Origin of the sequence: uncultured Chitinophaga sp. (assembly GCF_937898475.1) — a bacterium.
Taxonomy (GTDB): domain Bacteria; phylum Bacteroidota; class Bacteroidia; order Chitinophagales; family Chitinophagaceae; genus Chitinophaga.
The window spans coordinates 57,672-173,014 of sequence record NZ_CALEJS010000025.1 but is presented as its reverse complement, the minus strand read 5'-3'; the positions used below and the strand labels follow the sequence as shown (position 1 = coordinate 173,014).

Here is a 115,343-nt window from a genome sequence, read left to right as displayed (position 1 = left end):
CGCTGGTGCTGATAGGAGAAGGAGAGGTGCTGTATGAAGATAAGATACAGCCTGCGGCAGCGGTATTTGCCAGGCTGGGGCTGCAGCCTATGAAAGTGCATATCCGCGAAGGCCTGGCCGTGATCAACGGTACTTCGGCCATGACGGGCGCCGGGCTGGTAAACCTCATCGAGGCCAAAAAACTGCTGGGCTGGAGCTGCACCCTCTCTGCCATGATTAATGAAATAGTGGAAGCTTTCGACGATCACCTGTCCTACGAGCTGAATGTGGTGAAGCAACACCGGGGACAGAACCGGATCGCCGAAGTGATGCGCGATATGCTGAAAGACAGCAAAATGATACGGCACCGCCCGGACCACCTGTATAAAGAGCTGGAAGAAGAGATCTTTAAAGACAAGGTGCAGGAGTACTACTCCCTGCGCTGTGTGCCGCAGATACTGGGCCCTGTGTACGACACCCTGCAGCAGGCAGAGAAAGTGGTGACACAGGAGCTGAACTCCGTCAGCGATAACCCGGTGGTAGACCATCATCACAAGAACGTATATCACGGCGGTAATTTCCATGGCGACTATATCTCCCTGGAAATGGACAAGCTGAAGATCGCCATCACCCGTTTAAGCATGCTTTCTGAAAGGCAGCTGAACTACCTGATGAACGACAAGCTGAACCACAAGTTCCCGCCCTTTATGAACCTGGGCAAGCTGGGCTTCAATTTCGGCATGCAGGGCGTGCAGTTCACCGCTACCTCTACCGTGGCGGAGAACCAGACACTGTCTTTCCCCATGTATGTGCACAGTATTCCCAATAACAATGATAACCAGGATATTGTGAGCATGGGCTGTAACGCCGCCCTGATGGCTAACCGGGTAATAGAGAATACTTTTGAAGTGCTGTCCATCCAGGTAATGACCATGCTGCAGGCTGTAGATTACCTGAACTGCCAGGACAGGCTCTCCAGCTTCTCACAGCGCATCTACCGGGAAGTAAGGGCTATTTTCCCTAAATTTATCGAGGACAGCCCTAAGTATAAGGATCTGCAAAAGATCAAGGAATACCTGGTAGAACAGGTACCGGTGATGGTGTAGCTGTTAGCTATTGGCAGCTGGCTAAATGCTAACAGCTGATAGCTGCTATTAATAATTAAGCAACCTGAATTATATGAACTGTGCTTTAGTTACCGGCGGGTCAAGAGGAATAGGACGGGCAATATGTTTGAAGATGGCCGCCATGGGCTATTATGTGATCATCAACTATAAAGGCAATGCGGCCGCTGCGCAGGAAACCCTGGATGGGGTACGTGCGGCGGGCGGCAATGGAGCGTTGCTGCAGTTTGATGTGGGCAGTGAAACGGACGTGCAGCAGGTGCTGGGCGCCTGGCTGGAGAGCAATAAAGATAAACAGGTGGAGGTGCTGGTGAATAATGCGGGTATACGGGAAGACAACCTGCTTTTCTGGATGAATAGCACCCAGTGGCACAATGTATTGAATACCAGTTTGAACGGATTCTTCTACGTAACCAAGCAGGTGCTGAACGGCATGTTGCTGAAGCGTTACGGCCGGATCATCAATATTGTTTCATTATCAGGTATCAAGGGGTTGCCCGGGCAGACCAATTATTCGGCCGCCAAAGCCGGTATTATAGGCGCTACCAAGGCCCTGGCCCAGGAAGTTGCCAAAAGAGGGGTAACGGTAAATGCAGTGGCCCCGGGCTATATCAAAACAGACATGACCGCCGAGCTGAATGAAAAGGAGCTGGCTACCCTGGTGCCGATGAACCGTTTTGGCACGGCAGAAGAAGTGGCGGATGCGGTGGGCTTCTTTGCCTCCAAAGCATCCTCCTATGTAACGGGTGAGGTACTGTCTGTAAACGGGGGATTATATACTTAAGATAACAGCGGTTAGCTGTCGGCCACCGGCCATTAGCCCTTTGTGGCTGCCGCAGACAGCTAAAAGCAAAAAGCCAATAGCTTGCATATGACTCGTGTAGTGATAACAGGTATGGGGATCTATTCCTGTATTGGTAAGAACCTGGAGGAAGTAAAGGATTCGCTGTACCATGGAAAGTCAGGAATTATCATGGATCCGGAAAGGAAGGCGTTCGGTTATCGTTCCGCCCTTACGGGGTATGTACAACGGCCTGATCTGAAGGGATTGCTGGACCGCAGGGCGCGGCTAACCATGCCCGAGCAGGCGGAGTTTGCCTATATGAGCACCCGGGAAGCGCTGGCGCAATCGGGAATAGATGCGGATTATATAGACCGTACGGAAGTGGGTATCCTGTTTGGTAATGACAGTACCGCCAAACCGGTGATAGAATCTATGGACATCATACGGGAGAAAAAGGATACAATGCTGGTGGGTTCAGGTTCGGTGTTCCAGACCATGAACTCTACCGTTAATATGAACCTGGCTACCATCTTCAAGCTGAAGGGCATTAATTTCAGTGTGAGCGCAGCCTGCGCCAGTGGCTCGCATGCCATCGGCCTGGGCTATATGTTCATCAGGAGCGGCATGCAGGATTGTGTGATCTGCGGAGGGGCCCAGGAGATCAATATGTACGCCATGGGCAACTTTGACGGTATCGCTACCTTCTCTGTACGGGAAGATGATCCGGCAAAGGCGTCCCGACCTTTTGACCGCGACCGCGACGGCCTGGTACCCAGCGGGGGCGCTGCTACCGTGATCCTGGAAAGCCTGGAATCAGCGCAGCGCCGGGGCGCCACTATCCTGGGCGAAGTGCTGGGCTATGGCTTCTCTTCCAACGGCGCGCATATTTCCAATCCCACGGTGGAAGGCCCGGTAAGATCGCTGCAGATTGCCCTGAAAGATGCAGGCCTGGAACCGAAAGACATTCCTTACATCAACGCCCACGCTACTTCTACCCCGGCAGGCGATACCAGCGAGGCAAAAGCCCTGTATGAGGTGTTTGGCGCCTCCAGGCCCTATATCAGCTCTACCAAGTCGATGACAGGCCATGAGTGCTGGATGGCGGGCGCCAGCGAGATCGTTTACTCCATGCTGATGATGCAGCACAGCTTCATTGCCCCGAATATTAACCTGGAGCACCCCGATGAGGACGCGGCTAGATTAAATATAGCCGCCAGTACCATTAATAAAGATTTTAATATATTTTTGTCTAATTCTTTTGGATTTGGCGGTACAAACTCGTCCCTGATTGTCCGCAGGTGGGAGGGAAAATAGAATATTAACCCCGTTACTTAAGCGCTGTGCGATAACTTATAATATATTATTAACTTTGGAGCCGATTTACCATTGAAACAATTGGGAAAGGCCATTACTGTTCACATTATTTAAATATTTTTTAATCAACCTTAACCTATACTGGAAGGAGTTACACGAACTATGGACATTAAAGAGATCATACACACAACAAATGCGTTTTTGGTGGAGGAGTTTGAAGCTGACCCCGCTAAAATCTCGCCTGAAGCCAATTTGAAGTCAACCCTTGAACTGGACAGCCTGGATTATATAGACCTGGTGGTGGTGATTGAGAATAATTTCGGGTTTAAGGTGAACCCGGAGGATTTTCAGAGCATCGTTACCTTCCAGGACTTTTACGATTATGTAGCGCATCGTATTAAACAAAAAGAGTTGGTATAATGCCATCGTGGCAGGGGAAGTCCAAGGGTAACAAGCTGGGATACCGCATTTTCATCGCATTGTTGCGTTACGGAGGAGTAAGGCCTGCTTATTTATTGTTAAGGTTTGTGGCAGGGTATTACTTTCTTTTCTCCTACAGCTCTTCCCGTCCCATCTTCCATTATTTTCATACAAAAATAGGATATAACCGCCGCCGCTCGCTGTTGGGCGTATACCGGAACTACTACCTGTTCGGGCAAACACTGATAGACAAGATAGTAGTGATGGCGGGCATCCCCAATAAATTCACTTTTCAGTTCGAGGGGGAGCATTATTTACGGGAGCTGGTGGCCGCCGGAAAGGGTGGCATTATGCTAAGCGCCCACCTGGGTAACTGGGAGGTAGCCGGGCACCTTTTTAAACGCCTGCAGACCCGTATCAATATCGTGATGTTTGACGGTGAGCACCAGCGTATTAAAAGCTACCTGGAAGGCATTACCGGCGAACGGAATGTAAATGTTATTGTAATTAAGGACGATTTATCGCACATTTACGCTATTAATGACGCGCTGAGCAATAATGAGCTGGTATGTATGCATGCAGACCGGTTCATGGAGGGCAATAAGACGGTGAAGATGCGTTTTATGGGCGGGGAAGCGTTGTTTCCCGCCGGGCCTTTTTTACTGGCGGCTACCTTCAGGGTACCGGTATCGCTGGTGTTCGCCTTTAAGGAAACCGGCACGCATTACCACCTGTATGCCACCCCGCCCCGCGAATACCATGGGCGCAGGCAACAGGGCGTAGAGGAAGCCGTGGCAGAATTTGTAAGCGCACTGGAGGAAAAAGTGAGGAAGTACCCGGAGCAGTGGTTTAACTACTATGACTTCTGGGAGATAACGGAAACAGCACAATTGTAAGGTACAAAGAGTTAGAGATGTTCATACACACAGACGATATTACGGCATTCATCCCGCAGCGGTCACCCTTCGTTATGATCGGCGGGATCCTGGCTGCGGAAGGCAGGACTGTGCGTTCGGGACTGCATATCAGCCCGGACAATATTTTTGTACAGGATGGTGTGCTGACCCCACCGGGACTGATGGAGAACATTGCGCAGACCGCTGCCGCCAGGGCAGGCTGGCTGGCCTCGCAGGAGAGCAAACCGATCTCACTGGGATATATCGGGGCCGTAAAAGACCTGGAGATCTTTGAACTGCCGCCTGTGGGCGCTTTCATAGAAACCGTGGCTGAAATAGGGCAGCAGGTACTGAATGCCACGATGGTAACCGGGCAGGTAATGCTGGATGGTAAACTGATCGCGCAATGCGAAATGAAAATATTTATCAGCGCCTGATGGCTGAACGAAACGGGGGAGGATTGGATGAAGGGCTGGTATAACGAAAAGAAAAAAAGCCGCCTCCGAAGCACCTGGGGTGCGCAAAGCAAAGATCATGGAATTAACTGAGCGGGCAAACATACTGGTGAAGTTCAATGAGGCAGATCCCCTGGGGATTGTGTGGCACGGGCACTATGTACGGTATTTTGAAGACGGCAGGGAAGCTTTCGGAGAAAAATACGGCTTGCGCTACCTCGACATTTTTAAGGAAGGTTATACGGTACCCATCGTAAAAGTAGAATGCAATTATAAACGCTCCCTCCGTTATGGCGACCGCGTGATAGTGGAAACAAAATATACAGACACGCCCGCCGCCAAGATCAGGTTTGAATATACCCTGTATAACGCCGCCACCGGTGAGCTGGTAGCGGACGGTTATTCATTGCAGGTTTTCCTGGATACGGAAACCTCTACCCTGCAACTGACGATCCCGCCTTTTTTCAGGTCGTGGAAGGAGCAGATGGGATTGTTGCAGATAAGTGGCGGGTGATTAGCTGGTAACTGATAACTGACTATGAGTAATGTGTATGTTATAGCGGATAACATTGTATCGCCACTGGGCGTTTCGGCAGCAGCCAATTTTGCGGCTGTTACCGGCGGTCATAGCGGTATACGGCTGCATGACAATACACGGCTGTCGCCCGCGCCGTTTTACGCCGCCCTGCTGTCTTCCGAACAGCTACAGGCGTATAGTGCAGCTGCGGGCTTACAGGGATATACAAAGTTTGAGCAGCTGCTGATATTATCAGTAAGCGACGCCTTATTTCAAAGCGGCATCGATATCAGCTCACCCCGTACTGCTTTTCTTGTTTCCACCACCAAGGGCAATATTGAGCTGCTGGAACAGCAGCCGGACGAGCCGCGGGTGACGGAGCAGATGGAACTGATGGTGACCGCCCGTAAAGTGGCGGATCATTTTCATTATACTGGTACGCCGCTGGTGATCAGCAATGCCTGTATATCGGGCCTGCTGGCTATTTTAACGGCGCAGCGGCTGATCGCTTCCGGGCGTTATGATCATGCCGTGGTAACAGGCGCTGATGTGGTTACGCAGTTTGTGCTGTCGGGTTTCCAGTCTTTCCAGGCGGTAAGTCCGGAGCCCTGCCGCCCCTTTGATGCAGACCGCAAGGGGGTTACCCTGGGCGAAGGAGCCGGTACGGTGATCCTCAGCAACCGGAAAGACCTTGCCCCGGAGGGCGCTGCAATGGTAAGGGCGGGATCTGTAAGCAACGATGCCAATCATATTTCAGGCCCTTCAAGAACCGGCGCTGAGCTGGGAATGGCCATGCGCCTGGCCATGCTGAACAGCGGTCTTACACCCGAAGACATCGGTTTTGTATCCGCACATGGCACCGCCACCCTGTATAACGACGAAATGGAGGCCAAAGCGCTGCACCTGGCAGGTTTGCAGGATACGCCGGTAACCAGCCTGAAAGGTTATTACGGGCATACCCTGGGGGCGGCCGGCCTGATAGAGGCGATCATCGGCATACGTGCACTGCAGCAGCAGGTACTGATACCCACCAGCGGTTTTGCACAGCTGGGAGTAAGTATGCCGGTGAAGGTAATAAAGGAATTGGAACAACGGCCCATGCAGCATTACCTGAAAACCGTATCTGGTTTCGGGGGATGCAATGCGGCGGTGGTCTTTTCGCTGAACGCTTAAAGCGGAAAGCGGCACGCAATGATTATACAGCGTGCTGCAGGCAGCATGGCAGTAAGGCGGTAAGCATTTAGCATAAAGCGTTAAGCAAAGAGCATATGGAATTTTTCAGTAAAGAAACGAAAACAGCATTGCAGGCTAAGGAAGCGGCTTTACAACTGGCATTTGCGCCGGTGGCTTTCCAGGCCGCCAGGGCATTGCGCGACTTTGGCATCCTGAAACTGATCAGCAAAAGCGGCGGCAAGGGTATGACCATTGATGAGATCATGCAGGAAGTAAAGCTGTCCCGCTATGCTATCAGGGTACTGGTAGAAGCAGGGCTGGGTATGGAACTGCTGATCGTAAATGAGAAGCGCTATTCGCTTACCAAAACCGGTTACTTTATTGAGCATGATACACTGACCCGGATCAATATGGATTTTGTACAGGGCATATGCTATAAAGGTATGTATCACCTGCAGGACAGCCTCCGCGAAGGACGTCCGGCAGGCCTGCAGGAGCTGGGGCCCTGGGATACCATCTATCCCGGTCTTCCGCTGCTGCCGCCCGAAGTAGGCAAAACCTGGTTTGATTTTGATCATTACTATTCAGACCTCGCTTTTCCGCAGGCGCTGGCGGCTGTTTTCAGCAGCAAGCCCCGTACCCTGCTGGACATTGGCGGTAATACCGGTAAATGGACCCTGGCCTGTACCGCACATGACCCGGAAGTAAAGGTCACCATGTTTGACCTGCCCGGTGAGATTGCCATTGCGCAGCGCCGGGTGGCAGCAGCAGGGGTGGCAGACAGGGTGTCTTTTCACGAGGCAAATATCCTTGATGAAAGCCTGCCTTTCCCGAAAGGATTTGACGTGATCTGGATGAGCCAGTTCCTGGATTGTTTCTCAGAGGCGGAGATAGAATCCATCCTGAAACGTTGCCGCGAGGCGCTGACAGAGAACGGGGCTATTTACATACTGGAACCGTTCTGGAACCGGCAGCAATTTAAATCAGCGGCTTTCTGCCTGCAGCAAACATCGCTGTACTTTACAGCGATGGCCAATGGCAACAGCCAGATGTACCATACAGATGAGTTCTTCCAGTGCATACACAACGCAGGGCTGAAGATAGTGGAAGAGAACGACCAGATGGGATTGAATTATACGTTACTGAAATGCGTCAGGAACGCGTAACGCATCATGCAGGCGCGTTCAGTGTTCAGCATTCAGCATAAAAAAAAGCAAATGAAAACAGAACAAGTGGATGTACTCGTTATCGGCGCAGGCCCTGCAGGCACTGTAGCCGCATCCATCATTCACCAGGCCGGGTATAAAGTGAAGATCGTGGAGAAGCAGCAGTTTCCCCGTTTCGTGATCGGCGAAAGTCTGTTGCCCCGTAGCATGGAGGCCCTGCAGGAAGCAGGATTCATTGACGCCATCAAGGCCAAAGGCTTCCAGGAGAAGTATGGCGCCAAGTTCGTAAAGAACAATGCCGTGTGTGATTTTACCTTCAAAGAGCAATATACCGCCGGCTGGACCTGGACCTGGCAGGTGACCCGTGCAGACTTTGATAAAGCGCTGGCTGATACCTGTGAGCAAATGGGTATTCCCATTGCGTATGAAACAACTGTAACGGGCATACGCTTTAACGGCCAGGAAAGTGTGACCACCGTAGCAGACAGCCACGGTAACCAGCACGAGATACAGGCCCGCTTCATCGTGGATGGCAGCGGTTACGGCAGGGTAATACCCCGCCTGTTCAACCTGGAAAAATCTTCCAGCCTGCAGCCGCGCAGGGCGCTGTTTGCGCATACCAACGACGTACGCCGTTCCATGGCCGACGAGCCAAACCGTATTACGGCGGTGGTACATCAGAAAGGCGTGTGGATCTGGATCATCCCCTTCTCTACCGGTGTTACCTCGCTGGGCTTTGTAGGCGATCCGGAATTTTTTGCGCAGTATCCCGGTACGCCGGAGCAGCAGTACCGCGCATTGCTGGAAGCTGAGCCTTTTACCAGGGAACGCTTCAGGGATGTGGAACTGGTGTTTGAGCCCCGTGTACTGGAATCCTGGTCTGCCACGACCGATAAATTTTACGGGGAAGGATTTGTGCTCACCGGTAATGTGACCGAATTCCTGGACCCGATCTTTTCATCTGGCGTAACTTTGGCCTGTGTATCCAGCCAGACGGCCGCCAAACTGGTGATCCGCAAGCTGAAAGGAGAACAGGTAGACTGGGAGAAGGAGTATATGGAGCCTACCATGCAGGGCGTAAATACTTTCCGCTCTTATGTGATGGCCTGGTATGAAGGTACACTGGATACCATCTTCTTCAAGCCTGATCCGGATCCGAAAGTGAAGCAGCAGATCTGCTCCGTACTGGCGGGTTACGTATGGGATATGAGTAATCCTTTTGTAGCCAACCATGATACGGCGCTGAAACGCCTGGCCCGCACCATTGAGCTGACAGAGAAAATAAAGGAAGGGAATCTTGAATAATCAAACCGCATATATCACCGGTCATTGCGTGATCCGCCAGCAGCGGGTATACTGCAATGGCCAGCTGTTGTGGCAGGACGAATCTGCGGCTTCGCTGCAGGAATTCCTCCGCAACGGGTATGATCGTTTTGCGGGGCAGTATCCCAAGTTCCATAAAATGGACAACCTCTGTAAGCTGGGATGGCTGGCGGCAGAGGTATTGCTGCAGGCGGCGCCTGCTGTAGACCATCTGCCTGAGCAGGTGGCCCTGGTGCTGAGCAACCGCAGCGCATCGCTGGATACGGATGTGCGGTACTATCAATCAGTAAAGGATATTCCAAGCCCGGCGCTGTTTGTGTACACACTGCCTAATATTGTGATCGGGGAGATCTGTATCCGTCACGGGTTTAAAGGGGAGCATGCATTTTTTGTGAACAACCGTTTCGATGCAGCACAGGTATTTGCCTGCGCTGCACTGCTGCTGGGCAGCGGTGCAGCTACCGCCTGCATCTGTGGCTGGCTGGAAGTAATGGATCAGCAATACGAAGCGGTATTGTATATGGTGGAGCGAAAGGACGTGGAGGGGGCATTGCCCTTCACCGCAGACAACCTTCAGAAAATATTTGAAAGTTGAAAGTTTAAAAGTTTGAGCGTTTGAAGGTTTTACCGTTCGCGAACGTATCAAACTTTCAAACGTCCAAACTAACAATAAAGTCTTAATGTTTTTATGGAAAAATTGATGGCCGATCTGAAAGCGCAGATCGTAGCGCAGTTGAACCTGCAGGAAGTAAAACCGGAAGATATAGGGGATGACCAGCCGCTGTTCAAGGAAGGGCTGGGCCTGGACTCTATAGACGCGCTGGAGCTGATCGTGTTGTTACAGCAGCATTATCACATCCGCATTGCCAACCCGGAGCAGGGACCTGAGATATTCTACTCTGTGCGTTCTATGGCGGAATTTATTACTGCGCATCAAAAACAGTAGTCATGAGCGGGAATGTATGGATTGCCGGCGGTGGTGTTATCTGTGGTATCGGGACTGACCTGCAGGCCTGCCTGGAGGCTTTTGCCCAAATGCAGCCGGGCATGCAGGATATGCAATACCTGCGTTCCATACATCGTGGCGTACTGCCGGTGGCGGAAGTAAAAGCGGATAATGCCGCTTTGGCTGCCAGGGCGGGGATGCCGGAGCACATCAGCAGAACGGCCCTGCTCAGCAAAATAGCCGCGGAGGAGGCCTGGGCGTCCAGTGGTCTGGGCGCACGCGCACAATACCGGGTAGGTTTCGTTTCTGCCAACACGGTTGGCGGGATGGACAAGACAGAGGAATTTTTTGCGTCTTACCTGCAGCATCCGCCATCAGGCGGGCGTTTACAGCAGGTAGTGCACCATGAATGCGGCAGTGTTACAGAGCTGGTGGCCGATGCCATGGGTATCCGCCATCATGTAACTACCATCAGCACCGCCTGTTCTTCGGGCGCCAACGCACTGATGTACGGGGCAAGGCTGATCCGCAATAATATTGCAGATGTAGTGATTGCCGGTGGTACGGATGCATTGACGCGTTTTACCCTCAATGGTTTCAACACCCTGATGATACTGGACCAGGCGGCCTGCCGTCCCTTTGACGATACCCGTACGGGGTTGAACCTCGGGGAAGGCGCCGGCTATGTGGTGCTGGTGAGCGATGCGATTGCTGCCACGCTGCCTCAGGCGCCGTGGTGCCGGTTAAGCGGCTATGCCAATGCCAACGATGCCTATCATCAGACCGCATCATCGCCCGAAGGCACAGGAAATTACCTGGCCATGAAAGGCGCGCTGGAAATGAGCGGGCTGCAACCCGAAGACATTGCCTATATTAATTTGCATGGTACCGGTACGCAGAACAATGATGATTCGGAAGCCAGGGCTATACAGCGGTTGTTTGCGCCGCATTATCCTCCCATGAGCTCTACCAAGTCATTTACCGGCCATACACTGGGCGCCAGCGGCGGTATAGAAGCCGTATTTGCCGCACTGGCCGTGCAGCAGGGGATCATCTATCCCAATGCACATTTTACTACTCCCATGAAGGAATGTCCGCTGGTACCCGCTACCACTTTTTCAAGCGGCAACCGGATACCACATGTGATGTCCAATTCTTTCGGGTTCAGCGGCAGTTGTTCGTGTCTCGTTTTTTCAGAGACTGTTTAATTAATAATTAAGAATCAATAATCGAAAATATGAGCGTACAAGTGTCCGGATTTATTAATAGTGACCGGTTAGTGATAAGGAGGATATAGTTGTTAATTATTCATCATTAATTAATAAAGATGAACATTTTCATCCAGGGTATGGGATGTGTATCGCCGCAACACACCACCGGCGGCCCCTTCCTGGCAGAGATCAGGGAGTATGAGGGCAATCGCCTGAAGGCGGTGGAGCCGGATTACAAACAGTGGATAGATCTGAAGCTGATACGCCGTATGGGACGTGTGGTCAAAATGGGGGTAGCGGCTGCGAAGCTAAGCCTGCAGGAAGCTGCGGTGGTCATGCCGGATGCGATCATAACCGGTACTGCCTACGGCTGCCTTGATGATACGGGGGTGTTTCTCAGCAAAATGATCAACCAGCAGGAAGAGATGCTGACGCCAACGGCGTTTATCCAGTCTACCCACAATACGGTGGGCGGACAGATTGCATTACTGCTGGGTTGTAATGCCTGCAACAATACATTTGTACATAAAGCTTTTTCTTTTGAAAGCGCCTTGCTGGACAGTATCATGATGCTGCGGGAAGGCGCTGTTCAGCATATACTTACCGGCGGGGTGGATGAGATCACGGATCACAGTCATGCTATCCTGTCCCGTTTTGGTTTGTACAAACAGGCGCCCATTCGTAATACTGCCCTGCTGCAAAGCGCTACAAAAGGCACGATTGCAGGAGAGGGAGCTGCGTTCTTTACATTGGGCACGGAAATGACTGCGCATACGGTAGCGCGGCTTACAGGAGTGAGCACCCTGTACAGGCCTGCTGACATACCGGAGATCACGGGCGCATTACAGGTGTTCCTCTCCTCACATGCCTGCGGCCCGGAGGATATAGACCTGCTCATCTGCGGGCGTAATGGCAATGCAGATGAAGACGGTGTTTACGAAGCGATCACGCAGGCCCTGTTCCCGCAGACGGCGGTGGCAGGCTTTAAACACCTGAGTGGAGAATATCCTACTGCAGCTGCCTTTGCCACCTGGATGGCGGCGCGTATACTGCAGCTGCAGGAGCTGTCTCCCGGTGTGTTGATTAGCGGCACTGCGCCTGCAAAGATCAGGAAGATCCTGATCTGCAACGGGTACCAGGGCACGCATTATTCATTCATATTGTTGGCGCATCCAAATATATAGATGTTATATCGCGTAACAAATATCATCACCTTTGTGCTGCTGGCGGTATTGCTGGCATTGCACAACCTGTGGGCGCCATTGCCCTGGTGGATATTTGCTTTGCTGCTGGCAGGCTATACGGCTATCCTGGTATGGGGATCTATGAGCATTGCCGCTGGTTTCTATCTGCCGGTTACCTGTAAGGTGAACACGGCGGAGAAAGTGGTGGCGCTCACATTTGATGACGGGCCGCAAGGCAGTTTCACCCCACAGGTGCTGGACATATTGGCCGCGCAGCATGCACCCGCAGCATTTTTTTGCATCGGCAAAAACATTGAAGCCAATGAGCCGCTGCTGCAGCGCATGCATGCAGAAGGGCACCTGCTGGGTAACCACAGTTATTCCCACCATTTCTGGTTTGACCTGTTTGGTGCAGGGCAGATGCTGGAAGAGCTGCGGCTGACGGACACGCTGATCGAAAATGCTACGGGGCTCAGGCCGCGTTTTTTTCGTCCGCCTTATGGCGTAACCAATCCCAACCTCCGCAAGGCGGTAACAAGGGGTGGCTATTTTCCGCTGGGCTGGAACATCCGCTCGCTGGATACAATAGCCAGGAAGGAAGAAGAACTGCTGCACCGCATCATCAGCAGGTTGCAGCCGGGCAGCATCATATTGCTGCACGACAGTATGGACATCACGGTAAAAATATTGCCGGCGCTGATAGAGGGTATCCGCAGTAAAGGATATGCGATTGCGCGGATCGATAAAATATTAAATGTACCTGCTTATGTGTAGATGGATCTTATTGTGCTGCTTTTTATGCGCACTGAACGGATATGCTCAAACCGGTGCCTATAAACCGGTGGCCGATGCAGCTGCCTTCAAAGAGCAGTTTGCCAAAGCTTCACAGGCCACACAATCCATACAGGCCGATTTTGTACAGGAGAAAGAACTGAGCATGCTGTCTGACAAGATCGTATCCAAAGGAAAGTTCTGGTTCAGGAAAGATAACAAGGTGCGCATGGAATACCTGCAGCCGTCTTATTACCTGATGATCATGAACGGTAAGGAGATCATTACCCGCGACGGGCAGCAACAGCGTACGGTAGCTGCCAGGGGTAACAAACTGTTTGAACAGATCAACCGTATTACGGTGGACTGTGTGCAGGGCAATGTACTGAATAACCCGGATTTTACATCGAAGGTGCTGGAGAACGCACAGTATTACCGCCTGGAGCTGACGCCGGTATCCAAAGCATTACAGCAGTATTTTAAAGTGATACAGCTGATGGTAGACAAGCAAGATTATGCTGTGTCGCAGATCATCATGCAGGAGAATGGCGGTGATAATACAAGCATCAGTTTTTTACATAAACAATTGAATGTACCTGTAGCGGATGCAATATTCACGGCTAAATAAACTACTGCTGGCCGGCGCCTGTGTTTTATGCAGCTGCAGGTCTGTTTACAAAGGCCTGGAGGGTACAGCAGGTGATGCTGCCTGTATACAGCAGTTCAGGCCGCAGTTCAGCAATACGTTATATAGCACGAAGGTGGATGTGCTGCACCATCACCTGAGCGGCTTGCTGTTCTTTAAGCAGATGCCCGACAGCAGCCTGCGGGTAGTGTTTGCCAGCGAAACGGGCTTTAAGTTCTTTGATTTTGAATTTGCAAAGAACGGCGGTTTTGTGAAGCACTACATGATGCCCGCGATGGATAAAAAGCCGGTGGTAAAAGCCCTGCAGAAAGACTTTGAGCTGGTGCTGATGCGGGCAGACCTTCGGCAGGCCAGCGTATTGCGTGAGGGACCATTTAACTATGCAGCCATTCCGACGCCAAAGGGTAATAATTATTATATTACTGATACGGCATGCACACGGCTGGAGCGGATAGAAAAATCATCACGGCGTAAACCGGTGGTGAAGGCGTGGATGTACAACTACCGGGAAGGGGTGCCGGATAGCATCAGCATACAACACCAGAACTTTACATTCAACATATCATTACAACGAGTCGAAAAATAATGCTGGCAGGAAACTTATATACGATCTTGGAAACGCAGCAAACGGAAAACAGCTTTGCTGCATTACTGGCCCTGAACGCGGCCCATCCTATTTTTGAAGGGCATTTTCCCGGGCAACCGGTCATGCCGGGCGTGTGTATGATGCAAACCATACAGGAGCTGCTGGAGAAAGGCCTGCAGCGTAAGCTGCTGTTGCAGAAAGCGGCCAACATGAAATTCCTGGTAATGATTAACCCGGTGGTGCAGCCGCAGGTAAGTACTGAGCTGCAGTACACCTTACAGGATGATGGTACGGTGAAGACCACTGCTGTTATTAAAAGCGAAACTACGGTCTTCATGAAGTTTCAGGGAACGTTTAAAATCAGTCATTAGCCGTTGGTGAATATAGCCGTACTCATACCTACTTATAACAATGCCGGTACGCTTGCGCAGGTACTGCAGGATGTGCTGCTGCACACGCCGCATGTAATAGTGGTGAACGATGGCAGCACAGATCATACCCTGGAGGTGCTGGACCAATTCCCGGAGGTGCAGCGGGTAACATACGACGCCAACAGGGGCAAGGGCATTGCCCTGCGCCGCGGCTTTGCCTATGCACGGCAGCAGGGATATGAGTATGTGATCACAATGGATGCAGACGGGCAGCATTTTGCGTCAGACCTGCAGGTATTCCATCAGCGGCTGCAGGAGAACGGCGATGCAATTATAATTGGCGCACGCAACCTGCAGCAGGAAAACATGCCGGGCAAAAATTCTTTTGCCAACAGGTTTTCCAATTTCTGGTTCTATGTAGAAACGGGCATGAAAGCGCCGGACACACAATCCGGTTACCGCATGTACCCACTGCGCCAGATAGCGCCTATCCGTTTCTGGTGCCCGCGCTATGAATTTGAGGTGGAGGTGCTGGTACGCGGCGCCTGGAAAGGCATTAAGATAGACTGGGTGCCGGTGAAGGTATACTATCCCCCGGCGGAAGAACGGGTATCGCATTTCAGGCCCTTCCGCGATTTTTCCCGTATCAGCGTGCTGAATACGGTGCTGGTGCTGATCACTTTCCTCTACATCAAACCACGCAATTTTATCCGCTTCCTGCTGAAGAAGGAAAGCTGGGTATGGCTGTGGAAGGAAGTGGTGCTGAACCCGCATGAATCCAACGGCAAAAAAGCGCTATCAATCGGGCTGGGTATATTTATGGGCATTGTGCCTGTCTGGGGATTCCAGATGCTGGTGGCATTGCTGCTGGCCACTTTGCTCCGGCTGAACAAAGCGCTGGTACTGATAGCAGCCAACATCAGCATACCGCCTGTGATACCGCTTATTATTTTCGGCAGCTTCCAGATGGGCCGCGTGTGGGTAGGTTCTGACGCTACTTTTGTTATATTCAATAAACACCAGACAACGGAAGCCATCCGGCAGAATGTGCTGCAATATCTCTATGGCAGTGTTACACTGGCGGTAGTAGCAGGGCTCAGCGCATTGCTGGTATCTTACGTGTTGTTAACTATATTCAGAAAGGAGAGACCGGATGGGTAATTTCTTCACAGGCATCTATAATTTCTTTACCCGGCATAAGGCCTGGTTATGGATCAGTGCCATCACCTGTTTTGTGGTGACAGGCCTGCTGGCCTCGCGCATTCAGCTGGAAGAGGATATTACCCGTATACTGCCGCAGGATAAAACACTGGACAAGCTGCAGCAGGTGTTCAACGATTCACGTTTTGCTGATAAGCTGGTGCTGATGATCTCGCAGCAGGACAGTACCCGGGAGCCGGCGCCCGACAGCCTGACCGCTTATGCAGATGACCTCACAAATGTGCTGGCAGACAGCAAAGCGCTGGCGCCTTACATCCGCAAAGTGCAGGAGAAGGTAGAAGATACGATGGTGCTGAACATGATGCAGTTGATCCAGGATCATTTACCACTGTTCCTGGAAGCAGCTGATTACCGCAGCATTGATTCGCTGATAGCCCCTCAACAACTACAACAAACATTACAGCATAATTACCAGACCCTGGTATCACCCGCAGGGCTGGTGCTGAAAAAGGTGATACAGGCAGATCCCGTAGGGATGTCATGGATAGGCATCCGGAAATTACAGCAGCTGCAGCTGGATGAACAGTATGCTTTGTATGACGGGTATATCTTGACCAGGGATCAGCGGCATTTGCTGATGTTCATCACACCGGCTTATCCGCCCAATGCTACGGGAAAGAATGCAAAGTTCCTGCAACTGCTGCAGGATACGATGCAGGCAGTGCAGCAGCGTAATCCCTTCACCGAAGCGTCTTATTTTGGCGCTACAGCAGTATCCGTAGGTAATGCAAAGCAGCTCCGGCAGGATACCATGTTCACACAGGGCATTACAGTAGTATTGCTGGTGGTATTAATTGCTTTCTTCTTCCGAAAAAAGCGGGCGCCACTGCTGGTGATGCTGCCGGTAGCCTTTGGCGCGCTGTTCTCACTGGCATGTATCTATCTGCTTAAAGGAAAAATATCTGTGATCGCACTGGGTGCGGGCGCAGTGGTGCTGGGCATTGCGGTGAACTATTCACTGCATGTGTTCAACCATTACCGTCACCTGGGTGATATCAGGGAGACTATCCGCGACCTGGCTACGCCGATGACCATCGGGAGTTTTACCACTATTGGCGGTTTCCTGTGCCTGCAGTTTGTGCACTCGCCCATGCTGAAAGACGTAGGCGTATTTGCAGCATTGAGCCTGGTAGGCGCGGCCCTGTTCTCGCTGATATTCCTGCCGCACTGGATCACTACCGCCAATACGGCAGCAGGCGCAGCTGCCGCACACCGGTACACCTGGCTGGATAAGCTGGCAGACTACCGTCCTGAAAAAAATAAATACCTGGTCGGCGGTATTGTACTCTTAACAGTGCTGTTCTTCTTTACGGCGGGTAAAGTGGGCTTTGAAAGCGATATGATGCGCATGAACTTCATGAAGCCGGAGCTGAAGGCTGCAGAAGCAAAACTGAACCGTTTAAATGCCTACACGGCACAATCCGTATATGTAGTAACAGAAGGCGCTACGCTGGAAGAGGCCCTGCAGGAAAACGAAAGGATGCTGCCCCTGGTGCAGCAGCTGGAACAAAAAGGTGTTGTAAAGCAGTATGCCGGTGCGGGTGGCTTGTTATTATCCCGGCAACAGCAGCAACAGCGCTTACAGCGCTGGAACTATTTCTGGACAGCGGAGAAGAAACAACAACTTATTGCCTATCTGCAGCAGGAGGGGCCTGCAGCCGGTTTTAAAGCCACTGCCTTTGCACCCTTTGCTGCCTGGCTGCAAAAGGATTTTACCCTGATGCCTGCGGAGGCGCAGCAACAACTGCTGGCCAGCTCCCTGGGAGATTATGTAACAGCGAAGAAAGACCGGGTATCGCTGGTTACCCTGCTGAAGGTAAACCCGGCTGAGAAGAAGTCGGTGTATGAGGCCCTGGCTTCACAGGCACATACTACCGTACTGGATAAACAATATGCGGCCAACCGGCTGGCAGAAGTGATCCGCAATGAGTTCAACAGTATTGCCTGGATGACCTCCCTGCTGGTGTTCTTTGCCCTGCTGCTGAGTTACGGCAGAATAGAGCTGGCGCTGATCACCTTCATTCCCATGCTCATCAGCTGGATATGGATACTGGGTATCATGGGGATGTTCGATATAAAGTTCAACATCGTAAACATTATCCTCAGTACTTTTATATTCGGCCTGGGAGATGACTACAGCATATTTACCATGGATGGTTTATTGCAGCAGTACCGCTCCGGCAGACAGCAGTTATCTTCCTTCCGTTCTTCCATTTTCTTTTCTGCCATTACCACAATACTGGGCCTGGGGGTGCTGATATTTGCAGAACATCCGTCACTGCGTTCTATTGCCCTGATCTCTATCATCGGGATAGGCTGCGTAGTATTGATATCACAGGTGCTGATACCCTGGCTGTTCAACTGGCTGATCACAAACAGGGTACGTAAAGGCTATGCGCCCTGGACGCTGAGCGGATGGCTCCTTTCCGTAATAGCCTTCACCTATTTTACCCTGGGTGCATTTTTACTGACCTTCCTGGGATGGATACTGATCAAACTGAACCCCTTCAACAAGCAGCAGGGAAAGTATATCTATCACAAGATCCTGTCATGGTTCTGCTGGTCGCAGTTGCATATCATGGGTAATGTGAAGAAGCGGGTGATCAATCCACTGAATGAGCAGCTGGAAAAACCGGCGGTGATCATCAGTAACCATCAGTCTTTCCTGGATATACTGCAGTCTGTTTCCCTGCATCCTAAAGTGATACTCGTAACCAATGAATGGGTATGGCGTTCTCCGGTATTTGGGGCAGTAGTGCGCATGGCTGATTATTACCCGGTGGCAGAAGGGATAGAGGGTAGTGTAGACAAACTACGCAGCCTGGTAGAACAGGGTTATTCCATCGTGATATACCCGGAAGGTACCCGCTCTCCCGACCCGGTGATCAAGCGTTTCCATAAAGGCGCATTCTACCTGGCAGAACAGCTGGGACTGGATATTCTGCCGGTGCTTATTCACGGTACTGCTTATACGATGAGTAAGGGCGATTTTCTATTGAAGAACGGAACCATCACGGCGCAATACCTGCCACGTATTCACCCGCAGGATACGCAATGGGGCAACGGGTATTCGGAAAGAACGAAGAAGATCAGCCGTTACTTTAAAGAGCAGTATGAAATATTGCGCAGCGCAACAGAAACACCGCGCTATTTCAGGGAGCAGCTGATCTATAACTATATTTACAAAGGGCCGGTGCTGGAATGGTATATGCGTGTGAAAACGCAGATGGAGAACAACTATGCGCTTTTTGATCAGCTGGTTCCGAAGAGCGGGCGGATACTGGATATAGGCTGCGGCTACGGCTTTATGCCGTACATGCTGCACTTCCTTTCCCCGCAGCGTACAATCACCGGTGTGGACTATGATGAGGATAAGATCGCCACGGCTGCACACTGTTATCAGAAAAATGACCAGTTGGCATTTGTGCATGCAGATGTGGTGAATTATACATTTGGCAGGCACGATGCATTTATCATCAGCGATGTACTGCATTACCTGCAGCCGGAAGAGCAGGAGCAGCTGCTGCTGCGCTGCTGGGAGCAGCTGGAGCCGCATGGTGTGATCATTGTAAGGGACGGAGATGCAGGCCTGGGAAAAAGACATGAAGGCACGCGCTTAACAGAGTTTTTCAGTACCCGGGTGCTGGGCTTCAATAAAACAAAGCATGCATTATCCTTTTTCTCTGCAGAACGTTTAAGGCAGATGGTCGCCGGAATGGGCGCCTGCCTGGAGCAGATAGACAATACGAAGTATACATCCAACGTAATATTTGTAATAAAGCGATGCAGTACGATGTAGCCATAATAGGTAGTGGCCTGGGAGGTTTGGTGTGCGGCGCTTTACTGAGCCGCAACGGTTACCGGGTGGCTGTATTTGAAAAGAACAAGCAGATAGGCGGCTGCCTGCAAACCTATGCGCGTGACAGGGCGGTGATAGATTCCGGCGTGCATTACATTGGCGGGCTGGGAGAGGGGAAGAACCTGAATAAGATCTTTACCTACCTGGGCATCATGGATAAGCTGCGGTTGCAGCGCCTGGACGTGGAAGGCTTTGACCATATTACATTTGGTAAAGACCCTGCCACCTATCGCATGGCGCAGGGCTATGACAATTTCCTGCAGGAGCTGCTGAAAGCTTTTCCCGGGGAGCGCAGGGCATTGGAAGAGTACTGTTACACGATGAAAGACGTGTGCAGCCGTTTCCCGCTGTATAACCTGCGTACGGGTTCTTATGGTGAAAAGCAGGAAGTACTGGGCATTAATGCCAGCACCTATTTTAAACAGCTTACAGATAACGAGCGCCTGCAAAATGTGCTGGCGGGCAATAACCTGCTGTATGCCGGCGTCAAAGATAAAACACCATTTTATGTACACGCCCTGGTAGTGAACAGCTATATAGAAGACGCCTGGAGATGTGTGGATGGCGGTTCGCAGATCGGCAAATGGCTGGCCCGCGCTATTACGGAAAAAGGCGGTGTGATCTATCGTAACACACCTGTAAAACAGATCATCGGCGAGGGCAATGAGGTAGCGTATATAATGCTGGAAGACGGGCGCCAGGTAAAGGCGGCGCATTACATTTCCAACCTGCATCCGCACCAGACCCTTGAAATGACGGAGAGCGACCTGATACGCGGCGCCTACCGCACCCGCATCAGCAGCCTGGAAAACGCTATTGCGCCTTTTATGCTCAACATTGTGTTGAAGCCGGGCGCTTTTCCTTACCTGAACTATAACTATTACCATCACCAGACCAACGATGCATGGGCCGGGACTGATTACCATCAGCACAACTGGCCGCTTACCTACGGGTTGTTTGCCGCTGCGAGCTCCCGGCACATGCCTTATACGGATACTGTTTCCGTGCTGACCTACATGCGTTATGAAGAAATGGCGCCCTGGCAGCATACCTTTAATACTACTACAGCGGAGCAGTCCAGGGGAGCAGATTATGAGGCGTTCAAGCGGGAGCGCGCGGAGCAATTGCTGGATGTGGTGGCGCAACGTTTCCCTGAGCTGCGGGAGAAGATGATCGCTTACTACACCGCCACACCGCTGTCTTTCAGGGATTACCTGGGCACTGCAGACGGCAGCCTGTACGGCATACAGAAGGACTACAGGGATACGTTAAGGACCATGATCCCCCAGCGTACCAAGTTAACCAATTTGTATCTTACGGGGCAAAATCTGAACTTGCACGGCATCCTGGGTGTTACCATCAGCGCTGTGATGACCAGCGGGGAAATACTGGGGCTGGACTGGCTGATAGAACAGATTAACAGGTAGGTAACCGAAGCGCAGCAATATTTAATGATAATGATAAAGAAGAGAAGCGGCTGGAAGAAATTTGGAAGGATCGTACTGTATGTAACAGGGAGTTTCCTGTTACTGATACTGGTATTGGTGATCTACGTTGTAAGCGTATCGCATATTGATCCGCCGGAGATTGCAGACAAACATGCCCTGCAGCTGCAGCGTACGCAGCTGGACACTTCCTGCTACACCATCGGCAATAACTGGTTCCGCAAAAGCAACAGCGGCCTGTATGAGATGTATGTGGAAGGAGCGCCGTTTGAGAGAGGCGTGGTCTATGGCAAGCTATCTGCAGAACTGGTGAAAAGACAGGAGGATATTTTTGTGGACCAGATCCGCAAAATGATCCCTTCACCCACCTACCTGCATTTTCTCAAATATTTTGTAGGATGGTTTAACCGGCACCTGGCCGGCAATATAGCGGATGAAAACAAGGAAGAGATCTATGGCGTTTCTTTTTCCGCTTCTGATCAGTATGATTTCATCGGCAGTAATTATGAGCGTATCCTCAATTATCATGCAGCGCATGATATAGGCCATGCGCTGCAGAATATGATGCTGGTAGGATGTACTTCTTTCGCTACCTGGAACGACCGCTCTGCAGACAGCAGCCTGATCATCGGCCGCAACTTTGATTTTTATGTGGGAGACCAGTTTGCGGAAGACAAGATCGTGGCGTTCTATCATCCGGACAAAGGCTATCGTTTTATGATGGTGACCTGGGCCGGGTTTACGGGCGTTACCTCGGGCATGAACGAAAAGGGGCTCACTGTTACCATCAATGCAGACAAGAGCGAGATACCCACCGGCTCTGCCACACCGGTATCGCTGGTGGCAAGGGAAATACTGCAATATGCCGGAAATATACAGGAGGCCTGGGTAATTGCGCAGCGCCGCAAAATGTTCGTTTCTGAATCTTTCCTGATCGGTTCTGCCGCAGATAACCGGGCTGCGATAATTGAGAAAACACCGGAGGGTATGGATATGTATGACCCGAAGCGAAACTTCATTACCTGCGCCAACCATTTCCAGGGCGATACACTGAGCAAGCTGGCGTCTAACCAGCAGCAGATGAGGGAGAGCGCCAGTCCGTACCGCTTTCAGCGTTTAAGTGAACTGCTGGCGCAGAACGGCCCTAATACCGTACAGAAAACGGTTAACATCCTGCGGGACCGTTACGGCCTGCAGAACAGGGATATCGGTATGGGCAATGAGAAGGCGCTGAACCAGCTGATTGCTCACCACGCCGTGGTATTTGAGCCGCAAAAGCAGCTGGTATGGGTATCTACCGCTCCCTGGCAGCTGGGTAAATTTGTGGCTTATGATCTTAAGAAAATATTCGCCATGCATGGCCTTCAGCAGAATAAAGAAGTGTACGACAGTGCACTGACCATAGCGGCAGATACTTTTCTGCTAAGCAATGAGTACCGTTCTTTCGTTACCTTCCGTAACTTAAAGGCCCGGATCATGGAAGGTAAGGAAGTGAACCTGCAGGAGCTGATCGCCTCCAACCCGGAATTCTATCATACTTACGTGCTGGCGGGTGATTATGCCTTTAAGCATCAGCGCTACCAGGAGGCAAAACAGTATTACATGACAGCGCTGACAAAGGAGATCGCTACCAAGCCGGAAGAAGCGCATATACGAAAACAGCTGAAGAAATGTGACCAGCCATGATATACGGTATAGGAACAGACATAGTAGAAGTGGAGCGGGTAGCCGGTAAGATACGGAAAGCAAACGGTTTCCGGGAACTGGTGTTCACCCCTCATGAGATTGCCTACTGCGAACAGCAGGCGGCCAGCTATGAGCACTATGCCGCACGTTTTGCCGCCAAGGAAGCCCTGCTGAAAGCATTGGGCACGGGCTGGGGCAATGGCGGCGTACACTTCAATGAAATAGAGATCCGTAATGATGCAGCGGGCAAACCGGAACTGCACCTGACAGGCAATGCTGTCAGCCGTTACGATCAGCTGAACATTAAACAGATACTGGTATCATTGTCGCATGTTGCATCCACTGCCGTAGCGATGGTGATCATAGAGGTTTAAAGATATGTATATACCTGACATAGAACTGCAATCTGCCGCCGCTATCCGGCATTTCCAGGAAAGGGAGGTGCTGCACCTGATAGGATACCTGCGGCAATTTTCTCCCTTTTACCAGGAGTGGTTCGCAAAGCATCATATACAACCCGGTATGGTGAACAGCCTGCAGGACCTGGCGAAGATACCGCCGGTTACCAAAGAAGACCTGCAGCAGCGCAACTGGGATTTTCTTTGCACAGACAGGAGCAAGATAGCTGAATATACCACTACCTCGGGCACACTGGGCAAACCGGTGATCATTGCGCTGACCGCCAATGACCTGAACCGCCTGGGTTACAACGAATACATTTCTTTCTGCTGTGCAGATGGTACGGATGAAGACATTTATCAACTGATGCTGACGCTGGACCGCCAGTTTATGGCGGGTATGGCGTATTATACCGGTATCCGGAAACTGGGCGCGGGGGTGCTGCGTGTAGGGCCGGGTGTTCCTTCCCTGCAATGGGAAAATATCCAGCGCATACGCCCTACCACTATTGTAGCCGTGCCTTCGTTCATTTTGAAGCTGATCGCTTTTGCGCAGGAGCATCATATTGATATCAATGCTTCTTCTGTGAAAAAGGCAGTGTGTATAGGAGAGAACATCCGCAATGTGGATTTTTCACTGAATGTGCTGGGCAAGAAGATCACTGAACAGTGGGATATCAAGCTGTATTCTACCTATGCATCTACCGAAATGCAAACCGCGTTCACCGAATGTAAAGCCGGCCGCGGTGGTCACCATCACCCGGAACTGCTGTACATTGAGCTGCTGAATGAGCAGGATCAGCCCGCAGGGCCCGGGGAAGAAGGAGAAGTGACCATCACCACCCTGGGTGTGGAAGGCATGCCACTGCTGCGTTACAAGACAGGGGATATTTGCAGGTATGAAGCAGACGCCTGCAGCTGCGGTCGTAACACGATCCGGCTTTCACCGGTGATAGGGCGTAAGAAGCAGATGATCAAGTATAAGGGCACCACACTATACCCGCCTGCACTCTTTGATCTGCTGAATGAAATGGAAGAGGTGAAGGAATTTGTAGTGGAGGTGTTTTCTAATGAGATAGGCACGGACGAAATACTGCTGCATTTGTGGCCGGTGTCTGAGTCGGAGGACACGGACAGAAAGATCCGGTCTTACCTGCAGGCAAAGCTGCGGGTGATACCGCAGGTACGGTATTGCGGGCAGGCGGAAATTATGAAAATGCAGCTGCCGGAGGGCAGCAGGAAGGCGATGAAGTTTGTGGATAACAGGAAGGTGGGTTAAAACACAAATTCCGCTTCCTTTTCAGGGTTATCCAGCTTGGTGCTTTTACGCTCTTCTTTCACGATCACATGCATCATATTGATCTGGCTTTCGTGCTGGCTGTAGAGTATATCATTTGTTACGCGCAGCTTTTTGACTGAGGGCACCTGTTTTGCTTCCAGGAAGCACCAGGCAGCTTCTTCCTCTATCTGGTAGCCCAGGAACTTAAGGGTCACCGGTTTACCATCTACCGTAATATGCAGGTGTTGCTGCAGGTAATTGTTAATAAAGCCCTCCACTGTTTTCCGGTTGGCGGGATGGATAATATCTACGGATGTTTTATTTGCTGCTTTCAGGGCTGCTTCCAGATCGTCCGCGAAGATGCGGCAGCTCACTTCCAGTTCCTGTCCGGCGGCATTGTGCCGTATTTCTGTCACACTTACGTAGAAGGGGTGTACCAGGGCAATCCACATCGGAACCAGCCATTTACATAATATTAAGCCCACTTGACTAAAAAATTTTAATTTTAACGGTTTAGTTTATATAATTACCAAAATTAGACAAAATACAGGCAAATGAGCGAATTCGCCACGTATTTCAAGATCGGATGGCAGCATATAGTGGCGTGGGAAGGATACGACCATATTTTGTTTATAGTAGCTTTGAGCGCTATTTACCTGCTAAGCGACTGGAGAAAGGTGTTGATATTGGTTACAGCATTTACGGTAGGACATTCTATTACGCTGGCTTTAAGCGTTTTAAATGTGGTAAGGGTATCTACCCGTTTGATCGAGTTCCTTATCCCGGTAACGATCTTTATTACCGCTTTGTTCAACATTATCCGCCAACCAAAGTCAGAGCGCCCCGGCGCTGTACAGCTCAATTATTTTTTCGCCCTGTTTTTCGGGCTTATACACGGCATGGCTTTTTCCAACCAACTGAGAAGCCTGCTGGGGACAGACACCAGCGTGGTAACACCATTGCTTTCATTTAACCTGGGCCTTGAATTTGGCCAGGTGCTGATCGTGATAGTAGTATTGCTGGCATCCGGTATTGTAGTGAATCTTACCGGGATCAAACGGAGGGACTGGACCATGTTCATTTCCTCTGCCATATTTGGGATTGCTTTTATGATGGCAATAGACCGTTTTAGAGAACTAATGATATAATTTAAACCGCTAATGGGAAATAAGCATTTCTTGCTGCCGCTTATATGTTGCGGCTTTGCTAATCTATTGATGGCACAGGCACCTAATCCTAACGGCTCCAACCACGGCACCCGCTTTGAGCAGCTGGGCACCATGCTGCAGGATCCGAACATGTACCGCTCCGCTTCCGGCGTACCGGGGCCGAAATACTGGCAACAGCGTGCGGACTATGACATCAGCGCCACTCTGGATGATGAGAAACAGAAGCTCACCGGCTCGGAAACCATCACCTATTACAACAATTCTCCTGACCCGCTCACCTACCTCTGGCTGCAGCTGGACGAGAATGAGCATGATCTGAAAAGTGATAACAACCACTTTGACGGCAGCCATATGTCTGATAAAATGTCTATGTGGGATGTGAATCGCATATTGAAAACAGACAAAGACCTTGGCGTAAAGATCGTCAAACTTACGGATGCCGGCGGCAACGCGCTGCATTATACCATTAACCAGACCATGATGCGGGTAGACCTGCCCAAAACGCTGATGCCGGGAGAGCAGATCCGCATTAAAATTGACTGGTGGTATAATATTTCCAACCGCATGTCTGAAGGCGGCCGTGGCGGATATGAATACTTTGCAGAAGACAAGAACTACCTGTATACCATGGCACAATGGTATCCCAGGATGGCTGTATATTCTGATTTCCAGGGCTGGCAGAACAAGCAGTTCACCGGCCGCGGAGAATTTGCGCTCACCTTCGGCAATTTCCGTGTAAAGATGACCGTACCTGCAGACCACATTGTAGGCGGCACCGGCGAATGTCAGAATTATAAGGAAGTGCTGAGCCCCGCCCAGTTTAACCGCTGGCAGCAGGCACAGAGCGCCAAAACGCCGCTGGAAGTGGTAACGCTGGATGAGGCGAAAAAGAGCATGCAGGGCAAATCATCTGCCACCAAAACCTGGGTATTTGAAGCCCAGAACGTGCGCGACTTTGCCTGGGTAAGCTCCCGCCGCCTGGTATGGGACGCCATGGCTACTAATGTAGAAGGCAAAAAGGTAATGGCCATGTCTTACTATGGTCCGGAAGCCTATCCGCTATACAGCCGTTACTCTACCAAAGTAGTAGCGCATACACTGAAATCCTACTCTGCACATACCATCCCTTACCCTTACCCGGTTGCTATCTCCGTAGAAGCGGCCAACGGTATGGAGTACCCGATGATCTGTTTCAACTATGGCCGCGCTGAAAAGGACGGTACTTATTCTGAAACAGTAAAGAATGGTATGATAGGCGTGATCATCCACGAAGTAGGCCATAACTTCTTCCCGATGATCGTTAACTCTGACGAACGCCAGTGGAGCTGGATGGACGAAGGCCTGAACACCTTCTGCCAGTTCATGGCAGAGCAGGAATGGGATAACAACTTCCCTTCAAACCGTGGTCCTGCGCATAAGATCGTGGACTATATGAAAATGCCCAAGAACCAGCTGGAGCCTATTATGACCAACTCTGAAAACATCATTCAGTTTGGTCCTAACGCTTATGCCAAGCCTGCCACCGCGCTGAACATACTTCGGGAAACGATCATGGGCCGCGAGCTGTTTGACTTTGCTTTCAAGGAGTACGCCAGACGCTGGGCATTCAAACATCCTACACCGCCTGATTTCTTCCGTACCATGGAAGACGCCAGCGCAGTAGACCTGGATTGGTTCTGGAGGGGCTGGTTCTTTGGTATCGAGCCGGTGGATATCTCCATCGACAGCGTGAAATGGTACCGGCTGAACACACAGGAGCCTGGTGAAGTAAGTAAAGACGACAAAGCCGCATATGATAAGAAGCTGGACCATGTTGCCCGCAGCCGTAACAGGGCTGCAGGCGTGAAGTTTGCCGTAGAGCAGGATACTGCATTGCAGGACTTCTACAGCAAATGGGACCGCTTTGCAGTAAGCGATGAAGACAAGGCAAAATATAATGAGCTGTATGCTTCCCTGTCACCGGAAGAGAAGAAGCTGTACGACAGCAAAAAGAACTTCTATGAAGTGTCTTTCTCCAATGTAGGCGGCCTGGTAATGCCGCTGATCATTGAGTGGACCTATGCAGACGGCAGCAAGGAAACAGAACGTATCTCCGCCTATATCTGGCGTAAGGACGAATACCATGTTACCAAGGTGTTTGCAAAAGATAAAGAGGTAGTGTCTGTTAAACTGGACCCGCAGCGTGAAACAGCTGATATTGACGAGGCCAATAATAACTGGCCCAGGGTTTCCGTGCCCTCTAAGTTTGAGCTGTTCCGTCAGAGAGAGCGTCCAAGAGGATCTTCCAGCGGCGTTACTCCCATGCAAAAGGCGAGAATGGCTGGCAGCAAATAATACATTCTATTATCATAAGTGAATGACAAATGTAAAAGCGGCTTTGCTTTTACATTTGTCATTTTTATATTGTACCAATAAAATTCCGGTTTTGTAATATGAAGAACACGCTCCTGTTGTTTACTTTTTTGCTGGTAAGCTTTTCTGCAACATACGCCGCTAAGGTAGACACGATACAGATCTACAGCCAGGCCATGCATAAACCTGTCAAATGCGTGGTGGTTATCCCTGACACCTATAACAGGAAAAAAGGGCTGCAATTTCCCGTGATATACCTGTTGCATGGCTATAGCGGCAATTATGCTGACTGGGTACGCAAAGCGCCCGGATTACCTGCCCTGGCAGATACTTATCAATGCATGATTGTGTGCCCCGACGGCGGCTTTGGCAGCTGGTATCTTGACAGCCCGGTGGATAGTGCCTGGAAGTACGAAACCTATGTAGGAAAAGAAATACCGGCTTATATTGATAGTCATTACCGCACGCTGGCCGACCGGCAGCACAGGGCTATTACGGGCTTAAGCATGGGCGGGCATGGCGCCTTGTTCCTGGCAATCAGGCATAGTGATACCTTCGGTGCGGCTGGCAGTATGAGCGGCGGGGTGGATATCCGTCCTTTTCCGAAGAACTGGGATCTGTCGAAAAGACTGGGAAGTATAGAAGAGCATCCGGAGCACTGGAAGGAGTATGCGGTTGTGACACAGGCGGAGCAATTGAAAGATGGCGTGCTGTCGCTGATCATAGATTGCGGGGTAAAGGACTTTTTTATTGATGTGAACAGGAGTTTACATCAGCAGTTGTTGCAGCAGGGAATAGCGCATGATTATACGGAAAGACCGGGCGAGCATAACTGGGCATACTGGAGTAATGCGGTGGAGTACCAGGCGCTGTTCTTTCACAATTTTTTTGAACGGAGTAAAGATAAGTAAGCTTAATGCTGATCTGACAGTAAAAAGCCGGCTCCTTTATGGGCCGGCTTTGCTGCTTTTGCTGCAATTGGTATATGTAACAGGTATATCTGTAAAGTAACCTTCAGTGGTTTTTAAATGAAGGCCGCCGGCGAGATCACCAGCGGCTTTTTCAAACGTGTGAAATGTAGATAGAGAGTATAGTGGTGGATTATGGCTTATCCCACCACAGTCTCGTTCCTCCGTTATCAGGACCGCCTAATAACTGGGTAGCTTTTTGCACTTCTCCCTGGTTGGTAGTATACTCTGCCTGGGGGAAGGCGATCCTTCTGATCTGTATAGCAGTGTTGATCGTTCCGTTGCTTTCGTTATGCACTACCGGGAACAATTTAGGATACCCGGTACGGCGGAATTCAGACCAGGCTTCCTGGCCTTCGGGGAATACCGCCAGCCATTTCTGGGTGATGATGCGTTCCAGCTTCACCTCAGTTGATGCAGCTTCATCCCATTTAACAGTAATGGTTGAAAGCGCAGGTGAATTGTTTTCGGCATTCCTGGGATCTACGTAGTCTGCAGGTCTGCTGGTAGCATCATTGATGTACGCTGCTACCTGGTCTGCCACACCCCATTGGTTGAACGAAGTGGTGATACCTTTTTCATATAATGATTGTGCGGATCCACCGGCGTTGGCCCAGCCGCGCAGGGCAGCTTCTGCTCTCAGGAAGAATACCTCTGCGGAGGTCATCAGCTGGAGCGGCGTGTTTTCCCTGAAGGTTTTGGTCTTGGCATAAGCCAGGGTAGAGAACCCGTTATAGCCCGGTTTGGCGGTTACTGCCGCACCGATGCGGATACCTTTGTACTGGCCCGGATAATCGGAAGCAGGATCAAAGTATTTGCCTATGCGGGGGTCATGGTAGCCGCTCAGGTAAGATTCTATGGAAGCGCCCATGCTGATATCGCTCCAGCCATCTTTATTGGTAATGGTGTACAGCGGATGTTTTATCCCGAAGCCAGACACCATCACATTGTCTGCGAGGGTTTCCATCAGTCCGCCGTTATCAGCCAGCGCTTTTTCGCCTTCCGCTTTTGCCAGTGTGGCATCTGCTTTAACAATACGCAGTGCCAGGCGCAGGCGCAGTGAATTGGCGAATTTGATCCACTGGCCATAATCGCCGCCATAGATCATATCGAACTTAGTGAAAGGAGAAGCGTCGGGATTTGCGGCCCTGTATGCTTTCAGGTTAGCTACCGCCGTATCCAGTTCCAGGAAGAAACGTTTGTAAATATCCTGCTGGCTGTCATATCCAACGGAGGTACCGCCCTGTCCGTACTGGCTGTAGGGGATAGGACCATAGATATCTGTTACACGGTGCATGGCTTCTACTTTCAGTATCAGGGCTACTGCCCAGAAATCGGGTGCTGCGCTTTGTGCGCCGCGCCTTTTTATTTCTGAAATGGGCGCCATTACGCGGTTGTAGGCCAGGCTGAAGGGGAAACCATTCCAGTCGGGCACCAGCGCATAGGTAAGATTGCTGATGTTACCCCTGAACGGGTTGGCAGACATCATGTAACCGGAGTAGACATCGGCTATGAGGTTCTGCTGCAACTGGTATTCCCATACGGTGTTGTTATAGTTATAGTAGATGGCTGACTGGATCTGCGGGAAAAAGCCGCCGATGAAGTTGAAGTCAGGTTTCAGCTGATCTTCAGTCAGGCCGGTAGGATCTGTATTATATTCTTCGAAATTCTTGGTACAGGCGCTGGCCCCCAGCAATGCCGCCAAGGCAAGCGCCGCCAGTGATTTATATTTATTGCTGATCTTGTTCATCTTCCTTTGTTTTTTTAGTGAGTTACTTAAAAGGTCACATTCAGGTTAGCGCCAAAGCTGCGTGTAGCAGGCAGGCTGAATACGTCAACACCTGAAAGCCCGTTACCGGTAGACATGGTCACTTCCGGATCATAGGGCGCCTTTTTGTGGAAATAGATCAGGTTACGGCCGATGAGCGACAGTTTCAGGTTTTTCACAAAGCTGCCTTTCAGAATGGAAGCAGGTAAGGAGTAACCGATAGCAGCTTCGCGCAGTCTTACAGTAGAAGCGCTGTAGATATACTCGCTGCTCACGCCTGCACGGCCGCCGATGGTAGTGTACCACACTTTAGGATCGATGCTGGTAACAGCTTCTTTGGTATCTGCGCTTACACCGTTAATGGCTACACTGCCGTTGGCGCGTGCATCGCCGGTTACTTTAGATACGCCGTACTGGTCTAGCATGGCCTGTGTAAGCGATAGTACCTGTCCGCCAAATTTGCCATCCACCAGGAAGCTCAGGCTCAGGTTCTTATAGTTAAAGCTGTTGTTCCAGCCGGCCTGCCATTTAGGATTGGGGTTGCCGATGTATTGCTGATCGCCTTCTACCAGCGGAACGCCGTTGGCGCCGATCATTATGCGGCCCTGTTCATCGCGCTGGAACACCCTGCCGAAGATATCACCATAGGAGCCGCCTACTTCGATCACAGAAGTATAGGCATTAGATCCGGGATCTGTGAGTACAAAGCGGTCGATATCCGGTGCCAGTTTCTTTACCTCGTTCTTATTGCGGGAGTAGTTGATGGTGGTATTCCATTTAAAGTATTTGGTCTGGATAAGGTTGTAACCCAGCAATACTTCTATACCGGAGTTCTGTATATCGCCTGCGTTGATGTAGCGGAAGCTGTAACCGGTGCCCGGTGGTACCGCGATCTGGAAGTACTGGTTGGTAGTATTGGTTTTGTACCAGGTAAAGTCCAGGCTCAGCGCGTCTTTCAGGAAGCGCCATTCAGTACCGATTTCAAGTGATTTGGTTTTTTCAGGTTTCAGGTCATCGAAAGGCTGAATAGTATTGAAGTCGATGGTACCGCCTACGGCGCCCAGCCTGTTCACCGGATAGGTAACGTAGATGGGCACGGAGTTACCTACTACTGCGTAAGAACCTCTCAGTTTTGCATAGCTCACCGGCTCGGGCAGTTTCAGCATATCGTGCAGGATAAAGGACAGACCTACGGAAGGATAGAAGTAAGAACCGTTAGGTGTGCGGCTTAATTTAGATGACCAGTCGTTACGCCCGGTAAGATCAAGGAACACCAGGTCTTTATAAGAGATGCTGGCGTTGCCAAATACCGCCTGCAGCTGTTCATGACGTGCAGGTTCTGTAACGATGGCGCTGCCCGGTGTCATGTTCTGGATGGTAAAGAAGTTGGCGATGTACAGGTTACCGTTATAGGAATCTGCGCGCATGCCTTTGGTTTTGGTATCAGTGATGCTGCTACCTACCAATGCGTTCAGCTTGATATCATTGAACGATTTGGAGAAGTTCAGGATCACGTCGCCATAGAACTGTGTAGTGGTGAGGTTGCTGGTAATGTATCGGCCGTTGGGACCAGATAATACGCCGTGTGTACCTGCGTAGATGTTTGCATCGTAGGTATCGTTGGTACGGTCCATATTGCCGCGTGCCTGAATGTTCAGCCAGTCGGTGAACTCATAGCGGGCGCTTGCGCTGAAGAGCGTTCTTGTACGCTCGGTGATGCTGGCATTGCGGTGGATGATCCAGTAGGGATTTTGTTGTACGTCTTCATTGAAGGGCCAGTTCTGCAGGTTGATCTGCCTTACTTCGTTGAACTTTTCGATATTGTCTTTATACGGTTTTAAATCCAGGCCTCTTGGGAAGAGATACAAGCCGGTAAGCGGGTTGAAATACAAACCTGTTACCGGTGCATTGTTCACCTTCTGAATGATCACGTTGGCGCTTCCGTCCAGCGTCAGCTTGTCGTTAAGGAAGCGACCTGTTTCGCGGAAGGTGATATTGTGACGTGACAGTTTATTTTCAGGTATGATACCGCTGGAGCGGGTATTGGCATAAGAGAAATAGGTTTGTGTTTTCTCTGTACCGCCTGAGAGACCGATGGAATTGATCCAGGTATTACCGCTGCGGTAAAAGTCGTCCAGGTTATCATGGCCGCCGTTAATAGCAGGGCCCCAGCTTTGTGTGGCAGCATCGGGATCCTGGCCATATGCGTTCTGGAACTCGGGCTTGATAGCTACTTTATCTACTGTGAAGCTGCTGGAGAAATCTACTTTGGTAGTACCTGATTTTCCTTTTTTAGTGGTGATCAGGATCACACCATTACCTGCCTGGCTGCCATATAATGCGGCGGCAGAAGCTCCTTTCAGCACAGAGATGCTTTCAATATCATCGGGGTTCAGGTTGGAAATACCATCGCCACCATCGCGGCCGGGAGCATAGCTGATGTTGCCATCTCCACCCCAGGTGCTGTTGGGCTGCTGTACAGAGTAGTTGGTCATGGGGATACCATCTATTACATACAGCGGCTGATTGGTGCCCTGCGCGGATTTATTACCGCGCAGCAATACTTTTACGGAGCCGCCCGCGCCGCCGCTGCTGCGGCTGATATTAACGCCGGCTACTTTGCCGTTGAGGGAGTTCATCAGGTTGGGATCCTTGGCAGTGGTCAGTTCTTCGCTGCCTATGCGCTGGGTAGAATAGGTGAGTGACTTGGGCGCCTTTTTAACGCCGAGGGCAGTTACCACCAGTTCATTCAATCCTCTTACATTTCCCTGCAGGGTTACATTCATGGTAGTACCATTACCAACAGGTACTTCTGTGGCAACAAATCCAATGGAGCTGAACACCAGTACGTCGCCGGGGTTAGCGCTGATTTTGAAGATACCATCAGCATTGGTCTGGGTGCCTTTATTACTGCCTTTTACCTGAACGGTAACACCTGGCAGCGGCAACCCCTGTGCATCGTGCACGGTTCCTGTGATTTCCTGTTCGGCCGCTTTATAGGTCAGGGTTGTGGCGGCTGCAACAGCATGCAGTTGCGCATCTCCCGCCAGTATGAGGCAGAGCAGAAGACTTGCAGGTTTGCATGTCCATGAGAGACGTGATTTTCTGTTCATATGTGTTTTTGGTTGAATTGTTCATGTATGGGCAATACTTCTCCCCCTCAGCATATAGCTGTGTTTTTTAAGTTATTCATAACTTCATTTCACTAGTGTTAATGCAAGTGCATGGCCGTATCCAATGGCGGATGCAGAATAGGGGTCGTGCAAAAAGAAAGGAAGTACTATCGTGCCGGAAAACTTTTTTGATTATAATATCAGGGCTGCCCGGCTTCGTTGGCTTATGTATTTTTATGGATACACATTTTTCAGTGCTTTACTATATGCTTCCAGGCAACGTTGACGGGCAAATTCATGCGCTACAACCGGTTGTGGATAATCAAGGCTATTCAGTTCTGGTATCCATTTCCTGATATATTCCAATTTAGGATCAAATTTCTTTGCCTGAAGGGTGGGATTGAATATCCGGAAATAGGGCGCTGCATCGCAACCGGTACCGGCGGCCCATTGCCAGTTCCCGTTATTGGAGGCCAGCTCATAGTCCAGCAGTTTTTCAGCAAACCAGGCCTCGCCCCAGCGCCAGTCTATCAACAGGTGTTTGGACAGGAAGGAGGCAGTGATCATGCGCACGCGATTGTGCATAAAACCAGTTGCGCTGAGTTCGCGCATACCTGCATCCACAATAGGATAGCCGGTAGTGCCATTGCACCAGCGTTCAAAATCCGCTTCATTATCACGCCAGTTGATATGATCGTATTCCGGTCTGAAAGCCTTGCCTTGTCCTACATGGGGAAAATGCCAGAGGATCATCTGGTAAAACTCGCGCCATACCAGCTCTTTCAGGTAAACGGGGCTCAGTGCTGCTGCCCGGCGTACAAGATCGCGGATGCTGATGGTGCCAAAGCGCAGGTGCACACCTATCCTGGTGGTGCCTTCGAGAGCCGGAAAATCGCGTTGCTTTTCGTATTGCCGTAAAGTGTTGTCATCCGGTATGGCATCCGGAAAGGGCTGGCTGCCTGGCCTGAACCCGATGGATGCCAGGGAAGGCAGCTGTTTTGCGGGCTGATGAAAAAAGTTGCTGAGGTGCCGTTTTACCGGGTAACCTACGGTATGGTGATCATCCAGTGTGGCCAGCCAGCGTTTGCTGTAAGGTGTGAACACGGTGTATGGTCTGCCATCATCCTTCATCACTTCGTTCTTCTCAAAGATCACCTGATCTTTGAAGGTATCAAAAGCAACGCCGTTATCCTGCAGTAATTTACGTACTGCATTATCCCTTGCAATGGCATAGGGTTCGTAATCGTGATTGGTGAATACGGTACCGATGTTGTATGTTGAGAGCAGTTGTTTAAATACCTGTAAAGGTTTACCATGATAAACTTCCAGTGTAGTGCCGTTTTCTGTGAGCTGCTGTTGCAGCTTTTCAAGGGCGGAGTGAATGAATTCCACGCGGAGGTCTGCTTTATTATCCAGCTGGTCCAGGATATCGGTATCAAAGATAAAGACGGGCAATACGGGTTTATCTTTTTTCAGTGCGTGATATAATCCTGCATTATCTTCCAGCCGCAGGTCGCGGCGGAACCAGAAAACGTTCACATCCATAAGCGTGGTATGGTTTTCTTAAAGGTACGCCTTATTGCCTGTCCCACCATAGGGGAGTTCCGCCATTGTCCGGACCGCCAAGGGCCTTAACTGCTCTTGCAACGCCGGCCGGGTTGGTGGCATATTCCAGCTGTGGAAAGCTGATACGGCGGATGAACTTGTCTGTAGGGATCTTTCCCCCGCTGTAGTTTACTACAACGGGGAATAACCTGGGATAGCCGGTTCGGCGGAATTCAGCCCAGGCTTCTTCCCCTTCGGGGAACATGGCAATCCATTTTTGTGTAATGATGCGTTCCAGCTTTTCGGCTGTGGGTGCGTTCTTTTCCCACTGGATAGTGATCCTGCTCAGGTATGCGCTGCCGGAAGGTATATTGTTGACAGCATTCCTGGGATCTGTATAAGGTTTGGGCTTATAGGAATGATTGCTGATATAGGCCGGGAAATAGCTGTTAAGCTGGTATTGTGCAAAGGAGGCCTGAACGCCGTTCTCATAGTTGCGGCCTGCATCGCCTGCATTCTTCCAGCCGTAGAGTGCAGCTTCCGCTTTCAGGAACCAGGCCTCAGCAGCAGTCATCAGCTGGATCCTGTTATCGGCAAACTGGCGTACAGACAGTTTGGAGAAGCCGCTGTAGGTATCGCGGCTGGTAATGTTCACACCATTACGTATACCGTTATACGAAGAATCGCGTGGGTCTGAGCATGCAAAGTAGCAGGGCAGCCTGGGGTCGTGATAGCCGGTCATGATAGACTCCATGGGGGCGCCCATGCGGATATCGTTCCATTTGTAGCAGATCACATATAACGGGTGTGATACCGGGTTAATGTTGATGCTGAAATTATCTGCGGGGGTACTGAGCAGTCCAAGCGGGTGATTTAAAGCTGCTTCACCTTCTGTGCGCGCCTTTTCGGGGCTGACCGCCGAGATGCGGATGGCTAGCCGCAGGCGCAGGGTATTGGCGAATTTTACCCATTTTGAATAGTCGCCACCGTAGGCCAGGTCAAATGCTGTGAAGTTGCTGTTGTAATGCTGCACAGCATAGGAGGTAAGCGTGTCGATAGCCTGTGCAAGGTCTGAGAAAAAGGCGTTGTAGGCCTCTTCTTGTGTATCGTAATCTATGCTGCGGTCTGGATTGATCACGCCATATTTAGTATAGATAACCGGGCCGAATACATCACTGACGCGATGCATGGCGGCTACGCGCAGCAGCTGGGCCCATGCGTAGAAATCGGAATACAGGCCTTTGGATTTTTCCTGTACAAATCTGCAGTTAGGCATGACGTTGCCATAGGCCACTGTCCATACTTTATTGTTCCAGTTATCCAGCAGATCGTAGGTAGTATTGTTACGGTTGGATTCAAAAGGTGTGGGCGTCATCATATAACCGGAGTAGATGTCGCCTATCAGGTTTTGCTGTACCTGCGCTGTGGCAGGGTCATTACTGACGATGATGCTGAGCATGGTTTGCACCAGCGGTTCGCCCAGCAGTTTCAGATCGGGCTTCAGTTCATCCTCATTAAAGTCATAAGGGTTCCTGTTAATATCCTCGAAGTTTTTGGTGCATGCGCCGCACAGCACCTCACACATGAAGGATACCAGTATCACACGTTTGAACATATTTTGTACAAACCACATTTCACTAATTAAATTTCACTTGTTAGCTTAAAATCCCACCCTGATATTCATTCCAATACTTCTTAATGCAGGCTGGCCATATACATCAATACCCTGCAGGCCGTTACCGGAGCTCATGGATACTTCCGGATCAAATGGCGCATGCAGTTTAAAGAAGCAAAGGTTCCTGCCTGTGATGCCAGCCTGCAGGTGCCGTATCCATTTAGCATGGATGGGCAGCTGCCAGCTGAGCGATATTTCCCGCAGGCGGATATTGGTGGCATCGTACATATACAGTTCGCCGATACCTGCGCGGCCGCCTATGGTATTGTAGTATTTCTGTGCATCGTATTTACCGGAGAAGGGCTCGCCGTTCTCGTTCACGGCGTTCAGTGCCACACCGCCGTTGTCGCGGGCGCGGGCGCTGGCTTCACTCACCCCATATTCATCCAGGATGGCCTGTGTAATGCTCATCACCTTGCCGCCAAACTTGCCGTCTACCAGGAAGCTGAAGCTAAGTCCCTTATAGTCCAGGGTATTATTCCAGCCCAGGGTAAAGCGCGGGTTGGGATTGCCTACATTCTTCAGCAGGTCTTTATTGGTTTTCAGGTGGCCGTCGCCATCTATTACATACTGGCCTTTATCATTCCTGTACAGTTCTTTATTGCTGTAGATATCGCCCCAGGAGCCGCCTTCCTTGATGAAGGAACCGTACATGTTGGTCTGGAAATCGGTCAGGATGAAATAGTTATCCGGCCCGGCTCCGGGTATGTCGGGATCGGTCAGCCTGATTACTTTATTCCTGTTAAAGCTGTAGTTGACAGCAGACTGCCAACGGAATGTTTTTGTGCGTATGGGCACCAGCGTTATAGTAGCTTCCAACCCCGTATTCTGTATGTTGCCCAGGTTGGTGGAGTAGAACAGGTAACCACTGCCAGGGGGTGCGGGTACTTCCATATACTGCTGGTAGTTATTGTTCTTATACCAGGTAAGGTCAAAGTTAATGCGGCTGTCCAGCAGGCGTACTTCTGCACCTGCTTCCACAGAGCGGTTGTCTTCCGGTTTCAGGTATACGCCGGGGTAGGGTGCGCGTGTGTTGAATGCGATCCTGGTGACACCGGCTATCGTCTGTAAGGTGAAACGGGAGGGATTTGACATATATGGCGCAATATCATTGCCTACTTTGGCATAGGAAACGCGCAGCTTGGCAAAATTAACTGCTGCCGGCAATTTCATTATTTCACTCAGAATGGCCGCCACCCCGGTGGAATAGTAGAAGTATCCTTTGCCTGCGATAGGTGTGTAGGCGAAGGCGCTTGACCAGTCGTTACGGCCTGTCAGGTCCAGGAAGAGATAATTTCGGTAGGCCAGTTGTGCGCTGGCAAATATGGCCTGCAGTTGCTTACGTTCAATGTATTGCTGCGCGTCGAGGGCTTTGCTGGAAATATCTGCTACAGAGAAGTGGTTGGCAATACTGAGGCCCGGGTTGGCATTCTGATTGGTGCTGATCAGCGTTCTGTCATGCGCCTTTACATCCATGATGCTGGTGCCCAGGGTGGCCGACAGGCGCATTCGATCATTCAGCTTACGGGCGGCGCTCAGTATGAGATCTCCATACAGCTGGGTATTGGTCTCTTTTTCCAGTGTATACCGGCCGTTAGGCGGCGACAATACCGTTTGGGTACCTGCATAGGCTTTCAGCTCATACTGGTCATAAGAGCGGTCAAAACTACCCCGGGCCTGTATACTCAGCCAGCTGGCCAGCTGGTATTTCAGGGAGAGAGATCCCATACTGCGGGTACGGTCTTCTTCGCGCAGGCTTCTGTACAGGAGCCAGTAGGGGTTCTGCTGATCATCCTGGCCTATCCATTCCCTATCGTTACGGATGTTCCACCAGTCCTGGAGCATGAGCCCGCGGGAAGTGTCGAAATATTCATATTGTTTATAGGCTGCAAAATCAAGTCCCCTCGGGAAATTATATACACCTGTCAGCGGGTTGAAATAAAGACCGCTGGCAGAGCGGTTCAAGGCTTTCTGCATCATGAAGGTAACGTTGCCGTCAATCAGCAGGCGGTTATCCAGCAGTCGCAGTGAACCACGGTAATTGAAAGTATGACGGTCCAGCTTACTGTTGGGCAGTATGCCTTTATTGGTGGTATTGGAGTAGGAGAAGTAGGAGGGCGCCTTATCCAGACCGCCGCTGAAAGAAAGAGAATTGGTAAAGGTAACGCCTGTATTAAAGAAGGGCTTCACATGCTCCGGCGCATTTACCGGTGCGCCCCAGCTATCTGCCGAACCCGGCTGGGGATTCCCTTTATCATCTGTATATGGCCGGATGCTTTGCCCATAGCGGTATTGCAGTTTGGGTAGATGCATGGGTGTTTCGATGCTAAGATCGGAAGAAAGGCTGATGTGCCCTTTGCCGGGACGGCCTTTCTTGGTAGTGATCACAATTACGCCGTTGGCAGCCTGGCTGCCATAGAGGGCGGCGGCGGAGGCGCCTTTGAGTACGCTGATGGTCTCAATATCATCGGGGTTCAGGTTGGAGATGCCGTCACCGCCATCGCGTCCGCTGTTGCCTACAATGCTGGAGGATTCTCCCCAGATATTGGCCGGCTGGGAAGGCGTGTAGTTGGCCATGGGTACGCCGTCTATGACATATAAAGGCTGATTCTCGCGGGTAGATTTGTTACCTCTGAGGATCACCCTGGCAGAGCCGCCAATACCGGACGCACTGCGGAAGATATTGACGCCGGCTATTTTGCCGGAGAGGCTGTTGATCACGTTCACATCTTTTACGCGGGCCAGGTCTTCATTGCTCAGCTGCTGGGTAGCGTAGGTAAGTTCACTGGTTTGTTTGGAAATACCCAGGGCGGTTACCACAAATTCGTTCAGCCCTTTAACACTTTCTTCCAGGGTGATATGGAATTCGTTATTATCGCCGATGGCGGCTTCTTTATGCAGGTGACCTACGGAGCGGAACACCAGCACGTCAGCTGCGGTACCTTTAATGGAAAAGGTACCGTCTGCCAGGGCCTGTGTGCCCCTGGTGCTATTTTTTACCAGTATGGTGGCGCCTGCCAGGGGACGGCCCTGTGGGTCGGATATTCGTCCGGTAACCTCTTTTTCGGCCAGGGAAAGTGTTTGCAGCCCGGTATCTGCAATGGTTCCGGCGGCTGCTCCTACAATGATCTTGTCTTCTTTTAAAAGGAATTTGAGCCCTGTCTGGCGGCTTAGCAGTGCCAGTACTTCTTCTATGGGGGTTTTACTACAGTGAAGGGTTATTTTCTTTTTCAGTTGCTGGCTCAGGTCTGCTTTATCATAGTGAAAGTTCAGGCCTGTCTGGCTGGCAATCTCCGTCATAACTGCCTCCAGCGGTTTGTTCCGTGCGTCGATGCTCACGAGTATAGGTAAAGCAGCGCCCGCAACCGGCAGCAGCAGTAGCAGCAGGCCGGCAGTCATACCTGCCAGGCGGAAGTATGATCTTACGGTCGTGGGCATTTGTGTAAGCTATTGGCAGTCGGCTTCTAGCTACTAGCTGTTAGAGTTGGCAAGGGCTAAGAGCTAATGGCTAAACGCTAACGGCTGTTTTTCAGCACGATGGTGTCGTTGCTGATAGAATAAGAAAGGGACTTGGCAAGGCATATGGTCTCTATCACATCCCGGAGGCTTTCCTCTTTGAAGAAGCCCGTGTACTTCCATTCCTTTTTGTCACTTTGGTTGATGATGGTAACTCCGTACCGGTTTTCAATTTCGGTTATAACTTCATTGTATGACGCATCTTTAAATACCAGGTAACCCTGTTTCCACCCGGTGATCTCTTCCGGCCTGGTAAAGGTGGATTTTACCAGCTCAAGGGATTGCATATCATAATGTACCTGTTCATTGGGCATTAATATCACTGCCTTACCACCCGCGGCGCCGTTATGGGTTCGGTCTATCTTCACTTTGCCGCTGATCAGGGCTACGGTAATCCGGTTTTCATGGGCATAATCCCTGATATTGAAGGTGGTGCCCAGGGCAGTGGTATGAATATCGCCTGTGTGCACGGTAAAGGCACTTTCCTGGTTGGGGGCTACCGTGAAGAACGCTTCTCCTTCTTCCAGGTAAACGTCTCTGCCGGCGGCAGAGAATTGTTGCGGATAGCGGATGCGGCTGGAGGCGTTCAGCACAATGGTGCTGCCGTCAGCAAGCACGATACGCTCGGTAGCGCCTTTTGCCGTACTGAGCTCCACAAAGCCGTTCTTTACGCTGCGGCTGCTTTTGACCGGCGAGGTTTTTGCCATGGGCGCTGTGGCGGGTGCAGCAATGCGGGATGTTTTCAGGTATGTAAACAACCAGGCGCCGGTAACCAGCAATAGGCTGGCGGCAGCGGTTATATAGTAAAAGGGGCGCAGCCGGCGGGAGCGGGGCACCTGTATCTTTTCCTGTATGCTCTGCTTTACCGCTTCCAGCTGCAGGGACAGATCTTCGTCGGGCACGGGGGGCGAACTATGCCTGTTAACGCCTTCAAACCATTGCTCAATGACTATGGATTCTTCAGCTGTGCATTGCCCCTTCGTATAGCGTTCCAGTATATTTTTAATATGTTCTGTATCCACCGTTTCTCATTTAAGGTTTACAAGTAGTCGTACAAGCGGTTTATTGGTACTACCCGTTGCCTGTTTCTGTATGTGAGCGCAGAATTTTAAGCGCTTTAGTGATCTGGTTTTTGACGGTTTGCTGTGAAAGCCCCAACCTTTGTGCAATTTGTTCAATGGATTGATGCTCAAGGCGGCTTAGCATAAATATTTCCTTCATGCGATCCGGCAAATGATTGATGGCCTCCAGTATTTCCTGGTTTTTGGCCTTATAATCAACGGCTTCCGTAATATTTTCCGGCTGAGCGTCAAAATGTTCAATGAGTTGCTGGAGGTATTTGCGGTAAGAGCTGTTCTTCCGGTAAATATCGATGATCTTATGCCTGGCGCCCTGGTAAAGGTAGGATTTGAGCGACTCGCTGATCTGCAGCTGTTTTCTTTTTTCCCAAAGGGAAACAAAGAGGTCTTGGAGTACATCCTTGCTGATCTCACTGGTTTCCAGCTTGCTCAGGATATACAGGTACAAAGGTTTGCTGTAACGGTCATAGATGGCGTTAAAAGCCGCAACATTGTCGGCTTTCAGCAAGTTAAGTAACTGTTGATCTGGATAGTTGCTGTACATCAGGGCAATTACAGGTACAAGAAATGGTTGATAAAAACGATAACAGCGCTTTTTCCTATACTACCGTGGAATGAAAATTAGGATAATGTTTTCAAAGTAAAAAGTAAAAAAGTAAAAAGAAAAAAGGGTTTAAATTTAATCTTTCATGCTTCCTTGAGTCTCAGTTCATTTTTATATTCCTTAGGTGTCTTACCCACTATTTCCTTAAAGAAGCGGTTGAAATTAGAGAGGTTCTTGAACCCGCAGGAGTAGGCGATCTCCGCGATCGACCAGTCTTCTTCGGTCAGCCGTTTACAGGCGTGCCCGATCCTGACCTCGTTCAGGAACTGCACAAACGATTTTTTGGTGCGGTTCTTAAAGAAGCGGCAGAAAGACTGAGGAGAGAGGTTGGTGATGCTGGCCACGTCGTGCAGGGATATTTCCTTGGAAAAGTTGTTCATCACGTACTTGAATACCTCGTCTATCTTATGGTTATCCTTAATATTAAAGGCATGAGAATAGCCGGTGCTGGCCAGGAAATAGAAATCTTTGGTTTCGGAAAGCGTTTTCAGGATGTTCAGCAGGGAAATGATCCTGTCCAGCCCCTCTTTTTTGGGAAGAGCCAGTATTTCGTCTTTTAGTTTGTCATGGGTTTCGCCGATGATCTTCATGCCCCGCTGGGCACGGTGGAACAGCTCGGAAAGGGCTTTGGTCTCCGGCAGGCCGTAGAATTTGTCGCCAAAGATGTCTTTCGGGAAGTAGATTACTACAGACCGGGCTTTGAGCTGCTCCACGCCTTTGTAATATTCTTCTTCATTATACCACACATGAGGGATATTAGGCCCGAGGAACACCATGTCGCCTACGTCAAAGCTTTCAATACTGTCTCCTACAATCCTTTTGCCGTTGCTTTCGGTAACATATACCAGCTCGCATTCCGGGTGAAAATGGAAGGGTGTATTAAAATACGGATCACAACGCTCTATAATGGTGATCTGGTTGTCGGCAAAAGCGCCAACTTTAATGAGGATGGGTTTCATCCGTTTATGCTCGGTTTCATTTGAAAAAATGTATATTTTACTGTCCTTAATGGAACTTCCTGGCGGCAGAATGATCGTTTTACACTCCTGTTGGTCAAACACCCTTCCCCGCCCCCCGCGGGAATCTTTCCTGTGATTGATGCCAATTTATTAATTTTTGGTTAAAAAAATATCATTTCCTGTAATTTAGCTATTGTAAAGCCTATTGTAATTTTGACAACTAATTTTGTATTTTACACAGGGCTAAATCGATTGAGCGGCTTGTACCCGTGCTCAGTTGGAGATTCAGGCACACCCGGACCACAAACTATATTATAACCAGATTATACTAGACGGATGAAAGGAATTTCTATAAAGGACATCGCCAAACAGGCGGGGGTGTCTCCTACTACTGTTTCTTTTGTACTGAACGGCAAGGCTAAGGAGAAGAGGATCAGCGATCAGGTTAGCAAAAAGATACTTAAAATTGCCAACAAGCTTAAATACAAACCTAACCAGCTGGCCAGGGGCTTACGTACTGGTAAGACTAAAACCCTGGGGTTGATCGTGGAGGATATTGCCAATAACTTCTGGGCGAATGTGGCGAAAGTGGTGGAGGATGAAGCCGACAAGCATGGATACAAGGTGCTGTACGGCAGTACGGAAGACAATAGTGAAAAGGCGAGGGGACTGCTGGAGGTACTGAAGTACCGGCAGGTGGATGGGTATATTATTACCCCCACCAAGAACATGGAAAAGGAGATCGAACTCCTGAAAATGGTGCGCAAGCCGGTAGTACTGATGGACCGCTACCTGCCCAACGTGGATTCCCACTACGTAGTGGTGGATAACTACCAGGGTGCTTTTGCCGCCACCAGCCACCTTATTGCCCAGGGGTATAAGAAAATAGCGATCATTACCACCACGTCAGACCAGGTGCAGATGAAGCAGCGTATGGAAGGATTTGCGGCCGCACTGAAGAAACACGGTATCACCTTCAATAAGACCATTGTGAAGAAACTGCCTTTTGACCTGGACCGGGCAGGACACACGCAGGAGATCACCAAATTTCTTAGGGCCACAAAAGTGGACGCCATCTTCTTCGCAACCAACTATCTTGGAATATACGGTATCGAAAGTATCCGCTCACTCGGTCTTCGTATAGGGGCCGACGTCGGCATGGTAAGCTTTGATGATCATGACCTGTTCCGCCTGCATAGCCCTTCTATCACCTGTGTCTCCCAACCTATCGGGGAAATTGGACGGCAGATAGTGGATGTTCTGATGAAAGAACTGAACCATGCTTCCAACACATCACATCATTTAGTATTATCACCTACACTTGAAATACGCCAGTCTTCCATTAGAGAAGAAAACAATAAATGAAATATCAAATTCCAAATTCTAAAACCGGGAACCAGCAGCTAAAAAATGGAAATCTGAAATTTGAAATTTGGTAATTGAATTTTTTTATCTAAGTTTAACAACTAATTAAAAGAACCTAGTGAACTACCAATGAAATGTGTGTGTTGCGGGTTCTTTTTTTATTTGATGCCTATACTAAATGGTTTTAGTGTGGACAATGAGCGTTATGTTACCTGTGACTAACACGTATGAACGTATAACCGTTAAATAAAAAAAATCGGACCATGTATATGTAAATCGGAAATGACCATGCGCATGAACGGAAACCGCGCGTAGTACAACAAACATCGAAAACAAATCTAACCAGGACTACTGCATGTAAAGCGTATTGAACATACGCCAGGGGGATTTATTTCATCACCTATTTAACTATTCATTAAAAAACACAGAAAATGAAGAGATCGCTATTGTTATGCGCTTTCCTCATGCTGCTGGGGTATGCTATTGTCTCAGCACAGGAAAAGAAAACAATTACAGGAACCGTGCAGGACTCCACAGGGAGTGCACTGCAAGGTGTTACCGTACAGGAGAAAGGTACCAGCAATGGTACCGTTACAGACGCTAAAGGCGCTTTTACCATTCAGGCAGGACCCGGCGCTACGCTTATTTTTACCTTTATAGGTTTTGGACGCCGGGAGATTCCCGTGAACGGCCAGTCAGCACTGGACGTAAAGCTGGCGCCTGATACCAAAGGATTGGGAGAGGTAGTAGTAACGGCATTGGGTATCCAGAAAGAATCACGCAAACTGGGCTACGCGGTCAGTAAAGTAGGCGGCGACCTGATGGATAAGGCCAGGGAGTCTAACGTTGCTTACTCGCTGGAAGGCCGTGTAGCCGGCCTGAATGTAAGCGGTGTTAGCGGTGGCCCGGGCTCTTCTGCCCGTATCAACCTGAGAGGGGTTACCAGTTTTAACGGAGGCTCACCCCTGTTTGTAATTGACGGTGTGCCGATGGATAATACCAACCGCGGCACCGCCGGCCAATACGGCGGCGCAGATAAAGGCGATGGTATCAGCAGTATCAATCCTGATGATATAGAGAATATGACAGTGCTTAAAGGCGCCACCGCCGCGGCTTTATATGGTACCAGGGCGTCCAATGGCGTGATCCTGATCACCACCAAGAGTGGTAAGAAGGGCGGCAAACTGGCCATAGAATACAATACCAACCTGCAATTTGACCAGGCGGTGAACAATACTGACTTTCAGTATGTATATGGACAGGGTGCACAGGGCCAACGTCCTACAGACGCCGCTATGGCAGCAAGAACAGGTATCAGCGCCTGGGGCGAGAAACTGGATGGCAAACCAACCATACAGCTGGATGGGAAAGAGTATCCTTATTCGCCGGTTACTGATAACATCCAGAAATTCTATCGCCTGGCGCCCACTTTCACCAATACGGTTTCTACCAGCGGCGGATGGGAAACCGGCGCATTCCGTCTCTCACTTTCCAATGTCAACAACCAGTCTATACTCCGGAACAGTGGCCTTGACAGGAAAACTGTCAATCTGAACCTCAACCAGCAGGTAACGGATAAACTGAAAATTACGGTAATGGCGAACTATGTGGACGAGACAAATAAGAACAGGCCATGGCTGAGTGATGCACCCCAGAACGCTAACTACGGCATCACCCTGCTGGCGCCCAACGTAAATCAGCTGGCTTTGCAACCGGGATACGACGCCAGCAAAAGAGGAGCGGAGATCGTATATACCGATGATATTTACAAGACCAATCCATGGTTCGTAGTGAACCAGTTTGTAAATAATATTGACAGAAAGCGTTTGATCAGCGCCGTAGCCGCACGTTACGACTTTACTGACTGGTTGTATGCACAGGCCCGTGTAGGATACGATCTTACCAACGAAAATTATCTTACCGTAGAACCATGGGGCACTGCCTACAGCAGCGGTGGTACCGGCAAGCTGAATGATCTTTCCAAAAGGCAGATATCAGAACTGAATACAGATGTGCTGATAGGTGCGCACAGGTCTATCACCAAAGATATAGAAGGCGATTTCTCCGTGGGTGGTAACATTCGCAAATGGGTAGATCAGAACGTGGGCATGAACGGCAGCCAGTTCATTATACCTTACCTGTATGTGCCGTCTAACCTCACTAACCTGGCATCCAATTACCTGTACCAGGAATTGCAGACAAATTCAGCATATTATACTGCAGACTTCACCTATAAGGGTTTTCTGAACATCGGAACCACCGGCCGGTATGACGTGTTCTCTACTTTACCCAGCAATAACAGGGGAATTTTTACACCGTCAGTAACCGGTAGCTTTATTTTCTCTGAGCTGACTCACCTCCCTTTCCTGAGCTTTGGTAAATTGCGTGCTTCCTTCGCGCAAACCAGCGGTGAGGCGCAGCCTTATAAAACGCAGCAGTACTATAAGATATCCAATACCATTAACGGTCAGCCGCTGGGCACCTTTGACGATAACCTGCCCAACCTTGATCTGCAGCCTTACCGCCTTAAGGAATTTGAAGTTGGTACAGAGCTGAAGTTCCTGCAGAACAGGCTGGGTCTTGATGTCTCCTATTTCCGTCGTCAAACCAACGGAGAGATTATCTCTGCGAGCATTTCCAACGCATCCGGTTTCCTTACGCAAACGCTCAACCTGGGTGCAACCCGTAACAGCGGTGTGGAAGCAATGTTGAGCGGCACGCCCATACAATCCAAATCATTCACCTGGAACGCTTCCTTCAATATTACCTACGTGAAGAACCTGGTAGTGGATATAGATGGTACGGAAAATCCTGCAGCTATTAACCTGACTGCCTACAGGCCTGGCAACGGCAATGTGGCTATTGTAAAAGGATTGCCTATAGCGCAGATCCTGGCGTATGATTATAAGCGGGATGATAAAGGCAATGTGATCATTGGCGATAACGGCATTCCTGAGCGTGGCGATCTCAAACCGATGGGTTCTGCGCTGCCCAATGTGTTCGGCGGTTTAAACAACGATTTTGCGTATAAGAACTTCAACCTGTCTTTCCTGATAGATTTCAAGTATAACAACAAGATCCTCTCCGCCACCAACTATTATTCAATAGTAGATGGTCTTAACAAGATGACACTGGACGGCAGGGAAACAGGTGTAGTTGCGCCCGGTGTAACAGAAAGCGGAGCGCCCAACACTACCAACGTAGCCGCTTACAATTATTATCCCCAGCTGGCACAGAATATCTCCGCTTTGTCTGTTCTGGATGGCAGCTTTATCAAATTGCGGCAGGTGACCCTGGGATACACATTCCCCACTGCATGGTTTGAGCACACGCCCTTCCAGGCTATTGCTGTTTCTCTGGTGGGAAGGAACCTTTGGACCATCATGAAACGTACACCCAATATTGATCCGGAAGCAGGCTTCTCTTCTGATATAAAGGCGGCGGGCCTGGAAGGCGGCAACCTACCGGCTGTACGGACCTATGGTGTGAATGTGAACTTTAAATTCAAAAAGTAGTAATGAGTATGCAAAAGATTTGTTTATATATCGGCATCGTGACGGTGATACTGCTGACAGGGTGCACAAAGAAATTCGACGAGATCAATACAGATCCAACGCAGGGTACAGAAGAGAATTTTGATCCTAATTCCCTGCTTAGTTTTGCACAGTATAACTTTGCCAGTCCGGGTTATTCGCAGTTGCTATATCCCAGCACCAGCATACAGATACTGGCTTCTACCTTCAACTATTATGGCAATGGAGACAAGTATATAAATACCGGCGGCTCTACTGATTACCAGGGCAGGATCTTTTCAGAATGTTATTCCAATTCCAGCAGGATCTACGAGATGATGCGGCTTACGAAAGACAAGGATGTAAACCTGTATAACATTGGCAAGATCATGTATGTGCTGATCCTGCAGCGTTGTACGGATGCTTATGGCGATGTGCCTTACACAGAAGCAAACCGGGCAAAAGAAGGGATCACCAAACCCAAGTACGACCGCCAGCAGGATATCTATAACCTAATGCTGAAGCAACTGGATACCGCTATTACTGCGCTGGACCCCTCGCAACCGGCGCCGGTGAACGACCTTTTCTATAAAGGCGATATTGCCAAATGGAAAAGGTTCGGCTATTCATTAATGCTACGTGTAGCCATGCGCTTAACAAAGGCAGACCCTGCTACCGCGCAGCAATGGGCTGAGAAAGCAGCTGCTGGCGGCACTTTAAGTGGTGTTAATGATAACGCTTATGTAATATGCGATGCTACCAAGGCGCAGGACAATACTTCCAACGCTTTGCTTACGGGCGATGATTTCAGGGAAGTACGCTGGAGCAAGACCTTTATTGATTTCCTGAGGGCCAATAATGATCCCCGCCTGGGCGTGATAGGGGAGGTTCCTCCCGCAGGCCTGGCCAACAACAGCAATGAGACACTTACCGGTAATACGGACTCCAGTATGCAGATAGGCTTACCCAATGGGTATGATCTGCTGGGCGGTGCAACGGATATCCGTAAACGGGCAGACTATCCCGGCGGCACAGGTACAGGTGGGGACATTGCCCCGCTGGGTAAATACTCCCGCCCGCGTGTAAATGTATTTATGAAACGTAATGGAACTGATTTTGTGCTCACCTATGCAGAATCTGAACTGCTGCTGGCAGAAGCAAAGATCCGTAACTGGAATGTGCCTGGTACCGCAGCGCAGCACTACGCCAACGGGGTAGCAGGCGCTATGCAGCAGATGGCGCAGTTTGATGCTGCAGCTGCCATTGCTCCCAATGATATCCAGGATTACGTAGCAGCGCACCCGTTAGACGAATCTTCGGTGGAAACAGCGCTGGAAAAGATCAATACCCAATATTGGGCGGCAACGATCTTCAATTTTACGGAAACCTGGAGTAACTGGCGCAGGTCTGGTTATCCGAAACTGACGCCGGTGGTGTATCCCGGTAATATAACCGGCGGTACTATTCCCCGGCGGATGATCTATCTGTCTACGGAGCAGTTAAGCAATGCGGACAACTACAGGGATGGCGTAAGCCGCCTCACGCCTGCCGCAGATCTGCTTACTTCCCGTGTGTGGTGGGATAAATAGCAAGATGGTTTAGTGGATTTATAGGTCATGGCCGGTGCTCCATCGTCCATAACATGTACGGTAAGGCAAACTATCTGCCTGTTTACGGATATGCTATGGACGATGGATCACCGGCCATGGCTTTTTTAACATTTTGTTGAAAATGATGGTATAACCTTGTAAATTATAAAAAATTTATCTATGTTTGGGTGTCGTTAACTGACTGTATAATAATCAATCATAAATGATTAATGTTCTTTTATCATAAGACTTAATTAGATGTATTGGGTTATAGTGCAGTTATACGGCCAGGTATTGGGAGTATCACATTAAACAGGAATAGGTTAGGAAAGCGCTGGTTTTTGCCAGAGACAATGATTAGCCCTGAAGGGACAACAGTGACAGACATATAATAATTTTTACTATTATTCAATAAATTACTATATTACATCATATTATAATACCTTTTTGTTGTAAAAACTATACTATGAATATCCGCTGAAAAGCCTGTTTTGTTAGTAGTGCCAACAGTTGGATTCCCTTTTTAAAACCTAATGAAAACCTATGAGTATGAAAAAAATTTACCCTTCTCTTGTAACATGAACCAGGCGTTGCATAACGCGTAAGCGTGCGGCAATAATTATTCCTTATGCCTGAAATGTAGACCTGGTGCGAAACAGCGAATAACTATTGTTAGCCAACAGATGATCATCCAAACAGGATGCAGATAAACTATGCCAATCATTGATCGTATATAACCGCTTTCAACACTATAAGTATTAATCTAAAAAAGAGTAAAATGAAAAGATCGCTCCTCTTTTGCGCGGTACTTTTCCTTTTGTGCACCAATATTGTTTTGGCACAGGAAAAGAAAACCATAGCTGGTATCGTGCAGGATGAAAAAGGAAGCCCGCTGGTGGGTGTGAGTGTACAGGAAAAAAATACTTCCAACGGTACGCTGACAGACCAGAATGGTGCTTTTAGACTGAGTGCCGACCCTGAGGGAGCACTCGTTTTCACGTATATAGGTTATTTAAAACAGGATGTGCCCTTAAATGGCCGTGTGTCATTGGCTATCCGTATGACCCAGGACAGCCGCGGCCTGAATGAAGTGGTGGTAACAGCTATGGGTATCAAAAGAGAACGCCGTAAGCTGGGGTATGCAGTTTCTAACGTATCTGGCGAGGATATTCAAAAAGCTAATCCTACGAACTTTGCCTCTGCATTATATGGTAAAGCTGCCGGTGTAAGCATTCAGACTGCACCTGGTGGTGGTACCAGTGCCGCTGTAATCAAGATCAGGGGCCTGAACTCGATCAATGGTGATAACCAGCCGCTGATCGTAGTGGACGGTGTACCTATTCGTACTGACCAGGTGAATATTGAAAGTTATGACGTAGATAGCCGTATTCGCGGTAATAGCTTGCTGGACATTAACCCTGACAACATCCAGAATGTGGATATACTGAAAGGTGCTGCCGCAACAGCATTGTATGGTTCCAGCGGAAGTAACGGCGTAATAATGATCACTACCAAAAACGGCTCAAGAAAAGCAGGTTTGGGTGTTGACTTCAACTATTCTTATGGTATAGAAAAGGCATCTGTGCTGCCTGATATTCAGACTGAATACGGTCCTGGCCGTCCCCGTCTGCAGAGCATGCTTGACTACGGCACAAATGCCGAAGGATGGTTGACTAATGATGTGACTGGTGATGGTATCGGCGATGTAAGGCCCAATTATCGTGCAGAAGGTCAGTTTGGTCCTAAATTCGATGGAAGAGAGGTTTTATACTGGGATGGCAGCATGGTTAAATATGTAGCACACGATGATGTATGGAAGAAGTTTTACCAGACGGGTTACAGCTCAATAGCTAACATAGCGTTAAGTAATTCAAACGAAAAGGTAAATTATCGTTTCTCGTATACACGTAACGATTATAAAGGTGTACAGATCGGTGGTAAACAGGAGAAGAACACCTTTAACTTCAACACTACCTATAAAGTTAATAATAGGCTGAGTACTGACGTGGTGGTTACCTATGTAAATGAGTTTGTCCATAACCGCCCCGAGCAGATCAACCGGATCACTGCTAACTATGGTGGTTTCTTCAGCGCAGCAGATGATATGGATGTTTATATGAAAAAATATCAGACTTCCAAAGGATATAAATGGGTAAGATTTGATGAAACCCAGAAAGACCCAGAAGAAGCACTGAAAGTAAATATCCGTGCCTATGACTTTATGGACTTCCTCTGGAAGCAGCTGAAGAATAGTTATGATGAAAGATCTAACCGTGTAATATCCAGCTTTACCCTGAACTATGATTTCGGAAAAGGACTGAAATTCCGCGGTCGTATGGGTAACGACTTTACCGGGTACACTTCAGAAACTAAAAACTATTCAGAGTATCCGCTCGCATTCGGTGAATCCGGCATGTACGGTACTGCTGGCAATCAGTATAGCATTGCTTATGGTGATCTGTTGTTATCTTATAACAAAGACCTTTCTTCCAAGTTCACCCTGAATGCCAGCTTAGGTTACCAGGCGCGTAAACAGGATAACCGCTACAGCCTGATGGAAACAAAAGATGGCCTGTTACAGGAAAACTGGTTTACTATGAACGCTTCGAAAAGTGCGGTTGAAGGAAAAGATCGGAACAGGCGAACTTCCTACCTTCAGGATGGTGTATTTGGCATCCTCGGCCTGAGTTACCGCAACTTCCTGTTCCTGGAAGGTACCGGCCGTTATGAAAGAGTTTCCACACTGGCCCCGGGCAACAACACTTATTTCTATCCAAGCGTAAGCCTTTCACTGGAACTGAGCCGTGCGTTACGCTTGCCCAATTTTATTGACTACAGCAAGATCAGGGCATCATACGGTGTGGCCGCAACACCTCCCGATCTGTACAGGGCAAATGTTGTGTATACTGGTACTTCTGTTAACTCTGTGGGCTATATGCATGCCAACTACGAATATGGTAATGATGGTTTAAAGCCGGAGTTTAAGCATGAGTTTGAAGTAGGTTGGGAAACCAAAATGTATGAGAACCGTCTGGGCTTTGACGTATCTTATTATAACAATACGATCAAAGGGCAGATCGCGAAGATGGACGTACCTACTTCTACCGGCGCCAGAAACATCTGGCAGAATGTCGGGGATCTGAACAACTACGGTATAGAAGCGGCTATTTATGCTACTCCGATCGCTCAAAGGGATTTTGAATGGAACATCCGTGGTACTATCGCACATAACAGGAACAAGCTTAAAAGTTTGACAAGCGGACTAGACCAGCTGATGCTGTTAGACCTGGATGGTGGATCTGCACAGATAGTAGCTAACATTGGCCAGGCAGCGGGTGATATCATCGTTTGGGATTATAAAAAAGACGCAGACGGTAACTATATAGTTAATGACAGAGGTTTATACGACAGTGATTTCGACACCCGCCTGAAAGTTGGTAACATCCAGGCCGACCTCGTAGGCGGCCTTGGCAACAATGTTCGTTATAAGAACTGGAACCTTAACTTTCTGATAGACTTCCGTTGGGGAGGCCAGATTCTTTCACCGACCAACTACTACGCTACCGGCGCCGGGATGTTTAAGAGCACATTACAGTATCGGGATGCTGCCCGTGGTGGTTTAACTTACTACGAGGATGCCACTGGGGCCGAAAGCAGGAGCCTTACTCCTATTCCGGGTGGAACGAAATACGATGACGGTATCATACTGGAAGGCGTTGATGCAACCGGTAAAAAGAATGAGAAAATCATCACCGCCGGAGAATATTACTTTAACACTTATACCTGGGGCAATTATGCAGGTGGGTCCAGCACTAACTCTTATAAAACTGCAGTGTATGACAACAATTTCATTAAGCTGCGTGAGGTGTCACTGAATTATACCCTACCAGTAAGGCTTGCCAACAAAGCAAAAGTACAGCACCTGACTGTAGGGCTTTTTGGACGTAACCTGTTTTACTTCTATAAAACCTTGCCTAACCTCGATCCTGAAGTGGGTATAGGTACCAGCTTTGTAAGCCAGGGTATTGATCGCGGTACAAGTGCTGCGTCTCGAACAATCGGCGCAAATGTGAAATTGAGCTTTTAATTGACAAGCCAAAAAACTGAAAAACATGAAGAAAAATATTCTGATAATATTAATGCTGGCCCCGGTGCTTGGTTTTATTTCAGCGTGTAAAAAGTCGTCTTTCGACAGTAAATATTACAACCCTGAAAAGTCTACAAGAGCTACCATAGACGGTTTGTATACCGGTGTCTTCAAAAATAGGAGGGTGTTTCCTGATTACTGGAATCTGTGGACATTTGTTTCTTCCACCCTTGGCGCATATACTCAAACAACTGGTACTTTCAGTGATGGCCGCAGGTATGAACAACCTGGAGGCTATCTGCAGGACCGTTGGGATGATTTTTATACAGCAAATCCCGGCGGAGGTAACTGGACATCTCCTTTGTCAAACTATCGTGAAATGGAAAAGCTTTATAATGCGCTTGAATCAGATGCAGAAAGACAAGGTTACCAGCTGTTCATGCAGACCGCCCGCATATTCCTTTATGACCAGGCCATACAAATGGTGGACATGTGGGGTGATATTCCCTTTTCTAAAGCAGGTGCTCTAAACGCTACCGGTGAGTTGGTACTGCCTTCCTATGATAATGCTAAAGATGTATATGACTCAGCGCTCACTAACCTCAAAGCCATCAGTGAATGGTTGGCTAACGTTCAGCCGTCTTCATTTTATCTGAGCAAATTGACCAAACAGGACATTCTGCTGAAAGGTGACCTGCTGAAGTGGCGCCGTTATGCCAATTCTCTCTTACTGCGTTTGGCAATGCGTATATCCTATGTGGATGAAACCAGGGCAAGAATACTAGTACAGGAAATATTGGGTAATCCCACTTTATACCCGGTACTCAGCGACAATAATACTGATAATGTGCAACTGACCGCCGGCAAGCCGGATCTGGTTAGCGATCTCCGTAATGCGTTCAATGAAAATCGCAACTATGCACCTGATTACATGGTAGATTCTCTATTGGAGCCGTCAGGCGACCCTCGGTTAAGGATCTTCTATACAAAGAACAAGAATGGAATATATCAGGGTCTGCCTAAGACAATGAACAGGGCTCAACAGGATAGTATGATCAGCAACAGGCTTGTTTCTGTAATGGACAGTACTACATTTGTCCAGAATCAGTTCTTCCCCGGCATCGTTTTTACGGTTGCGGAAGTGAATTTTCTGAAGGCTGAAGCTTATGAAAGATGGGGTGGTGGATCTGCTAAGACATATTATGATCTGGGCATCCGCCAGTCCATTGTTTACTATTACCGAATCCATGAACTAAGCGAGTATGGTACGCACCAGACTCCGTACACAGAAAGTGAGATTACTTTACTGCTGGCTCATCCGCTGGTGGCGTATGGTACAGTAAGAGAAACTAACCTGAATAAGATTGGTCTGCAGAAATGGGTGAATTTCCATGTAATGCAGAATAACCAGGCCTGGGCTGAAATGAGAAGAAGCGGTTATCCCAAACTTTGGTTCCCAACCGATCCCAGTTCTGCTATTGTGCCTACACCCGCATACCGTATACAGTATCCTGCAAATGAACGTAGTAGGAACGCTGAAAATTATGCGAAAGTGGCTGATAAAGATAAAGCGTACACTAAGATATTCTGGATGCCATAAACTGCTTTATTCCTATACCTATAATACAGCTATGACAGGTCCCGGGCTTATGCCCGGGACTTTTTTTTACATCCGGATGATGTATTTTGTGCATTTAACGCTATGAAGCTTCGCCTTACCATATTATTTTCCATCCTGAGCGCCGGTATACTACAGGCGCAATCCAAGCTGCTGCTGCACTATGTGCAACCGCTGACCGGCACTGCCAACAGTACCACTGCTGCCGCCCTGAAGCACGGTGAGGGCACCGAACGCCTTGCCAATACCATACCGGCTGTAGGCACCCCCTTCGCCATGACGCAGTGGACACCGCAAACCCGCACCAGTGAGCAAAAATGCCTGGCTCCCTACTACTACAAAGATGAAAAGCTGAGCGGTTTCCGGGGTACCCACTGGCTCAGCGGCTCCTGCACACAGGACTATGGCAGTGTTACCATTATGCCCATCACCGGCCCCCTGCGCACGCAGCCGGCTGATTTTGCTGCGCCTTTCTCCCATGAGGAAGAAACAGCTGCACCAGCCTACTACCAGGTAAAGCTGAACCGCTACGGCATCAATGCGGAGATGACCGCCCTTACCCGCAGCAGCCTGCTGCAGTTCACCGTGCAAAAGGCAGACAGCTTCTACCTGCTGGTAATGCCCAACAGCGATCAGCAGGAAGGGTATGTAACAATAGATACCGCCTTGCGGGAGATCAGCGGTTATAACCCTGTTCACCGCATTTACCAGGGCTGGGGACAAGCCGCTGGTTTCAGCGGCTATTTTGTAATACAGGTAGAGCGGCCGTTCAATGTAAAAGGTACATTCAACAACGGCGCTTATATCGGCTTTAAGGCCAGGGCAGGAGAGCGGGTGCGTGTCCGCGTGGGCACTTCCTTTACCAGCATTGCTGCCGCCCGCAGGAACCTGCAGGCAGAGATCCGCAGCTGGGACCTGGCAGCCGTCAGGATGCAATGCGCCTTCATCTGGGAAAAGTCATTGCGGCAGATCCAGGTACGCGGCGGGGATGAAAGACAAAAGCGTATTTTTTATACCGCTCTTTACCATAGCCTGCAACATCCCCGTTTGTTCAATGATGTGGATGGAACATATCCCCTGTTTGCACACCAGTACGAACAGGGACAACTGAAGGAAGCAGACTATTATGATGATTTTTCCATGTGGGACATCTACCGCGCGCAGCTGCCACTGCTGGAAATACTTTTCCCGGATAAAGTGAATGACATGGCGGCTTCTCTTGTCCGCAAAGGACAACAGGGCGGCTGGCTGCCGATCTTTCCCTGCTGGAATAGCTACACTGGTGCCATGGTTGGCGATCATTCCATCGCTTTTATCGCCTCTGCCTGGCTGAAGGGGATTAACAGTTTCGATGTACTTAGCGCTTACGCACTGATGCGCCGCAATGCATTTGAAACGCCGCCCAGTGCCGAATACCGGGATGGTAAAGGCCGCCGTGCACTGGCATCTTACCTGCAATATGGCTATGTTCCCCTGGAAGACAGTGTGCCAGACGCTTTTCATAAAAAAGAACAGGTGTCCCGCACGCTTGAATACGCCTATGATGACTATGCCCTTGCCATGATGGCCAAAGCGCTTGGCAAGGAAGAAGACTATGCTTTGCTGATGCAGCGGGCCAAAAATTACCGCCATGTTTTTGATACTACTACCGGTTTTACGAGAGGACGCTATGCCAACGGGAACTGGTATACGCCCTTTGATCCCGACCGGAAAATGTCTTTCATCACAGAAGGCACACCCCGCCAGTATACTTTTTACGTCCCGCATGATATAACCGGCCTCGCAGCTTTGATGGGTGGAATGCCGCAGCTGGAAGCAGCGCTGGACAGCCTTTTTGAAAAAGGAGAATACTGGCACGGTAACGAACCGGGCCACCAGATACCTTTCCTCTACAACTATACGGCCTCGCCCTGGAAAACGCAGCGCGAGGTAAGCCGTATCCTGGAAACAGAGTATGCAGATGGTCCCGGTGGATTGAGCGGTAACGATGATGCAGGCCAGATGTCTGCCTGGTACGTATTTGCTGCCATGGGCCTTTATCCGGTAGATCCCGTATCCGGTAACTACGCGCTTTGCGCGCCATTGTTTGACAGCATCAGTGTGCAATTGCCCGGTAACAGAACCACCCTGATCGCCGTACATAAACCAAACGCACAGGCCGCCTATATAGACCGTGTGATATGGAACGGCGTGCAGCTTAAGAGTCCATTTATTACGCATCGCCAACTGACTAGCGGCGGCCGTTTTGATATCTGGCTGAAATAGGCTTGCATAGCGCCGGTTTTATTACTAATTTTTGAAGCTAATTGTTAATCATTCAATTCCACTAATGAAAAAGTTCATCATTTTCCTGTTTCTTGTACTGTCACTGAATGCATCCGCCAGCGTTACCCTTCCATCAGTGATCGGCAGCAACATGGTGCTGCAAAGACAATCTGAAGCGGCCCTCTGGGGAACCGCCACCGCGAACGCTAAAGTAACGGTTACCACCTCCTGGAACAAACGGACCTATGCTGTAAAGGCAGGACCAGATGGCGCCTGGAAAGTAAAAGTGCAGACACCCGGAGCGGGTGGTCCTTATGAGATCAGTATTTCAGACGGACAGCCGCTAAAGCTGGAGAACATCCTCATTGGCGAAGTATGGTTATGCTCCGGCCAGTCGAATATGGAAATGCCGGTCAAAGGTTTCCGGAACCAGCCGGTGCTTCATACCGCTGATCTGCTGATGGAAGCGGAAAATCCCCAGATACGCTTGTTCAATGTGCCCCGCATGGCGTCCAGGAAGCCGCTGAGCACCTGTAATGCATCCTGGCAAGCGGCAACTGCCGAAAGTGTTGCGGGATTCAGTGCTGTAGGTTACCAGTTTGCGAAGATGCTGCATGAAAAACTGAAAGTGCCCGTAGGTATTATAGAAACTACCTGGGGCGGTACTGTGATCGAAGCATGGATGGATGAGCAGAGTTTACAGCCCTTTGCCGGCGAAATAAAGATACCTTCCCCCGAAACGCAGCAACCGGACAGAAATGATGCCACCGCTTTATATAATGGAATGGTAACACCCCTGGTGGGTTATACAATAAAAGGAATGCTCTGGTACCAGGGAGAATCTAATCGCGACCGTGCTGCGCAATACCGCCGCCTGTTGCCTGCCATGGTGAAGGCGTGGAGAGCAGCCTGGGACTGCGGCGAGTGGCCTTTCTATTACGTACAGATCGCACCCTATACCTATAAGGGTGATAAAGGACAAACCTGCCTGCTGAGAGAAGCGCAGCTCAAAGCGCTGCCTGAAATACCCAATGCTGGCATGGCGGTAAGTATGGACGTTGGTATGGAAAGCAATATCCACCCGCCGGATAAGACCATCATCGCTAAACGCCTCTTATACTGGGCACTGGCCAAAACATACGGCTATAAAGGTATTCCTTATTCAGGGCCCGTCTATAAGGCTATGGAAGTAGCGGCGGATACCGTGAAACTTTCATTTGACTATGCCGCCAACGGCCTTAGTACTTTTGGCAAGCCTTTGTCACAATTTGAAGTAGCGGGCGCTGATAAGGTGTTTCATCCTGCTGATGCATGGATCACTAATAGCGGTGTTTTTGTTAAAAGTAATGAAGTGCAGCACCCGGTAGCTGTTCGTTATGCGTTTCATTCCTGGGTAGTGGGTACGCTGTTCAACACAGAAGGCCTGCCTGCTTCATCTTTCAGAACCGATGATTGGAATGACTAGCATAGTGGTATAAACGATAATTACCGTCTTATGCATAAGCATACACAGGAAACAATGCTTATGTAAAATAAAAACCTTCCCATTTCCGGGAAGGTTTTTTGATGCGGGCGGGCATCGCAAATGCTGCCGCCATCATTACACAAAGCTATTTAGAACGGGCTGATGATCTCGATCGCGTAATTGGGCCACCAGGACGTAGCATGATAGATCACAGCAGTGATGCCGGTGGTAGACCTCAGATCAGTAGCGATCCATGAATTAGGACTGCTGGGATAGACAGTAAACGGCTTGGATACAACTACCGTTGAAGTACCGGCAAGGTAAAACGTAATGTTGGAAGGTACACCGCTACTTCCGCTGATCTCATAATCTAAAAGACCCACCGTGCTGCCGGTTTGGCCGGTTATAGGGAATGTTACAAAGACATTCTTTTTAGCCGGGATACCTGTTGGCTGTACCGGCGCAAAACTGGTTAGTGAAACAAACAGGCATAACATCAATGCAATAGGGAATAATCTTTTCATAGATAATGGTTATTAGATTACAAATAAAAGGGTTAAATATCCTGACGAATATAAGTGTTTTTTCGTATTGGCGTGACTGCTAATCTTTGCTAATTTTCAAATAAAATTGTCTTCATAACACTTGCAAGTGCAAACGCTATGAAGACAATCACTTAACAATAATTATTTCAGCAACTCCTTGATCTCGCTGAGTTTCAACAAAGCCTCCACCGGTGTAAGACGGTTAATGTCTACATGATCCAGCTTTTCGCGGATCTGTTTAAAGGTATCGCTGTGCGCATCAAAAATACTGAGCTGTACTTTGGTGGCTGGTGCGGCAATGTTCTTTACCTGCTGCTGCAAAGGTGCATCAATATGTTTTTCTTCCAGCTGTGTCAGTACCTCGTTGGCGCGTGATACCAGCGCTGCAGGCATGCCGGCCATTTTAGCCACGTGAATACCAAAGCTATGACGGCTGCCGCCGGGCGCCAGCTTGCGCAGGAAGATCACCTTATTGCCGGATTCCATATTGGTGATATGGAAGTTTTTCACACGGCTGAGTTTATTCTCCAGTTCATTCAGTTCATGATAGTGCGTGGCGAATAATGTTTTAGGCTTGTGCGGCGTCATATCATGCAGGTACTCCACAATGCTCCAGGCAATGGAGATGCCGTCGTAGGTGCTGGTGCCCCGGCCTATTTCATCCAGTATCACCAGGCTGCGGGGCGTGATGTTGTTGATGATGCTGGCCGTTTCATTCATCTCTACCATGAAGGTGGACTCTCCTCCGCTCAGGTTATCGGATGCGCCTACACGCGTAAATATTTTATCTGTTAAACCGATGGTGGCAGCAGATGCAGGTACAAAGCTACCCATATGCGCCATGAGAGTGATCAAAGCAGTTTGCCGCAGCAGGGCAGACTTACCGCTCATGTTCGGACCGGTAAGGATGATGACCTGTTGTTGCTCCTGGTCCAGCAGCAGGTCGTTAGCCACGTAGGTTTCTCCCGCCGGCAGTCCGCGTTCAATTACAGGGTGACGGCCGTCTTTAATATCCAGGGTATATTCTTCCGTGAGCAGCGGACGGCGGTACTTGTACTGCAGTGCGTTGGAGGCAAAGCAAAGCAGGCAGTCTATTCTGGCCAGGGCCTGGGCGTTCTGCTGTATGGGTACAATATAATCCTGCAAGGCAGCCAGCAGTTCATCAAACAGCTGGATCTCCAGGGCCAGTATCTTTTCTTCCGCACCGGTGATCTTTTCTTCGTACTCTTTCAGTTCCGGCGTAATATATCTTTCGGCGTTAGCCAGTGTTTGTTTGCGTATCCAGGTATCGGGCACTTTGTTACGGTGGGCATTGGTCACTTCCAGGTAGTAGCCAAACACGTTATTGAATGCCACTTTCAGGGAAGGGATGCCGGTAGCTTCTGATTCTTTCTGCTGTATCTGCAGCAGGTATTCTTTACCGGAGGTAGCGATCTGCCGCAGCTTATCCAGCTCGGGGTGTATGCCCTCGCGGATCACACCACCTTTGATGGCCAGTACCGGCGGCGTTTCTGTTACCTGTTGCAGTATGCGGTCTAATATAACGGGACAATGGTCCAGTAGTTTATGCAGCTTTTGCAGGTAGGCATTGTCTGTATTGCCCAGCAGTTCCTGTATGGCCTGTACCTGTTGCAGGGCTTTGGCCAGCTGCATCACTTCCCGCGGATTGATCTTTTTCAGCGGGATCTTGGACACCAGCCTTTCCAGGTCGCCTGCCTGTTTCAGGTGATGCTGCAGGCCTTTGGCCAGGTCTGTTTCGCGGATGAAAAATTCCACCACATCCAGTCTTTCGTTGATCTGCTGAATGTTGCGCAGGGGAAATACCAGCCAGCGTTTCAGCAGGCGGGCGCCCATTGGGCTGACGGTATTATCCAGTACATTGAGCAGGGTATGCCCGTTCTCCACACTGCTGCTCAGCAGTTCCAGGTTGCGTACGGTAAAGCGGTCCATCCACAAAAAATCATCCTGGTCTATCCGCTGCATACCGGTGATGTGCTGCAGGTGTGGATGTTCTGTATCTTTCAGGTAATGGAGGGTGGCGCCTGCGGCGATGTGGGCATCGTGCAGCTCGTCTACGCCAAATCCTTTCAGGGAATGTGTGCCGAATTGTTTCAGCAGTGTTTCCTCTGCATACTGGGTGGTAAAGATCCATTCGTCCAGCGTGTAGGTATAAAAGCGGGTGCCGAAAGTCTGGCGGAAATGTTTCTGCTGGGGTTTGGCAAAGATCACTTCAGCAGGCTTGAAGCTTTGCAGCAGCTTATCTATATACTCGGTATTGCCCTGCGCCACAAAGAACTCCCCGGTAGATATATCAAGAAATGCCACACCGGTGTTGCTGGTTCCAAAGTGCACAGCCGCCAGAAAGTTATTGCTGGCATTCTCCAGCAGTTTATCATTAATGGCCACTCCGGGCGTCACCATTTCAGTTACCCCGCGTTTTACAATGCCTTTAACGGTTTTAGGATCTTCCAGCTGGTCGCATACGGCCACGCGATGCCCTGCCTTTACCAGCTTATGCAGGTAAGTGTCCAGCGCATGGTGCGGAAAACCAGCCAGGTCTACATAGGAAGCAGCGCCGTTGGCCCTTTTGGTTAACACAATACCCAATACTTTGGCGGCGATCACTGCGTCCTCGTTGAAGGTCTCGTAAAAGTCGCCTACCCGGAAAAGCAGCACGGCATCAGGATACTTTGCCTTGATGGCATTGTGCTGTTGCATGAGCGGGGTTTCTTCCGATTTGCTTTTAGCCATAGGGTGCAAATCTATGGTCGAAATTCCAAACTCCAAATTCCAAATGCTAAATTCCAAATTCCAAATACCAAATCCCAGATTCTCCTAATACGATAAGCTGTTGGTACATTATTAGGGGCCTGGCCACCAATCACGTTTGGAATTTGGTATTTGGAATTTGGTCTTTAGTCTTCCGGATTTGGAATTTGCCCCCCGGCTGTCCTACTTTTGCATGTATGCGCAAACTAACCATGGACGAATTGGGCCGTAAAACCATTCACCAGTTCAAAGAAGCCGATAAAACACCGCTGGTGCTGGTGCTGGATAATGTGAGGAGCATGCATAACGTAGGTTCAGTATTCCGTACTGCAGACGCTTTTCTACTGCAGGGCATCATCCTCTGCGGATATACGCCGGTGCCACCCCACCGGGATATTCACAAAACGGCGCTGGGCGCCACCGAAACAGTTGCCTGGGAGTATAGTGCCACCACACTGGAGGCCGTACAGCGCCTGCAGGCAGACGGATTTACCGTAATGGCCATTGAGCAGGCAGAGAAGAGCATTATGCTGAACGACTATACACCGGCTGCAGATAAGCCCCTGGCGCTGGTATTCGGCAATGAGGTGTCTGGTGTGGACGCCGCCGTAATGCAACAGGTAGATGGCTGTATTGAGATCCCGCAGAGCGGCATGAAACACTCCCTCAACATTTCCGTGAGTGCCGGTATCGTTGTTTGGGATATATTTGCAAAACTAAAGAAAGCCTGATGTTCGGGTTTGAGGTTTGAAGTTTGTTACAGGTTCCCGGTTCAGAACAGGAAACCTGCCTATGGGCGAACTGCTTTCATGCAGGAGGATATGCCCTGAACCAACGACTTCCAACGAACTTCAAACCTCAAACTTCAAACCTCAAACCCGAACAAGGTTGCAAACCGTGAAATATGCTTACTACCGTTAATAAGTATCTCTCGCTCGTAAAGTTCAGTCACACCATATTTGCCATGCCATTTGCCATGACAGGGTTCTTTATGGCCACTGTAAAAGAGGCGCACCCCTTTCAATGGCAAACTTTTTTGCTGGTAGTGCTGTGCATGGTATTTGCCCGCAGTGCCGCTATGGCCTTTAACCGCTGGCTGGATGCCGATATTGACAAGCGGAATCCCCGTACCGCCAGAAGGGAAATACCTGCCGGGGTGATTTCCGCCAATAAGGCCCTTTATTTTGTGATAGGCAACGCCGTGCTGTTCATGCTTTGTGCCTGGTTCATCAACCGGCTCTGTTTCTTCTTATCGCCGGTGGCCCTGCTGGTAGTGCTGGGCTACAGCTATACCAAACGTTTTACCGCCCTTTGCCACCTGGTGCTGGGCCTGGGACTTTCCCTCGCGCCCATCGGCGCTTTTCTTTCCGTAACCGGCTATTTTGCCATTTTACCCGTAATGGTATCCGTATTGGTGCTGTGCTGGGTATCTGGTTTTGATATTATTTATGCGCTGCAGGATGAGGAATTTGACCGCTCCCAGTCCCTGAACTCTATCCCTGCCTGGCTGGGAAAGCCGGGCGCCCTGCGCTTTTCAGAAGTACTGCACGTGATAGCGGCCGCCCTGGTGATCACCATCGGCATCACCGGTCATTTCAGCTGGCTCTACTGGATAGGCGCCGCCGTGTTCATTGTCATGCTGGTATCCCAGCACCTGCTGGTAAAACCGCACGACCTGAGCCGGGTAAACCTGGCCTTTATGACCACCAACGGCATCGCCAGCGTGGTGTATGGCGTATTTGTGATATCAGACATGTTTTTAACTGTTTGAGGTCCTCAAACTTCAAACCCTCAAACCTCAAACTTTCCAATGGGACGTATACTTTCAATTGATTATGGTAAAAAACGCACCGGCCTGGCGGTAACAGACCCCCTGCAGCTCATCGCCAGCGGACTTACCACCGTACCTACCCACGAGCTCATCCCTTTCCTGAAGAAGTACATGGCCGCAGAAACCGTTTCAGAGATCATCATCGGCGAGCCCAAAAACCTGGATGGCAGCGCCACAGACGCTACCGCCCTGGTAACGGAATGTATCCGCATCCTGAAAAAGCATTTCCCGGAGATGCCCGTGAAGAAAATTGACGAACGCTTTACCTCAAAGCTGGCCACCCGCTCCATGCTGGACAGCGGCCTTAAGAAGAAAGACCGCCAGAACAAAGCCCTGGTAGACGAAATAAGCGCCACCATCCTGCTGCAGGAGTATCTGCAGTATAAATAAGCTTTTAGCTCCCCCTTGTTAGCTATTAGCTAATGCTAACTGCCAGAAGCTAACAGCTATTTCGTACCTTTGCCTTTTTTAAAACACGCTATACATGATTTTACCGATCGTAGCATACGGACATCCGGTGCTCAGAAAAGTATGTGAAGACATTACCCCCGACTATCCTCATCTGCAGCAGCTGATTACCAACATGTGGGAAACCATGTACGCTTCCAGCGGTGTAGGACTGGCAGCGCCGCAGGTCAATAAACCTATCCGTTTATTTGTAATTGACAGTGAACAGATCATCAATAACCTGGATGAAGACGAAAAAGCCGAATATCCCGGCGACCACGGCGTAAAACAGGTGTTCATCAACGCCCACCAGGTAGCAGCAGAAGGTGACGAATGGCCTTATAATGAAGGCTGCCTCAGCATACCCAGGATCCGGGAAGACGTATACCGCCCCGAGAAGATCCGCCTCCGCTATCTCGATGAAAATTTCCACCCCCACGAAAAGACCTTCCATGGCATTACCGCCAGGGTGATCTTTCATGAATATGACCACATCGATGGCAAATTATTCATTGACTACCTGAAACCGCTTAAGCGCAGAATGTTAAAAGGTAAGCTGGAAGATATCTCTAAAGGGAAAATAGGCACTGATTACAAAATGATTTTCCATAAATAAAATAGAAGGAAATTTTGTAATGTAAAAAAAAGCCACTATTTTGGCGCCAGCTATTACTTAACTATCCTAGTGTCTGACTTGCGACCCTCTTTAACATATACCGAGGCTGAATTGGTTCAGGGCCTGAAGGCCCGTGATGAAAAAGTGTTCAGTTACGTATATGATCACTATTCACCTGCATTATATGGCGTAGCGCTCAAGGTATTGAACGACGAAAACACGGCTGTAGACGTGTTACAGGAGATCTTTTTAAAGATCTGGCGCGGTATTGAACGCTATGACGTTGATAAAGGCCGTTTGTTTACATGGATGCTGAATATTGCCCGCAATACCGCCATCGATACCCTGCGCTCCCGTGCCCACAAGCTGGGACAGAAAATGCAGGAGATCGGTAACGGCCACCAGCAGGATCAGCTCATTGTACAGCAATCTGTAGACCACCTGGGCCTGTCTAAAGTGCTGGACCAGCTGAACAAGGAGCAACGCACTATTATCGATCTGGCCTACTACCGTGGCTGTACACAGGAAGAGATCGCGAAAATGCTCGACATGCCACTGGGAACGGTTAAGACAAGAATGCGCAATGCCATTATTCAATTAAGAAATATCTTAAAACAGGTATAGTCAAGGTGGATGTTCAACGCTACATATCGTCCGGGATCATTGAAAGTTATGTCGTAGGTCTCGTTTCAGAACGGGAAGCCAAAGAAGTAGAAAACGCCATTGCCGAATTTCCTGAGGTCAGGGCAGCCGTGGAGGCCTGCCGTCAGGATATGGAGTTATATGTAGAACTGAGCGCCGTAAAACCTCCCAAAGCTATCCGCACCCGCATTCTTGATGCGATAGAGAATGAAAGCCTGCCGGAAGGAGAGGAGCTCCTGCCCGAAGAACTGCGCGAACCGGATACCACAGGAGAAGGTGAGAAAGCGTTTAAGATGCCGGCATTGAAGATCAGCGCCGCACAAACGTGGTTGTTCATTGCCATAGCCGTCTTCCTGCTGCTGATCGTCAGCGTGGGATTTAATTTTTATTACGCAGACCAGTATAAAACGTACCTGCAGCAAACTACCGAACTGACCGCCAGCCAGGAAAACCTGGTTCAGCAAACTAAAATATACCAGGCCAGGCAGCAGGAACTCGAAAAGGAACTGAACATCCTGAAAGACCCGGCCCTGAAATGGACCCGCCTCTCAGGTAACAACAAACATACCGGCCAGCTTGCCACCATCGGCTGGAATACCGAATCCAAAGAAGTATACCTTCTGACCCTTTCCCTGCCAGCACCAGGCCCGGACCAGCAATACCAGCTATGGGCCGTTATGTACGGCAAACCCACCGATGCAGGCGTTTTTGATGTAGGCCAGCAGCCCATCCTGCAGAAAATGAAAGAGATAGCCGCCGCCCAGGCATTCATTATCACCCTTGAGAAGAAAGGAGGCAGCACCACTCCAACGCTCACACAGCTTTGCCTGCAAGGCAGGATAACTAATAATTAGTCGGGATCTCGTCTTAGTCATGCAGTTGCTGCTATTTGCGCAGCTGGTTATCCCCGTTACCTTAACATGCTGACATTAGTAATTATTAATTGTTAATTAGTAATTTTTATTATTTATTATTAAATCTTCATTTATTAATTAAATTCGCAATCATAACCCTGCCAGCCTTAGACATTATTCACCATTAACATTGATGTGGCATCCGGATTTACATATACGGAACAGGAGTTGGTGCATGGGTTAAAAGCCCGCAACCAGCGGGTATTCAGCTATTTATATGATCATTATTCCCCTGCCCTTTATGGCGTTGTCCTGAAAATACTGAACGATGAGAATGCAGCAGGAGATACCCTGCAGGAAGTTTTCCTGAAGATATGGCGCAATATTGACCGCTATAATGAGGAAAAAGGCCGGCTGTTCACCTGGATGCTCAATATAGCCCGCAACACGGCTATTGATACGCTACGGTCTAAATCACACAGATTTGAGCAAAAAATCCAAGATGTCGGCGATGACGTACATTTATATACAGGTCATCTAACCGTTTACCAGTCTACTGATCATTTAGGGCTCTCACGGGTCCTGGAAAAACTGAATAAGGAGCAACGCGTCATAATTGACTTGTCGTATTATAAAGGGTGTACCCAGGAGGAAATCGCTGCTATGTTAAACATCCCTTTAGGTACTGTGAAAACGAGGACGCGCCTTGCTATGAACCGATTAAGAAGTTTATTAAAATCTTTATAATCAGTGAACGTACAACGTTTCATATCGTCCGGCATTATCGAGTTATACGTAGCCGGTATGGCAACAGCAGCAGAAGCCCGGGAGCTGGAAGCCGCCATGGCCCTGTTCCCCGACCTGGCTGCAGAAGTAGAGGCCTGCCGGCGGGATATGGAACAGTTTATCCGCCTCCAGGCCGTTGCACCGCCCCCCGCTATCAAAGATCACCTCCTCCGCATAGTAGCCGATGAAGCCACTGAGTGCAACAACGATTAAAATTCCAAAGTCCAAAATCCAAATCCCAAATCCCAAAGTGCTGCCGGTTTGAACGCCGGCTGGTTACTTGTTCTTTGCATCAGTAAAGGTCATTAACTTTTATTTAGATGATGACTCATTTTGGAATTTGGAATTTGGATTCTGGATTTTGGAATTTGGTCTTTGGAATTTCCCTAATTTGCGGAAATGCGAATATTCAGAATGGCCTTAGCCGCTACGCTCGTAGCGGGACTACTGCACTTTTCAGCAACCTATGCCCAGGATACTGCCCGATATAAAGGAATGACTGTGAACCTGGATGAAGTGGTCGTAAATGCCAAACGTATAGGCTTTGACGTAAACAGCTTCATCAAAAGGGTAGAAGAAGATACTACCTTCTACCGCGCCTTTAAGAACCTTCGCCTGCTGGGATTTACCGCCGATAATGATATTCGCCTTTATGATAAGAAAGGAGAAATTAAAGCCTCCCTCAAAAGCGAAACCCGCCAGACCATGAACGGGCGCTGCCGCTCCATGGAAGTGCTGCAGGAGAAAACCACCGGCGATTTTTACAATGCCAAAGGCACCTACAACTACTATACTGCCGAACTGTATGGTAATCTCTTCTTTACAAAAGGCACCGTTTGCGCAGATGCCAACGGCGAATCTGCTGACACCGATAAAGGCAGCATGGCCAAGCACAAGGCACAGCTGAAGCAACTCATCTTCAATCCCGGCAAACCGGTAAAGGGGGTGCCTATCGTTGGCCCCAAAGTAGCCATCTTTGACCGCGATGTGATGCGCTTTTACGATTTCGCTATCACCGCTACAGACTACCTGGGCGTTCCATGTTATGTATTTGCCGCCACGGCAAAGAAAGACCTGAGCCGGATTAACCGGGCAGACGTGGTGGTCAATGAGCTGATCACCTATTTCAATAAGGATAATTTTGAGATAGTAGGACGCAAGTATTCACTTTCCTACAAAACCTGGGTATTTGATTTTAATGTGCAGATGGATGTACAAATGACCAAAAAGAACGATCTCCTCATTCCCGCACTGGTAACTTATGACGGTACCTGGGATGTGCCCTTCAAAAAACGGGAGACCGCCTCTTTTATAGCTAAGTTCAAACTGGATTAATACACCACCGTTACCGTTCCGTTCTTCTTGAACAGCTCTTTTGTATTGGCGTTGCGGTATTCCATCACCCATACGTAAGTGCCCATATTCAATGCGGTGCCGTTCTGGCGGCCTGTCCAGGCTACGCCCGGATCTGTAGTGTAAAACACCCTCGCCCCCCAGCGGTCATATACACTGAGCTTGAAGTCTGCCAGCTCGCACCGGTATATAGGCCGGAAAAGATCGTTGCGGCCATCGTTATTCGGACTGAAAGCCGTGGGCAGGTATACCTGGCATTCACAATCTTTCACCTGTACACGTACAGAATCTGTAGCGCGTCCGCAGGAGTTGTTGGCTACCACGGCATAATAGCCCTCCGTGGTGGCAATATAGATAGGCACCGAAGTGCTGTCCTGCCATTTATAGTTGGCGCCGGCGCCCATGGGGCTCAAGCGGAGCCTTTCTCCGCGGCACAAGGTAGTATCAGGCCCCAGGTTAATGCGCAGGGTATCTTCATAGGTTACATGGATGGTATCCATAGACACACAACGGCCAATCTGTGCACGAACATAATAGTAGCCGGTTTCCTGCACATAATAGGTGGCCTGGTCTGATCCGTCCTGCCAGAGGTAGGTACCGTTGCCGAAGTCGGCCGACAGTACCAGGCGCTCTCCTTTACACACTGCCGTATCATTGCCGAGGTTCACCCCGCGCAGGCGGTTGTAATCTACCCGGATGGTATCCAGTACTTCACATTCTCCGCCGTTCACGGTTACAAATACCCAGAGCGTATACGGACTTCTTACCGTTACGGAAGGGGTACGGTTGCCGGTGCTCCACTGGTAAGCGCTGGGTGTAGCGCCGGGTACAGTGGCGGTGATGGTAACAGATTCTCCGGGGCACAACAGGGTGTCTGGTCCAAGGGAGAAGGGATGCGGGTTGCCGCCAAAATTGAGCGTCACCGTATCCCTGAAAATGCCGCAGCCCTGGGCGTTTACCTCTACCATGTAGGTACCGCTGGTGGTTACCACGTAGGTCGAGCCGGTCTCGCCGGGAATAGGGGCAAAATCCTTATACCACTGGTACAGACCATTCTGCGAAGTGGCGTCCAGGCGCAAGGCCTCGTTCACGCACAGCAGGTGATCATCTCCCAGGTCAAAATCCGGCATGGTAATGAAGTATACATTTACAGAGTCCTGTACCTGGCAGCCGTTTATTTTCAAGCGGTAGGTAGCGGTGGTATCAGCTACAATGCTAACACCCACAGAATCCGGGCGGGACCATTCATAGGTAGCGCCCGCAACCACGGGTCCGTTCAGCACCAGGCGCTGTCCTTCACAAAGGGTAGTATCGGTAGGTTCCGGAAAATCGTAGGGGATAGGCGTTACAATCGTAATATCCTGGGTAGTAGTATCTGCCACACCTGCCCGGTAAGCAATCAGCGTAACGGTATAGGTACCCAGGTTGGCGAATACGTGTGTAGGAGACAGGTTGGTAGAGGTGTTCTGCGCACCGGATCCCGGATCGCCAAAATCCCAGCGCACAGAGTCGATCCCCATCTCATCGGTGATCGTGAATCTGCTGTCTGAATTTACACAGGTCGAAGAAACGGTAAATGGTGTAAGCCAGACCTTAGCGGCGGCAGCATAGGATAATTGAGGCAGCAGTTTACAGCTGATAGCAATAAGCGATACTAGCAGTACCACTGTTTTCGGTATACGGAAATGGCAGAGGCTTCTCATGGAGGACATGGGTGATCGGCGCTAAATTAATAGAATTTAAGATATATAGATTATTTTTTTCATAGAATATTGCAGGCTCATGCAGTAACTATCTCATAACCATTAACATCTGATTAGCGAAAAAATTATATCAGCAACTTAACTTCGCGCCCAGAGAGAAAGTTTGCAACAATGCAGCTGGTAACAGCCGCACAAGGTGGCCTTCGGGCCGCCTTGCTTTTTTCAGGGATTTCCGGTTCATTAAGCTTCATAGACTATGGTTGATATTTCATTTCCTCTAACGCAGGAATGGAACTGCAAGTATATGGGACCTAAATTCCAAATCCCAAATTCCAGATACCAAATCCCCAAAGCCAACCCATAAGAGTCCCCAATGCTAATTAAGAGTCCCAATGCTGATTTCAGGCTTAAGTTCATACTCCAAATTCCAAACGTTAAATCCCAAACTTCAAAGCGCTACCTGTTGAGACCCACTTATCAGCAACTCCCGACACTTCTCTACAACACATTGTCTTTATATAACACTACCTTTTAATTCGCTGACCAAATCACTTTGGGATTTGGAATTTGGGATTTGGGATTTGGATTTTGGTATTTACTCCTCCAATGGCCTGGCGGTCACATATCTCCTCCATTTTTCCAGTACCTGCCTGAAATCATCTGGCAGGGGGCTTTCAAATTGTATATGCTGCCGTGTACGGGGATGGGTGAACCCGAGCGTTTGCGCATGCAAGGCATGCCGGGGAATAACCTCGAAACAGTTCTCAATGAATTGTTTGTATTTGGCAAATACGGTTCCTTTCACAATTCGGTCGCCGCCATAGGTGTCGTCATTGAAGAGGGGATGACCGGTATGCTGCATATGTACCCTGATCTGGTGGGTACGGCCGGTTTCCAGCCTGCAGGCGATCAGTGTTACGTAGTTAAAACGTTCCAGCACTTTGTAGTGCGTAATGGCTTCCTTGCCATATTCTCCGTCGGGATAGGCATCCATGATCTTGCGGAAGCGCTGGTGGCGGCCCACATGGGCTACAATGGTGCCTTCGTCTTCCTCAAAATCGCCCCATACCAGGGCCAGGTACTGTCTTTGCACGGTATGGTCAAAGAATTGTTTGGCCAGGTCGTTCATGGCCTTGTCTGATTTGGCCACCACCAGCAGGCCGCTGGTGTTCTTATCGATACGGTGCACCAGTCCAAACCGGGGGATCTCCGGTATGACGGCCGTACGGGTATTTTCATCGCCCAGGTACCAGGCCAGGCCATTCACCAGGGTACCGGTGTAGTTGCCACAGCCCGGGTGTACCACCATACCGGCGGGTTTATTGATGATCATGAGGTCATCATCCTCATATACAATATTCAGCGGCAGGTCTTCAGGCAGTATCTCTGTACTTTCAGGACTTTTGCTGGAATATACAACGATACGGTCTCCCGGCTTTACCTTGTAATTGGATTTGGCTGGCTTTTCATTCACCAGCACCATCGCGGCATCACAGGCCTGTTGTATTTTGTTGCGGGTAGCGCCTTCCACCCGGTTCATCAGGAATTTGTCTATCCGCAGCGGTTCCTGTCCCTTATCTACTACAATATTCACCCGCTCGTACAGTTCCTCACTGCCTTCTCCGTTTTCCAGCTCATCTTCCAGCTCCAGCAATTCTTCAGCCATATCGGTGTTAAGTTTTTGCAAAGATAGACTAATTAGCCAGCTATTGGGTGTTGGCTATTAGCTACCAGCTGCTAACTGCTAACTGGTAAAAGCTTAACTTTGTGCCCGGCATTTTAAGCGGCGCTTACTTTGCTGCTGTCAGCAGGCATTAACAGCTACCAGCAAACGGCAGGCACTAACAGCCAACTGTAACAGTAAAAGACAGGCGCGCTAACAGCTAATAGCCAGCAGCCAATAGCTAACCAATGAAACAACAGATAAATGTAAGTGACCTGGGATTGATTGATTATCAGCAGGCGTGGGACTACCAGGAGCAGCTTTTGAAGGAGAACGTTCGTATAAAACTGGATGCCGGCCGTGGGGCGGCGCACCTTTCACAGACAACCAATCACTATTTACTTTTCTGCGAACACCCGCCCGTATATACCCTCGGTAAAAGCGGTCATATGGAAAACCTGCTGATCAGCGAACAACAGCTGCAGGAAAAAGCCATTGCCTTTGTACCTACCAACCGGGGCGGCGATATCACTTTTCACGGGCCCGGCCAGGTAGTAGGCTACCCCATATTAGACCTGGAACACTTTTTTACGGACCTGGGCCGTTATCTGCGTTCCCTGGAAGAGACCGTTATACGTACCCTGGCAGATTTTGGCATCAGCGCCGGGCGCTCTGCCGGCGAAACAGGCGTATGGCTGGAGCCGGAGAACCCTGCCAAAGCCCGTAAGATATGCGCAATGGGCGTACGCTGCAGCCGCTGGGTCACCATGCACGGCTTTGCCCTGAACGTAAATACCAACCTGGATTATTTCAACAACATTATTCCTTGCGGGATAAGCGATAAAAAGGTGGCCTCTATGCACGTGGAACTGGGGAAAATGGTACCGCCCGAAGCGGTGAAGACGGCGCTCAAAAAGCATTTTGCGGAAGTGTTTGGCGCCGATCTGCTGGATGCCCGGTAGTATTTTGCCTGGTTTCTCCTTCGCTTCTCCTAGTCTTTTTTCTTTAAGGATCCTATAAGCAAAGCATTTGGTTAAAAAAGTATCAGTATCTGGCGCTGATAGCATTTTTAACCCTGTTAAAATAGGTCGGTACTCAGGAACGGTAGTTCAATGGAATGAAGAAACTCCATTTCTCCTTGAGTTTACCATCCTCATACAGCTCGAAATTGAACCAGCCGGAGTGCAGGAAAATGGCCTTTTCCAGGATCAGGAAGGGAGATTTTACCTGGTCTATCTCAAACAGGAACACCCCATTGGGCTCAAAGAATTTAACGGAATATTTTTTATTGGCGGCATCGGGCAGGTTGATGTTCACATTCCCGTCTGCCGTGGTATAGATGGTGTTAGAGGGATGCCATACTACCTTCTCGGGCGCTTTTTCTGATGCATTGGGCGGTCCTCCTTTCAGGTCCCTGATGTCGTCCACAGTCAGCTTCTGGTTGGCGCTGATGGTGCTATCCTGTACCGCCAGTACGGTATTACTGTACATGTACTTGCCATTGTTAAAGAGGATGAACAGGCGGTAGTAGTTGCTGCCCGGTAAGGGTTTATTGTCCAGGTACACGTTCCTGGTCTGGGTAGGGTAGGAGGCGTAAGCAATGGTGTAGAAATTCAGGACGCTGTCCAGCGAGCGCTGAATCCCGATCTGCTTTACATTGGTAAAACCGGACAGCCATTCCAGCTGTATCTTGCCGGTTTTGATCAATGCCATGAAATCAGGTAGAACGGGCGGAGTATACTGCTGTGACTGTGCCCTGACAGACAGCATTGAAAAAGAGAATAGCAATAGAACAACTAATAAACGCGCGATCTGCTTCATACAACTAACAAAATTTCAAATTCCGGTTCCAGATTCCAATTAACAAATATCAAATTCCAAATACCAGGTTCCAAACCCAATGCGGGTATTGGGATGCAAAATCAGGTGCCAAATTTAGAACTTAAATTTTGGGTTTTGGAATCCGGAACTTGGAATTTGGGAAAATCAAAAGCATAGAACGCCCGGAGCCAGGGAAAGATTGCCCTGCAGGCCGCCCGTGTGGATCATCAGTATGCGGCTGCCCGGCGCAAAATAGCCTTGCTGCGCCAGCTGTTGTACGCCCAGCGCCATTTTGCCGGTGTAGATAATGTCCAGCGGTATTTGTGTTTCCCGGTAAAAGGTATTGATAAAGGTAATGAGGGCCGGGGTCACACGCGCATAGCCGCCCAGGTGAAATTCATGCAGCAGCCGCCAGGGCGCCCTGGCGCCGGGTTCGAGCAGTGTTGCCACTTCCTCCTGCAAATACGCCGCCCCTTTCAGTACCGGAAATCCCATTACCTCCTGCTGTGCTGCTGCACTGTTGATCAGCCCGGCGAGCGTAGTGCCCGTACCTACGGCGCAGGTAATATGGGTAAAATCCTCATAGGAAACCAGGGCCAGTATCTCCGTACAACCCCTGGCCCCCAGGGCATTATGACCTCCTTCAGGGATGATAAAGCTGTTGGGGAATTGCGCTTCCCAGTCGGTCGTATCTTTTTGCCGGTAAGCCTCCCGGCTGATGAAATGCAGCTGCATACCATAACGTTGCGCCTGCTCCAGCGTGCGGCTCAGTACAGGGGGCGCTTCTCCGCGGATAATGCCCGTACAGCGCAAGCCCTCCATATTACAGGCGGCCGCCGTTGCTGCAATATGATTAGACCAGGCGCCGCCAAAAGTTACAATATGTGTTTTGCCCCTTGCCCTTGCCTGATCAAGATTATAACGCAGCTTGAACCACTTGTTACCCGAAATCTCCGGGTGCAGCAGGTCTAAACGCAACATGGCTGCCTCGATCTGATCGGGCAGCCATGCTGGTTGTATAGGCTGTAATATGATATTGTCGTAATTGATCAAAGTATAGCTTTTAGCAGTTCGCTGCTGGCATTTGCTAAGAGCTAACGCTAATAGCTAACAGCGCTAATGAAACAGCGAATTTCTCAAATTTACGGCACTTCCTTTTGTCCGCACACCCAGGTTCAGTTCAGCGCCGCCGCCTGCGTTGAAGTACAGCAGCTTCACTTTATGAAAGCCTTTGCGCAGGGGCAGGATGGCCGTTTTATCCAGCGGAGCGTGTTCGCCGTCATTATCCAGTTCCAGCTCATCATCTACATACAGCACGGCGCCATCGTCGCATTTCAGGTTAAACTCGTAGATGGCGTCGCTGTCGACTTTCAGGTAGCCTTCATACGCCAGGCTGAAAGCGTCTTTGGAGAGGAAGGGGCGTATATCGAAGGATGATTGCACTCCACTGCTGTCTGCTGTGCCGCTGATCTGTTTTGCCTGTTTGAAGGCGCGGAAGTAGGCAGAGAATGTAGCGCCTTTATTGGTAGGGGTAGCGTTGCTGGCCGCCTTATAATCGCGGCGCAGGTAAGATGCGCTGTATACGCTGCTCTTACGTCCGGAGGCGGTTACTACAATGCATTTAATGATTACCGGCTCTCTGCGCAGGTGCAGTGCAACGGGCCCTGTATAACGTGTACTGTTCAGCGTTGGTTCGCTGCCATCCGTGGTGTAGTAAATGGTGGCGCCTTCTACCAGTGGTTTAAGCGTTACGGTAGTACGGCTGTCGGTGGTCACGTTATTTTCCAGTCCGGCGGGCTCGGGTATACGGAAAGGTATGCCTGCTTTATCCATACGGGCCAGCTGTGCGGGCATTCTTTCCAGGAAGCTGGCGTAGTTCTTCTTGTCTTCGCCAGACCAGGTGATCTCGGATACGGCCAGGGCGCGGGGCCACAGCATATAGTCCGCTGCTTCGGGTGTAGCAATGTATTCTGTCCACAGGTTGGCCTGTACGCCTTTGATGTATTTTTGTTCTGCCGGTGTGAGTGAATGCGGCAGCGGCTCATAGTTATACACCGATTGGAGGGGCAGGAAGCCGCCTATGGTCAGTGGTTCGGTGGAAGGATTACCCTGGTAGTAGTCCAGGTACAGGTAGGTATTAGGCGTCATGATCACATCATGTTGCTGCTTGGCGGCAGCAATACCGCCTGCTTCGCCGCGCCAGCTCATTACGGTGGCATTGGGCGCAAGGCCGCCTTCCAGGATCTCGTCCCAGCCAATGATCTGGCGTCCTTTGCTGTTCAGGAATTTCTCCATGCGCTGTATGAAGTAGCTCTGCAAGGCATGCTCGTCTTTCAGTCCCAGTGCTTTGATGCGCGCCTGGCATTTGGGGCAGGACTTCCAGCGTTCTTTCGGACACTCATCGCCGCCAATGTGGATGTATTTGCTGGGAAAGAGGTCCATTACTTCTGTCAGTACATTTTCCAGGAAAGTGTATACAGAGTCGTTACCGGCGCAATATACTTCGTTGTTCACGCCCCAGGAGGTGAACACTTCGTAGGGGCCGCCGGTGCATCCCAGGTTAGGATAGGCTGCCAGTGCGGCTTCTGAGTGACCGGGCATTTCTATTTCGGGGATGATGGTAATATAACGGTCTGCTGCATATTTCACGATTTCCCTTACCTGTTCCTGTGTATAATAACCGCCATGAGGCTTGCCGTCAAAGGTTTTGCTGCGGGCGGCGTGGCCTACCACGGTTTCCTTACGGGTGGAAGAGATTTCCTGCAGGCGCGGATATTGCTGTATCTCAATGCGCCAGCCCTGGTCTTCTGTGAGGTGCCACTGGAAGCGGTTGAATTTATATTGCGCCATTACATCAATGAATTGTTTGATGTAGGATACCGGGAAGAAATGACGGCCGGCATCCAGCATGAGGCCGCGGTAGGCAAAGCGCGGTTCATCGCTGATCTTTACGGAAGGCACTGCTACGTTGGGGCCTTCGCCGCTGATCAGCTGCTGCAGGGTTTGCAGGCCATAGAACAGGCCTGCGCCGTTGCCGCGCAGCTGTATCATCTGGTCGTTCACCAGCAGGGTATATCCTTCAGGGGGGAGGTTCTTGTCCTGGATCACCATAATCTGGTTCTTTACAGCCATGGCCTTGCTCTGGTGAACAGTAAGGTTGATGCCGTGATTGTTCTTCAGGTAGGTGTTCAGCAGGTCTGCCACTTTTCGTGCTTCGGCGTCTCCATACAGGATAAGTGTCTGTTTGGAGGGTTTAAAGCTGCCCGGCAGTGTCTGAACAGATGTAGGTTGTGGAATGATGCTGACAGTTGTTGGTGTTTGCTGAGCTACCGCTGCAAAGGATAGCAGCAGGCCCAGAGACGACACTAGGAATTTTTTCATGTTTATTGCGATAGTTTGTTTTAGCGCAGATGTTTTATTATTCACTTCGTATTGCAGATGTTTATTATTCGCTTAGTATTATTACGTTAAGAACGCCATTTGCACCCATGTTGCCGTTCCTGCCTCCTTCCGCGTATTGCGAGGCGTCGCACAGGCTTGGTGTAGTGCGCGACAACGCGATCCTTTAACCGGCAAACGCCCGGTAATAAACGTAATTCCCGCCATTTACCGTTTAAGAAGTTTGCTTCGGCCCGGCTCTGCACAAGGCCCTTCGGGCCTCGCAATGACGTAGAAGGGAACGGGCCACTTTCCCCGCTCACATCAACACCTCACTATTAATATTTCCTTTTTTCCGGGAAAAGATCGCGTAAAATACTTCTTAATGATTAAATTTATCGCCGATATTTTTGCTAACGATTTGAAAATTAAAAACTAGTCTGAACAAATGAAACCGACTTTATTGATTCTGGCAGCAGGTATGGCAAGCCGGTACGGCAGCTTAAAGCAGATACAACAGTTTGGCCCCAGCGGCGAAACCATCGTTGACTATTCCATTTTTGATGCTATACGCGCCGGTTTCGGTAAGATCGTATTCATCATCCGCAAGGATTTTGAAAAGGAATTCAAGGAGATCTTCGAGCCCAAACTGAAAGGCCGCGCCGCTACAGACTATGTGTACCAGGAAATGAGCGCTTTTGTGAACGGCTATTCCATACCAGCAGAGCGTACCAAGCCCTGGGGCACCGCCCATGCGGTATTATGCGCAAAAGATGCTATCAATGAGCCTTTTGCGGTGATCAATGCAGACGACTTCTATGGCCGTGATGCTTTCGAGAAAGCAGCCGCCTTTTTAAATAATCAGTGTAAACCCGATGTATACAGCGTGATCGGCTACGAGCTGGGTAAAACCATCAGCGAGCACGGTTCTGTTTCCCGCGGTGTATGCGCTGCCGATAGCGAAGGCAACCTCGCTGCCATCAACGAAAGGACCAAGATCTACAAAGACGGCGGCCAGATCGTTTACGAAGAGGGCGATGGTTCCAAACATGCCCTGAGCCCTGATACGCCGGTATCGATGAACTTCTGGGGCTTCCATCCTTCTGTGTTCGACCTGAGCGAAAAACAGTTCAGCGAGTTTCTGCAGAAGAGTGGCGACAATCCAAAATCTGAATTCTTTATTCCCATCGTTGTAGACCATTTCATCCGCAGCAAACAAGGGGTGGTAAACGTGATACCCACCAGCGCACAATGGTTTGGTGTTACCTACAAGGAAGATGCACCGGGCGTTCAGGCCAGCCTGAATGCACTGGTAGCCAAAGGGGAGTATCCCGATAATTTATGGAAATAAAACCGCATCCCCTTATCCTGAAAGCTTTCGGGATAGATGGCCCCGGTACCGGCATTAAAAAGTTCGGCAGTGGTCATATCAACAATACTTTTCTGCTGCAAAAACCAAACGGTGATCGTTTTGTATTGCAGCGCATCAACGTGTCTGTGTTCAGGGAGCCGGAAGTGATTGCACGTAACCAGCGCATGGCCGCTGATTACCTGGCGCAACATCATCCCGGCTACCTGTTCATAACGCCGGTGGCTACCGTGGATGGGGCCGACCTGTTCGTACTGGAAGACGAATACTGGCGCATGATTCCCTTCATCGCCGATTCCGTTACGGTAGACCAGGCCGACAGCCCTACCCAGGCTTATGAAGCCGCGCGGCAGTTTGGCCGCCTGGCCAGGAACCTGGACGGCGTCAACCTGCAGCCTTTCCGGGCCACTATTCCCAATTTCCACAATCTCACCCTGCGCTACAGCGCCTTCCAGGATGCCATCCGGCAATCAAAGGAAGAGCGCCGCCTGCAGGCCGCTGAGCTTACCGCCGCCTACCTGCGCTATTCAGATATTGCCGTTACCTACGAAAGGCTCAAAACAGACCATCGCTTCCGCGACCGCCTCATGCACCACGATACCAAGATCAATAACGTGCTGCTGCATAAGGATACCTATAAAGGCCTCTGCGTATGCGATCTGGATACCCTGATGCCCGGCAAGGTGATCTCTGACCTGGGTGATATGGTGCGCACCTACGTAAGCCCGGTGTCTGAAGAAGAGCGGGACTGCTGCCAGATCCACATCCGCGACGAATACTATGAAGCGCTGATGGACGGCTACCTCTCCGAGGTGGGCGACAGCCTTACCGGGGTGGAAAGGGAGCACCTGTTCTATGCAGGAAAGTTCATGATATATATGCAGGGCATCCGCTTCCTGACAGACTTCCTGAATGGCGATATCTACTATCCCGTTAAATACCCGGAACATAACTTTGACCGCGCCATGAACCAGCTGACCCTGCTGGAGCGGCTGATGGAAAAAGAGGCCGGGTTACAGGTCCTGATCCGTAAATGCCTTTCTAAAGCGGGGAATGATATATAAATATCTTTCGATTTCTTTAGAAAATGTCTAAAGGCCGTCATTAAAATTTCAATATTTTCAAAAACGGTAATTCTGGTTGCGAAACATCAAAATTTTTTGTTCTTATTGGTTTTTCGTGCATTCACTAATACATTTGTAGTCGCAGTAAAGCGCAAAACAATGCCTCCGATGTGGGTAAATAAAGACAATAATAAACTCAATCATATAGTACCGCAGCTCAACTGGGCTATTACGCTGGTCGTGATTGTCGTTGTCATTATTAGCCACCAGTATGGAGGATAGGTTGACGTGTATAATCATCACAAAGATATGGATCGCCTTCCTCCGCAAAGAGGAAGGCGATTTTTTTTAGGGGGACGTCAGCAACGCAATTACTCAAAGCCAAATGCTAAACGCTAATTTTTAAATCATATGTACAGCTACTACAACGAGAACACCATTCTTTATTTTAACGGTGAGTACCTGAAAGCCACTGAGGCTAAGACTGACCTGTATGGCCAATCACTTCACTACGGTTATGCAGTATTTGAAGGGATCCGTGCTTACAAAACTGAAAAGGGGGAGATCAAAATATTCAAGGCGGAAGAGCATTTTGACCGTCTCAAGCGCTCCTGCGACCTGATCCACATCCCCTACAAATTCAACAACGAAGAGCTGATCAAAGCCAGCTACAAAGTGCTGGAACTGAATAATTTTGAAGAGGCCTATATCCGCCCGCTGGTATTTTGTCCGCCCAATATGACCCTGAAAGCGGCCAGCGAAGCGCATATCCTGATCTGTGCGTGGGAGTGGGGTGCGTACCTCGGTGAAAAACTCCTCCGCGTAATGACCTCCTCCTACCAACGCCCCAACCCTAAAGCCTTCCAGATCGAATCCAAATCAGCCGGTTTATATGTAAACTCCATCCTCGCTTCGCAGGAAGCCAAGGAAAAGGGGTATGACGAAGCCCTGCTGCTGGATATCAACGGTTATGTGGCAGAAGGCCCCGGCGCCAACATCTTCTTCGAAAAGAACGGTAAACTGTTCACACCTCCCCCGGGCAACATCCTGCCAGGCATTACCCGCGCTACCGTAATTGAGCTGTGCCAGGAACTGGGTATTCCCCTGGAACAGAAGTTATTCACCATCGAAGAGCTGAGAGAGGCAGAAAGCGTATTCTATTGTGGTACCGCCGCAGAAGTGATCGGCTGGGACTCCCTGGACGGTCAGAGCTTCAGCAAACCATGGGCAGAATCCCTCGGTAAAGTACTGCAGCAGGCCTACAAAGCCCGTGTGCTCGAAAAAGAGTTCAAACGCGAAGCAAAGGTAGCCTGAGGCCAGATCACAAAATCCAGATTCCAAATTCCAAACGGGCGGATTTTAAGCATTCCTGACTCCGGACAGGCCGCTCAGTTAACTGATTTTGGAAGTTGAACACTGGAATTTGGAATTTACCATTCCTTGAATGGTAGCGGGTTTGAGCCAAAAATGCGGTGAGTTGAATACCGGGTAACCGGAAATTGTTGGTTTGGTGTCTCCCGATTATACTGACTATTTTGTAGCCTGATAAATCCGCCCACCGGCGGGTAACAGCACTTGTTTTTTTATTTCCGGAACAAACCGGAAGAAGTAATTACGGCAATGGAACTGAACAAATACAGTAAAACGATCACGCAAGACCCTACGCAACCGGCCGCTCAGGCCATGCTATACGGGATAGGACTTACAGAGGAGGATCTGAAAAAAGCCCAGGTGGGCGTTGTGAGCATGGGCTACGACGGCAACACCTGTAACATGCACCTGAACGACCTCGCCAAAGAGGTCAAGGCAGGCGTCTGGGCCAATGACCTGGTAGGATTAACCTTTCATACCATAGGCGTCAGCGATGGTATTTCCAACGGTACGGAAGGTATGCGCTACTCCCTGGTAAGCCGCGACCTGATCGCAGATTCCATTGAAACCGTATGCGGCGCGCAATATTACGACGCCCTCATCGCCGTACCGGGCTGCGATAAGAACATGCCTGGGTCCCTCATGGCCATGGGCCGTCTTAATCGCCCTGCCATTATGGTATACGGTGGTACCATCGCTCCCGGCAAATACAAAGGCCAGGACCTCAACATTATCTCCGCTTTCGAAGCCCTGGGCCAGAAACTGGCCGGGCAGCTGGACGAAGCCGACTTCAAAGGTATTGTACAGCATTCCTGTCCGGGCGCCGGCGCCTGCGGCGGTATGTATACGGCCAATACCATGTCCAGCGCAGCAGAGGCCCTGGGTATGAGCCTGCCCTACAGCTCATCCAACCCTGCCCTGAGCAATGAAAAAATACAGGAGTGCAAAGATGCAGGCAAATACATCCGCCTGCTGCTGGAAAAAGATATCAAACCCCGCGATATTATGACCTTTGAGGCGTTTGAGAACGCCCTCACCGTGATCATTGCCCTGGGAGGCAGCACCAACGCGGTACTGCACCTCATCGCCATCGCCAGGTCTGTAGGTATCAACCTTACCCAGGACGATTTTCAGCGTATCAGCGACAAAACCCCGCTGATAGCCGACCTGAAACCCAGCGGTAAATACCTGATGGAAGACCTGCACAACATTGGCGGTGTTCCTTTGGTAATGAAATACCTGCTCAAACAGGGACGCCTGCACGGAAACTGCCTTACCGTAACCGGTAAAACCCTGGCAGAGAACCTGGAAACTGTTCCCGATATTGATTTTGAATCACAAAAGATCATCTTCCCCCTGGATAAGCCCCTGAAAGAAAGCGGTCATATCCAGATATTATATGGTAACCTGGCAGAGAAAGGCTCCGTTGCCAAGATCACCGGTAAGGAAGGCGAACGTTTCCGTGGCCCGGCAAGGGTATTTGACGGAGAGTTTGAGCTGATTGCCGGTATCCAGAGCGGCCGCGTGAAAGCCGGAGATGTAGTAGTGATCCGTCACGTAGGCCCCAAGGGAGCGCCTGGTATGCCCGAAATGCTGAAGCCCACCTCCGCCATCATGGGCGCAGGCCTGGGTAAGAATGTTGCCCTGATCACAGACGGGCGTTTCTCCGGTGGTACCCATGGTTTTGTAGTAGGGCACATTGTGCCGGAGGCTTTTGAAGGCGGTACCATCGCACTGGTAAAAGATGATGATATGATAGAGATAGATGCTGTGAAAAATACGATCAACGTGGAAGTGAGCGCTGAAGAACTGGCCGCCCGCAGGGCCCAGTGGAAGCAGCCCGCACTGAAAGCATCTAACGGTATATTATTTAAATACGCAAAACTTGTTAAAAATGCCACAGAAGGATGTGTTACCGATGAAGGCTAAGCCGGCCACTAAGCCAGCGCCCGCAGCTACTGCGCCTGTTAAATCCATAACAGGTTCGGAGGCGGTCATCCGCTCCCTTATAGCAGAAGGGGTAGAAACCATTTTCGGGTATCCCGGCGGCGCCATCATGCCTATTTATGATGCACTGTACGATTTCCAGGATCAGGTTCATCATATACTGGTCAGGCACGAACAGGGCGCAACCCATGCTGCACAAGGGTATGCCCGTGCATCCGGTAAGGTTGGTGTGGTATTTGCCACCTCAGGGCCCGGCGCCACCAACCTGGTAACAGGCCTGGCAGATGCCCATATGGACTCTACGCCCATGGTATGCATCACCGGCCAGGTAGCCGCGCACCTCCTGGGTACAGATGCTTTCCAGGAAACAGATGTAATAGGTATCACCATGCCTATCACCAAATGGAACATCCAGGTAACACGTGCGGAAGATATTCCCGGCGCGATTGCCAAAGCATTCTATATTGCCCGCAACGGACGTCCCGGCCCGGTGCTGGTAGATATTACCAAGAATGCGCAGGTGGCCACCATGGATTTTGAGTATAAGAAATGTGAATACATCCGCAGCTATCAGCCCCTGCCTGAGTTAAAACAGGAAGAAGTGGAAGCGGCGGCAGCGCTCATCAACAGCGCTAAGAAACCTTATATTCTCTGCGGTCACGGCGTACTGATAGCCGATGCACAGCAGGAACTGATCGCCCTGGCAGAGAAAGCACAGATCCCTATCGCCTCTACCTTATTGGGCCTGTCTGCCGTACCGGTAGATCATCCCCTGTATGTGGGCTACCTCGGTATGCACGGCAACTATGGTCCCAACATCAAGACCAACGAATGTGATGTACTGATTGCCGTAGGTATGCGCTTTGACGACCGTATCACCGGCGATGTGAACACCTACGCCCGCCAGGCAAAAGTGGTACACATAGAAATTGATAAAGCAGAGATCAACAAGATCATCAAGGCTGATGCCGCCATACATGCCGATGCAAAAGCTGCATTGCAGGCACTGCTGCCTAAGATAAAGGAACAGCGTAACGACGAATGGCTGCAGGGCTTCAAGGAAGCAGACAAGATGGAGGAAGAGAAGGTCACCAGGCGTGAGCTGTACCCTGAAGAAGGCCAGCTGAAAATGGCAGAAGTGATCCGCGTTATCTCCGAAAAAACAGGCGGCCACGCCATCCTGGTAACGGATGTTGGTCAGCACCAGATGATCGCTTCCCGCTACTATCGCTTCCAGGACCCTAACACCAACATCACCTCCGGTGGGATGGGTACCATGGGCTTTGCCTTACCGGCTGCCATGGGCGCCAAGGTAGGCACACCCGAAAAAGAAGTGGTGGCTATCATAGGAGATGGTTGCTTCCAGATGACCTTACAGGAGCTGGGTACCATCTACCAATCTGAAATAGGTGTGAAGATTGTCATCCTCAATAACAACTTCCTGGGTATGGTACGCCAGTGGCAGCAGCTGTTCTTTGACAAACGCTATTCTTCCACTGAGATGATCAACCCAGATTTCGTACAGATCGCCAAAGGGTTCTTCGTGCCCGGCAGGAAAGTAACGGATAGAGCAGAGATCAGCGCAGCAGTAGATGAAATGCTGAACACCAAAGGCGCTTACCTGCTGGAAGTAGTGGTAGAGAAAGAAGACAACGTATTTCCCATGGTACCGGCTGGTGCGCCTATCGCAAACATCAGGCTGGAGTAGTCATCATTATAACTGTAGAAAGTATGCAAAAAGAATATACAGTAACGGTATACACGGAAGACCGCATAGGTATCACCAACCGTATCACCGTTATCTTTACCCGCAGGGGCATCAATATCACCAGCCTTACCACGGCAGAAACAGAAATACCGGGTGTGTACAAATTCATCATCACGGTATTGTCTGAACGTGAAAAGCTGGAGAAAGTAGTAGGTCAGATTGAAAAGCTGATAGAGATCCACCGTGCCTTTGTACATGAGGAAGATGAAGTGGTGTACCAGGAACTGGCGCTGTACAAGATCTCTACCAAATCGCTGCATAACGGTAATATCGAACAGCTGATACGGGATAATCACGCGCGTATCCTTACCATCACCGCCGATTATTTCGTAATAGAGAAAACAGGTCACCAGCAGGAACTGATAGCCATGCTGAAGAAACTGGAGCCGTATGGCCTGATCGAATATTCCAAAAGCGGCCGCGTAGCCATTGTAAAATGGAGCCGCCGTTTTCACGATCACCTGAAAGAACTGGCCGCAAAGGAAGCGGACAATTTTAAAGCTGTTAGCCACTAGCTACTAGCATTCAGCTAACAGCCAACAGCTAGCAGCCAACAGCTAGCAGCCAACAGCTCATTATAACATTGAACTAAAAAAACCACAAACAAAAACATGGCAACCATCAATTTTGGCGGGGTACTGGAAGATGTAGTAACCAGAGAAGAATTCCCCATGGAAAAGGCGAGAGAAGTGCTGAAGAACGAAACGATCGCTATCATCGGTTACGGCGTGCAAGGCCCCGGCCAGGCATTGAACCTGAAAGACAATGGCTTTAATGTGATCATTGGTCAGCGTAAAGATTCAAAAACCTGGGACAAAGCCGTTGCTGACGGTTGGGTGCCCGGTAAAACACTGTTCGAGATCGAAGAAGCTGCACAGAAAGGCACCATCATCCAGTTCCTGCTGTCTGATGCGGGTCAGATCTCCCTGTGGCCTACATTGAAGCAGTATCTTACTCCCGGTAAGGCATTGTATTTTTCCCATGGCTTTGGTATCACTTACAAAGACCAGACAGGCATTATTCCTCCTGCTGATGTAGATGTGATCCTGGTAGCTCCCAAAGGTTCCGGTACCTCCCTGCGCAGGTTATTCCTCGCCGGTCAGGGTCTGAACTCCAGCTTCGCTATCTTCCAGGACGCCACCGGTAAAGCCCGTGAGCGTGTAATCGCACTGGGTATCGGTGTAGGTTCCGGTTACCTGTTTGAAACAGATTTCAAGAAAGAAGTATTCAGCGATCTGACTGGTGAACGTGGTACCCTGATGGGTTGTATCCAGGGCATCTTCGCTGCCCAGTACGAAACACTGCGCAGAAATGGTCACTCTCCTTCTGAAGCTTTCAACGAAACAGTAGAAGAGCTCACACAATCCCTGATGCCGCTGGTAGCAGAAAATGGTATGGACTGGATGTATGCCAACTGTTCTACCACCGCTCAGCGTGGTGCGCTGGATTGGTGGAAGAAGTTTAAAGACGCTACCCAGCCCGTATTTGACGAGCTGTATGCAAGCGTTGCCGCCGGTAAAGAAGCTGCCCGTTCTATTGCTTCCAACAGCCAGGCAGACTACCGCGAAAAGCTGAACGAAGAACTGAGGGAACTGCGCGAAAGCGAAATGTGGCAGGCTGGCGCAGCAGTGCGCAAGTTGCGTCCCGGTAAATAATTAGTAATTAAGAATTAATAATTAATAATCGCAGCGGTGGTGTTTAGCTGAACATTAGCCCTGCGATTATTTGTTTTGATACATATATGCCTTAATAATTCTTAATTCCCGATTTTTGCCGCCTGATGGTGCGGCCTCTCCGCAATGCTTAATTATTAATTCTTAATTTTTTATGAGAGAAGTCCTGAGCAGTATCGGCGCCTCCGGCATACTTGAAGCTGCAGTGAAACTGAAACCGGTGGTGAACCGCACCCCCCTTACCTATAGCGCCACGCTTTCCCGGCGTTATGATTGCGATGTGTACCTGAAAAGGGAAGACATGCAGATCGTACGCTCCTATAAACTGCGCGGCGCTTATAACCTGCTCAGCACCCTTGACCGCGAACAGCTGCAGCATGGTGTTACCTGCGCCAGTGCGGGTAACCACGCACAGGGCTTTGCCTATGCATGCCGCCAGATGGGCATCCAGGGCGTGGTGTTTATGCCCATCATCACCCCCAATCAGAAAGTGAACCAGGTAAAGATGTTCGGTGGCGATAACATCCGTATAGAACTGGTAGGCGATACCTTTGATGACTGCGCCCACGAAGCGCAGGCCTTTACCCGGGAACATGGCATGACCTTCATCCCGCCTTTTGATAACCCCCGCATCATTGAAGGACAGGGCACCGTGGCCGTAGAGATACTGGAAGACCAGCCGCTGGTAGATTACCTTTTTGTGCCCGTTGGCGGCGGCGGACTATCAGCAGGTGTGGGTACTTATTTTAAAGCTTACAGCCCACAAACCACCATCGTAGGCGTAGAGCCGGAAGGCGCTCCTTCCATGCTGCGTGCACTGGAGAACGGCGCTCCCGTTACCTTAGATGAGATAGACCGTTTTGTAGATGGCGCTGCCGTTAAAAGAGTAGGCCAGCTTACCTTCAGCATCTGTAAGGAAGTGCTCAGCAAAATGCACCTGGTGCCCGAAGGAAAGGTCTGTTCTACTATTTTAAAGCTGTACAATGAAGACGCCATCGTGGTAGAACCCGCCGGCGCCCTGTCTATCGCTGCGCTGGACGATTTTGCGGAAGAGATCAGGGGCAAGCGCGTAGTATGTATTGTAAGCGGCAGCAATAATGATATAGACCGCATGCAGGAGATCAAAGAACGCTCCCTGCTGTATGAAGGGCTGAAGCATTATTTCATCATCCGCTTTGCACAAAGACCGGGTGCGCTAAAAGATCTGCTCAACAATGTGCTGGGCCCTGACGATGATATTACGCGTTTTGAGTACATCCAGAAGCATAATAAGGAAACCGGCCCAGCCCTGGTGGGTATAGAGCTCAGGAAGAAAGAAGACTATGATACACTGGTGGCCAACCTCCGTAAATACAATTTCCACTATACAGAATTGAACAAAGACGATAATTTGTTCGGATATTTGGTGTAATAAAGCTAAATGCGGAACACTGAACATATAGCACAGCCGCGCTCAATGTTCCTCATTTCGCCTTCCGCGGTTTTAACTATTCTTTTAATACGCAAGCAGGCACAGGATGCGTTATCTTTTTAGCAGGCCCGGAATGGCAGCAAAATTGAGCAGGAATAAAAAAACGATTCAAAGATGGAAGCAGCGATATTACCCCGGTTTGGAGATGCCGGCGCCTTTACGATAGCAGATATTCCCATACCCCGGCCCTCCGCCGGACAACTGCTGGTTAAGATCAAGGCTGCCGGATTGAACCCGGTAGATTACAAAACACGTACAGGAAGCGGACAGGCCGCACAATTCACCCTTCCCGCCATACTGGGTTGGGATATTGCCGGCCAGATAGCAGATGCAGGGCAGGGGGCGCATAAGTTCAGCCCGGGAGACCGCATCTTCGGTATGAGCAACTTTCCCAAACCAGCAAATGCTTACGCCCAGTTTGCCGTAGTACAGGAAGATGAATTTGCCCTGGTACCCGATAATATATCAGACGAAATGGCCGGGGCTACCCCGCTGGCCGCTCTTACCGCCTGGGAAGCGCTTTTTGACCACGCCGGGCTCAAAGCCGGTATGCGGGTATTGATACATGCGGCTGCAGGCGGTGTGGGGCACATTGCCGTACAGCTGGCCAGGATCACTGAAACCTATATAATAGGCACCGCCTCTGCCCAGAACCATCCCTGGGTGAAAGAACTGGGCGCCAATGAAGTGATAGACTACCGCGAACAGCGCTTTGAAACCGCCACAGACCCGGTAGATGTGGTGATCGATATGATGGGAGCCGAAACCTCCCTTCGCTCCCTGGACATCATCAAACCCGGCGGCGTTCTGGTATGCCTTCCCTCCAGGTATAAAGACGATCCCGCCGTACTGGCAAAGGCAAAGGAAAAGCAGATCCGCGTGATCTGGCCTTTTGTCAAACCTTCCGGCGCACGCATGGAGCAGATCGCGGCACTGATGGAAAGCGGTAAACTCACCGTAAAGGTAGCCGCCGTCTTCTCACTAAAAGAAGTGGCCAAAGCGCATGAGCTGCTGGAAACCCATCATGTGCAGGGGAAGGTGGTACTGACGCCTAATGCTGCTCCATGTTAAGCTATTGGGAAAAACAAAGCCTGCTGCAATATGACTATATCATACTGGGCAGCGGTATTGCAGGCCTTTCTACCGCCATCAGCCTGAAAGAACGGCTGCCGGCGGCCAGGGTATTGGTGCTGGAAAGGGCCCTGCTGCCTACCGGCGCCAGTACAAAGAACGCCGGCTTTGCCTGTATCGGCAGCCTTACCGAAATACTGGCAGACCTGCAAAGCCTGTCGCCCGAACAGGTTACCGCCCTGGTGACCCAACGCCGTAAAGGTCTGCAAATGCTGCGGCAGCGCCTGGGCGACGAACGCATCGGTTACCGCGAACAAGGCAGCTATGAGCTGATCAGCGAACAGGAACTGCCTGCCCTGGATCAGCTATCCGCTGCGAATGAGCTGTTACAGCCCGTACTGGGTGGCGCCGCCTTCACGCTCGTAAATGAATACATACCCCGCTTTGCATTTAACGCGCAATATGCCCGCGCCCTGCTGCGTAACAATTACGAAGGGGAGCTGCATACCGGTAAAATGATGCGCGCCCTCATCGACCTGGCCATTGAGAAAAAAGTGGAGATCAAAACCGGCTGCAATGCCATGCAGGTGGAAGAGATCCGTGGGGGCGTAAACGTTATTGTGAAACAGGATGCCACACCGGAAGAGATCACTTTCCACTGCAGCCGCCTGGCCATCTGCACCAATGCCTTCACCAAAACCCTCCTCCCTGAACTGGATCTGCAGCCTGGCCGCGGCCAGGTGCTCATCACCAACCTGATTCCCGACCTGCTCTTTAAAGGCATTTTCCATATGGACGAAGGCTATTTTTACTTCCGCGAGCTGGACGGCAGAGTTCTCTTTGGCGGAGGCCGCAACCTGGACTTTGCAGGTGAGGCCACCACCGCATTCGATCTCAACAACAAGATCCAGCAGGTGCTCGAAGAAAAATTACGCAGCATCATCCTTCCCGGCCGTTCCTTCACGATTACCGACCGCTGGACCGGCATCATGGCCTTTGGCCCTGATAAGCAGCCCATCCTCCGGCCCTTCTCTGCGTATATTTTCCTGGGCGTACGTATGGGCGGCATGGGCGTAGCTATTGGCAGCGCAGTGGGAGAGGAGCTGGCAAAGATGATGATCAGTCATTAAGATACGTTGTAAGATATGTTTGCCTGATCTAGTATTTTTCTCTAAACCAAAATACTTTCCTATATTGATCCGTTTTTTACCAAATCGCAACCCTATTCTGGTTTGCTTTCATATTATCCAAAAAATAAAGCCATTATTCAACACCACGTTAAATAATTATGCAAAAGAGCTTACAATTCCTGGACTACGCCGTGTTTCTGGTGTACTTTATTATCGTAGCCGGTTACGGCCTTTACATCTATAGAAGGAAAAAGAAAGCCACCACGGATACGAAAGACTTCTTCCTGGCCGAGGGCTCCCTTACCTGGTGGGCCATTGGCGCATCCCTCATCGCTTCCAATATTTCTGCAGAACAGTTCATCGGGATGTCCGGCTCCGGTTTTGCAATGGGTCTTGCTATTTCCACCTATGAGTGGATGGCGGCGGCCACGCTGGTGATTGTAGCCATTTTCTTTATACCGGTGTATCTCAAGAATAAGATCTACACCATGCCGCAGTTCCTTGCACAGCGGTATGATAACCGCGTAGCTACGGTAATGGCCGTTTTCTGGCTGTTGCTGTATGTTTTCGTGAACCTTACATCCATCCTGTACCTGGGCGCCCTGGCGGTGCAAACCATCTCCGGTTTCAGCTTCAGCACCTGCGTACTGGGACTGGCCATTTTCTCGGTGTTCATTACCCTGGGCGGTATGAAGGTGATTGGTTATACAGACGTGATCCAGGTGTTCTTCCTGATCCTGGGTGGTCTGGCCACTACCTACCTGGCCCTGAACCTCGTGGCGGATAACTACGGCGGGAACGGCTTCATGGATGGCCTCGGGCTGCTGCGCCAGAAAGCGCCGGAGCATTTCCATATGATATTCGACAAATCAAACCCGCATTATAATGATCTGCCCGGACTGACCGTACTGATAGGCGGGATGTGGATCGTGAACCTGAACTACTGGGGATGTAACCAGTACATTACGCAGCGCGCACTGGGCGCAGACCTGAAAACTGCCCGCGGTGGTATCCTTTTCGCCGCCTTCCTGAAACTGCTGATGCCCGTGATCGTGGTGCTGCCCGGTATAGCCGCTTACGTGCTGTACAAACAAGGCATTTTCCAGGAAGAGATGGTAGATGCCGCAGGCCATGTAAAACCCGACCACGCCTATCCCGTGTTGCTTAACCTGCTGCCGGTAGGTCTGAAAGGCTTGTCCTTTGCTGCCCTCACCGCCGCTATTGTGGCTTCACTGGCAGGTAAGGCCAACAGTATCAGTACTATTTTTACCCTTGATATTTACAGGCACTATTTCAAGAAAGATGCTACAGAAGAGCACCTGGTAAAAACAGGCCGTATAGCGATCATCGTAGCTACCATCGTGGCGGTGATAGTGGCGCCCCAGCTCTCCAACCTGGATCAGGGCTTCCAGTATATCCAGGAATATACCGGCTTTATCTCCCCCGGCGTATTTGCGATCTTTATACTGGGCTTCTTCTGGAAACGTACTACCTCCGCAGCTGCCCTCACAGGTGCACTGCTGTCTATACCACTGTCCACCGTCATTAAGTTCACCATGCCGGAAATGCCTTTCCTTGACCGTATGGGATGGATCTTTGTGGTGATCATAGCCATCATGGTGATTATGACCCTGCTTGATCCCAAGAGCAAGAACAACCCGAAAGGCCTGGAAGTGGACGCATCCATGTTCAGGACCTCCGGCGGTTTTGCTGTGGGCGCCATCCTGATATGCGGTATACTGGCTGCTTTATACATTGTATTCTGGTAATCGTGTAAACGTTTGATCGTTTAATCGTTTGAAAGTTGCCCAAACGGGCAGGACACCTTCAAACCTTCAAACCTTCAAACGCTCAAACTCCCAAACTTTTTTGTGACATGTATTTAATAGGTTACGATATCGGGTCATCTTCTGTAAAAGCCGCGCTGCTGGATGTGGACAGCGGCAAATGTGTGGCCAGCGCTACCAGCCCTGCACAGGAAATGCCGATGCAGGCGCCGCAGGCTGGCTGGGCGGAACAGGATCCCGAACGCTGGTGGCAGGAAGTACAAAATGCTACCCGGCTGCTGCAGCAAAAACATGCCTTTGATGGTAAAACCGTTGCAGGTATAGGCATTGCCTACCAGATGCACGGATTGGTTTGTGTAGATAAGGATCAGCTGGTACTGCGCCCTTCCATTATCTGGTGTGACAGCCGCGCGGTGGGTATCGGTAACAAGGCTTTTGCCCAGCTGGGACATGAATACTGCCTGGAGCATTTGCTGAACTCTCCCGGGAACTTCACCGCTTCTAAACTGCGCTGGGTACAGGAGAATGAACCACAGCTCTATGCCCGCATTCATAAGGTGATGCTGCCCGGCGATTTTATTGCCATGCGGCTTACCGGTGAGGCCTGCACCACCATTTCCGGCCTGTCTGAAGGCATCTTCTGGGATTTTTCGGCCAACGACGTTGCACAGTCCCTGCTGGATTACTATAAGATCGACCGTTCTTTGCTGGCGGATATAGTGCCCACTTTCGGCCTCCAGGGCAGGCTGAGCGAACAGGCGGCAAAACTGCTGGGCCTGGCCCCCGGTGTGCCGGTTACTTACCGCGCCGGCGATCAGCCCAATAACGCCTTTTCGCTGAACGTGCTCAACCCCGGAGAAGCGGCTACCACGGCCGGTACCTCGGGCGTGGTGTACGCGGTGCACAACCAGATCGCTTTTGATGAGCAAAGCAGGGTGAACACCTTTGTACATGTGAACAATACGGAAAAGGATATACGCAACGGTGTGCTGATGTGCCTCAACGGTACGGGTATCCTGAACAGCTGGTTAAGGAACGCCACCGGTACATTGCCTTATGAGGAAATGAACGCACTGGCCGCTAACGCGCCTGCAGGAGCCGCCGGACTGCGGATCTATCCTTTTGGCAACGGTGCAGAGCGCATCCTGGCCAACCAGGATAGCGGCGCGTCCATACAAAACCTGCAGTTCAATGTACACGGCAGGGAGCATTTGCTGCGTGCCGCACAGGAGGGTATTGTATTTGCGCTGGCTTATGGGGTGGATATTATGAAGCAGATGCAGATGGACATACGGCGTGTAAGAGCAGGTCATGCCAATATGTTCCTCAGTCCCCTGTTCCGCCAGGTGTTTGCCAATACGCTGAATGTAGTGATAGAGCTGTATAATACTGATGGCGCCCAGGGCGCGGCCCGCGCCGCAGGGATAGGGGCAGGTCTGTTTACAGCGGCAGACGCCTTTAAAGGAATGGAGTGCATTGCCACCGTAGAACCGGATGAAGGGCAGCAAACTTACCAGCAGATCTATGCTGACTGGCTGGAAGGAATGACCAAATCCCCGTTACAACTCGGGTAAGCAATATAAGAAGGGTTCAGTCTACAGGCTGAACCCTTTTTCTTCGTCCTTATTTAATTTCAGCGTAAGGCTGTCGTAGTTTTTCTTCTCAATACTGTACACTGCTATCTTCCACTTTTGCATCAGGGATTCAATGCCGCTTTTGGTTGCGCCCAGTCCTTTTGCTACAACTTATCGAAGTAGTGTGCTTCGTAAGTATCCGGGTGAGCTATAATAACGGCAAAGTGTGTATTAAAATCGATGCTGTTGATATAAGTATCATACCCGCCCTTGTTGAAAGGATCATCCAATATGCGGTGCAGGTTATTGGCAGGCAATACCGCTGTTAATTTCGTGTAGTCAGCACCTTTACCGTTACCAGCAATTGCCCGGTATGCCGCATGGTATGTTCTGCCGCATGGAACAGTAACCCCAGCATGGTAGAAGGCAGTTGTTTACGGCCTACCTTCCTTATTTCAGTCAGCTGCGCAGGTTCCGTGTTCTTTAATTGTTCAAGCGCCAGCGTTACCTGTGTATCAAATGCCTGTAACAATGCCTGCAGGCTGGTGTGCCCGCCGGCTTTACCCTCTGTGGCCAGGTACTGCAGCTGTGCAGTGGAAAGCGCGTTTCCCTGTGCATAAGTGAACAAACGGTCCAGCACCCCGCGCAGGTGTTGCAGGTGAAACCCTGCGGATGCCAGGCCTGCTGGCCGTTCCCATAGTAAAGCTTCCGGAAAATCATTCATCAGCTCCAATATCTCTTCTCTTGCCTGCAGCAGGGCATGCGCCGCCGGTTGCAACAGCGCCGGTATGCCTGGCAGCGGGCCGCGTAGCCATACTTCCGGTAATTTTGTATCCGCCATTTCTTATTTTTTAACGAAGATATGCTGCAGGTTGGGTAATTTAGGCCTCAATTTGCAACACATTGTATGTCATTTACTATAGATACATTTCAGCAGAACGGGTTTGATATAGTTGCCCTGAAAGATAATAAGAATGGCGCGCAGGTGGAGATCATTCCCTCCCATGGCGCTATGTTGCATGCTTTCCGCATACAGCACAAAGGACAGTCCTTAAACCTCATAGACAATTTTGACAGTAAAGAGGCCTACCAGGAGCAGTTTGCCACTACTTTTAAAGGGGTGAAGTTAAGCCCGTTTGCGTGCCGTATTCCGGATAAGCAATACGAATGGCGGGACCAGTCATATACCATCAGCAAATCGGTACTGCCCGATCATGCTATACACGGGCTCTTATACGACGCAGCTTTTTCGGTGGCGGAACAAACCGCTACTGCCGAAGGCGCCAGCCTGCTGCTGAACTATGATTACAAGGCAGAGGACGCCGGTTATCCTTTCCACTACAATTGCCGGGTACGCTATACCCTGCTGCCTGATCATCAGCTTGAAATAAAGACCACGCTCAGTAGCCATGAAGCCACGCCCATACCGGTGATGGACGGCTGGCATCCATATTTCACGACTGGTGTGCCGGTGGACGAGCTGGAGCTGCAATGCTCTGCTACGTGGCTGGTAGAGTTTGATGAGCGCCTGGTGCCCAACGGCAATCTGGAGCCCTGCGAAGAATTTCTGCAACCCATGCTGCTGGAAGGCGTAATGCTCGACAACTCCTTCCTGCTGAGCTTTGATGAACCGGGTCCGGCGTGCAGCCTGTATGACCGCAAACAAGGCATCACCATCGATTTTTACCCGGAAGATACTTACCCAGTATTACAGGTATATATACCACCACATCGCCGCAGTATTGCCATAGAAAACCTGAGTGGTGTGCCGGACGCATTTAACAATGGTATGGGATTATACCAGCTGGAACGCGATGAGCCGCGCACTTTTGGCACGCGTATTCAGGTTCGGCTGGCATAGTCTTTGGATTTCCTTACTGTAACCTTATTTGTTCACCATTAAACGGAATGTTATGGATACGTTACAGATCAAAGGAAAATGGAATGAGATCAAGGGCAGATTAAAACAGCAGTATGCAGACCTTACTGATGATGACCTGCTGTATGAGGAAGGTGAAGAGGACAGGCTGATAGGCAAGCTGCAGCAGAAATTGGGGAAATCCAGGGACGAAGTAATTAAAATGCTGAGATCTGTCTGATTCAGAAGCTTATTTTCCCGTTATAAAAAAATCCTTCCCTATAAGGAAGGATTTTTCTTTTTTTTAACAACTTGTGAGTTACTTTGTTCTAATTTTTCATCCATATCTCACGAATGAAATACATCAGCGCTTTATTGCTTGGATGCTGCATGATAGTGGCACAGCAATTACAGGCCCAGGTAACCGTTACCGGCCAGCTTACAGACAAGGATAACAAGCTCCTTGTGCTGCCCTATGCCTCTATCATCAATAAGACCACCGGCAAGAGAGCCTATTCCGACCAGGGTGGCTTTTACCGGATCACTGCCAGCTCCCGCGATATGATCGTATTTACATTTGTTGGCTATAAACCAGACAGCATTGTGGTACAGCAGTCCAGCGGCACAGAAACCCATAATGTGGAACTGCAGGTAGAGGGCAGGGTGCTGCGTAGTGTGGAAGTAACTGCGCATTATACGCCTTATCAGCTGGACTCTATCGCCCGGCGCGACCAGTATGGATTTATCCTGGATAAGGTGAACAAACCCCTGGCAGGGGATAATACCCCCCAGGGTTTCGGGCTTACCTTCAGCCCTATTACGCGTTTTTCAAGAAGAGAAAAGCAGAAAAGGGAGTTCAAGAAGAATTTTGAGAAAGCCGAACAGGAGCGGTATGTGGATTCCCGCTATACACCGGTGCTGGTGTCGCAGGTGACCGGACTTAAAGGCGATACCCTGCTGCAGTTCATGCATGATGTGCGCCCGGATTATGAAACCATGCGCATGATGCGCCACGAAGACCTGCTTTACTGGATCACGGATAAATACCGGGCCTGGAAGAAACAATAGACCGCCCCGCGCGGATGTCTGATATTGAAAAGGGCTGCACCGTTAAAGTGCAGCCCTTTATTTTTATTCTAAGGCCAATTTATTGCTGTTATCAATTATACACCTTCACCATGTACACAAAATCTTCCAGCTTCCTGATCTGATCTACCCGGCTCAGGGTATTCAGGTTGTTTTTACGGGTCCATTCCCTGCGGGGCAGCTTTTCCTTCGGCATTTCTTCCAGCAGGCGTTTCAGGTGGAAAGATTTAACGGCAAAGGCTATACCGTCTGAGGTGGTTTGTTTGCCGGTGATGATACCTACAATATTACCCTCATTATCCATCAGGGGGGCGCCGCTGTTGCCGGGGTTTACGGGGATGGAAACCTGGTAGGCTACCGTATCGCCATTAAAGCCCGTTTGGGCGCTGATATACCCCTTACCATATACGATCTCGTCGCGCGGATAGCCCATGGTGAACACTTCCTCGCCTAACCTTACCGCCTGGGGTTTCAGGCTATAGGGGAGGGGCTGGCTTTTAAAGGTGCTGTCTGCTATTTTAAGAATGGCCAGGTCGGCAGATATATCCTCAAATATGCTGTTGGCTTTAAAGGCCTCGCCTTTGTTGTTCTGCACGTATACAGAGTCTGCGCCGGATACCACATGATAATTGGTAATGATGTACCCGTTGGTGGAAATGGCAAAGCCGGTTCCGCCATAGGTGCCCGGGTTGGCAGGCGCTTTCTTGTTATTGTTGATGTCTTTGATCAGGGCGTTCTGGGAGCGTTGAATATTGTTCAGCACCCGCCTTACATCCTCATACTGGGAAGTGCTCTTTTGCCGGGCGGCCTGTTGCATGATGGCGATGGTAGCCAGGGAGGTTACCAGGGCAATACAGGCGGCAGCCGCCAGGTTGGTAAGGGCCCGTCTGCGAGAATAACCTGATTTGCGCAGGGGGCGTACGATTGCCTGGGGTTTGGGGCGCAGCTGCTCCATGTTGACAGATGCGTGGATCTTGTCCATCCGTTGCTGCAGATCTTTGCGCCGGCCGTATTGTTGAAATGTATCCAGGAAAATTTGCTGCTCCAGCACCTGTTGATCCAGTGCGGCATCCGCTTTCCGGCGTGCCTCAAAAGCGGCCCTTTCAGACTCGCTCATCTGGCCCTCCAGGTAGCGTTCTATTTCCTGTAATATTTGAAACTCATCTTTCATCACCGTTCCCTTTATAGTTGTTTGGTATAGTTAGACTCCCTTTTATTAATATGGTTTACCCTGTGTATTGGTCAAAAAAGAGTTTCTTTAACCGCATCAGGCATTTATACTTCTGGTTTTTGGCATTGTCCGGGTTGGTATAACCAAACTTCCCGGCAATGTCCTGCATGGATAGTTTCCGCAGGTAATAATCCTCAAGCAATGTCTTGCAGGGTTCGCCCAGTTTACCCATAGCCTTTTGCATTACATTGAACTGTTCGTCCCTTTTCCGGTGTTCCTCCATGCTATCTTCCAGGGGGAGGGACTCTTCCAGTCCGTCTGAGAGCTCCACCTGCCAGGTGTTGCCCTGTAATTTCTTCAGCCACAGGTGGCGGCAAACTGCATAAAGGAAAGTTTTCAGTTTGCTGTAAAGGTCAAAGTCGCCCTGCTGCACTTTTTCATATAGCACGATCATGGCTTCCTGGAAAAGGTCTTTGGCATCATCCTCCGACCCGTTATTCTGCAGCACCATCCTCAATATGGCCGGAAAATTATCCAGGTAAATGGTTTTCAGCGCCTTGTCGTCATCCCGGGCCAGTCCTTCCAGTAGCTCTTTATCCCTTGCTATGTTTAGATTATCATTCACTTATTAATACAATTATGGGCTTTTGGTAACCCAATGTAGGGAAAAATAAATTTTTTTCATTTTGGCGGGTTACCTTTTCCTGAACCTGGTATAAAGATTAAATTAATTACTTAACCTAAAAACATTGTACAATGAAGAACGTACTGAAAATTGGTTTCCTGGCACTGGCTTTTGGTCTTTTTGTAACTGCTTGCGGTTCTGGCGCCGGCACAACTGAATCAACTGATTCTGCAACCGAAGCTGCTACTGAAGCCATCGATTCTACTGCTGCAGTTGCTGATTCTTCTATGAACGCAGTTGCTGACTCAGCAAAATCTGCTATTGATTCTGCTGCTACTCAACACTAATCTGAAAGCAAGCAAAAAAGGTTATTATAAAAAGACCGTTCGGATCATTCCAGGACGGTTTTTTTATGCCCGGACCTGCCGGATGTACCGTTTTTTTGAATGAAAGCCAGGTTTATAGCCCTTTTATTAAAAAATATATAATTTTTTGAGGGTGGCCTTGGATAATAAAAAGCACAGCGTATTTTTGTTGGGCAATTAAGATTACTTATATGATCCGCACAACGACCTTTGGATACTTTTATGGTTTTTACTTTTTCTGGTACCAGAAATAAGGAGGTCGTTTGTAAGTATCAATAAATATAAAGAAACTAGCAAAAGGGCCTCCTGAAGAAGGGGCCCTTTCTGATTTAATAAGATTACAGTTTACAGTTATGTTACAAAAACGTTTCGGCATTTATTTCTTCTACTTTTTCTTTTACTTCTTTTACGTGGAGAAGGCCGGGACTCTTTTGTAAATAACTGATCACATAAGATTTTACAAATAAAGGGTCCCGGCTCTCCCGGGACCTTTTTTATTCCGGCAAACGGAAATCATTAACAAAAACGACTAACAATTAACGACTAATTTATGCGGATCGCAATCCAGGGTTTTGAAGGATCTTTTCACCAGATAGCTGCACAGAGCTACTTCGGAAAGCAAACAGAGGTGGAATGCTGCGCGTCTTTTGCAGAACTGGTAAGAAAAGCAAAGCAACAACCCGATGTGGACGCCGGTGTAATGGCCATAGAAAATTCCATTGCCGGCAGCATTTTGCCCAACTACAGCCTGCTGAAAAATTCAGGCCTGCATGTAAACGGCGAAGTATACCTGCAGATCAAACAGCAGCTCATGGTACTGCCCGGGCAAACGCTGGAGGATATACGGGAAGTACATTCGCACCCAATGGCCCTGCTGCAGTGTATGGACTTCCTGGAAAAGCATCCGCATATTAAACTGGTGGAAACAGAAGATACCGCGCTCAGTGCCAGACATGTGGCCCAGAAAAAGCTGAAAAGCACCGCCGCCATCGCCGGCAAACTAGCCGCAGAGATCTTTGGTCTCGATATCATCGCCCCCAACATCCACACCGCCAAAAACAATTACACCCGTTTCCTGGTTATCTCCCGTAACGGTGTAACACCCGCTCCCGACGCAAATAAAGCCTCCGTATATTTTCAGACCTCTCATGACAGGGGAAGCCTGGCCAAAGTGCTGACCAAAATTGCAGAAGCAGGTATTAACCTTTCTAAACTGCAGTCTTTTCCCATACCGGCTAAAGAATGGACCTACTATTTCCACGCCGATATGGAATTTGACCACCAGGATCTTTTCCATAAAGGCCTGGAGCGCATTACGCCAATGACAGAACATCTGAAAGTATTAGGGATCTATAAAAAAGGTAATACGCATTGAAAACTCCAAATACCAACATCCAAATTCCAAAGAAGACATTACCTGGAAACTGGATGCACTGGTTGGAATTTGGTATTTGGAATTTAAACTCTGGAATTTATGCACATTGAGGTAGCTAAAAGATTACAGCATACAGAAGAATACTACTTCTCAAGGAAGCTGCGGGAGATAGATGAAATGAACAAGGCCGGTGCCAATGTAATTAACCTGGGCATCGGCAGTCCGGATCTTCCTCCGCATCCTTCCGTGATAGCGGCGCTGAACGAATATGCACAAAAGCCCAATACCCATGCCTATCAGGGGTATAAAGGCATACCGGCCCTGCGTAATGCCATGGCAGCCTGGTATCAGCGTTTCTACGGCGTATCGCTGGAAGCAGATAGCGAAGTGCTGCCGCTCATCGGCTCCAAGGAAGGCATCATGCACATCTGCATGACTTACCTGCAGGAAGGCGATGAGGCCCTGGTGCCCAACCCGGGTTATCCTACCTACCGCTCTGCCGTACAGCTGAGCGGAGCTACCGTGGCAGATTACGAACTGGACGAAAAGAACGGCTGGCTGCCTGACCTGGATGCCCTGGCCAAAAAGGATCTGAGCCGCGTAAAGCTGATGTGGGTGAACTACCCTCATATGCCCACCGGCGCAGTTACCAATACGGCTTTTGCAAAAGAGCTGATAGCATTTGCAAAGCAGCATAACATCCTGGTTTGCCACGATAATCCCTACAGCTTCATCCTGAATGATCGTCCGGAAAGCCTGCTGCAGGTGGAAGGCGCCCGGGAGGTGGTATTGGAGCTGAACTCCCTCAGCAAATCGTCTAATATGGCCGGCTGGCGTGTAGGTATGTTAGTAGGCAAAGCCACCTGGATCAGTGAAGTGCTGCGTTTCAAAAGCAATATGGACTCGGGTATGTTCCAGCCCGTACAGATGGCGGCCGTTAAAGCGCTTGAGCTGGGGCAGGACTGGTACGATGAACTGAATACCATCTACCGTGGCCGTCGTCAGAAAGTATTCGAGCTGCTGCAACTGCTGAACTGTACTTTCGATACAAAGCAGGTAGGCATGTTCGTTTGGGCAAAGATACCTGCCACTGCTAAAGACGGATACGAGATCACCGACGAAATACTGCAAAAGGCACACGTATTCATCACACCTGGCGGCATCTTTGGCAGTAAGGGTACCAACTATATCCGTGTAAGTCTCTGCAAGGACGAAGCCGTTTTCTCAGAGGCCATCAATCGCATTCAGTCAATAAAAGCAGTTAAGAATTAAAATTATTCCGGACACCTGTTCTGTAATTATTAATTCTTCATTATTCATTATTAATTATTTTATGGTCGCAACAATAGTAGGTGTAGGATTAATCGGCGGGTCAATGGCCATCACCCTGAAAGAGAAAGGGATGATCAGCCGTGTCCTGGGCGTAGACCAGCGTGAAGAGAACCTGCGGAAGGCACAGGAGCTGAAGATCATTGACGAAGCGCTGAGCCTCGAAAAAGCCATGCAGCAATCATCGCTCATCATACTGGCGATACCGGTAGATGCGCTGTTGCAGCTGCTGCCGGCGGTATTGGATCATGTACAGCCCCACCATGTGATCATGGACGTGGGATCTACCAAGAAACAACTGTTACAGCTTGTTGCCGGTCATCCCAACAGGGGACGCTGGGTTGCCGCCCACCCGATGGCCGGCACCGAGTATTCCGGTCCGGAAGCCGCCATACCGAACCTTTTCACCAACCGTACCATGGTGCTCTGCGATGTAAAGAACAGTGATGAAGATGCGCTGGAAGTGATTGAGACGCTGGTAGAGCATTTGCAGATGCGCCTGGTGTATATGAACGGGGAAGAGCATGATCTGCATACCGCCTACGTATCCCACATTTCGCATATCACTTCTTTTGCACTGGCGCTGACGGTACTGAAGAAGGAGAAAGAGCAGGGCCGCATCTTTGAGCTGGCCAGCGGTGGTTTTGAATCTACCGTACGCCTGGCAAAAAGTTCGCCGGATATGTGGGTGCCTATCTTCAAGCATAACCGTAACAACGTGCTGGACGTGCTGGATGAGCACATCCACCAGCTGGAACAGATGAAAAAATTGCTGGAAGAAGAAGATTACGATACATTTTACAAACTCATACAGAAATCAAATAAGATCCGGAAGATCTTGAAATAATAAAGCATCTTAATTTAAAACATACCATGGACCATCGACGATGGACCATGAACTAAAATAGCAACCAATGGAACAGATCTTAGCAAAAACGAAATTCGCTGATCCGTCTTCGGATAAAAAGCCGCTGATCATCTCAGGGCCCTGCAGCGCAGAAACAGAAGAGCAGGTACTGGCTACCGCCCTGGCCTTGTCTAAAACCGGTAAAGTAGACGTGCTGCGCGCCGGTATCTGGAAACCCCGTACCCGTCCCGGTTCTTTTGAAGGTATCGGAACCAAGGGCCTGCCCTGGTTACAGAAGGCCAAAGAACTCACCGGCATGCCGATTGCCATCGAAGTAGCTACCGCCAAACAGGTGGAAGACGCCCTGCATTTTGGTGTAGACATCCTGTGGGTAGGCGCACGTACCACGGTGAACCCCTTCTCTGTACAGGAAGTAGCCGATGCCCTGAAAGGTGTAGACACTACCGTACTGATCAAAAACCCGATCAACCCCGACCTGGAACTGTGGATAGGCGCGGTTGAACGTATCCAGAAAGCAGGCATCACCAAACTGGGATTGATCCACCGTGGTTTCTCCAGCTATGGCAATACAGAGTTCCGTAACGCGCCCATGTGGCACCTGGCCATCGAAGTAAAACGCCGTATGACCGGTATTCCCATGATCTGCGATCCCAGCCACATTGGCGGCCGCCGCGACATCCTGCAGGAAATTGCCCAGGAAGCAGTAGACCTGGATTACGATGGCCTGATGCTGGAAACGCACGTTGATCCTGATAATGCATGGAGCGACGCCAAACAGCAGGTAACACCCGAAAGATTGGCAGAGATATTGGATGGTATCACCTGGCGTCATGAGCACACCAATCAGAAGGATTTCAATAGCGCTTTGGAAAAGCTCCGCGCCCAGATCAACCAGATCGACGATGAGATCATGCAGCTGCTGAGCAATCGTATGAAAGTGGCTGAGAAAATAGGCGAATACAAGAAAGAGAACAATATCACAATCCTGCAAACCAACCGCTGGAATGAGATCCTGGAACGTGGTATCCGCAAGGGTGAGAAACTGGGCCTGACCAAAGATTTCATCCTGAAATACTTCGACGCTGTTCACCTGGAGTCTATCAACAGGCAGAACAAAATCATGAACGAAGACAAAAAGTAATAAACGGCCATCAGCTAATTGCTATTCAACATGCGCACACTTAAATACCAATTTCAGCAAAGCACCACCACTTATCACCTGGGGGCAGATCTGGCGCAGCTGGGAGATTTTGTGGATCCCGCCCGCACCGTATTGGTAGTGGACGAGAACGTGGATAAACACCACGGCCACAAACTGGCCAACTGGAGAAAGCTGGTGATTCCCGATGGGGAAGATTGTAAGACCTGGGAGGTGCTGGAACAGATCATTAATGGCCTGGTAGAACTGGAGGCAGACAGGAAAACGATGCTGATTGGTATTGGTGGGGGGATGCTTACCGATATGTCGGGTTTTGCCGCCAGCATTTATATGCGCGGTATCCCCTTTGCCTTTGTGCCTACTACTTTACTGGCCCAGGTAGACGCTTCTATTGGCGGGAAGAACGGCATCAGCCACGGGGTGCATAAGAACATGCTGGGTATTATCCGGCAGCCGGAATTCATCCTGTTCGATTATACGCTGCCTGCTACCATGCCTGCAGAAGAATGGCACAACGGGTTTGCGGAGATCATCAAGTATGCCTGCATACTGGATGAAGAGCTGTTCAACTACCTGGAGCAGCATCGTGACAAAGCCATGGAGCGTGATGTGGAAGTACTGCAATTCCTGGTGGAACGTTCTGTGGAACTGAAAACACAGATAGTGCTGGAAGATGAGTTTGAGACCGGGTCCCGCCGCTGGCTGAACTTTGGTCATACGCTGGGGCATGCGGTGGAAAAGATAGAGCACATTGCTCATGGCCAGGCAGTGGCCATAGGTATGGTTGCTGCCGCCAAAATATCTGAAAAGGTGAACGGCTTTCCATCAGAACAGACCAACCGGCTGATGCGCCTGATCAACGACTACCAGCTGCCTGTAACGCTTACTTCTGATAAAGAAAAAGTGTTCGATATCTTCAGGCTTGATAAAAAAAGGGAAAAGGACTTTATCCATTTTGTGCTGCTGGATTCCATTGGCAAGGCTGTTACCAAGCCGGTGCCGCTGGATGAGCTGAAACAGTTATTACAGGAACTTTAGCGTTTGAGTGTTTAAGAGTTTAAAAGTCTGAAGGTGTTACAAATATCAGGTCATCTTCAAACCCCCGAACTATCAAACGCTCCAACTTCAAACAAATTGAATATGCAAGTTATAGTATCGCCAGGCGTCATACAGGGAACCGTTACCGCCAACCCTTCCAAAAGTGCTATGCAGCGTGCGGTAGCAGCCGCCCTGCTCAGCAAGGGGAAAACGGTTATTCACAACCCCGGATTAAGTAACGACTGCCTGGCTGCCCTGGAAGTAGCAGAGAACCTGGGCGCTAAAATAAAACGGGCAGGAGAAGACGTAGAGATCACCAGCAACGGCGTAAAACCTTTTTATGACAGTATCAACTGCGGTGAATCCGGTTTGGGTATCCGTATGTTCACACCTGTTGCCGCCCTGGCAGATATTGCCATTACCATTGAAGGACATGGCAGTCTGGCTACCCGCCCTATGGGCTTTTTTGAAGAAGTGCTGCCGCAACTGGATGTGCAATGTACTACTAACGGCGGTAAGCTGCCTTTGCATATCAGGGGCCCCCTCAAGGCAAAGAACATCACGATAGATGGTTCGCTGAGCTCTCAGTTCCTCACCGGCCTGCTCATGGCCTATGGTGCTGTAGCAGAAGACGTGACCATTACTGTAAAAGATCTGAAGAGCAAGCCTTATATCGCCCTCACCCTGCAACTGATGGAGCAGTTTGGCGTAAAGGTGCAGCAGGAAAATTTCGAGCATTTCCGTTTTGGTAAGCAGCAAACTTACCGCGCCGGTGAGTATACGGTAGAAGGAGATTGGAGCGGCGCTGCATTCTTACTGGTTGCGGCTGCCGTAGCAGGTAAAGCGGAAGTGCATCATCTTAACATTCATTCCGCACAATCTGACAAAGCTATCCTGGAAGCACTGGAAAAAGCAGGCGCGCATTTAGCACCCGGCGTCTTCACGGTGATCGTGGAGAAAGGCAGGTTGCAGGCCTTTGAATTTGATGCTACCGATTGTCCGGACCTGTTCCCTCCGCTGGTTGCTTTGGCAGCCAACTGTAAAGGCATTACCCGGCTCAGGGGGGTAAGCCGCCTGGCGCATAAGGAAAGCGACCGCGGTATAACCCTGCAGGAAGAGTTTGGCAAGATGGGCATCCGTATAGATCTGCTGGGTGATGAAATGCTGGTGCACGGCGGTACCGGTATTAAGAGCGCCAGGGTGCATTCCCACAACGATCACCGTATTGCCATGGCTTGTGCGGTAGCGGCTTTAACAGCCGATGCGCCGGTGCAGATAGACAATGCAGAGGCGGTTAACAAATCATACCCCGAATTTTTTGAACATTTGCAGAAGATAGGGGGTGTTGTACAGAGAGAAGAAGTTAAGATCAATTAAGCAGTTTCATTTTTAAATCTGATGTCAATGAATGGTTTTGGTAGAATATTCCGGGTAAATGTTTTTGGAGAGTCACATGGCGCCAGTGTTGGCGTAAATATAGACGGGGTGCCGGCTGGCCTTCCGTTGAAACAGGAAGATTTTTTAGCAGACCTCGAGCGTCGCAAGGGCGGATCCAGGGGTACTACGCCCCGTAAGGAGGAGGATCTTCCCCACATTAAATCCGGAGTATTTAACGACCTCACTACAGGGGCGCCCATCACCATTCTGTTTGAGAACAACAACACCCGTAGCGCTGATTATGAAAAGCTGCGGGAGTTTCCGCGTCCGGGTCATGCAGATTTTGTAGCCACTAAAAAATATGGCGGCTTTGAAGACTACAGGGGAGGAGGGCATTTCAGCGGCCGCCTCACCCTCAACCTGGTAGCTGCCGGTGTGATTGCCAAGAAGCTGCTGGGGCCCGGTATCACGGTAGCGGCTACCCTGAAGGAAGTAGGCGGCTATGCCGATCCGGAAGAGGGCCTGGAAGCGGCTATTGCGGCAAAAGACTCTGTAGGCGGTATTGTAGAATGCGTAGTAGACGGTCTGCCTATTGGCCTGGGAGAGCCTTTCTTTGACTCTGTTGAATCCTGCCTGGCGCACGCCGCCTTTTCCATACCGGCTATCAAAGGCATTGAATTCGGCGCCGGTTTTGCTGCAGCGCGCATGAAAGGCCTGGAGCATAACGACCCGATCATAGATACCACCGGCAAAACCGCCACCAATCATGCAGGCGGTGTAGTAGGTGGTATTACCAACGGTAATCCCCTGGTATTCCGCGTAGCGGTAAAACCAACCAGCAGTACTCCCAAAGAACAAAATACCCTCAACATAAAAAGCGGGGAAATAGAAACTTTCAGTGTAAAAGGCCGTCATGACCTTTGCATTGCCCTGCGTGTACCCGTAGTACTGGAAGCGGTGACCGCGATGGTGCTGGCAGATTTTATGCTGCTGGAACAGCGGGTGGGAAGGATCTGGAAGTAATTTAATTATTTCGCGTAGTACTGTAAATAAATAAGGGGCTTCAGTAAATCGTCATTTCGAGGAGCTGCACAGATAAGCGCGGGGAGCGACGAAGCAATCTCCCAACCAAATCTATGTTAAGAGATTGCTTCGGCTAATGACTTATTCTTTTACTATTTCTAATAATTCCACTTCAAATATCAAGGTGCTGCCGGGCCCGATCTTGGCTCCCGCCTGGCGGTCGCCATAAGCCAGTTCAGAGGGGATGAACAGTTTCCATTTAGAACCAACGGGCATCAGTTGCAGGGCTTCGGTCCAGCCGGGAATTACGCCATTTACGGCAAAGCTGATGGGTTGTCCTCTGTCTACAGAGCTATCGAATATAGTACCGTCTATCAGGGTGCCATGATAGTGCGTTTTCACCTTATCTGTAAGCGCGGGTTTAGGTCCCGTACCTTCCTTGATCACCTGGTATTGTAATCCGCTGGGCAGTGTAACTACGCCAGGTTTGGTTTTATTGGCGGCCAGGAATTGTTCTCCGGCGGTTTTGTTTTTGGCAATTTTTTCTGCCGCTGCTTTCTGCAGGAAATCTCTTATGCTCATATCACATTGTTCTTTTGACAATAATAAAGGCTGGTTTTTAACAACGTCCTGTATGGCTTTCATTAACAGGGTGGTGTTCAGGTTGGTAAGGCCCTGACTTTTGAGGGAGTTGCCGATATCCTGGCCAATGGCATAGCTCACTGAATCAATACTGGTTTTCAGTGCAGGTGCTGCGGCCGGTTTGGCCTTGGGTTTGGCTTGTGAAAAGCCTTGCAGGCTTGCCAGGCCCAATGCTCCCAGGAATAGGAATTTTCTGATCATATATGCTTTAATTCAATATTGGCAGGCAAGATAGGGAAATTATGCCGTAGCAGCTATAGCTGTAAGTAACATAATGGCAATGAATGCAAAAGATACGGAAATGAGGAATATAGCCTTTTTCATAATGTGGATTTGTGGATGCAGGGTGAAGATAGGAGGTTTGGAGGGGAATGTCAATAATCTTACGTTTTATTTGTAAATTATAGAGGGAAAGAAGCGGGGTTTCGATGTTAAAACCTTTCTGCAATGAAACATAAACCGGATCCTTCAAGAAGGGCTTTCCTGCGTCAGGCAGGCTTGTCTGGCATCGCTTTAACCATCGGCTGTTACTGGCCTGCACTTGGAAATGGTATTGCCGAAATCATCCATGTGGATGATGTAAAAGCCGCCGCTACGGAGTTGATGGCCTGGATATCCATAGACGCCGCGGGCATGGTTACTATCTTCAATCACCGCTCGGAAATGGGCCAGGGAACCTGGCAGTCTATCCCCCAAATTATTGCCGAAGAGTTAGAGGTTAATATGGACCAGGTGACGATCCGGTCCGTCGCCGCCAACCCTGGAAAATATGGCCCGCAACCACAGGAGGGAAGCTTTTCCATACGCGGCTGGTACCAGCAGCTGTTACGTGCAGGCGCTACTGCCCGCGAAATGTTGATAGAAGCGGCGGCCAGGCAATGGAAAGTGAATCCCGGCGAATGCTATGCAGAAAGCGGCGAGGTAATACACCGGGCTACGGGAAAGCGGCTCGGCTACGGAGCCCTTGTAAAAGATGCTGCGAAATCAGATCCTCCGCAGCAGGTAAAACTAAAAGAACGCAAAGACTATAAGATTATTGGTAAGCCCCTGCATCGTAATGATGCCATGCCAAAAACCAATGGTGCTGCAGTGTTTGGACTTGATAAGAAATTACCGGGTATGCTATATGCAGTAGTGGAGCGTAGCCCGAGGTTCAGGGGAAAAGTGAAAAGCTTTGATGATACTGCTGTGCGGTTGCTTAGTGGTGTAAAGTATGTTTTCAAGGTACAAAGGCCGGTTTTCGGTGTAATGTATGAAGGCGTGGCTGTAGTGGCTAATTCGCTGTGGATTGCTCAGAAAGCACGCAAATTCCTGAAGGTAGCGTGGGATGATGATGGCTTTGAGCACCTGGACTCCGAACAGCTTTATAGCAGGATGCAGGAAGACCTGTATAAACCTATAGCCGCTGCTGCATTTGAAACGGCTTTACAAGGTACTGCCGCTCATATAGAGGCGGTATATGAAATGCCTTATCAATCGCACAGCTGTATGGAGCCCCTGAACTGTGTGGCTGATGTAAAGGCAGACAGCGTTGATATATGGGGACCGATACAGGAAGCCAACTGGATACAAAGAGAGCTGAGCGAAAGGTTAAATATACCTGCAGGGAACATCAACGTAAATATGACCTTTCTTGGTGGTGGCTTTGGCAGAAAAGCGTTCCCCGATTATCCCGTTGAAGCGGCGTTGATCTCAAAAGAAATAAAGGCACCGGTACAGGTCATGTGGACAAGAGAAGACGACATGACCCAGGGGCCCTTTCATCCGGGAGCTTTATATAGGTGCAGGGGAGGGGTTGATGCGCAAAAGAAGATCACTGCATTCCAGGTTATTTCCGCTTCACAGGGGATAGGTCCGGGACCTGATAAAGATGCAGCGCCTCAACCCGTAACATTAAACACCGGCAGAATGGACGGCCTTGCAAGCGACTACTATCAATCTATACCGCACTATAGCTTTGGCGGTGTTACCACCAAATCTCCTATACCCACCATGTGGTGGCGTGCGCCAGGTGCAAATACAAATGCATTTGCCTGCGAAAGCTTCATAGATGAACTGGCGCATCTTGTTTCAGAAGACCCGCTTGCGTTCAGGAAAAGGCATTTCACATCCCAGCGCTGCCAGGCATTGGCGGATAAGCTGGCCGCTATCAGTAACTGGTCTGCAAGAGCTAAAAACGATGGATGGGGAGTGGCTATCACAGCATGTTTCGGTAGTATGGCAGGTCATGTGGTAAAGGTATCCCGCCGGCCGGATAAAGGGATTAAGATTGATAAGGTATATGCGTTGATAGATTGCGGTTGGTATGTTAATCCGGATATTATCCGCGCCCAGCTGGAGGGAAGTATTATTATGGCGCTGGGAGCTACCCTACATCATGCTACGCACTTTAAAGACGGCAAAGCAGTGGAAAAGAATTTTTATAACTATCCCATGCCGCGGATAAACGAGATCCCGGAGATAGCGGTGCATATTATGGAGAACAATGAGCAACCGGGCGGTGTGGGAGAGCCGGGTTTGCCTGCTTTTGCGCCTGCCTTGTGTAATGCTGTTTTTGATCTGACGGGGAAGAGGGTGAGGAAGGTGCCGTTTAGCCTGGAGGAGGTATGAGGAGCGGGAGAATTTTTTGCTCATACCTTGTCACGTTTTATTGTACTTGTGTGTCTTACTACTGAAAAGAATATTAAAAAGTAAAATTTAAAAAATAAAAGTCTTTAAAGTAAGCTATACAGTACAAGCAGCATTTGTTGAAAAGAACCGGGAAAATATTCAAACGTTTTTTAAAGATCTGCAGGAGATCACCTGGTGCAAAGCTGTTTTAAGCCCGTCCTGACGTTTAAACTCATTTCCCCGATTGGCTTAGACAACCGGCCACCACACGTCTGCGGCAGCCGGCTGTCAACTCATCCTGTCTTTTTAACTTTCCTCTTCTTTCACTTTGGCACTCCTTCCTACCCGGTCGTTAATCTGCCTCACATTAAAGTACGTGCGTACAAACACGGCATCATTTACCATTGCCTCTACGAGGTCATCCAGCACATTCAACTGCCGGCGGGCCTGGCCTATCAGTTCAGGAATACTGTCAGTGGCGGATTTCCGCGCACCCAGTATCACATTCCTGGCGGGCGTCATCGGCTCTGTAGTAGTCAGCAACTGTTCCAGGGAGGCTACTTCTTCTTCAGTTGCCTGGAATTCGGCAAGATCAGCAAGATGTTCACGCGCGTACTTCGCTATGCGCTGGCAGCGCTGCATCACCAGCTGGCTGGCGCCGCTTCCCAGGGTAGTAAATGAATAGTTTACCGCCTGTAGCAGCACATGATCATTAACCAGCTTTGCATAAGACCGCAGCTTAAGGCTTAGCTGAAATGCCTGCTCAACTACCTGTAGCATATGCGCGTCTTTTCGTTTTGTGTAGCCTTTTGTTTCATGTGTTGCCTGTAATTGTGACTGATGTAATATATCAGCTACCGTTTTACGCAGGTTATCAACCACCGGCGTTATCGGTGTTAATTGGTTCCAGGCAGCAGAAAACTTATCCAAATGTGATAATACAGCCTGGTACATGTCCACCAGGTTTAATTGACGTCTGGTCATTTTTTTGAAATTTTAAGGTTATTAAATGTTGATTTTTCATGCCAGCGATAAAGCCCTGTCATTAGGAGCCGCCGGCATCGTTTTTACATCTGCAGCTGTATAGGTTATGCGATCAACGTTGACCATGCAATGGTAGGACAAAGAAAAATGAGAGATTTTCTCATTTGAGAAATTCCGGACAGGTTTTTTATCAAAAAATTTTGTATTGGTCCGTCTTTGAGACCTGTACTTCTCAGATAATATTCCTGTTAGCTATTTAAAGCGGGCCCGATCTGACATCAGCAGCAGCATTAAACTGGTCAGCGAAGATGATGCGCAGGACTATTCATTTATCCTGCCACTACTTTCAATATTAACCGCTAAAAACTGACATTTTTTTTAGGACGTTGCGCTGACAGATCGAAGATGTTTGATGTAAGATTACGGATATTCAATGTAAGATAACAGATGTGCGCTGCAAGCTGACAGGTGTGCGTTGTAAGCTGACAGATGTATCGTGATAGATCAAAGGTATTCAATGTAAGACAACAGACGTGTCATGTAAGCTGACGGATGTATCGTGCGAGATAACAGATGTATCGTGCAAGCTGACAGAAGTGCCTTGTGAGCTTACAAGTGTATGCTGCAAAGGGCTAAATATCCCGCACTGGCTGACAAATATTCCTTATAAGATTAAACTGCCCTTAAATGCCTCAATTTAATGATCTGGATCAATTTTTTTTAAATGGCGTTATCATAATTTCGCATGAGCCTGTGATAATAATAATTTAATTAACAAAAAAAATTTCAAATGAATTATCAAATCATTAAGCTATTGCAGGCTTACAACGCCTATTCCGAATCCCTTTTAAGAGAACTTACACGCAGAATTGTATTCAGGAAGTTTGATCCGGGAGAAGTGGTGCTCAGAGAAGGAGATGTCTGCCGTTACATTTACTTTATTGTGAAAGGTGGATTAAGAGCTTACATGCTAAGAGGAATAAAGGAATACACCACCTGGTGTATGCTGGAAAACGATCTTGCAACAGCGGCCGACAGCTTCTTTCTCCAGATTCCGGCCAGGGAGTATATTGAAGCGTCTGAATACACAGAAGTGATATGTTTGTCTTATGAGGACTACTCTTTGCTTTGTGACGCGTTCCCTGTCTTCCAGAAAATGGTGCTTAAACTACTTGGGCAGTATTATGCTAAGTTCTACCAGCGCGCCGTAGATCTCGTGGCATTAACAAAAGAAGAAAGATACCGGCACCTTATTGAGAAAGAACCAGAACTGGCACGACGGCTGCAACTGACTCACATCAAATCTTACCTGAACATGAGCCAGGCTTCTTTAAGCCGGATCAGGGACAGAGATAAGGACAGGGGTTAAACAAAAAACAGGGGCAAAGATCACCACCTTTGCCCCTTTTTTTAAGTAAAGCTATTACTGTTTCACCACCGGCAACTCCACCTTAGATGCATGCTCTGCATCATGATAGATCTTTATCGTTGCCTTCCGGAAATCCTTATCATCACAATGATAAATATCTGTGAACACCTGCGGGTTCCGGTCTACCAGCGGGAACCAGCTGCTCTGCACCTGTATCATGATCTTATGCCCCTTCTGGAATGTATGCGCTACATCCGGTAATGTAAACTTTACCTGTGTAGGTTTATTGGGCTCAAAGGGGGCAGGCTTTTCCAGGCTGTTACGGAACTTGCCGCGCATTACCTCTCCGCGTACCAGCATCTGGTAGCCGCCCATCGGGTAGGTAGATGAAGGCACCCGGCGATGCTCAGTCGGCGCATCCTCTTCGTACCTGAAATCATCCGGGAACACATCTATCACCTTTACAATAAAGTCGGCATCCGTACCGCTGATGCTCACCACCAGGTCTGCCACCACCGGACCCGCGAGCGTAACATCATGCTGCAGCACATCGCTTTCAAATACCAGCACATCCGGACGGCGGGCAGCAAATCGCTGATCATCTGTCATGTAATTAATAGTGCGGCTGAAATGTACATCTTCTGTATAAGGCACCGGTTTGGCAGGATCGCTGATGTATTCGCTGAAACCATCACCGGCAGCAGGTTTGTTGAATCCCAGCTTACCACCCGCCTGCAGGTATACCGGCTGCGGTTGCATATCTGCCGGAGGCCACTGCGGTAATCTTTTCCATTGATTTTCCCCGGTAAAGAAGATAGTGGCTTCAGCGATATCCGGCTCTGTACCTTTTCCTTTCAGGTAATAATTGAAGAAGGGAAACTCGATGTTCTTAAAATACCATTCAGCAGTATTACTGCCAAAACGTACATTGCCCAGGTGATCGCCCTTTTTGCTGGCCCACTGCCCATGATACCAGGGGCCCATTACCAGCTTATTATTGGTACGCGGGCTCTGCTTTTCAATTGCAAAATAGGTGTGCCAGGCGCCAAAGCAGTCCTCTGCATCAAACAACCCGCCTACCTCTAACATAGCCGGCTGTACGTTCTTCAGGTGCGGCCTTACGTTACGCGCTTTCCACCACTCATCATAGTTGGGATGGTTGTACAGGTCTTTCCAGAAGGCAATACTATCACCCATCAGTTTCGCAAAGTTCTTCAATGCCCCCGTTTCCAGGTAAAATTTATAGCTGTCACGGGTGTAGTAGTTAAACGCTTTAGGTCCTACAGTAGTAGGCTTGGGCCGTGGCTGACCAAAGCTCGTATAAAAGGGAAACCCGTCAAATACGAAGAAAGCCCCATTGTGGTGAAAATCATCTCCCTGGAACCAGTCTGTTACCGGGGCCTGGGGGCTTACGGCCTTCAATGCCGGGTGACCGCTCAGCGCTGCCATGGTGCTGTAAAAACCAGGGTAGGAGATACCCGTTACCCCCACCTTGCCATTGTTGTTCTGCAGGTTCTTCACCAGCCAGTCGATCGTGTCGTAGGTATCACTGGCCTCATCAATATCGTTTTTGCCTTTTTTATTGGGATTATAGGGCCGTACATCTACAAAGGTGCCTTCACTCATCCAGCGGCCCCTGACGTCTGTTATAACGAGTATATATCCCTCTTTCATGTAATTCATCCATTCATTACGCCAGAAGGCACGATATTCTTTCTCTCCGTAAGGCGCGCAACTGTACGGCGTGCGCGACATCAATATCGGGTGCTTTTCCGAATTGTCTTTCGGCAGGTATACCGAAGCAAATAAACGAACGCCATCCCGCATGGGGATATAGACCTCTTTTTTTGTATAGTGCTCATACATCCAGAGAGAGTCCTCATTAAGGGCTTTGGCCAAAGCCGGGAATACAAGCAGGATAGCTATTACCAGCCAAAGATGTTTTCTCATAAGTCGATTTTGGTTTAGATCAAGCGATAAATTTACTAATTTCGGCGTATGCACATAGAACAATTCCGCGAGTATTGCCTTTCTTTGAAAGGCGTAACAGAGGAATTCCCGTTTGGAGAAGAAACCCTCGTATATAAAGTGATGGGCAAAATGTTCGCCCTGACAGATATCACCGCTTTTGAAAGCGTTAACCTGAAATGTGACCCCGAAACTGCCATTGAACTGAGAGAACGCTACGATGGCGTCACCCCCGGTTATCATATGAATAAAAAACACTGGAATACGGTAGATATGCACGCCGGCATCTCCGATAAACTGATCTATTCCTGGATCAAAGACTCCTACGACCTGGTAGTAGCCAGCCTCCCGAAAAAGGTAAAAGAGGAGCTGCTAAAAATCAGCTAAATTAAATTGTCTGATTCACAGTTAATATTCTTAAATTTGGTTGGAACGTTATGAACTACCAGCCAATGAAAGA

At 49.6% G+C, this 115,343-nt stretch carries 94 protein-coding genes (2 of these 94 cut by a window edge); 71 read left to right on the top strand and 23 right to left on the bottom strand.

All coding sequences use genetic code 11. The features are described 5' to 3' along the window. The 24 genes from Q0577_RS16880 to Q0577_RS16765 all read left to right on the top strand — a co-directional run. Positions 1-1,085: the 3' portion of a histidine ammonia-lyase gene (locus Q0577_RS16880; RefSeq protein ID WP_298738260.1), read on the top strand. It extends 451 nt beyond the left edge of the window; only the last 1,085 of its 1,536 coding nucleotides appear in the window; its start codon lies off the left edge, out of view; the stop codon is at positions 1,083-1,085. A 73-nt stretch (positions 1,086-1,158) separates the two neighbouring features. Then, positions 1,159-1,887, top strand: coding sequence for a 3-oxoacyl-ACP reductase FabG (gene fabG, locus Q0577_RS16875; protein ID WP_298738257.1), 729 nt, complete (start codon positions 1,159-1,161; stop codon positions 1,885-1,887). Between the two features lie 87 nt (positions 1,888-1,974). Further along, positions 1,975-3,201, top strand: coding sequence for a beta-ketoacyl-[acyl-carrier-protein] synthase family protein (locus Q0577_RS16870; protein ID WP_298738256.1), 1,227 nt, complete (start codon positions 1,975-1,977; stop codon positions 3,199-3,201). 162 nt (positions 3,202-3,363) lie between these two features. Further along, a complete protein-coding gene (locus tag Q0577_RS16865; protein WP_298738254.1) occupies positions 3,364-3,621 on the top strand; it encodes an acyl carrier protein in 258 nt (85 codons plus the stop codon). Continuing rightward, entirely contained in the window at positions 3,621-4,517 is an 897-nt protein-coding gene (locus Q0577_RS16860) for a lipid A biosynthesis acyltransferase (protein ID WP_298738252.1), read from the top strand. The genes Q0577_RS16865 and Q0577_RS16860 overlap by 1 nt, the downstream gene beginning before the upstream one ends. A gap of 17 nt (positions 4,518-4,534) precedes the next feature. Continuing rightward, the gene (locus Q0577_RS16855) at positions 4,535-4,954 is read left to right on the top strand and encodes a 3-hydroxyacyl-ACP dehydratase (protein ID WP_298738250.1); all 420 of its coding nucleotides are present in this window, start codon (positions 4,535-4,537) and stop codon (positions 4,952-4,954) included. A 97-nt stretch (positions 4,955-5,051) separates the two neighbouring features. Continuing rightward, positions 5,052-5,486: an acyl-CoA thioesterase gene (locus Q0577_RS16850; protein ID WP_298738248.1), complete on the top strand. Its 435-nt coding sequence runs from the start codon at positions 5,052-5,054 to the stop codon at positions 5,484-5,486. 24 nt (positions 5,487-5,510) lie between these two features. Continuing rightward, positions 5,511-6,662 carry a beta-ketoacyl synthase N-terminal-like domain-containing protein gene (locus Q0577_RS16845; protein ID WP_298738246.1) on the top strand — a complete coding sequence of 384 codons (1,152 nt, stop codon included), beginning with the start codon at positions 5,511-5,513 and terminating at the stop codon, positions 6,660-6,662. Positions 6,663-6,757: 95 nt separating this feature from the next. Further along, the gene (locus Q0577_RS16840) at positions 6,758-7,828 is read left to right on the top strand and encodes a methyltransferase (RefSeq protein WP_298738244.1); all 1,071 of its coding nucleotides are present in this window, start codon (positions 6,758-6,760) and stop codon (positions 7,826-7,828) included. 51 nt (positions 7,829-7,879) lie between these two features. After that, positions 7,880-9,133 carry an NAD(P)/FAD-dependent oxidoreductase gene (locus tag Q0577_RS16835; protein ID WP_298738242.1) on the top strand — a complete coding sequence of 418 codons (1,254 nt, stop codon included), beginning with the start codon at positions 7,880-7,882 and terminating at the stop codon, positions 9,131-9,133. Beyond that, a complete protein-coding gene (locus Q0577_RS16830; protein WP_298738240.1) occupies positions 9,126-9,746 on the top strand; it encodes a hypothetical protein in 621 nt (206 codons plus the stop codon). Before Q0577_RS16835 ends, Q0577_RS16830 begins: the two co-directional genes overlap by 8 nt. A 93-nt stretch (positions 9,747-9,839) precedes the next feature. Further along, positions 9,840-10,097 (top strand): phosphopantetheine-binding protein, encoded by a 258-nt coding sequence (locus Q0577_RS16825; RefSeq protein WP_298738237.1) that lies wholly within the window; start codon positions 9,840-9,842, stop codon positions 10,095-10,097. Positions 10,098-10,099: 2 nt separating this feature from the next. Next, a complete protein-coding gene (locus Q0577_RS16820) occupies positions 10,100-11,305 on the top strand; it encodes a beta-ketoacyl-[acyl-carrier-protein] synthase family protein (RefSeq protein WP_298738236.1) in 1,206 nt (401 codons plus the stop codon). 119 nt (positions 11,306-11,424) lie between these two features. Further along, positions 11,425-12,492 carry a beta-ketoacyl synthase N-terminal-like domain-containing protein gene (locus Q0577_RS16815; RefSeq protein WP_298738234.1) on the top strand — a complete coding sequence of 356 codons (1,068 nt, stop codon included), beginning with the start codon at positions 11,425-11,427 and terminating at the stop codon, positions 12,490-12,492. Next, positions 12,493-13,266, top strand: a complete 774-nt coding sequence (locus tag Q0577_RS16810; RefSeq protein WP_298738232.1) for a polysaccharide deacetylase family protein — start codon at positions 12,493-12,495, stop codon at positions 13,264-13,266. Beyond that, positions 13,259-13,891, top strand: coding sequence for an outer membrane lipoprotein carrier protein LolA (locus Q0577_RS16805; RefSeq protein ID WP_298738229.1), 633 nt, complete (start codon positions 13,259-13,261; stop codon positions 13,889-13,891). Before Q0577_RS16810 ends, Q0577_RS16805 begins: the two co-directional genes overlap by 8 nt. Then, entirely contained in the window at positions 13,869-14,495 is a 627-nt protein-coding gene (locus tag Q0577_RS16800) for a hypothetical protein (RefSeq protein ID WP_298738227.1), read from the top strand. The genes Q0577_RS16805 and Q0577_RS16800 overlap by 23 nt, the downstream gene beginning before the upstream one ends. 26 nt (positions 14,496-14,521) lie before the next feature. Next, positions 14,522-14,866 (top strand): 3-hydroxyacyl-ACP dehydratase, encoded by a 345-nt coding sequence (locus Q0577_RS16795; protein ID WP_298738224.1) that lies wholly within the window; start codon positions 14,522-14,524, stop codon positions 14,864-14,866. Between the two features lie 6 nt (positions 14,867-14,872). Beyond that, a complete protein-coding gene (locus tag Q0577_RS16790) occupies positions 14,873-16,027 on the top strand; it encodes a DUF2062 domain-containing protein (RefSeq protein WP_298738222.1) in 1,155 nt (384 codons plus the stop codon). Beyond that, the gene (locus tag Q0577_RS16785) at positions 16,020-19,886 is read left to right on the top strand and encodes a trifunctional MMPL family transporter/lysophospholipid acyltransferase/class I SAM-dependent methyltransferase (protein WP_298738220.1); all 3,867 of its coding nucleotides are present in this window, start codon (positions 16,020-16,022) and stop codon (positions 19,884-19,886) included. The genes Q0577_RS16790 and Q0577_RS16785 overlap by 8 nt, the downstream gene beginning before the upstream one ends. Next, positions 19,871-21,373 (top strand): NAD(P)/FAD-dependent oxidoreductase, encoded by a 1,503-nt coding sequence (locus Q0577_RS16780; RefSeq protein WP_298738218.1) that lies wholly within the window; start codon positions 19,871-19,873, stop codon positions 21,371-21,373. Before Q0577_RS16785 ends, Q0577_RS16780 begins: the two co-directional genes overlap by 16 nt. A 30-nt stretch (positions 21,374-21,403) precedes the next feature. Beyond that, positions 21,404-23,077, top strand: a complete 1,674-nt coding sequence (locus Q0577_RS16775) for a C45 family peptidase (protein ID WP_298738216.1) — start codon at positions 21,404-21,406, stop codon at positions 23,075-23,077. After that, positions 23,074-23,451, top strand: coding sequence for a holo-ACP synthase (gene acpS, locus Q0577_RS16770; RefSeq protein WP_298738214.1), 378 nt, complete (start codon positions 23,074-23,076; stop codon positions 23,449-23,451). The genes Q0577_RS16775 and acpS overlap by 4 nt, the downstream gene beginning before the upstream one ends. A 4-nt stretch (positions 23,452-23,455) precedes the next feature. Further along, positions 23,456-24,754: an AMP-binding protein gene (locus Q0577_RS16765; RefSeq protein ID WP_298738213.1), complete on the top strand. Its 1,299-nt coding sequence runs from the start codon at positions 23,456-23,458 to the stop codon at positions 24,752-24,754. Here the strand turns inward: Q0577_RS16765 and Q0577_RS16760 are convergent. Then, a complete protein-coding gene (locus Q0577_RS16760; RefSeq protein WP_298738212.1) occupies positions 24,751-25,206 on the bottom strand; it encodes a DUF6702 family protein in 456 nt (151 codons plus the stop codon). The two genes, Q0577_RS16765 and Q0577_RS16760, sit on opposite strands and share 4 nt — an antisense overlap. A gap of 102 nt (positions 25,207-25,308) precedes the next feature. On the opposite strand from Q0577_RS16760, the gene Q0577_RS16755 reads away from it, so the two are divergent. From Q0577_RS16755 to Q0577_RS16745, 3 genes are all read left to right on the top strand, one after another. Further along, a complete protein-coding gene (locus Q0577_RS16755; RefSeq protein ID WP_298738211.1) occupies positions 25,309-25,902 on the top strand; it encodes a HupE/UreJ family protein in 594 nt (197 codons plus the stop codon). A gap of 69 nt (positions 25,903-25,971) precedes the next feature. Further along, the gene (locus tag Q0577_RS16750; RefSeq protein ID WP_298738210.1) at positions 25,972-28,257 is read left to right on the top strand and encodes a M1 family metallopeptidase; all 2,286 of its coding nucleotides are present in this window, start codon (positions 25,972-25,974) and stop codon (positions 28,255-28,257) included. A gap of 98 nt (positions 28,258-28,355) precedes the next feature. Next, the gene (locus Q0577_RS16745; RefSeq protein ID WP_298738208.1) at positions 28,356-29,186 is read left to right on the top strand and encodes an alpha/beta hydrolase family protein; all 831 of its coding nucleotides are present in this window, start codon (positions 28,356-28,358) and stop codon (positions 29,184-29,186) included. A 190-nt stretch (positions 29,187-29,376) separates the two neighbouring features. Here the strand turns inward: Q0577_RS16745 and Q0577_RS16740 are convergent, their stop codons facing one another. From Q0577_RS16740 to Q0577_RS16705, 8 genes are all read right to left on the bottom strand, one after another. Beyond that, a complete protein-coding gene (locus Q0577_RS16740; RefSeq protein ID WP_298738206.1) occupies positions 29,377-30,993 on the bottom strand; it encodes a RagB/SusD family nutrient uptake outer membrane protein in 1,617 nt (538 codons plus the stop codon). A gap of 26 nt (positions 30,994-31,019) precedes the next feature. Continuing rightward, positions 31,020-34,124 carry a SusC/RagA family TonB-linked outer membrane protein gene (locus Q0577_RS16735; RefSeq protein ID WP_298738204.1) on the bottom strand — a complete coding sequence of 1,035 codons (3,105 nt, stop codon included), beginning with the start codon at positions 34,122-34,124 and terminating at the stop codon, positions 31,020-31,022. 234 nt (positions 34,125-34,358) lie between these two features. Next, positions 34,359-35,669 (bottom strand): deoxyribodipyrimidine photo-lyase, encoded by a 1,311-nt coding sequence (locus tag Q0577_RS16730; protein ID WP_298738202.1) that lies wholly within the window; start codon positions 35,667-35,669, stop codon positions 34,359-34,361. Positions 35,670-35,700: 31 nt separating this feature from the next. Next, entirely contained in the window at positions 35,701-37,302 is a 1,602-nt protein-coding gene (locus Q0577_RS16725; protein WP_298738200.1) for a SusD/RagB family nutrient-binding outer membrane lipoprotein, read from the bottom strand. Between the two features lie 27 nt (positions 37,303-37,329). Further along, positions 37,330-40,782, bottom strand: a complete 3,453-nt coding sequence (locus tag Q0577_RS16720; protein ID WP_298738199.1) for a SusC/RagA family TonB-linked outer membrane protein — start codon at positions 40,780-40,782, stop codon at positions 37,330-37,332. Positions 40,783-40,859: 77 nt separating this feature from the next. After that, positions 40,860-41,882 carry a FecR family protein gene (locus Q0577_RS16715; RefSeq protein ID WP_298738198.1) on the bottom strand — a complete coding sequence of 341 codons (1,023 nt, stop codon included), beginning with the start codon at positions 41,880-41,882 and terminating at the stop codon, positions 40,860-40,862. A 49-nt stretch (positions 41,883-41,931) separates the two neighbouring features. Next, positions 41,932-42,447, bottom strand: a complete 516-nt coding sequence (locus tag Q0577_RS16710) for an RNA polymerase sigma factor (protein ID WP_298738196.1) — start codon at positions 42,445-42,447, stop codon at positions 41,932-41,934. Positions 42,448-42,626: 179 nt separating this feature from the next. Continuing rightward, the gene (locus Q0577_RS16705) at positions 42,627-43,502 is read right to left on the bottom strand and encodes an AraC family transcriptional regulator (RefSeq protein WP_298738195.1); all 876 of its coding nucleotides are present in this window, start codon (positions 43,500-43,502) and stop codon (positions 42,627-42,629) included. Positions 43,503-43,838: 336 nt separating this feature from the next. Between Q0577_RS16705 and Q0577_RS16700 the strand changes: the two genes are divergently transcribed. The 7 genes from Q0577_RS16700 (at position 43,839) to Q0577_RS16670 (ending at position 59,403) form a co-directional block, all read left to right on the top strand. Beyond that, positions 43,839-44,867: a substrate-binding domain-containing protein gene (locus tag Q0577_RS16700; protein ID WP_298738194.1), complete on the top strand. Its 1,029-nt coding sequence runs from the start codon at positions 43,839-43,841 to the stop codon at positions 44,865-44,867. Between the two features lie 431 nt (positions 44,868-45,298). Then, a complete protein-coding gene (locus Q0577_RS16695) occupies positions 45,299-48,382 on the top strand; it encodes a SusC/RagA family TonB-linked outer membrane protein (protein WP_298738193.1) in 3,084 nt (1,027 codons plus the stop codon). A gap of 8 nt (positions 48,383-48,390) precedes the next feature. Further along, on the top strand, positions 48,391-49,968 hold the full coding sequence (locus tag Q0577_RS16690; RefSeq protein WP_298738191.1) for a SusD/RagB family nutrient-binding outer membrane lipoprotein: 1,578 nt from the start codon (positions 48,391-48,393) through the stop codon (positions 49,966-49,968). A gap of 778 nt (positions 49,969-50,746) precedes the next feature. Further along, the gene (locus Q0577_RS16685) at positions 50,747-54,055 is read left to right on the top strand and encodes a SusC/RagA family TonB-linked outer membrane protein (RefSeq protein ID WP_298738189.1); all 3,309 of its coding nucleotides are present in this window, start codon (positions 50,747-50,749) and stop codon (positions 54,053-54,055) included. Between the two features lie 25 nt (positions 54,056-54,080). Continuing rightward, the gene (locus Q0577_RS16680; protein ID WP_298738187.1) at positions 54,081-55,655 is read left to right on the top strand and encodes a SusD/RagB family nutrient-binding outer membrane lipoprotein; all 1,575 of its coding nucleotides are present in this window, start codon (positions 54,081-54,083) and stop codon (positions 55,653-55,655) included. A gap of 102 nt (positions 55,656-55,757) precedes the next feature. Continuing rightward, the gene (locus Q0577_RS16675) at positions 55,758-57,938 is read left to right on the top strand and encodes a GH92 family glycosyl hydrolase (RefSeq protein WP_298738186.1); all 2,181 of its coding nucleotides are present in this window, start codon (positions 55,758-55,760) and stop codon (positions 57,936-57,938) included. A 64-nt stretch (positions 57,939-58,002) separates the two neighbouring features. After that, entirely contained in the window at positions 58,003-59,403 is a 1,401-nt protein-coding gene (locus tag Q0577_RS16670; protein WP_298738185.1) for a sialate O-acetylesterase, read from the top strand. Positions 59,404-59,552: 149 nt separating this feature from the next. Here Q0577_RS16670 and Q0577_RS16665 read toward each other — a convergent pair whose 3' ends face one another. Next, the gene (locus Q0577_RS16665; RefSeq protein WP_298738183.1) at positions 59,553-59,927 is read right to left on the bottom strand and encodes a hypothetical protein; all 375 of its coding nucleotides are present in this window, start codon (positions 59,925-59,927) and stop codon (positions 59,553-59,555) included. A gap of 162 nt (positions 59,928-60,089) precedes the next feature. Beyond that, a complete protein-coding gene (gene mutS, locus Q0577_RS16660) occupies positions 60,090-62,699 on the bottom strand; it encodes a DNA mismatch repair protein MutS (RefSeq protein ID WP_298738182.1) in 2,610 nt (869 codons plus the stop codon). A 215-nt stretch (positions 62,700-62,914) separates the two neighbouring features. On the opposite strand from mutS, the gene Q0577_RS16655 reads away from it, so the two are divergent. The 9 genes from Q0577_RS16655 to Q0577_RS16615 all read left to right on the top strand — a co-directional run bounded on the left by Q0577_RS16655 (position 62,915) and on the right by Q0577_RS16615 (position 69,228). Beyond that, positions 62,915-63,448, top strand: a complete 534-nt coding sequence (locus tag Q0577_RS16655; RefSeq protein ID WP_298738181.1) for an RNA methyltransferase — start codon at positions 62,915-62,917, stop codon at positions 63,446-63,448. 173 nt (positions 63,449-63,621) lie between these two features. Next, positions 63,622-64,488: a UbiA-like polyprenyltransferase gene (locus Q0577_RS16650; protein WP_298738180.1), complete on the top strand. Its 867-nt coding sequence runs from the start codon at positions 63,622-63,624 to the stop codon at positions 64,486-64,488. 39 nt (positions 64,489-64,527) lie between these two features. Next, positions 64,528-64,938, top strand: a complete 411-nt coding sequence (ruvX, locus tag Q0577_RS16645; protein ID WP_298738179.1) for a Holliday junction resolvase RuvX — start codon at positions 64,528-64,530, stop codon at positions 64,936-64,938. Positions 64,939-65,032: 94 nt separating this feature from the next. Beyond that, complete coding sequence (gene def / locus Q0577_RS16640) at positions 65,033-65,611, top strand: peptide deformylase (protein WP_298738178.1); 579 nt, start codon at positions 65,033-65,035, stop codon at positions 65,609-65,611. 78 nt (positions 65,612-65,689) lie between these two features. After that, positions 65,690-66,235, top strand: a complete 546-nt coding sequence (locus Q0577_RS16635; protein WP_298738177.1) for a sigma-70 family RNA polymerase sigma factor — start codon at positions 65,690-65,692, stop codon at positions 66,233-66,235. Positions 66,236-66,240: 5 nt separating this feature from the next. After that, a complete protein-coding gene (locus tag Q0577_RS16630) occupies positions 66,241-67,107 on the top strand; it encodes an anti-sigma factor (protein ID WP_298738176.1) in 867 nt (288 codons plus the stop codon). Between the two features lie 195 nt (positions 67,108-67,302). Beyond that, positions 67,303-67,854, top strand: a complete 552-nt coding sequence (locus Q0577_RS16625; protein ID WP_298738175.1) for a sigma-70 family RNA polymerase sigma factor — start codon at positions 67,303-67,305, stop codon at positions 67,852-67,854. Positions 67,855-67,857: 3 nt separating this feature from the next. Then, positions 67,858-68,106 (top strand): hypothetical protein, encoded by a 249-nt coding sequence (locus Q0577_RS16620; protein WP_298738173.1) that lies wholly within the window; start codon positions 67,858-67,860, stop codon positions 68,104-68,106. A 186-nt stretch (positions 68,107-68,292) separates the two neighbouring features. Then, positions 68,293-69,228: a hypothetical protein gene (locus tag Q0577_RS16615; protein ID WP_298738171.1), complete on the top strand. Its 936-nt coding sequence runs from the start codon at positions 68,293-68,295 to the stop codon at positions 69,226-69,228. Here the strand turns inward: Q0577_RS16615 and Q0577_RS16610 are convergent. Continuing rightward, positions 69,225-70,958, bottom strand: a complete 1,734-nt coding sequence (locus Q0577_RS16610; protein ID WP_298738170.1) for a gliding motility-associated C-terminal domain-containing protein — start codon at positions 70,956-70,958, stop codon at positions 69,225-69,227. The genes Q0577_RS16615 and Q0577_RS16610 overlap by 4 nt on opposite strands. A gap of 586 nt (positions 70,959-71,544) precedes the next feature. Beyond that, positions 71,545-72,615 carry an RluA family pseudouridine synthase gene (locus Q0577_RS16605; protein ID WP_298738169.1) on the bottom strand — a complete coding sequence of 357 codons (1,071 nt, stop codon included), beginning with the start codon at positions 72,613-72,615 and terminating at the stop codon, positions 71,545-71,547. A gap of 245 nt (positions 72,616-72,860) precedes the next feature. On the opposite strand from Q0577_RS16605, the gene lipB reads away from it, so the two are divergent. Continuing rightward, positions 72,861-73,574, top strand: a complete 714-nt coding sequence (lipB, locus tag Q0577_RS16600; protein WP_298738168.1) for a lipoyl(octanoyl) transferase LipB — start codon at positions 72,861-72,863, stop codon at positions 73,572-73,574. A gap of 133 nt (positions 73,575-73,707) precedes the next feature. Here the strand turns inward: lipB and Q0577_RS16595 are convergent, their stop codons facing one another. The 3 genes from Q0577_RS16595 to Q0577_RS16585 all read right to left on the bottom strand — a co-directional run bounded on the left by Q0577_RS16595 (position 73,708) and on the right by Q0577_RS16585 (position 77,814). Further along, positions 73,708-74,433, bottom strand: a complete 726-nt coding sequence (locus Q0577_RS16595; protein ID WP_298738166.1) for a hypothetical protein — start codon at positions 74,431-74,433, stop codon at positions 73,708-73,710. A 165-nt stretch (positions 74,434-74,598) separates the two neighbouring features. Then, on the bottom strand, positions 74,599-75,486 hold the full coding sequence (locus tag Q0577_RS16590) for a pyridoxal-phosphate dependent enzyme (RefSeq protein WP_298738165.1): 888 nt from the start codon (positions 75,484-75,486) through the stop codon (positions 74,599-74,601). A gap of 63 nt (positions 75,487-75,549) precedes the next feature. Beyond that, positions 75,550-77,814: a family 20 glycosylhydrolase gene (locus Q0577_RS16585; protein WP_298738163.1), complete on the bottom strand. Its 2,265-nt coding sequence runs from the start codon at positions 77,812-77,814 to the stop codon at positions 75,550-75,552. 445 nt (positions 77,815-78,259) lie between these two features. Here Q0577_RS16585 and Q0577_RS16580 point away from each other — a divergent pair, with 445 nt between their 5' ends. The 12 genes from Q0577_RS16580 (at position 78,260) to Q0577_RS16525 (ending at position 94,036) form a co-directional block, all read left to right on the top strand. Continuing rightward, entirely contained in the window at positions 78,260-79,162 is a 903-nt protein-coding gene (locus Q0577_RS16580) for a sugar phosphate nucleotidyltransferase (protein WP_298738161.1), read from the top strand. Next, entirely contained in the window at positions 79,153-80,244 is a 1,092-nt protein-coding gene (locus tag Q0577_RS16575) for an aminoglycoside phosphotransferase family protein (RefSeq protein WP_298738159.1), read from the top strand. Before Q0577_RS16580 ends, Q0577_RS16575 begins: the two co-directional genes overlap by 10 nt. A 411-nt stretch (positions 80,245-80,655) precedes the next feature. Next, on the top strand, positions 80,656-81,558 hold the full coding sequence (locus Q0577_RS16570) for a branched-chain amino acid transaminase (RefSeq protein ID WP_298738157.1): 903 nt from the start codon (positions 80,656-80,658) through the stop codon (positions 81,556-81,558). Between the two features lie 306 nt (positions 81,559-81,864). Then, positions 81,865-83,544, top strand: a complete 1,680-nt coding sequence (gene ilvD, locus Q0577_RS16565) for a dihydroxy-acid dehydratase (RefSeq protein WP_298738155.1) — start codon at positions 81,865-81,867, stop codon at positions 83,542-83,544. Next, the gene (ilvB, locus tag Q0577_RS16560; protein WP_366884562.1) at positions 83,510-85,270 is read left to right on the top strand and encodes a biosynthetic-type acetolactate synthase large subunit; all 1,761 of its coding nucleotides are present in this window, start codon (positions 83,510-83,512) and stop codon (positions 85,268-85,270) included. The genes ilvD and ilvB overlap by 35 nt, the downstream gene beginning before the upstream one ends. Positions 85,271-85,293: 23 nt before the next feature. Next, positions 85,294-85,845, top strand: coding sequence for an acetolactate synthase small subunit (gene ilvN / locus Q0577_RS16555; protein WP_298738153.1), 552 nt, complete (start codon positions 85,294-85,296; stop codon positions 85,843-85,845). 96 nt (positions 85,846-85,941) lie between these two features. After that, positions 85,942-86,985 (top strand): ketol-acid reductoisomerase, encoded by a 1,044-nt coding sequence (gene ilvC / locus Q0577_RS16550; protein ID WP_298738152.1) that lies wholly within the window; start codon positions 85,942-85,944, stop codon positions 86,983-86,985. Between the two features lie 172 nt (positions 86,986-87,157). Further along, a complete protein-coding gene (ilvA, locus tag Q0577_RS16545) occupies positions 87,158-88,414 on the top strand; it encodes a threonine ammonia-lyase IlvA (protein WP_298738150.1) in 1,257 nt (418 codons plus the stop codon). A 174-nt stretch (positions 88,415-88,588) separates the two neighbouring features. Beyond that, the gene (locus Q0577_RS16540) at positions 88,589-89,545 is read left to right on the top strand and encodes an NADP-dependent oxidoreductase (protein WP_298738148.1); all 957 of its coding nucleotides are present in this window, start codon (positions 88,589-88,591) and stop codon (positions 89,543-89,545) included. Next, entirely contained in the window at positions 89,539-90,675 is a 1,137-nt protein-coding gene (locus Q0577_RS16535; RefSeq protein ID WP_298738146.1) for an FAD-dependent oxidoreductase, read from the top strand. Before Q0577_RS16540 ends, Q0577_RS16535 begins: the two co-directional genes overlap by 7 nt. Before the next feature lie 158 nt (positions 90,676-90,833). Further along, positions 90,834-92,444: a sodium/sugar symporter gene (locus Q0577_RS16530; protein ID WP_298738144.1), complete on the top strand. Its 1,611-nt coding sequence runs from the start codon at positions 90,834-90,836 to the stop codon at positions 92,442-92,444. Positions 92,445-92,551: 107 nt separating this feature from the next. Beyond that, positions 92,552-94,036 carry an FGGY family carbohydrate kinase gene (locus Q0577_RS16525; protein ID WP_298738142.1) on the top strand — a complete coding sequence of 495 codons (1,485 nt, stop codon included), beginning with the start codon at positions 92,552-92,554 and terminating at the stop codon, positions 94,034-94,036. A gap of 164 nt (positions 94,037-94,200) precedes the next feature. Here the strand turns inward: Q0577_RS16525 and Q0577_RS16520 are convergent, their stop codons facing one another. Beyond that, positions 94,201-94,353, bottom strand: a complete 153-nt coding sequence (locus tag Q0577_RS16520; RefSeq protein WP_298738140.1) for a hypothetical protein — start codon at positions 94,351-94,353, stop codon at positions 94,201-94,203. 8 nt (positions 94,354-94,361) lie between these two features. After that, positions 94,362-94,877: a DinB family protein gene (locus Q0577_RS16515; protein ID WP_298738138.1), complete on the bottom strand. Its 516-nt coding sequence runs from the start codon at positions 94,875-94,877 to the stop codon at positions 94,362-94,364. A 66-nt stretch (positions 94,878-94,943) separates the two neighbouring features. Between Q0577_RS16515 and Q0577_RS16510 the strand changes: the two genes are divergently transcribed. From Q0577_RS16510 to Q0577_RS16500, 3 genes are all read left to right on the top strand, one after another. Then, entirely contained in the window at positions 94,944-95,897 is a 954-nt protein-coding gene (locus Q0577_RS16510) for an aldose 1-epimerase (RefSeq protein WP_298738136.1), read from the top strand. A gap of 52 nt (positions 95,898-95,949) precedes the next feature. Next, complete coding sequence (locus tag Q0577_RS16505; RefSeq protein WP_298738135.1) at positions 95,950-96,135, top strand: CsbD family protein; 186 nt, start codon at positions 95,950-95,952, stop codon at positions 96,133-96,135. A 113-nt stretch (positions 96,136-96,248) separates the two neighbouring features. Further along, positions 96,249-96,962 (top strand): carboxypeptidase-like regulatory domain-containing protein, encoded by a 714-nt coding sequence (locus Q0577_RS16500; RefSeq protein WP_298738134.1) that lies wholly within the window; start codon positions 96,249-96,251, stop codon positions 96,960-96,962. A 91-nt stretch (positions 96,963-97,053) separates the two neighbouring features. Here the strand turns inward: Q0577_RS16500 and Q0577_RS16495 are convergent, their stop codons facing one another. Both Q0577_RS16495 and Q0577_RS16490 read right to left on the bottom strand, forming a co-directional pair. Continuing rightward, positions 97,054-98,151, bottom strand: coding sequence for a serine protease (locus Q0577_RS16495; protein WP_298738132.1), 1,098 nt, complete (start codon positions 98,149-98,151; stop codon positions 97,054-97,056). Positions 98,152-98,206: 55 nt separating this feature from the next. Beyond that, on the bottom strand, positions 98,207-98,776 hold the full coding sequence (locus Q0577_RS16490) for a sigma-70 family RNA polymerase sigma factor (protein ID WP_298738131.1): 570 nt from the start codon (positions 98,774-98,776) through the stop codon (positions 98,207-98,209). 131 nt (positions 98,777-98,907) lie between these two features. On the opposite strand from Q0577_RS16490, the gene Q0577_RS16485 reads away from it, so the two are divergent. The 8 genes from Q0577_RS16485 to Q0577_RS16450 all read left to right on the top strand — a co-directional run bounded on the left by Q0577_RS16485 (position 98,908) and on the right by Q0577_RS16450 (position 107,310). Continuing rightward, complete coding sequence (locus tag Q0577_RS16485) at positions 98,908-99,123, top strand: hypothetical protein (RefSeq protein ID WP_298738129.1); 216 nt, start codon at positions 98,908-98,910, stop codon at positions 99,121-99,123. A 568-nt stretch (positions 99,124-99,691) separates the two neighbouring features. After that, positions 99,692-100,516 carry a prephenate dehydratase gene (locus Q0577_RS16480; protein WP_298738127.1) on the top strand — a complete coding sequence of 275 codons (825 nt, stop codon included), beginning with the start codon at positions 99,692-99,694 and terminating at the stop codon, positions 100,514-100,516. Between the two features lie 99 nt (positions 100,517-100,615). After that, entirely contained in the window at positions 100,616-101,788 is a 1,173-nt protein-coding gene (locus tag Q0577_RS16475; RefSeq protein ID WP_298738125.1) for an aminotransferase class I/II-fold pyridoxal phosphate-dependent enzyme, read from the top strand. Positions 101,789-101,849: 61 nt separating this feature from the next. Further along, entirely contained in the window at positions 101,850-102,692 is an 843-nt protein-coding gene (locus Q0577_RS16470; protein WP_298738123.1) for a prephenate dehydrogenase, read from the top strand. A 67-nt stretch (positions 102,693-102,759) separates the two neighbouring features. Further along, positions 102,760-103,854, top strand: coding sequence for a chorismate mutase (locus tag Q0577_RS16465; protein ID WP_298738121.1), 1,095 nt, complete (start codon positions 102,760-102,762; stop codon positions 103,852-103,854). A 30-nt stretch (positions 103,855-103,884) separates the two neighbouring features. Continuing rightward, positions 103,885-104,910 (top strand): 3-dehydroquinate synthase, encoded by a 1,026-nt coding sequence (gene aroB / locus Q0577_RS16460; protein WP_298738120.1) that lies wholly within the window; start codon positions 103,885-103,887, stop codon positions 104,908-104,910. A gap of 102 nt (positions 104,911-105,012) precedes the next feature. Further along, positions 105,013-106,287, top strand: coding sequence for a 3-phosphoshikimate 1-carboxyvinyltransferase (gene aroA, locus Q0577_RS16455; protein ID WP_298738119.1), 1,275 nt, complete (start codon positions 105,013-105,015; stop codon positions 106,285-106,287). A gap of 27 nt (positions 106,288-106,314) precedes the next feature. Further along, on the top strand, positions 106,315-107,310 hold the full coding sequence (locus tag Q0577_RS16450; RefSeq protein WP_298738117.1) for a chorismate synthase: 996 nt from the start codon (positions 106,315-106,317) through the stop codon (positions 107,308-107,310). A 141-nt stretch (positions 107,311-107,451) separates the two neighbouring features. On the opposite strand, the gene Q0577_RS16445 is transcribed toward Q0577_RS16450, so the two are convergent. Next, positions 107,452-108,153 (bottom strand): FKBP-type peptidyl-prolyl cis-trans isomerase, encoded by a 702-nt coding sequence (locus Q0577_RS16445; RefSeq protein WP_298738115.1) that lies wholly within the window; start codon positions 108,151-108,153, stop codon positions 107,452-107,454. Positions 108,154-108,399: 246 nt separating this feature from the next. On the opposite strand from Q0577_RS16445, the gene Q0577_RS16440 reads away from it, so the two are divergent. Then, positions 108,400-110,562 carry a molybdopterin cofactor-binding domain-containing protein gene (locus Q0577_RS16440; protein WP_298738112.1) on the top strand — a complete coding sequence of 721 codons (2,163 nt, stop codon included), beginning with the start codon at positions 108,400-108,402 and terminating at the stop codon, positions 110,560-110,562. Positions 110,563-110,868: 306 nt separating this feature from the next. Here Q0577_RS16440 and Q0577_RS16435 read toward each other — a convergent pair whose 3' ends face one another. After that, positions 110,869-111,546 (bottom strand): hypothetical protein, encoded by a 678-nt coding sequence (locus Q0577_RS16435; RefSeq protein ID WP_298738110.1) that lies wholly within the window; start codon positions 111,544-111,546, stop codon positions 110,869-110,871. A gap of 790 nt (positions 111,547-112,336) precedes the next feature. Here Q0577_RS16435 and Q0577_RS16430 point away from each other — a divergent pair. Then, the gene (locus Q0577_RS16430) at positions 112,337-112,915 is read left to right on the top strand and encodes a Crp/Fnr family transcriptional regulator (RefSeq protein WP_298738108.1); all 579 of its coding nucleotides are present in this window, start codon (positions 112,337-112,339) and stop codon (positions 112,913-112,915) included. 54 nt (positions 112,916-112,969) lie between these two features. Here Q0577_RS16430 and Q0577_RS16425 read toward each other — a convergent pair whose 3' ends face one another. After that, positions 112,970-114,865, bottom strand: a complete 1,896-nt coding sequence (locus Q0577_RS16425; protein ID WP_298738106.1) for a CocE/NonD family hydrolase — start codon at positions 114,863-114,865, stop codon at positions 112,970-112,972. Positions 114,866-114,913: 48 nt separating this feature from the next. Here Q0577_RS16425 and Q0577_RS16420 point away from each other — a divergent pair, with 48 nt between their 5' ends. Further along, a complete protein-coding gene (locus Q0577_RS16420) occupies positions 114,914-115,270 on the top strand; it encodes an MmcQ/YjbR family DNA-binding protein (protein WP_298738104.1) in 357 nt (118 codons plus the stop codon). Between the two features lie 50 nt (positions 115,271-115,320). Beyond that, positions 115,321-115,343 carry the 5' portion of a sigma-70 family RNA polymerase sigma factor gene (locus tag Q0577_RS16415; RefSeq protein ID WP_298738101.1) on the top strand. It continues 568 nt past the right edge of the window, so 23 of the gene's 591 nt are visible here — the first part of the coding sequence; its start codon is at positions 115,321-115,323; its stop codon lies off the right edge, out of view.

What these genes read in the sequence shown, in the direction of transcription:
- fabG (WP_298738257.1), top strand. Translation starts at nt 1,159, where the DNA reads ATGAACTGTGCTTTAGTTACCGGCGGGTCAAGAGGAATAGGACGGGCA.
- Q0577_RS16870 (WP_298738256.1), top strand. Translation starts at nt 1,975, where the DNA reads ATGACTCGTGTAGTGATAACAGGTATGGGGATCTATTCCTGTATTGGT.
- Q0577_RS16865 (WP_298738254.1), top strand. Translation starts at nt 3,364, where the DNA reads ATGGACATTAAAGAGATCATACACACAACAAATGCGTTTTTGGTGGAG.
- Q0577_RS16860 (WP_298738252.1), top strand. Translation starts at nt 3,621, where the DNA reads ATGCCATCGTGGCAGGGGAAGTCCAAGGGTAACAAGCTGGGATACCGC.
- Q0577_RS16855 (WP_298738250.1), top strand. Translation starts at nt 4,535, where the DNA reads ATGTTCATACACACAGACGATATTACGGCATTCATCCCGCAGCGGTCA.
- Q0577_RS16850 (WP_298738248.1), top strand. Translation starts at nt 5,052, where the DNA reads ATGGAATTAACTGAGCGGGCAAACATACTGGTGAAGTTCAATGAGGCA.
- Q0577_RS16845 (WP_298738246.1), top strand. Translation starts at nt 5,511, where the DNA reads ATGAGTAATGTGTATGTTATAGCGGATAACATTGTATCGCCACTGGGC.
- Q0577_RS16840 (WP_298738244.1), top strand. Translation starts at nt 6,758, where the DNA reads ATGGAATTTTTCAGTAAAGAAACGAAAACAGCATTGCAGGCTAAGGAA.
- Q0577_RS16835 (WP_298738242.1), top strand. Translation starts at nt 7,880, where the DNA reads ATGAAAACAGAACAAGTGGATGTACTCGTTATCGGCGCAGGCCCTGCA.
- Q0577_RS16825 (WP_298738237.1), top strand. Translation starts at nt 9,840, where the DNA reads ATGGAAAAATTGATGGCCGATCTGAAAGCGCAGATCGTAGCGCAGTTG.
- Q0577_RS16820 (WP_298738236.1), top strand. Translation starts at nt 10,100, where the DNA reads ATGAGCGGGAATGTATGGATTGCCGGCGGTGGTGTTATCTGTGGTATC.
- Q0577_RS16815 (WP_298738234.1), top strand. Translation starts at nt 11,425, where the DNA reads ATGAACATTTTCATCCAGGGTATGGGATGTGTATCGCCGCAACACACC.
- Q0577_RS16810 (WP_298738232.1), top strand. Translation starts at nt 12,493, where the DNA reads ATGTTATATCGCGTAACAAATATCATCACCTTTGTGCTGCTGGCGGTA.
- Q0577_RS16805 (WP_298738229.1), top strand. Translation starts at nt 13,259, where the DNA reads ATGTGTAGATGGATCTTATTGTGCTGCTTTTTATGCGCACTGAACGGA.
- Q0577_RS16800 (WP_298738227.1), top strand. Translation starts at nt 13,869, where the DNA reads ATGCAATATTCACGGCTAAATAAACTACTGCTGGCCGGCGCCTGTGTT.
- Q0577_RS16785 (WP_298738220.1), top strand. Translation starts at nt 16,020, where the DNA reads ATGGGTAATTTCTTCACAGGCATCTATAATTTCTTTACCCGGCATAAG.
- Q0577_RS16780 (WP_298738218.1), top strand. Translation starts at nt 19,871, where the DNA reads ATGCAGTACGATGTAGCCATAATAGGTAGTGGCCTGGGAGGTTTGGTG.
- Q0577_RS16775 (WP_298738216.1), top strand. Translation starts at nt 21,404, where the DNA reads ATGATAAAGAAGAGAAGCGGCTGGAAGAAATTTGGAAGGATCGTACTG.
- acpS (WP_298738214.1), top strand. Translation starts at nt 23,074, where the DNA reads ATGATATACGGTATAGGAACAGACATAGTAGAAGTGGAGCGGGTAGCC.
- Q0577_RS16765 (WP_298738213.1), top strand. Translation starts at nt 23,456, where the DNA reads ATGTATATACCTGACATAGAACTGCAATCTGCCGCCGCTATCCGGCAT.
- Q0577_RS16760 (WP_298738212.1), bottom strand. Translation starts at nt 25,206, where the DNA reads ATGTGGATTGCCCTGGTACACCCCTTCTACGTAAGTGTGACAGAAATA.
- Q0577_RS16755 (WP_298738211.1), top strand. Translation starts at nt 25,309, where the DNA reads ATGAGCGAATTCGCCACGTATTTCAAGATCGGATGGCAGCATATAGTG.
- Q0577_RS16750 (WP_298738210.1), top strand. Translation starts at nt 25,972, where the DNA reads ATGGCACAGGCACCTAATCCTAACGGCTCCAACCACGGCACCCGCTTT.
- Q0577_RS16745 (WP_298738208.1), top strand. Translation starts at nt 28,356, where the DNA reads ATGAAGAACACGCTCCTGTTGTTTACTTTTTTGCTGGTAAGCTTTTCT.
- Q0577_RS16740 (WP_298738206.1), bottom strand. Translation starts at nt 30,993, where the DNA reads ATGAACAAGATCAGCAATAAATATAAATCACTGGCGGCGCTTGCCTTG.
- Q0577_RS16735 (WP_298738204.1), bottom strand. Translation starts at nt 34,124, where the DNA reads ATGAACAGAAAATCACGTCTCTCATGGACATGCAAACCTGCAAGTCTT.
- Q0577_RS16730 (WP_298738202.1), bottom strand. Translation starts at nt 35,669, where the DNA reads ATGGATGTGAACGTTTTCTGGTTCCGCCGCGACCTGCGGCTGGAAGAT.
- Q0577_RS16725 (WP_298738200.1), bottom strand. Translation starts at nt 37,302, where the DNA reads ATGTGGTTTGTACAAAATATGTTCAAACGTGTGATACTGGTATCCTTC.
- Q0577_RS16720 (WP_298738199.1), bottom strand. Translation starts at nt 40,782, where the DNA reads ATGCCCACGACCGTAAGATCATACTTCCGCCTGGCAGGTATGACTGCC.
- Q0577_RS16705 (WP_298738195.1), bottom strand. Translation starts at nt 43,502, where the DNA reads ATGAAACCCATCCTCATTAAAGTTGGCGCTTTTGCCGACAACCAGATC.
- Q0577_RS16700 (WP_298738194.1), top strand. Translation starts at nt 43,839, where the DNA reads ATGAAAGGAATTTCTATAAAGGACATCGCCAAACAGGCGGGGGTGTCT.
- Q0577_RS16695 (WP_298738193.1), top strand. Translation starts at nt 45,299, where the DNA reads ATGAAGAGATCGCTATTGTTATGCGCTTTCCTCATGCTGCTGGGGTAT.
- Q0577_RS16690 (WP_298738191.1), top strand. Translation starts at nt 48,391, where the DNA reads ATGCAAAAGATTTGTTTATATATCGGCATCGTGACGGTGATACTGCTG.
- Q0577_RS16685 (WP_298738189.1), top strand. Translation starts at nt 50,747, where the DNA reads ATGAAAAGATCGCTCCTCTTTTGCGCGGTACTTTTCCTTTTGTGCACC.
- Q0577_RS16680 (WP_298738187.1), top strand. Translation starts at nt 54,081, where the DNA reads ATGAAGAAAAATATTCTGATAATATTAATGCTGGCCCCGGTGCTTGGT.
- Q0577_RS16675 (WP_298738186.1), top strand. Translation starts at nt 55,758, where the DNA reads ATGAAGCTTCGCCTTACCATATTATTTTCCATCCTGAGCGCCGGTATA.
- Q0577_RS16670 (WP_298738185.1), top strand. Translation starts at nt 58,003, where the DNA reads ATGAAAAAGTTCATCATTTTCCTGTTTCTTGTACTGTCACTGAATGCA.
- Q0577_RS16665 (WP_298738183.1), bottom strand. Translation starts at nt 59,927, where the DNA reads ATGAAAAGATTATTCCCTATTGCATTGATGTTATGCCTGTTTGTTTCA.
- mutS (WP_298738182.1), bottom strand. Translation starts at nt 62,699, where the DNA reads ATGGCTAAAAGCAAATCGGAAGAAACCCCGCTCATGCAACAGCACAAT.
- Q0577_RS16655 (WP_298738181.1), top strand. Translation starts at nt 62,915, where the DNA reads ATGCGCAAACTAACCATGGACGAATTGGGCCGTAAAACCATTCACCAG.
- Q0577_RS16650 (WP_298738180.1), top strand. Translation starts at nt 63,622, where the DNA reads ATGCTTACTACCGTTAATAAGTATCTCTCGCTCGTAAAGTTCAGTCAC.
- ruvX (WP_298738179.1), top strand. Translation starts at nt 64,528, where the DNA reads ATGGGACGTATACTTTCAATTGATTATGGTAAAAAACGCACCGGCCTG.
- def (WP_298738178.1), top strand. Translation starts at nt 65,033, where the DNA reads ATGATTTTACCGATCGTAGCATACGGACATCCGGTGCTCAGAAAAGTA.
- Q0577_RS16615 (WP_298738171.1), top strand. Translation starts at nt 68,293, where the DNA reads ATGCGAATATTCAGAATGGCCTTAGCCGCTACGCTCGTAGCGGGACTA.
- Q0577_RS16610 (WP_298738170.1), bottom strand. Translation starts at nt 70,958, where the DNA reads ATGTCCTCCATGAGAAGCCTCTGCCATTTCCGTATACCGAAAACAGTG.
- Q0577_RS16605 (WP_298738169.1), bottom strand. Translation starts at nt 72,615, where the DNA reads ATGGCTGAAGAATTGCTGGAGCTGGAAGATGAGCTGGAAAACGGAGAA.
- lipB (WP_298738168.1), top strand. Translation starts at nt 72,861, where the DNA reads ATGAAACAACAGATAAATGTAAGTGACCTGGGATTGATTGATTATCAG.
- Q0577_RS16595 (WP_298738166.1), bottom strand. Translation starts at nt 74,433, where the DNA reads ATGAAGCAGATCGCGCGTTTATTAGTTGTTCTATTGCTATTCTCTTTT.
- Q0577_RS16585 (WP_298738163.1), bottom strand. Translation starts at nt 77,814, where the DNA reads ATGAAAAAATTCCTAGTGTCGTCTCTGGGCCTGCTGCTATCCTTTGCA.
- Q0577_RS16580 (WP_298738161.1), top strand. Translation starts at nt 78,260, where the DNA reads ATGAAACCGACTTTATTGATTCTGGCAGCAGGTATGGCAAGCCGGTAC.
- Q0577_RS16575 (WP_298738159.1), top strand. Translation starts at nt 79,153, where the DNA reads ATGGAAATAAAACCGCATCCCCTTATCCTGAAAGCTTTCGGGATAGAT.
- Q0577_RS16570 (WP_298738157.1), top strand. Translation starts at nt 80,656, where the DNA reads ATGTACAGCTACTACAACGAGAACACCATTCTTTATTTTAACGGTGAG.
- ilvD (WP_298738155.1), top strand. Translation starts at nt 81,865, where the DNA reads ATGGAACTGAACAAATACAGTAAAACGATCACGCAAGACCCTACGCAA.
- ilvB (WP_366884562.1), top strand. Translation starts at nt 83,510, where the DNA reads ATGCCACAGAAGGATGTGTTACCGATGAAGGCTAAGCCGGCCACTAAG.
- ilvN (WP_298738153.1), top strand. Translation starts at nt 85,294, where the DNA reads ATGCAAAAAGAATATACAGTAACGGTATACACGGAAGACCGCATAGGT.
- ilvC (WP_298738152.1), top strand. Translation starts at nt 85,942, where the DNA reads ATGGCAACCATCAATTTTGGCGGGGTACTGGAAGATGTAGTAACCAGA.
- ilvA (WP_298738150.1), top strand. Translation starts at nt 87,158, where the DNA reads ATGAGAGAAGTCCTGAGCAGTATCGGCGCCTCCGGCATACTTGAAGCT.
- Q0577_RS16540 (WP_298738148.1), top strand. Translation starts at nt 88,589, where the DNA reads ATGGAAGCAGCGATATTACCCCGGTTTGGAGATGCCGGCGCCTTTACG.
- Q0577_RS16535 (WP_298738146.1), top strand. Translation starts at nt 89,539, where the DNA reads ATGTTAAGCTATTGGGAAAAACAAAGCCTGCTGCAATATGACTATATC.
- Q0577_RS16530 (WP_298738144.1), top strand. Translation starts at nt 90,834, where the DNA reads ATGCAAAAGAGCTTACAATTCCTGGACTACGCCGTGTTTCTGGTGTAC.
- Q0577_RS16525 (WP_298738142.1), top strand. Translation starts at nt 92,552, where the DNA reads ATGTATTTAATAGGTTACGATATCGGGTCATCTTCTGTAAAAGCCGCG.
- Q0577_RS16515 (WP_298738138.1), bottom strand. Translation starts at nt 94,877, where the DNA reads ATGGCGGATACAAAATTACCGGAAGTATGGCTACGCGGCCCGCTGCCA.
- Q0577_RS16510 (WP_298738136.1), top strand. Translation starts at nt 94,944, where the DNA reads ATGTCATTTACTATAGATACATTTCAGCAGAACGGGTTTGATATAGTT.
- Q0577_RS16505 (WP_298738135.1), top strand. Translation starts at nt 95,950, where the DNA reads ATGGATACGTTACAGATCAAAGGAAAATGGAATGAGATCAAGGGCAGA.
- Q0577_RS16500 (WP_298738134.1), top strand. Translation starts at nt 96,249, where the DNA reads ATGAAATACATCAGCGCTTTATTGCTTGGATGCTGCATGATAGTGGCA.
- Q0577_RS16495 (WP_298738132.1), bottom strand. Translation starts at nt 98,151, where the DNA reads ATGAAAGATGAGTTTCAAATATTACAGGAAATAGAACGCTACCTGGAG.
- Q0577_RS16485 (WP_298738129.1), top strand. Translation starts at nt 98,908, where the DNA reads ATGAAGAACGTACTGAAAATTGGTTTCCTGGCACTGGCTTTTGGTCTT.
- Q0577_RS16480 (WP_298738127.1), top strand. Translation starts at nt 99,692, where the DNA reads ATGCGGATCGCAATCCAGGGTTTTGAAGGATCTTTTCACCAGATAGCT.
- Q0577_RS16475 (WP_298738125.1), top strand. Translation starts at nt 100,616, where the DNA reads ATGCACATTGAGGTAGCTAAAAGATTACAGCATACAGAAGAATACTAC.
- Q0577_RS16470 (WP_298738123.1), top strand. Translation starts at nt 101,850, where the DNA reads ATGGTCGCAACAATAGTAGGTGTAGGATTAATCGGCGGGTCAATGGCC.
- Q0577_RS16465 (WP_298738121.1), top strand. Translation starts at nt 102,760, where the DNA reads ATGGAACAGATCTTAGCAAAAACGAAATTCGCTGATCCGTCTTCGGAT.
- aroB (WP_298738120.1), top strand. Translation starts at nt 103,885, where the DNA reads ATGCGCACACTTAAATACCAATTTCAGCAAAGCACCACCACTTATCAC.
- aroA (WP_298738119.1), top strand. Translation starts at nt 105,013, where the DNA reads ATGCAAGTTATAGTATCGCCAGGCGTCATACAGGGAACCGTTACCGCC.
- Q0577_RS16450 (WP_298738117.1), top strand. Translation starts at nt 106,315, where the DNA reads ATGAATGGTTTTGGTAGAATATTCCGGGTAAATGTTTTTGGAGAGTCA.
- Q0577_RS16445 (WP_298738115.1), bottom strand. Translation starts at nt 108,153, where the DNA reads ATGATCAGAAAATTCCTATTCCTGGGAGCATTGGGCCTGGCAAGCCTG.
- Q0577_RS16440 (WP_298738112.1), top strand. Translation starts at nt 108,400, where the DNA reads ATGAAACATAAACCGGATCCTTCAAGAAGGGCTTTCCTGCGTCAGGCA.
- Q0577_RS16435 (WP_298738110.1), bottom strand. Translation starts at nt 111,546, where the DNA reads ATGACCAGACGTCAATTAAACCTGGTGGACATGTACCAGGCTGTATTA.
- Q0577_RS16430 (WP_298738108.1), top strand. Translation starts at nt 112,337, where the DNA reads ATGAATTATCAAATCATTAAGCTATTGCAGGCTTACAACGCCTATTCC.
- Q0577_RS16425 (WP_298738106.1), bottom strand. Translation starts at nt 114,865, where the DNA reads ATGAGAAAACATCTTTGGCTGGTAATAGCTATCCTGCTTGTATTCCCG.
- Q0577_RS16420 (WP_298738104.1), top strand. Translation starts at nt 114,914, where the DNA reads ATGCACATAGAACAATTCCGCGAGTATTGCCTTTCTTTGAAAGGCGTA.